At 52.5% G+C, this 115,343-nt stretch carries 96 protein-coding genes (1 of these 96 running past the window's edge); 42 read left to right on the forward strand and 54 right to left on the reverse strand.

What is annotated here, in order from left to right; all coding sequences use genetic code 11:
- Positions 1-398 precede the first annotated feature (398 nt).
- Positions 399-1,268: a YicC/YloC family endoribonuclease gene (locus C4F51_RS00005; protein WP_193905997.1), complete on the reverse strand. Its 870-nt coding sequence runs from the start codon at positions 1,266-1,268 to the stop codon at positions 399-401.
- A 200-nt stretch (positions 1,269-1,468) separates the two neighbouring features.
- Between C4F51_RS00005 and C4F51_RS00010 the strand changes: the two genes are divergently transcribed.
- Positions 1,469-2,542, forward strand: a complete 1,074-nt coding sequence (locus C4F51_RS00010; RefSeq protein ID WP_193905999.1) for a hypothetical protein — start codon at positions 1,469-1,471, stop codon at positions 2,540-2,542.
- Positions 2,543-2,578: 36 nt separating this feature from the next.
- Complete coding sequence (rph, locus tag C4F51_RS00015) at positions 2,579-3,298, forward strand: ribonuclease PH (RefSeq protein WP_193906001.1); 720 nt, start codon at positions 2,579-2,581, stop codon at positions 3,296-3,298.
- A gap of 130 nt (positions 3,299-3,428) precedes the next feature.
- Here rph and C4F51_RS00020 read toward each other — a convergent pair whose 3' ends face one another.
- Positions 3,429-4,205 (reverse strand): exodeoxyribonuclease III, encoded by a 777-nt coding sequence (locus C4F51_RS00020; RefSeq protein WP_193906003.1) that lies wholly within the window; start codon positions 4,203-4,205, stop codon positions 3,429-3,431.
- A gap of 208 nt (positions 4,206-4,413) precedes the next feature.
- On the opposite strand from C4F51_RS00020, the gene pyrE reads away from it, so the two are divergent.
- Positions 4,414-5,061 (forward strand): orotate phosphoribosyltransferase, encoded by a 648-nt coding sequence (pyrE, locus tag C4F51_RS00025; protein ID WP_193906005.1) that lies wholly within the window; start codon positions 4,414-4,416, stop codon positions 5,059-5,061.
- A gap of 25 nt (positions 5,062-5,086) precedes the next feature.
- Positions 5,087-5,701 (forward strand): hypothetical protein, encoded by a 615-nt coding sequence (locus tag C4F51_RS00030; RefSeq protein ID WP_193906007.1) that lies wholly within the window; start codon positions 5,087-5,089, stop codon positions 5,699-5,701.
- A 51-nt stretch (positions 5,702-5,752) separates the two neighbouring features.
- On the opposite strand, the gene C4F51_RS00035 is transcribed toward C4F51_RS00030, so the two are convergent.
- A complete protein-coding gene (locus tag C4F51_RS00035; RefSeq protein ID WP_193906009.1) occupies positions 5,753-6,667 on the reverse strand; it encodes a pirin family protein in 915 nt (304 codons plus the stop codon).
- Positions 6,668-6,908: 241 nt separating this feature from the next.
- The gene (locus C4F51_RS00040) at positions 6,909-9,323 is read right to left on the reverse strand and encodes an acyl-CoA dehydrogenase (RefSeq protein WP_193906010.1); all 2,415 of its coding nucleotides are present in this window, start codon (positions 9,321-9,323) and stop codon (positions 6,909-6,911) included.
- Between the two features lie 355 nt (positions 9,324-9,678).
- Between C4F51_RS00040 and C4F51_RS00045 the strand changes: the two genes are divergently transcribed.
- The 5 genes from C4F51_RS00045 (at position 9,679) to C4F51_RS00065 (ending at position 14,628) form a co-directional block, all read left to right on the forward strand.
- On the forward strand, positions 9,679-10,071 hold the full coding sequence (locus C4F51_RS00045; protein WP_193906012.1) for a globin domain-containing protein: 393 nt from the start codon (positions 9,679-9,681) through the stop codon (positions 10,069-10,071).
- Between the two features lie 215 nt (positions 10,072-10,286).
- On the forward strand, positions 10,287-11,288 hold the full coding sequence (locus tag C4F51_RS00050; protein ID WP_193906014.1) for an LLM class flavin-dependent oxidoreductase: 1,002 nt from the start codon (positions 10,287-10,289) through the stop codon (positions 11,286-11,288).
- 109 nt (positions 11,289-11,397) lie between these two features.
- Complete coding sequence (locus C4F51_RS00055) at positions 11,398-12,774, forward strand: GntP family permease (protein ID WP_193906016.1); 1,377 nt, start codon at positions 11,398-11,400, stop codon at positions 12,772-12,774.
- Between the two features lie 627 nt (positions 12,775-13,401).
- Positions 13,402-13,827, forward strand: coding sequence for a DUF4398 domain-containing protein (locus tag C4F51_RS00060; RefSeq protein ID WP_202987569.1), 426 nt, complete (start codon positions 13,402-13,404; stop codon positions 13,825-13,827).
- 3 nt (positions 13,828-13,830) lie between these two features.
- On the forward strand, positions 13,831-14,628 hold the full coding sequence (locus tag C4F51_RS00065) for an OmpA family protein (RefSeq protein WP_193906018.1): 798 nt from the start codon (positions 13,831-13,833) through the stop codon (positions 14,626-14,628).
- Positions 14,629-14,752: 124 nt separating this feature from the next.
- On the opposite strand, the gene aqpZ is transcribed toward C4F51_RS00065, so the two are convergent.
- The 3 genes from aqpZ to C4F51_RS00080 all read right to left on the reverse strand — a co-directional run bounded on the left by aqpZ (position 14,753) and on the right by C4F51_RS00080 (position 17,662).
- Positions 14,753-15,448 (reverse strand): aquaporin Z, encoded by a 696-nt coding sequence (aqpZ, locus tag C4F51_RS00070; RefSeq protein ID WP_193906020.1) that lies wholly within the window; start codon positions 15,446-15,448, stop codon positions 14,753-14,755.
- 220 nt (positions 15,449-15,668) lie between these two features.
- Complete coding sequence (locus tag C4F51_RS00075) at positions 15,669-16,925, reverse strand: ABC transporter permease (RefSeq protein WP_193906022.1); 1,257 nt, start codon at positions 16,923-16,925, stop codon at positions 15,669-15,671.
- Complete coding sequence (locus tag C4F51_RS00080; RefSeq protein WP_193906025.1) at positions 16,916-17,662, reverse strand: ABC transporter ATP-binding protein; 747 nt, start codon at positions 17,660-17,662, stop codon at positions 16,916-16,918. Before C4F51_RS00080 ends, C4F51_RS00075 begins: the two co-directional genes overlap by 10 nt.
- An 87-nt stretch (positions 17,663-17,749) precedes the next feature.
- Here C4F51_RS00080 and C4F51_RS00085 point away from each other — a divergent pair, with 87 nt between their 5' ends.
- Positions 17,750-18,403, forward strand: a complete 654-nt coding sequence (locus tag C4F51_RS00085) for a DUF3299 domain-containing protein (protein WP_202987570.1) — start codon at positions 17,750-17,752, stop codon at positions 18,401-18,403.
- A 49-nt stretch (positions 18,404-18,452) separates the two neighbouring features.
- On the opposite strand, the gene C4F51_RS00090 is transcribed toward C4F51_RS00085, so the two are convergent.
- The 3 genes from C4F51_RS00090 to zigA form a co-directional block, all read right to left on the reverse strand.
- Positions 18,453-19,475 (reverse strand): CobW family GTP-binding protein, encoded by a 1,023-nt coding sequence (locus C4F51_RS00090; protein ID WP_193906027.1) that lies wholly within the window; start codon positions 19,473-19,475, stop codon positions 18,453-18,455.
- A 75-nt stretch (positions 19,476-19,550) separates the two neighbouring features.
- The gene (locus tag C4F51_RS00095; RefSeq protein ID WP_193906029.1) at positions 19,551-20,252 is read right to left on the reverse strand and encodes a ZrgA family zinc uptake protein; all 702 of its coding nucleotides are present in this window, start codon (positions 20,250-20,252) and stop codon (positions 19,551-19,553) included.
- Between the two features lie 221 nt (positions 20,253-20,473).
- Positions 20,474-21,661: a zinc metallochaperone GTPase ZigA gene (gene zigA / locus C4F51_RS00100; protein WP_193906031.1), complete on the reverse strand. Its 1,188-nt coding sequence runs from the start codon at positions 21,659-21,661 to the stop codon at positions 20,474-20,476.
- 622 nt (positions 21,662-22,283) lie between these two features.
- On the opposite strand from zigA, the gene C4F51_RS00105 reads away from it, so the two are divergent.
- Positions 22,284-25,232, forward strand: coding sequence for a TonB-dependent receptor (locus C4F51_RS00105; RefSeq protein ID WP_193906032.1), 2,949 nt, complete (start codon positions 22,284-22,286; stop codon positions 25,230-25,232).
- Between the two features lie 127 nt (positions 25,233-25,359).
- Here the strand turns inward: C4F51_RS00105 and slmA are convergent, their stop codons facing one another.
- The 4 genes from slmA to coaBC all read right to left on the reverse strand — a co-directional run bounded on the left by slmA (position 25,360) and on the right by coaBC (position 30,801).
- The gene (gene slmA, locus C4F51_RS00110; RefSeq protein WP_193906034.1) at positions 25,360-25,968 is read right to left on the reverse strand and encodes a nucleoid occlusion factor SlmA; all 609 of its coding nucleotides are present in this window, start codon (positions 25,966-25,968) and stop codon (positions 25,360-25,362) included.
- A 134-nt stretch (positions 25,969-26,102) separates the two neighbouring features.
- Positions 26,103-27,008, reverse strand: a complete 906-nt coding sequence (gene argB / locus C4F51_RS00115; protein ID WP_193906036.1) for an acetylglutamate kinase — start codon at positions 27,006-27,008, stop codon at positions 26,103-26,105.
- Between the two features lie 17 nt (positions 27,009-27,025).
- Positions 27,026-29,509, reverse strand: a complete 2,484-nt coding sequence (locus C4F51_RS00120) for a phosphomannomutase/phosphoglucomutase (RefSeq protein WP_193906038.1) — start codon at positions 29,507-29,509, stop codon at positions 27,026-27,028.
- A gap of 74 nt (positions 29,510-29,583) precedes the next feature.
- A complete protein-coding gene (gene coaBC, locus C4F51_RS00125) occupies positions 29,584-30,801 on the reverse strand; it encodes a bifunctional phosphopantothenoylcysteine decarboxylase/phosphopantothenate--cysteine ligase CoaBC (protein WP_193906040.1) in 1,218 nt (405 codons plus the stop codon).
- Between the two features lie 274 nt (positions 30,802-31,075).
- Between coaBC and radC the strand changes: the two genes are divergently transcribed.
- The 3 genes from radC to rpmG all read left to right on the forward strand — a co-directional run bounded on the left by radC (position 31,076) and on the right by rpmG (position 32,448).
- Positions 31,076-31,756, forward strand: coding sequence for a RadC family protein (gene radC, locus C4F51_RS00130; protein WP_193906042.1), 681 nt, complete (start codon positions 31,076-31,078; stop codon positions 31,754-31,756).
- A 284-nt stretch (positions 31,757-32,040) separates the two neighbouring features.
- Positions 32,041-32,277 carry a 50S ribosomal protein L28 gene (gene rpmB, locus C4F51_RS00135; RefSeq protein WP_193906044.1) on the forward strand — a complete coding sequence of 79 codons (237 nt, stop codon included), beginning with the start codon at positions 32,041-32,043 and terminating at the stop codon, positions 32,275-32,277.
- Positions 32,278-32,292: 15 nt separating this feature from the next.
- Entirely contained in the window at positions 32,293-32,448 is a 156-nt protein-coding gene (rpmG, locus tag C4F51_RS00140) for a 50S ribosomal protein L33 (protein WP_193906046.1), read from the forward strand.
- A 126-nt stretch (positions 32,449-32,574) separates the two neighbouring features.
- On the opposite strand, the gene C4F51_RS00145 is transcribed toward rpmG, so the two are convergent.
- The 6 genes from C4F51_RS00145 to def all read right to left on the reverse strand — a co-directional run bounded on the left by C4F51_RS00145 (position 32,575) and on the right by def (position 38,965).
- Positions 32,575-33,051: a nuclear transport factor 2 family protein gene (locus C4F51_RS00145; protein WP_193906048.1), complete on the reverse strand. Its 477-nt coding sequence runs from the start codon at positions 33,049-33,051 to the stop codon at positions 32,575-32,577.
- 138 nt (positions 33,052-33,189) lie between these two features.
- On the reverse strand, positions 33,190-34,635 hold the full coding sequence (locus C4F51_RS00150; protein ID WP_193906050.1) for a TrkH family potassium uptake protein: 1,446 nt from the start codon (positions 34,633-34,635) through the stop codon (positions 33,190-33,192).
- A 66-nt stretch (positions 34,636-34,701) separates the two neighbouring features.
- Positions 34,702-36,090, reverse strand: a complete 1,389-nt coding sequence (trkA, locus tag C4F51_RS00155; RefSeq protein ID WP_193906051.1) for a Trk system potassium transporter TrkA — start codon at positions 36,088-36,090, stop codon at positions 34,702-34,704.
- Between the two features lie 27 nt (positions 36,091-36,117).
- Positions 36,118-37,428, reverse strand: coding sequence for a 16S rRNA (cytosine(967)-C(5))-methyltransferase RsmB (gene rsmB / locus C4F51_RS00160; protein WP_407926927.1), 1,311 nt, complete (start codon positions 37,426-37,428; stop codon positions 36,118-36,120).
- The gene (gene fmt / locus C4F51_RS00165) at positions 37,428-38,414 is read right to left on the reverse strand and encodes a methionyl-tRNA formyltransferase (RefSeq protein ID WP_193906055.1); all 987 of its coding nucleotides are present in this window, start codon (positions 38,412-38,414) and stop codon (positions 37,428-37,430) included. Before fmt ends, rsmB begins: the two co-directional genes overlap by 1 nt.
- A gap of 44 nt (positions 38,415-38,458) precedes the next feature.
- A complete protein-coding gene (gene def, locus C4F51_RS00170) occupies positions 38,459-38,965 on the reverse strand; it encodes a peptide deformylase (RefSeq protein ID WP_193906057.1) in 507 nt (168 codons plus the stop codon).
- A gap of 163 nt (positions 38,966-39,128) precedes the next feature.
- Between def and C4F51_RS00175 the strand changes: the two genes are divergently transcribed.
- Positions 39,129-40,160, forward strand: a complete 1,032-nt coding sequence (locus C4F51_RS00175) for a LysM peptidoglycan-binding domain-containing protein (RefSeq protein WP_193906059.1) — start codon at positions 39,129-39,131, stop codon at positions 40,158-40,160.
- Positions 40,161-40,214: 54 nt separating this feature from the next.
- Positions 40,215-41,330, forward strand: a complete 1,116-nt coding sequence (dprA, locus tag C4F51_RS00180; protein ID WP_193906061.1) for a DNA-processing protein DprA — start codon at positions 40,215-40,217, stop codon at positions 41,328-41,330.
- Between the two features lie 87 nt (positions 41,331-41,417).
- Here dprA and C4F51_RS00185 read toward each other — a convergent pair whose 3' ends face one another.
- Positions 41,418-42,842 carry a methyl-accepting chemotaxis protein gene (locus C4F51_RS00185; protein WP_193906063.1) on the reverse strand — a complete coding sequence of 475 codons (1,425 nt, stop codon included), beginning with the start codon at positions 42,840-42,842 and terminating at the stop codon, positions 41,418-41,420.
- Between the two features lie 325 nt (positions 42,843-43,167).
- Here C4F51_RS00185 and C4F51_RS00190 point away from each other — a divergent pair, with 325 nt between their 5' ends.
- The 3 genes from C4F51_RS00190 (at position 43,168) to aroE (ending at position 45,734) form a co-directional block, all read left to right on the forward strand.
- Complete coding sequence (locus C4F51_RS00190; protein ID WP_193906065.1) at positions 43,168-43,737, forward strand: L-threonylcarbamoyladenylate synthase; 570 nt, start codon at positions 43,168-43,170, stop codon at positions 43,735-43,737.
- A gap of 108 nt (positions 43,738-43,845) precedes the next feature.
- Positions 43,846-44,778 carry an oxygen-dependent coproporphyrinogen oxidase gene (gene hemF / locus C4F51_RS00195; protein ID WP_193906068.1) on the forward strand — a complete coding sequence of 311 codons (933 nt, stop codon included), beginning with the start codon at positions 43,846-43,848 and terminating at the stop codon, positions 44,776-44,778.
- 119 nt (positions 44,779-44,897) lie between these two features.
- Positions 44,898-45,734, forward strand: coding sequence for a shikimate dehydrogenase (gene aroE / locus C4F51_RS00200; RefSeq protein WP_193906070.1), 837 nt, complete (start codon positions 44,898-44,900; stop codon positions 45,732-45,734).
- A gap of 3 nt (positions 45,735-45,737) precedes the next feature.
- Here aroE and C4F51_RS00205 read toward each other — a convergent pair whose 3' ends face one another.
- Entirely contained in the window at positions 45,738-46,655 is a 918-nt protein-coding gene (locus tag C4F51_RS00205) for a LysR family transcriptional regulator (protein ID WP_235992241.1), read from the reverse strand.
- Between the two features lie 223 nt (positions 46,656-46,878).
- Here C4F51_RS00205 and C4F51_RS00210 point away from each other — a divergent pair, with 223 nt between their 5' ends.
- From C4F51_RS00210 to C4F51_RS00230, 5 genes are all read left to right on the forward strand, one after another.
- Positions 46,879-47,316, forward strand: a complete 438-nt coding sequence (locus C4F51_RS00210; RefSeq protein WP_193906072.1) for a DoxX family protein — start codon at positions 46,879-46,881, stop codon at positions 47,314-47,316.
- Positions 47,317-47,379: 63 nt separating this feature from the next.
- The gene (locus C4F51_RS00215; RefSeq protein ID WP_193906074.1) at positions 47,380-47,946 is read left to right on the forward strand and encodes a cytochrome b; all 567 of its coding nucleotides are present in this window, start codon (positions 47,380-47,382) and stop codon (positions 47,944-47,946) included.
- A gap of 13 nt (positions 47,947-47,959) precedes the next feature.
- Positions 47,960-48,655, forward strand: coding sequence for a pirin family protein (locus tag C4F51_RS00220; protein WP_193906076.1), 696 nt, complete (start codon positions 47,960-47,962; stop codon positions 48,653-48,655).
- 139 nt (positions 48,656-48,794) lie between these two features.
- Positions 48,795-49,289: an MgtC/SapB family protein gene (locus C4F51_RS00225; RefSeq protein ID WP_328701275.1), complete on the forward strand. Its 495-nt coding sequence runs from the start codon at positions 48,795-48,797 to the stop codon at positions 49,287-49,289.
- Between the two features lie 524 nt (positions 49,290-49,813).
- On the forward strand, positions 49,814-53,023 hold the full coding sequence (locus C4F51_RS00230) for a TonB-dependent receptor (protein ID WP_193906080.1): 3,210 nt from the start codon (positions 49,814-49,816) through the stop codon (positions 53,021-53,023).
- 99 nt (positions 53,024-53,122) lie between these two features.
- Here the strand turns inward: C4F51_RS00230 and C4F51_RS00235 are convergent, their stop codons facing one another.
- The 5 genes from C4F51_RS00235 to C4F51_RS00255 form a co-directional block, all read right to left on the reverse strand.
- Positions 53,123-55,033, reverse strand: a complete 1,911-nt coding sequence (locus C4F51_RS00235; RefSeq protein ID WP_193906082.1) for a choice-of-anchor I family protein — start codon at positions 55,031-55,033, stop codon at positions 53,123-53,125.
- 102 nt (positions 55,034-55,135) lie between these two features.
- The gene (locus tag C4F51_RS00240) at positions 55,136-55,807 is read right to left on the reverse strand and encodes a fumarylacetoacetate hydrolase family protein (protein WP_328701276.1); all 672 of its coding nucleotides are present in this window, start codon (positions 55,805-55,807) and stop codon (positions 55,136-55,138) included.
- A 117-nt stretch (positions 55,808-55,924) separates the two neighbouring features.
- A complete protein-coding gene (locus tag C4F51_RS00245; RefSeq protein WP_193906084.1) occupies positions 55,925-56,620 on the reverse strand; it encodes a DUF3313 family protein in 696 nt (231 codons plus the stop codon).
- Between the two features lie 110 nt (positions 56,621-56,730).
- A complete protein-coding gene (locus tag C4F51_RS00250; protein WP_193906093.1) occupies positions 56,731-58,566 on the reverse strand; it encodes a diguanylate cyclase domain-containing protein in 1,836 nt (611 codons plus the stop codon).
- A 6-nt stretch (positions 58,567-58,572) separates the two neighbouring features.
- The gene (locus tag C4F51_RS00255) at positions 58,573-59,142 is read right to left on the reverse strand and encodes a gamma carbonic anhydrase family protein (protein ID WP_235992242.1); all 570 of its coding nucleotides are present in this window, start codon (positions 59,140-59,142) and stop codon (positions 58,573-58,575) included.
- A 151-nt stretch (positions 59,143-59,293) separates the two neighbouring features.
- Here C4F51_RS00255 and prlC point away from each other — a divergent pair, with 151 nt between their 5' ends.
- Positions 59,294-61,351, forward strand: a complete 2,058-nt coding sequence (gene prlC / locus C4F51_RS00260) for an oligopeptidase A (protein WP_193906094.1) — start codon at positions 59,294-59,296, stop codon at positions 61,349-61,351.
- 1 nt (position 61,352) lies between these two features.
- Positions 61,353-61,604, forward strand: coding sequence for a YheV family putative zinc ribbon protein (locus tag C4F51_RS00265; protein WP_193906096.1), 252 nt, complete (start codon positions 61,353-61,355; stop codon positions 61,602-61,604).
- A gap of 10 nt (positions 61,605-61,614) precedes the next feature.
- Here the strand turns inward: C4F51_RS00265 and C4F51_RS00270 are convergent, their stop codons facing one another.
- Positions 61,615-62,286 carry a hypothetical protein gene (locus C4F51_RS00270; protein WP_235992370.1) on the reverse strand — a complete coding sequence of 224 codons (672 nt, stop codon included), beginning with the start codon at positions 62,284-62,286 and terminating at the stop codon, positions 61,615-61,617.
- Between the two features lie 750 nt (positions 62,287-63,036).
- Here C4F51_RS00270 and coxB point away from each other — a divergent pair.
- From coxB to C4F51_RS00290, 4 genes are read left to right on the forward strand one after another with little or no spacing between them, the layout of a single operon-like run.
- Entirely contained in the window at positions 63,037-64,185 is a 1,149-nt protein-coding gene (gene coxB, locus C4F51_RS00275; RefSeq protein ID WP_193906100.1) for a cytochrome c oxidase subunit II, read from the forward strand.
- Positions 64,186-64,195: 10 nt separating this feature from the next.
- Positions 64,196-65,746 carry a cytochrome c oxidase subunit I gene (gene ctaD / locus C4F51_RS00280; RefSeq protein ID WP_193906102.1) on the forward strand — a complete coding sequence of 517 codons (1,551 nt, stop codon included), beginning with the start codon at positions 64,196-64,198 and terminating at the stop codon, positions 65,744-65,746.
- Between the two features lie 17 nt (positions 65,747-65,763).
- A complete protein-coding gene (locus tag C4F51_RS00285) occupies positions 65,764-66,345 on the forward strand; it encodes a cytochrome c oxidase assembly protein (RefSeq protein ID WP_193906104.1) in 582 nt (193 codons plus the stop codon).
- A gap of 18 nt (positions 66,346-66,363) precedes the next feature.
- A complete protein-coding gene (locus C4F51_RS00290) occupies positions 66,364-67,284 on the forward strand; it encodes a cytochrome c oxidase subunit 3 (RefSeq protein ID WP_193906106.1) in 921 nt (306 codons plus the stop codon).
- Between the two features lie 6 nt (positions 67,285-67,290).
- Here C4F51_RS00290 and C4F51_RS00295 read toward each other — a convergent pair whose 3' ends face one another.
- The gene (locus C4F51_RS00295; RefSeq protein WP_193906110.1) at positions 67,291-67,515 is read right to left on the reverse strand and encodes a DUF2909 domain-containing protein; all 225 of its coding nucleotides are present in this window, start codon (positions 67,513-67,515) and stop codon (positions 67,291-67,293) included.
- Positions 67,516-67,550: 35 nt separating this feature from the next.
- Between C4F51_RS00295 and C4F51_RS00300 the strand changes: the two genes are divergently transcribed.
- Genes C4F51_RS00300 through C4F51_RS00320 form a run of 5 tightly spaced genes read left to right on the forward strand, consistent with a single transcriptional unit; the run spans position 67,551 to position 71,602 of the window.
- Positions 67,551-68,315 (forward strand): SURF1 family protein, encoded by a 765-nt coding sequence (locus tag C4F51_RS00300; RefSeq protein WP_193906112.1) that lies wholly within the window; start codon positions 67,551-67,553, stop codon positions 68,313-68,315.
- Positions 68,312-68,956 (forward strand): hypothetical protein, encoded by a 645-nt coding sequence (locus C4F51_RS00305; RefSeq protein WP_193906114.1) that lies wholly within the window; start codon positions 68,312-68,314, stop codon positions 68,954-68,956. The genes C4F51_RS00300 and C4F51_RS00305 overlap by 4 nt, the downstream gene beginning before the upstream one ends.
- Positions 68,957-68,961: 5 nt before the next feature.
- On the forward strand, positions 68,962-70,014 hold the full coding sequence (locus C4F51_RS00310) for a COX15/CtaA family protein (RefSeq protein WP_193906116.1): 1,053 nt from the start codon (positions 68,962-68,964) through the stop codon (positions 70,012-70,014).
- Positions 70,011-70,931, forward strand: coding sequence for a heme o synthase (gene cyoE, locus C4F51_RS00315; protein ID WP_193906118.1), 921 nt, complete (start codon positions 70,011-70,013; stop codon positions 70,929-70,931). Before C4F51_RS00310 ends, cyoE begins: the two co-directional genes overlap by 4 nt.
- Before the next feature lie 11 nt (positions 70,932-70,942).
- The gene (locus tag C4F51_RS00320) at positions 70,943-71,602 is read left to right on the forward strand and encodes an SCO family protein (RefSeq protein WP_193906120.1); all 660 of its coding nucleotides are present in this window, start codon (positions 70,943-70,945) and stop codon (positions 71,600-71,602) included.
- Between the two features lie 99 nt (positions 71,603-71,701).
- Here C4F51_RS00320 and hemW read toward each other — a convergent pair whose 3' ends face one another.
- From hemW to C4F51_RS00390, 14 genes are all read right to left on the reverse strand, one after another.
- The gene (hemW, locus tag C4F51_RS00325; RefSeq protein ID WP_193906122.1) at positions 71,702-72,883 is read right to left on the reverse strand and encodes a radical SAM family heme chaperone HemW; all 1,182 of its coding nucleotides are present in this window, start codon (positions 72,881-72,883) and stop codon (positions 71,702-71,704) included.
- A gap of 12 nt (positions 72,884-72,895) precedes the next feature.
- Positions 72,896-73,498, reverse strand: a complete 603-nt coding sequence (locus C4F51_RS00330) for an XTP/dITP diphosphatase (protein ID WP_193906124.1) — start codon at positions 73,496-73,498, stop codon at positions 72,896-72,898.
- A gap of 362 nt (positions 73,499-73,860) precedes the next feature.
- Complete coding sequence (locus C4F51_RS00335) at positions 73,861-74,322, reverse strand: DUF4426 domain-containing protein (RefSeq protein ID WP_193906126.1); 462 nt, start codon at positions 74,320-74,322, stop codon at positions 73,861-73,863.
- 79 nt (positions 74,323-74,401) lie between these two features.
- On the reverse strand, positions 74,402-74,728 hold the full coding sequence (locus C4F51_RS00340; RefSeq protein WP_193906128.1) for a hypothetical protein: 327 nt from the start codon (positions 74,726-74,728) through the stop codon (positions 74,402-74,404).
- Positions 74,729-74,768: 40 nt separating this feature from the next.
- Positions 74,769-75,356, reverse strand: a complete 588-nt coding sequence (metW, locus tag C4F51_RS00345) for a methionine biosynthesis protein MetW (RefSeq protein ID WP_193906130.1) — start codon at positions 75,354-75,356, stop codon at positions 74,769-74,771.
- Between the two features lie 3 nt (positions 75,357-75,359).
- Complete coding sequence (gene metX / locus C4F51_RS00350) at positions 75,360-76,505, reverse strand: homoserine O-succinyltransferase MetX (protein WP_193906132.1); 1,146 nt, start codon at positions 76,503-76,505, stop codon at positions 75,360-75,362.
- Between the two features lie 137 nt (positions 76,506-76,642).
- Positions 76,643-78,646: a dynamin family protein gene (locus C4F51_RS00355; RefSeq protein WP_193906134.1), complete on the reverse strand. Its 2,004-nt coding sequence runs from the start codon at positions 78,644-78,646 to the stop codon at positions 76,643-76,645.
- A gap of 178 nt (positions 78,647-78,824) precedes the next feature.
- A complete protein-coding gene (locus tag C4F51_RS00360) occupies positions 78,825-79,118 on the reverse strand; it encodes a DUF167 family protein (protein ID WP_193906135.1) in 294 nt (97 codons plus the stop codon).
- The gene (locus C4F51_RS00365; protein WP_193906137.1) at positions 79,118-79,711 is read right to left on the reverse strand and encodes a YggT family protein; all 594 of its coding nucleotides are present in this window, start codon (positions 79,709-79,711) and stop codon (positions 79,118-79,120) included. Before C4F51_RS00365 ends, C4F51_RS00360 begins: the two co-directional genes overlap by 1 nt.
- Positions 79,712-79,738: 27 nt before the next feature.
- On the reverse strand, positions 79,739-80,566 hold the full coding sequence (proC, locus tag C4F51_RS00370) for a pyrroline-5-carboxylate reductase (protein WP_328701422.1): 828 nt from the start codon (positions 80,564-80,566) through the stop codon (positions 79,739-79,741).
- 23 nt (positions 80,567-80,589) lie between these two features.
- Entirely contained in the window at positions 80,590-81,546 is a 957-nt protein-coding gene (locus C4F51_RS00375) for an alpha-L-glutamate ligase-like protein (RefSeq protein WP_193906141.1), read from the reverse strand.
- Between the two features lie 6 nt (positions 81,547-81,552).
- Complete coding sequence (locus C4F51_RS00380) at positions 81,553-83,091, reverse strand: UUP1 family membrane protein (RefSeq protein ID WP_193906143.1); 1,539 nt, start codon at positions 83,089-83,091, stop codon at positions 81,553-81,555.
- Positions 83,088-83,882, reverse strand: a complete 795-nt coding sequence (locus tag C4F51_RS00385) for an ATP-dependent zinc protease family protein (RefSeq protein WP_193906145.1) — start codon at positions 83,880-83,882, stop codon at positions 83,088-83,090. Before C4F51_RS00385 ends, C4F51_RS00380 begins: the two co-directional genes overlap by 4 nt.
- A gap of 151 nt (positions 83,883-84,033) precedes the next feature.
- On the reverse strand, positions 84,034-84,909 hold the full coding sequence (locus C4F51_RS00390) for a lysophospholipid acyltransferase family protein (protein ID WP_193906147.1): 876 nt from the start codon (positions 84,907-84,909) through the stop codon (positions 84,034-84,036).
- A 178-nt stretch (positions 84,910-85,087) separates the two neighbouring features.
- Here C4F51_RS00390 and glyQ point away from each other — a divergent pair, with 178 nt between their 5' ends.
- From glyQ to C4F51_RS00425, 7 genes are all read left to right on the forward strand, one after another.
- Entirely contained in the window at positions 85,088-86,065 is a 978-nt protein-coding gene (gene glyQ, locus C4F51_RS00395) for a glycine--tRNA ligase subunit alpha (RefSeq protein ID WP_193906149.1), read from the forward strand.
- Positions 86,065-88,143: a glycine--tRNA ligase subunit beta gene (glyS, locus tag C4F51_RS00400; RefSeq protein ID WP_193906151.1), complete on the forward strand. Its 2,079-nt coding sequence runs from the start codon at positions 86,065-86,067 to the stop codon at positions 88,141-88,143. Before glyQ ends, glyS begins: the two co-directional genes overlap by 1 nt.
- 268 nt (positions 88,144-88,411) lie before the next feature.
- Positions 88,412-88,981 (forward strand): D-glycero-beta-D-manno-heptose 1,7-bisphosphate 7-phosphatase, encoded by a 570-nt coding sequence (gene gmhB, locus C4F51_RS00405; RefSeq protein ID WP_193906153.1) that lies wholly within the window; start codon positions 88,412-88,414, stop codon positions 88,979-88,981.
- Positions 88,982-88,989: 8 nt separating this feature from the next.
- Positions 88,990-89,745: a lysophospholipid acyltransferase family protein gene (locus C4F51_RS00410; protein WP_193906155.1), complete on the forward strand. Its 756-nt coding sequence runs from the start codon at positions 88,990-88,992 to the stop codon at positions 89,743-89,745.
- Positions 89,746-89,976: 231 nt separating this feature from the next.
- Positions 89,977-92,172 (forward strand): alpha-glucuronidase family glycosyl hydrolase, encoded by a 2,196-nt coding sequence (locus C4F51_RS00415; protein ID WP_193906157.1) that lies wholly within the window; start codon positions 89,977-89,979, stop codon positions 92,170-92,172.
- A gap of 280 nt (positions 92,173-92,452) precedes the next feature.
- Positions 92,453-93,346 carry an MBL fold metallo-hydrolase gene (locus C4F51_RS00420; protein WP_193906159.1) on the forward strand — a complete coding sequence of 298 codons (894 nt, stop codon included), beginning with the start codon at positions 92,453-92,455 and terminating at the stop codon, positions 93,344-93,346.
- A 297-nt stretch (positions 93,347-93,643) separates the two neighbouring features.
- On the forward strand, positions 93,644-94,024 hold the full coding sequence (locus C4F51_RS00425; RefSeq protein ID WP_193906161.1) for a GreA/GreB family elongation factor: 381 nt from the start codon (positions 93,644-93,646) through the stop codon (positions 94,022-94,024).
- 379 nt (positions 94,025-94,403) lie between these two features.
- Here C4F51_RS00425 and C4F51_RS00430 read toward each other — a convergent pair whose 3' ends face one another.
- From C4F51_RS00430 to C4F51_RS00485, 11 genes are all read right to left on the reverse strand, one after another.
- Entirely contained in the window at positions 94,404-96,230 is a 1,827-nt protein-coding gene (locus C4F51_RS00430; protein ID WP_193906163.1) for a pectate lyase family protein, read from the reverse strand.
- Between the two features lie 141 nt (positions 96,231-96,371).
- Entirely contained in the window at positions 96,372-98,417 is a 2,046-nt protein-coding gene (locus tag C4F51_RS00435) for a pectate lyase family protein (protein WP_193906165.1), read from the reverse strand.
- Between the two features lie 349 nt (positions 98,418-98,766).
- A complete protein-coding gene (locus tag C4F51_RS18045; protein WP_235992244.1) occupies positions 98,767-103,821 on the reverse strand; it encodes a pectate lyase family protein in 5,055 nt (1,684 codons plus the stop codon).
- Between the two features lie 544 nt (positions 103,822-104,365).
- Positions 104,366-106,006: a fibronectin type III domain-containing protein gene (locus tag C4F51_RS00450; RefSeq protein ID WP_193906167.1), complete on the reverse strand. Its 1,641-nt coding sequence runs from the start codon at positions 106,004-106,006 to the stop codon at positions 104,366-104,368.
- Positions 106,007-106,091: 85 nt separating this feature from the next.
- A complete protein-coding gene (locus C4F51_RS00455) occupies positions 106,092-109,052 on the reverse strand; it encodes a TonB-dependent receptor (RefSeq protein ID WP_193906169.1) in 2,961 nt (986 codons plus the stop codon).
- A gap of 678 nt (positions 109,053-109,730) precedes the next feature.
- A complete protein-coding gene (locus C4F51_RS00460) occupies positions 109,731-111,023 on the reverse strand; it encodes an ATP-binding protein (RefSeq protein WP_193906171.1) in 1,293 nt (430 codons plus the stop codon).
- On the reverse strand, positions 111,020-111,733 hold the full coding sequence (locus tag C4F51_RS00465; RefSeq protein WP_193906172.1) for a response regulator: 714 nt from the start codon (positions 111,731-111,733) through the stop codon (positions 111,020-111,022). The genes C4F51_RS00460 and C4F51_RS00465 overlap by 4 nt, the downstream gene beginning before the upstream one ends.
- A 24-nt stretch (positions 111,734-111,757) precedes the next feature.
- Entirely contained in the window at positions 111,758-112,171 is a 414-nt protein-coding gene (locus C4F51_RS00470) for a DUF3019 domain-containing protein (protein ID WP_328701277.1), read from the reverse strand.
- A gap of 37 nt (positions 112,172-112,208) precedes the next feature.
- Positions 112,209-113,084 (reverse strand): MipA/OmpV family protein, encoded by an 876-nt coding sequence (locus tag C4F51_RS00475; protein ID WP_193906174.1) that lies wholly within the window; start codon positions 113,082-113,084, stop codon positions 112,209-112,211.
- Between the two features lie 127 nt (positions 113,085-113,211).
- Positions 113,212-114,285: an efflux RND transporter periplasmic adaptor subunit gene (locus C4F51_RS00480; RefSeq protein WP_193906175.1), complete on the reverse strand. Its 1,074-nt coding sequence runs from the start codon at positions 114,283-114,285 to the stop codon at positions 113,212-113,214.
- A gap of 34 nt (positions 114,286-114,319) precedes the next feature.
- A protein-coding gene (locus tag C4F51_RS00485; RefSeq protein ID WP_193906176.1) for an ABC transporter permease crosses the window boundary here: on the reverse strand, positions 114,320-115,343 show its 3' portion. Its footprint extends 242 nt past the window's final position; 1,024 of the gene's 1,266 nt are visible here — the last part of the coding sequence; the start codon falls outside the window, past its right edge; it ends in the stop codon at positions 114,320-114,322.

Consider the following 115,343-nt stretch of genomic DNA (forward strand, 5'->3'; position numbering starts at 1 on the left):
CCATAGCTGAGATCATACCATGCTAGTATGTTGGAACAGTATCAATTACATACGTAGACGTGACCAAGCTCCATATATTCCAGGATGGTAGTCTTTTGATCGTGCATGTTCCAGCAACAGTAGGGATGTACGAATGGGCAGATTAATATATTCAGATGTGTAAGCGAGTCAGGATGTCAAGAAATACGGATATAAGGAAGTCGGGAAGTCGGGAAGTCGGGAAGTCGGGAAGTCGGGAAGTCGGGAAGTCGGGAAGTCGGGAAGTCGGGAAGTCGGGAAGTAACGATAAAAAAATAAAGGGAATTAAAATAATTTTTTCGGTTTGTTTTTGTTTTTAAAAATTATCCCGCTTGCTTCCACAACGCTGGTGGTTAAAGCAAGCAGGAAATACCGAAGTTTTACTCGATGTTTTGAATCTGCTCGCGCATTTGCTCAATCAATACTTTCAACTCAACCGCTGCTTGCGTGGTATCGCTGACAATCGCTTTGGACGATAAGGTATTGGCTTCGCGGTTCAGTTCCTGCATTAAAAAGTCGAGCCGACGGCCCAGCGAATCGGTTTGTTTGAGGCTGCGCTTCACTTCGATAACATGCGTATCGAGGCGATCCAGCTCTTCCGCTACATCGGCTTTTTGTGCCAGCAGCACCACTTCCTGCTCCAGCCTTTCTGAATCCAGCTCCACCCCCAGCGCGGCGATTTTCTGCTGCAATTTTTCGCGCTGCGCTTGCAAAATCTCCGGCAACCTGGCACGTACAGCAACCACTTGTGCTGATACGGCATCCAGCCGCTGCACAATCAATTGTTCAAGTTCGGCACCTTCGCGGGTGCGGTGCTCTACCAGGCTGATCAACGCACTTTGAAATAAATCGATCACCGCCGCTTGCTGGGCTTCACGATCCACTTCCTGCTTTTGAATGACGCCAGGCCATTTCAATAATTCCAGCGGATTGATCAGCGCAGCTTTATCACCCAACTGGTCGTGAATTTGTTGCGCGGCTTTACTCAGTTGAATAACCCGCTGGAGATTAACCCCCAACTCGGTTTCATTTTCCTGTTCCTGCTGGATATACAAGCTGACCTCTACCTTGCCACGCTGCAGGGTTTTGCGGATTGACTCCCGCAGAGCGGGTTCAATTTCCCGAAAATCTTCCGGCAGCCTGAAGCCTGGTTCCAGGTAGCGATGATTAACACTGCGAATTTCCCAAATCACAGTGCCCCAGGGAAGTTTGGCTTCACGGCGGGCAAATCCGGTCATACTGCGAGGCATGATGTTTCCTTTTCGTCGAGAGTTACTGCAAAGCCGGGAACTGCTAGAGTATCGCGGCCCAAGCGGGATTCAGGAGAGGTCTGATGGCGGCAGTGCAGCGTATTTTTCAGAGGCTCCTGATTGAGTGGATTGATGTTATCACAGCTTGAGCAAGCTATATCAACCGCCCGCCTAGCGAAATCGCTACAAGGAATTCATCAATGCGACCTCTGTCAAAACGCCTGCTGATGGGTGTAACTCTACTGATTTTTTTAGCAGGCGCGCTGGTCATAATGCTGCGAAGCACCGATGTTCGGGAGCATTCACCGCAAAGCAGCCTCTCCAGCACACCCGCTTTTTCCAACGCCCCGGCAAACCTGCGCGAAACATCCCACACGGCGCCTGCCGTCATTAATGACGAGCCGCAACATCCGGAGCAGACAACATTCTCAACAGCGCTGGATGATTGGATCGCCGAAATTCGTGACTCGGAACTCCCGGAACACCTGCTGGCTGCCGCCCTGCTCGAAAAAGATACCCGAACCGCGTTTTTGCGTTTGCAACGCCTGCTGCAAGCAGACCCCTTTCATGCGCTGCTGAATATGACGCTGGCAGATCATTGCCTTGAACTTCCCGACCCCCTCTTTTGCAATGAACAATTGCGCACCCGCTTGATGTCATTCGATGGCGACAATGGTCGGGTTCGCGATTTTCTGGCGTTATTGGCTTGGCAGAACGGCGATCTCGAAACCGCCCTCAACGAGCTGCACGAAAGCGCTCACAGTTCTTATAGTGATGACCTATGGGCAGATCAATTGCAGATAATTGGCGAGTCTCTCACCCGCTTCGGCTGGCAGGAGCGCAACCGCCAGTGGCAGAAAGGTGTTTTTGGCCACGCAGCCGCCATTACCAACAGAAGCTTCTCGCAATTGATTACCTTATGCCGGGAGCAAATCGCCAATGCGGAATGGCGTAGCGCCTGCCGGGCGCGCGGCCTGAATCTCGCCGAAAACGGCCGCACCTTATTGCTGCAAGGCATCGGTCTCGGTCTCGCACAAATAACGAGCGATGCGGATGACCCCGTAGTCACCCGACTCAAAGCGGATCAGGAAGAAGCCCGCGGCAAGCTGGTCACTCTCCTTGAACAATCCACCCTGAACAACGAGAACGGGCAAGGACTTCCCCTTGACGACACCCGGTGGCAAATGTACCTGGACATTTTGCGCAGCGAAGGTGAGGCAGCCGCTTTTGAATATCTGACCCGGACGCTGGCCGACTTGCATACAAACGGTTAAGGTACCGACCAATTAATGAGAGTGAGGAGTTTTACCATGCAGCGCCCATCCGGCAGACAACCCGAACAACTGCGGCCTATCCGCATCACCCGCAATTACACCAAACACGCCGAAGGTTCGGTGCTGGTAGAGTTTGGCGATACCAAAGTCATCTGTACCGCCAGCGCGCAAGCCGGCGTACCCGGTTTTTTAAAAGGTCAGGGAAAAGGTTGGCTGACGGCAGAATACGGCATGCTGCCCCGCTCCACCGGCACCCGTATGGATCGCGAGGCGGCGCGCGGCAAGCAAAATGGCCGCACCGTAGAAATTCAACGTTTGATTGGTCGCTCGCTGCGTGCCGCTGTTGACCTGAACAGCCTGGGCGAAAACACCATTCATATTGACTGCGATGTGATTCAGGCCGATGGCGGCACACGCACCGCATCCATTACCGGTGCCTGGGTGGCGCTGGCCGATGCGATTGATCATCTCAAGAGTAAAGGCTTGGTAACCGGTGAGCCATTGAAGCGCGCTATCGCGTCAGTATCAGTAGGTATTTATCAGGGCGTGCCGGTACTGGATCTGGATTATCCGGAAGATTCGGCAGCCGATACCGATATGAATGTGGTGATGGGAAATGACGGCGGTATTATAGAAATTCAGGGCACCGCTGAAGCCGAGCCTTTCACCGAAGCAGAGTTTCAATCGATGTTGGCACTTGCCAAACAGGGCATCGCGGAATTGCATCAGCTGCAACAGCAGTCTCTCCAGCGCTGATTAAAAGCAAACACGCAAAGCAAAACACCGGTTGCAAATACAACCGGTGTTTCAGTAACAGCCTGCCATTATTAACATCCCTGCAAAACGCCCTGTGTTGCCGCAGCAACCGGTGGATCATTCGATAATATTAGTGTTCAAGCTCAATATCGTAATCAATAACCACCGGCAAGTGACTGGAGAACTGCTGACTTTTATAAATAGTCGCGTACTCCACTTTTCCACCAATGCTGTTGGAAATCACCTGGAAATCGGTACGCCAGCCATCGCCTTCATCTTTGTTACCGCTCGGCCACCAGCTGTATTCATCACCATCGCGATTAACCCGACGAAATGCATCCACATAACCCAACTGATTGAACAATTGACTCAACCATTGACGCTCATGCGGCAGGAAACCCGAGTTATGCTGGTTTTCTGTACTGTTGGAAACGTCACGCGGCGTATGCGCCATGGACCAGTTGCCACAGAAAATATATTCGCGACGTTTACGGGTAATTTTGTCGAGGTGCGCCTGCATATCATCAAAGAATTTGATTTTGACTTCCTGGGACTCCATCTCTGAAGTCGCGCTCGGTGCTAACAGCGAACCGATACTCAGTTGTTCATAGTCAATCTGCAAATAGCGGCCTTCCATATCTACACCGGAAGAAAAACCCAACCCGTAAATCAACGCTTTGGGTTGAACGCGGGTATAGATCGCCACACCATTATAGTGTTTGGTACCGGAGTCGAAAAAATAGGCAAAATAACCATCGAGCTGAAAAATGGGTTTGTCCAGCTCGTATTCCAATGCGCGCAAATCCTGCAAGCAGATTACATCGGCGTCCTGATTAGCGAGCCAGGTATATAGGCCTCGCTGCGCCGCCTGAAAGATTCCATCGACGCTAAGACTGATAACTCTCATGTTAGCCCCTTGATTACGGACTGTGTATGATACCCGAGCTTAATGTAATTGTGTTACCGCTATTATTACCGGGCGTGACAATTGCTACTTTTAGTGACCTTTTGGTTCCAGCTGGTATCTCTCAGGTATCCCACGAACCGCGCTTGGCAAGCGATTCCTTTTATTATTGTTAGACATTTGAAACTTAGCCTATTTACAGGAAAATTGCATGAAAAAGTACCAGCAAGACTTTATCCAGCTGGCGATTGAACATCAGGCACTGTGCTTTGGTGAATTTACCTTGAAATCCGGCCGCACCAGCCCCTACTTCTTTAATGCCGGGCGTTTTCAAAGTGGCCAGGCACTGGCGGCACTCGGGCGTTTTTACGCCGAAGCGATTATCGATGCCGGTGTAAATTTTGATCTGGTATTTGGCCCCGCCTATAAAGGTATTCCATTGGCTGCATCTACCGCAATTGCGCTGGCCGACCAGCATCAACGCGACCTGCCCTGGTGTTACAACCGCAAAGAAGCAAAAGATCATGGCGAAGGCGGCACGCTGGTGGGTGCACCACTGCAAGGTAACATTCTGATCGTGGATGATGTGATCACCGCTGGTACGGCGGTGCGCGAAGTGATGGATATTATTCACCATGCCGGTGCAAAACCTGCTGCGGTGTTGATCGGGCTCAACCGCCAGGAGCGCGGTAAAGGCGAGCTGTCGGCGATCCAGGAAGTTGAACAGGAATTCGCCATTCCGGTTGTCAGCATCATTAAACTCAATGATATTATCGCCTATCTGGAAGCACGCCCGGATCAGCAGGACAAGGTCGAAAAAATCAAACAGTACCGAGCCACCTGGGGTGTCGACAACTGACACAGCGACAACATGGATCTGCCGCATGACACACTATCTTCGCCATACTCTGATCGGACTGCTGTTAATAAATACCACTGTCATCGCCGCCCGGGCCGATGACAAGGTACCCGCCAATGTGTACTACCGTTATGTGAATGAGCAAGGCATCAAGGTGCTGGATCGCAGCATACCACCGCAGTACATACGCAGCGGTTACGAAGTCGTGGCGATCAATGGCGATGTGGTACGTGTGGTAGATCCGGCGCCGCACCCGGCGGATGCCGAGCGCATTCAACTGGAGCGGAGCGCGCATCGTGAACAGCAACAAAACGATGCGCTGCTACGCCGTCGTTACAGCACGCTGCACGATATCGACGCGGTAAAAGCACGCAGCTTGCTGGAGCTGCAAAGCAATATTGATATTTTACAAACCAACCTCGCCAACACCCGCCTGCAAATCGAAGCGCTGCAATCCCGTGCCGCGATGAGTGAACGCAGTGGCCGCGATGTGCCGGAAGAACTGCTGAATAACATGGCGACGCTGGAAACGGATATACAGGAAACCCGCGAGCAAATCCGGCAACGACAAACCGAATACCAATTACATTCTGACCGGTTTGATGAAGACCGCCGCCGCTTCGAAATTATCAGCCGCTAGCGGGGAGTGCAAAAGCGGGAGCACCCCCACCACGTCTGCTTTGCAATCATTTTATTTTTCGGGCAAGGGAATCCATTCGGTTTCGCCAGGCACACAAGGAAAACGCTTTTCTCGCCAGTCGTCCTTTGCTTCCTCAATGCGTTCCAGACGGCTGGAAACAAAATTCCACCACACATGTCTCGGGCCGTCCAATGGCTCACCACCCAACACCACAAAATGGCTATTGGACATTGCTGTTACCGGAATTTCTTCTCCGGGAGCCAATACCAGCATTTGCGCCGCATCGTATTGCTGCTCATCTATCACCAGCTTGCCGCTGACAATATAAATAGCCCGCTCTGTGTAGTTCGCTTCAATAACCGTATGGGCCGCATCATCCAGCCGCACTTCAACATAAAATAATGGCGATTGGGTTTGCACCGGCGATGTCAGCCCGGCGTACTGTCCGGCGAGCACCCGGCTATAGATACCGGCATCCCGTTTTTCCGGTATTGCCCGGGCATCATAATGGGTAAATGCCGGCTCGGTTTCTTCCAGATGGGTGGGCAAAGCCACCCACAATTGCAAACCTTCCACCTCTTCAGTCTGCCCCCGCATCGCGTAAGGCGTACGCTCGGAATGAACAATACCTTTACCCGCCAGCATCCAGTTGATGGCGCCGGGCGCAATCAGCTGTTCACTGCCCAGGCTGTCGCGATGCAGAATGGAGCCTTTGAATAAATAGGTAACCGTAGCCAAGCCAATATGCGGATGCGGCCGCACATCCATACCTTCCGAAACGCCAAACGTTGCCGGCCCCATATGATCGAAAAAAATAAACGGCCCGACCATTTGCTGGCGGCCGGAGGGCAGCACACGTCTTACCGTAAAGTCACCCAGATCGCGGGCACGCGGCACAATAATGCGGGCAATTGATGCCTGCTTTTGCTCATGACATTCCGGTTCCTGATCCGGCATCCAACTCATAGTTAACCTGTTTCAGTTTATAAAATGGAAAACAGCTAATCCATCGGTTCGGATTAGCTGTTTTAATGATAAAAACCGGTAGCGCTGCACGAGCTTGGCGTTAGGCCAGTATTTTCAAAACCGTCGAGTCATGGACGACTCGACGGAGCTACAGGGACGTATTTATGCGTTTTTGAAAATACTGGCCTAATGGCAAGCGAACATATGGCAATTTTCATAAACGCCCGAAAAACCATCTTACCTAAAGTTTTTCAAACGCATCTGTCAGCAAACAATCAAAGCGGCGGGCATCGTATTCCTGCAAGCGGGCAATGTCGCTTTGCTGAATAATATTTTTGCTGGCCGCATCCTGAAGTTGCTCGGCCAATGTGTCGCCCTGCAACTTGCCGGAGCGCTGCGCCTTAATAAAGGTATGCCACACCGGGCCCAATGCCAGCAACAATTGATAAGTACTTTCGACCCGACCGGCCGCATCTTCCGGATCCTGCGTAACGTAAACATATTGGCCAAGGTTTTGACGTACCGGATTGTCTTCCATGATCAGGTCGCCCACCTCACGGATCAGATGATCGGACGGCTTTTTCAAAATGCGACCAAACGGGAAGGTCAGGAAATGCAACACACAGGCAACCGGACGCACCGGGAAGTTGTGGTAAAAATCAATCAAGGCTTCCTGGGCTTTGAACAATGCCAAGTTCAGCGCGTACTCGGCATGCACGTCTTCAGCATGACTGCGAATGTGCGATGCGTGGTATTTCAAAATGGAACAGGCAATAAATAACTGGCTGAGCACATCACCCAAACGGGCAGACAACAACTCGCGGCGTTTGAGATTGCCACCGAGAATCGCCAGTGCAAAATCCGAGGTTACCGCCAGCGATGCACTGAGCAAATTGATACGCTGATACCAGCGGGTGCTGAAACGATCGGCATTGGAAGGCACAGCCCCACCCAAGCGTCCGCGCGTAAAGCCGGTAACAATGGTGCGCACCAGATTGCTGAAGACGTGCCCGAGGTGGCGAATAAATAATCCGTCAAAGCGCTGCACACCGGCTTCTTTATCCGGATTTTGCATCGCTTGCATTTCTTCAAACAAATAAGGATGGCAACGGATAGCGCCCTGACCAAAAATCATCAGCGAGCGGGTGAGAATGTTGGCGCCTTCTACGGTGATCGCCACCGGAATACTCTGATAGGGAAACGCCAGGAAATTGCGCGGCCCCATTTGAATAGCGCGACCACCAACAATATCCATGCTGTGATTGACCAGGCGGCGCATGATTTCGGTAGCGTGATATTTCGCCATCGCGGTCATCACCGACGGCGCACCGGTTTCCAGACCCCGGGTGACCAGATGACGCATCGCCTCCAGGGTATAAGCACCACCGGCAATCTCGGCCGTGGCATCCTGTACACCTTCAAATTTGCCGATTTCCATATTGAATTGACGGCGGATACGCGAGTAAGCGCCGACCAGACGGTAACTGACTTCGCCGCTGGCCGTTGCCAGCGCCGGCAGGGAAATACCACGCCCGGCGCCGAGGCATTCAATCAGCATCCGCCAGCCTTTACCGGCCATGGCGGTGCCACCAATAATCCAATCTACCGGAATAAACACATCGGTACCCATTACCGGCCCGTTCATAAAGGGCGAACCGGGGTTGTGACGCTTACCGATTTCCACACCGGGGTGATTTGCCGGCAACAACGCACAGGTAATGCCGTATTCCACTTTGTCGGGGTTGCCTAACAAACCGTCCGGATCCTGCAATTTGAACGCCAGACCGACCACCGTCGCCACCGGCGCGAGGGTAATCCAGCGCTTGTTAAAGGTGAGGCGCAAACCCAGCACCTGTTTGCCTTCATGCAAACCGTGGCAAACGATACCGACATCCGGGATGGCCCCGGCATCGGAACCGGCTTCCGGGCCAGTGAGACCAAAACAGGGAATCTCGGTGCCTTTCGCAAGACCAGGCAACCAGCGTTGCTTCTGTTCTTCGGTACCGTATTTCATCAGCAGTTCGCCAGGCCCCAATGAGTTGGGCACCATGGCCGTAACGGCGGCAGTAATGGAGCGGCTGGCGATCTTGCTCATCACCCGGCTCTGGGCGTAGGGGCTGAAATCGTGGCCGCCAAATTCTTTGGGGATGATCAAACCAAAGAAGCCTTTGTCTTTCAGGTATTGCCAGGCTTCGGGTGACAAGTCCTTGCTGTTATGAATTTCCCATTCATCCAGCAAGGCACAAAATTCGCTCACTTCATTATCAATAAAGGATTGTTCGGCCTCGGTAAGGCGCGGCAAACCGATGCGCGCAAATTCATCCCAATCGGGACGACCACTGAACAGGTCTTTCTCCCACCAGGTAGTGCCCGCTTCAATCGCTTCCCGCTCGGTTACGCTCATGCTCGGCATGGTTTTAGCCAACAAGCCAAATACCGGACGGGATAAGAAAGGCACACGTAAGGAGGGGACGTTTAATACCAGCAGAATTGCCGCGAGAGGAATCACTAACCAAAGCGATAGCAGGCAGGGAGAAAAGAGGCCAAGAATCAACCAGCTGATCGCCAGAATCGCCGACGCTGCAGGCAGAGGAACCTGCCGATAAATCAGCACGCCAATCAATACAATGATTAACACCACAGACAGCAATAACATAAAAACTCCCTCATTTGCGGAATGATCAAAACCGACAGGGTTACACGGAAAAATCACGCAGGTCATTCAACCAGATGCCATTTTTCTTATCTTACTCCCTTTAACCGGAGTTACCCTAACCATAGCCTGGCAGACAGTGGAACAACATTATTTTGTCGCACCCGGCGGCATGAACGGTGAACCTGTTCTATTGAGAAATTCACTTTTACCGGGCAAATATGCCAAGGTTTTGAGTATTACGACAATTTAATTATAAAAAAATCGGTGTGTTAGAACTGCCTCTGGTTTTTCCTGTACAAGGCTTTATCCTTGCGCCAGATAAACAATGCCGTTTTGCTGATGAAAGGCGCGTGGGATGGGTGTTACCGATACAGTGATGCAAAGCTATGGCCGCTGCTGCGCCAAAGCTGATTTTTTCGATGATTTTTATCAACACTTTCTCGCCAGTTCGCCGAAAGTGCGCGAGAAATTCGTTAACACCGATATGGTTGGCCAAAAGCGCCTGCTGCGCCAGGGCATTCTCAACCTGGTGATGTACGCCCGCGGCATGCCGGACACCAAACTGAAAGCGCTGGGGCAAACCCACAATCGTCATGGCTTCGATATTGGCCCGGAGCTCTATGACATCTGGCTGCATTCCTTATTGAGCACCATCAAAAAACACGATCAGCAATATTCACCGGAAATCGCCGACGCCTGGAAGGACGTGTTGATTAAAGGTATCAATGTGATTAAAGCGCATTACTGATCGCACCGGTTTTCATGCAACGGCTGTTGATCACGGTTACACCTGAAGCCACTCGCGTACAATCGCTGCGCGAGTGACGTTTATTCGAGGCTCTGTGACCGGAGCCAGGGAAATACATCGCTGTATAAAGGAAACACCCACTGGCGCCGGAACTCTCTGGCAAAAGATCGATCCATCACATCTTGCAGCAACACCCACGGCATTCGGAGAGACCCATGACATCACTCACATCCACCGCCATTTCCCTGCTTGATCTTGCCCATGTACGCGACACCGGCAGTTATCGCGAAGCCTACGAGCGCTCGGTCGAAACCGCGCAGTGTGCCGACCGGCTCGGCTTCACCCGCTTCTGGTTGGCGGAACACCACAATATGGATGGTATCGGCAGTTCGGCTACGACGGTGCTGATCGGGCATATCGCCGGTGCCACCTCCCGCATACGGGTCGGTTCCGGCGGCATTATGTTGCCCAACCATTCGCCGCTGGTAGTCGCCGAACAATTTGGCACGCTGGCAACCTTGTACCCCGACCGCATTGATCTCGGCCTTGGCCGTGCGCCCGGCTCCGACCAGGCCACCATGCGTGCGCTGCGCCGCGACATCCAGAGTAACGGGGAAAACTTTCCGGAGCAGTTGGCAGAACTGCAGTTCTACCTAGGCGAACCACAACCCGGGCAAAAGGTGCATGCGGTTCCCGGCGTCGGCACCCACGTGCCCATCTGGTTACTGGGTTCCAGTTTATTCAGTGCGCGGCTCGCCGCCCAACGCGGCCTGCCTTATGCTTTTGCGTCACATTTTGCGCCGCGACTGCTCATGGAAGCCTTGCAGATTTACCGCAACAACTTTCAGCCGTCGGCGGTACTGGAAAAACCTTATGCCGCGATTGGTGTGCCGCTGGTCGCCGCGCCCACCGACGAAGAGGCGGATTTTTTGTTCACGACGGTGCAACAAGGCATCCTGTCATTGATTCGCGGCCAGTCTCTGCGGCAAAAACCGCCCGTGGAAACTATGAATGGCCGTTGGACACTGGAAGAAAAACACCATATTGATGATTTCCTCGACATCGCGGTGGTCGGCAGCAAGGCTACGGTGACAGAGAAGCTGCAACGCTTGCAGCAGGAAACCGGAGCAGATGAGTTTATTTTTACCAACAATATTTATGATCATCGCCACCACTTGCGATCCCTGGAAATTGTGGCTGAGATCTTTAAAGCCTGATGCGTCCACCCGTATGATGGCGATCGGTCACGCTTGTTTTATCCATCCATGACATGTGCGTTCGACATTGCCGAACAGCTACAACAATAAATAAAAGAGGACGCTCATCATGAATGAGGTTACCACTACCCTCGGCGCCGGAGCGCTGCTGTCCATCGCAGCGGGCGCCGTTCTGCTACTGCTGTTGATGATTATCCGTTTCCGCCTGCATGCGTTTCTGGCACTGGTGCTGGTGAGTATTTTCACCGCCCTGGCGACCCAAATCCCCTTCAACCAGGTGGTGCCAACCTTATTGGGCGGCTTCGGCAGCACCCTGGCAGCGGTGGCTTTGCTGGTCGGTCTCGGCGCGATGATTGGCCGATTGCTGGAAATCACCGGCGGTGCCCAGGTACTTGCCGACACCCTGATCAACAAGTTCGGCGAACACCGGGCGCCGCTCGCGCTGGGGCTCGCGTCCCTGCTTTTCGGCTTCCCGATTTTCTTCGATGCCGGGCTGATCGTGATGCTGCCGATCATCTTCAGCGTGGCCAAACGGTTTGGCGGATCAACGCTGACCTACGCCCTGCCCGCCGCTGCCGCCTTCGCCGCGATGCATGCGCTGGTGCCACCGCACCCCGGCCCGGTAGCCGCGGCCGATCTGCTGGGCGCGAATATCGGTTTGCTGGTTTTCACCGGTATTTTGATTGCGCTCCCCACCTGGTACTTCGGGGGGTATCTGTTCGGATTGTGGGCCGGTAAACGCTTCCATCTCAATCTGCCCGCCAGTTTCCTGACCGACGTTGAGCGCGACACCAGCGTGGCGCCACCGCCATTTTCGCTGGTAATGACAATTCTACTGATGCCACTGGTGCTGATCTTTCTCGACACCGGGCTCAATACCCTGAGCGTAATGGGCGTGGTCGATGGCAACAGCAACTGGGTGCAGCTGTTGCGGATGATCGGCAAAACGCCGGTGGCACTGTTGATCACCGTGCTCTTTGCACTGATCGCCTTCAGTGGCCGACACAGCCGCAAACACCTTGAAAAAGTCTGTGAAGATGCCCTCGGGCCCATCTGCTCCATTATTCTGGTCACCGGCGCAGGCGGCATGTTCGGGGGCGTTTTGCGGGCCAGCGGCATTGGCGATGCACTGGCGGATACCCTCTCGGATACCGGCATGCCGGTCATACTTGCCGCCTTCGTGATTTCTGCAGCGCTGCGCGTGGCGCAGGGCTCGGCGACAGTGGCACTGACCACCACTGCGGCACTGGTCGCGCCCATGGTGGCGGCAACCACCGGGCTGAGTGAGTTTGACCTGTGCTTTATTGTGATCGCCATTGCCGGCGGCGCTACGGTGCTGTCGCACGTCAATGACTCGGGTTTCTGGCTGGTCAGCCGCTTTCTTGAAATGGACGAAAAAACCACGCTTAAAACCTGGACGGTGATGGAAACCTTGCTCGGCAGCATCGCCTTCCTGCTGGCCTTTATCGGCAGCCTCCTGCTCTGAAAGCGGAGCGTCTCAAAGCTTCCCCGGCGGCGAAAAAGCTTCGCCAGGGAAGCGGTTGTCATCTGCCTGAACATCCTGCCTTTGGAAATTTCCCGCCGATTTCTGCAACCTGGCATCAGAAGTCGATTGTGGTAAAAATTTGTACAAAAAAGCCCATCACCTCGAAAAAATTGTTAAAAATTTCGTCACAGAAAAATAATGACACGGGTCACATGAAAATTTCGTCATGGATTTTTTCGATATTGACCCGAATTTAAAATAACTATCCTCCCTGCTTCAGTAACACGAACCAATAAAATCGAATTCTCCCGTCTGCTGAAAAAAATAAGAAAAATAATGCGACATGCGATTTTTTTATTCATGAGAAAAAAAGCGTCACTTGCATCACAAAAGGAAAATACGACGACACCCTTCCTTGACACCTATAACTTGCTGAACTATTTCTTACGTACCCGGTGCTATTAAAAATCTATTAATAACGCCGCTCACCAGTTCGATCATCTGTGACGGATTGGCGTATTCAAAACCCTCATAAAGGTCCTTTCATTATTGTTGTTTTTCGCACCCGGTGCGATTTCAAGAGTAGCAATCATGCAACCATCAACTTATCTCGATAAGGAAATGATTATGCGTCAAGTATCCAATCAGCGACCAGGCGGCGCTCGCAGCACCCGGGCTTCTGTATTACTGGCAATCGGCACTTGTATGTTCCTCGGTGCCTGCGCGAGCACACCGCAACCACCTAACGACGCTATCCGTCAGGCAGAAGATGCCATCAACCGTGCAGAAGAAGCGCGCGTAGCAGATTACGCCTCGGTTAATTTGCGTAGCGCTCGTGAAAAACTGGTACAAGCGCGCGATCTGTCGCAAGCGGCTGTTTCCAACAAAGATGAAAAAGCAGCGCTTAAAGCTCGTCGTTTGGCAGAGCAATCCCGTAGCGATGCAGAACTGGCTACCATCAAAGCACAGGAAGCTCGTGCAAAATCCGTTAACGACGAAATTCAGCGCAATATCGATGCACTGGATAGCGCATTGCAACGCACCGGAGGCTAATACATGAAGACCTTATCTTCTTTTTCCCGTATCGCAAGCATTACTGTATTAAGCGTTGGCTTACTCGGTGTAACAGCATGCGGAACCCAACAAGCTGCTAAAGATCCGGCAGTTGAACAGGCGCGTGCGTCGCTGACCAATTTGCAGTCTGACTCCAAACTCGCCACCCTGGCACCTACCGCAATTCGCGATGCCGAAGAAGCGGTTCGCGCAGCAGAAGGCGCTGATCCGCGTAAAGAGCCGGAGCTTACTGCTCACCTCGCTTACCTGGCGCAAAACCGCGTAGAAATTGCCCGCGCTCAGGCAGCAACCCGTTTCGCGGAAGATCAGGTTAAACCCCTGTCTGATCAACGTGAACGCGTACTGTTAGAGTCACGCACCCGTGAAGCAGATCGTGCCAAAGCGCGCGCTTCTGCCCTGGAGCAGGAACTGGCTGACCTGAAACAAAAGCAAACTGATCGCGGCACCGTGTTCACCCTGAGCGATGTACTTTTCGCAACGGGCAAGGCCGATTTAAGAGCAGGTTCGAGAGCGAATATTGATCGTCTTGCACAACGCCTGAATCAGGAGCCGGAGCGTAAAATTATCATTGAGGGTCACACTGACACTACAGGTACTGTTGCCATCAACGAAGCGCTTTCACAACGCCGCGCCGATGCAGTAAGACAACAACTGATTAGCGCCGGTGTTTCTTCTGATCGCATCAACGCATTCGGTAAAGGCCAGGATTACCCGGTAGCCAGTAACAACACCGCCGAAGGCCGTCAGCAAAACCGTCGTGTTGAAGTTATTTTGCAGTAAGACGTTATTTTTCAGTAAATAGTTTTTTGAACCAGAAACCCCTTGATGGGTTGAGCGGCGCCTTAAGTTATTCGACTTGGGGAACAGCTCAACCCTCAAGGGGTTTATTTTAACCAGCCACAATTTATGCCGATTTCTTTTCACAACTGATCATGCGATAAACCAGCGCACCCAGCACCGCACCAATAACAGGTGCAACCCAGAACAACCACAATTGCGCGGTGGCCCAATCCCCAACAAATACCGCCACACCGGTGCTGCGCGCAGGATTTACAGAAGTATTGGTTACCGGAATACTAATAAGGTGAATCAGCGTTAACGCCAGACCAATAGCGATGGGAGCAAAACCGGCAGGCGCACGCTTATCCGTTGCCCCCAGAATGACCACCAGAAAAAACAGCGTCAATACAATTTCTGCCACCAGTGCAGCGGTCAGTGAATAACCGCCCGGGGAATGCTCGCCATAACCGTTGGATGCAAACCCCGCGCTGACATCAAACCCGGCTTTGCCGGTTGCAATCAGGTACAAAACCGCACCTGCGAAAATACCGCCAACCACCTGAGCAAGAATGTAGGGCAAAAGCTGCGCCGCAGGAAAACGGCCGCCAGCCCACAAACCAATGGATACCGCAGGATTTAAATGGCAGCCTGAAATATGACCAATGGCATAGGCCATGGTAAGTACCGTTAAACCGAAGGCCAGAGAAACGCCGACAAAACCAATACCCAGTTCGGGAAAGCCCGCGGCCAGCACAGCACTGCCACAGCCCCCGAATACCAGCCAGAAAGTACCGATTAATTCTGCAATATATTTGTTCATTATTATTTCCTTCAGTGATTGAACAGTTTTTTTTGAAAAAAAGAACCAACTCAAACACGACCACTTATAGGCTGATTTTTAAAATAGTAAATAACAATGTTAATTTGGTTATAGATTGGCACTAATTTCAGCCAGGCAGGCTGGGAGGGTCAATAAAGAGCAGTAAAAACGGAAAAGCAGAGCGGTATTCCGGTATAACACATCCCTGTGCGCCCGAACTTCAAAGACGTTGCGAAAGCCCTTCGTGCAAAGCACGGCGGTACGCGGTTGCGGCAGGAATCAATCCAAGTAATAGCGCAACACCCACAACTATACCGGCCATTTTCAACACATCGCTTTGTATTGGATTAATGGCAATAAATAATCCCAGGTGTTCAGCCAGTAGCGGCTGGGCTAACAATAAACTGCCAGTAAGCAATGCGCCGCCCAGTACCAGAGCCAGCACCGTAATCAGTAATACTTCCAGTTCAATTAATAAAAACAGATGACTGGCGCGAGCGCCTACCGCGCGCAGCACAGCAATTTCCCGCTGCCGTTCATTCATCGATGCCAGCAAACTGGTCGTCATACCAATCAGTGCTGCAACCAACACCATCAACGAGATCAACCACAGCATTTGTTCCACCATGCCCAGCATTTGCCACATTTCCGATAAAGCAACGCCGGGCAAAATTGCCATCAGCGGTTCCTGCCGATACTGGTTAATCTGTCGCTGCACCGTAAAGGTTGCGGCCTTGGAATTTAGCCCCACCAGAGCCGCAGTGATGCTGGAGGGCGTCAATGCCATTTCGCGTGCCTGCTCGGCAGATACCTGACGGCCCGGGAGCGGCATGCCCTGCTGCCAATCCAAATGCAAAGCTTCTATACCGGCAAGGCTGACATGAATGGTGCGATCTACCGGCGTACCGGTCGGTTTGAGAATGCCACTGACCACGAAAGGCTTGTCATTATGATGGTGCAAATTCACCGCGCCGGTGCCGTGCGCCAGTACCACCTGATCACCCACCTTGTAACCCAGTTTGCGCGCGACCTCCGCGCCCAGCACCGCATCGTAAAGATCATCAAACACCTTTCCGCTATCCAGCACCAACGGAAGATTGCGGCCAAACCGGTAGTGTTCAAAATAGGAAGGCAAGGTGCCCAATACGCGATAACCCTTATGGGAATCGCCGAGAGAAATCGGCACCATCCAGGCTACCGAACGGTGTTGTTCCAGTTCCTGATAACTTTGCCAGGTCATATTGTTAGTAGCATTGCCAATACGAAACACTGAATACAACAACAAATTAAGTTGCCCGGAGCGGGCGCCAACAATCAGATCGGTACCGCTTAGTGTTTGGCTGAAACTGCTGCGCGCCTGATTTTTTAAATGATGAATACCCAACACCAGCGCAATACTCACCACCAGTGACGCCAGGGTTAACAGGACGGTGATGCGTCGATTCCATAAACTTAAACGGGCCAGCTTTAACAACACGTGCGGCTCTCCTGTGTAGCAGTTTGATCGTCGGCTTTAAAAAGACCCATATCGAGATGGCGATTGAAAAAGGGTTGCAGGTTTTTATCGTGACTGACAAATAACAACGTGCTGCCCACTTGCTGCGCCGTCTCCAGCAACACCGACATAAAGGCATCGCGACTGTCGCTATCCAACGCTGACGTAGGTTCGTCAGCAATAAGAATTTCCGGTTTCAGCAATAAAGCTCGCGCTACCGCAATGCGCTGCTGCTGGCCTACGCTGGTTTGACGCGCGGGTTGTGACAACAGGCTGGCCGACAAGCCCAAACGGTCACACAGGTCACGCGCCGTTTGCTGCACAGCCGGGCCACGTTGACCGGCGAAATGCGCACCCAGCACAATATTGTCCAGCACACTTAAATAAGGAATGAGATTGAACTGCTGAAAAATAATGCCGATATGCCTGGCCCGAAACAGATCCCGCTGGCGCTGCGACAAGCCTGAAAAGGACGTACCTAACAAATCCACTTGCCCGGACGTTGGCCTGGCAATACCGGCGAGCAAATTTAGGAGCGTTGACTTGCCCGAGCCGGATGGTCCGAATAGAAATACTTTTTCACCACGAAAAATATCCAGCTGTGGAATATCCAGCAGCAGAGGTGCGGACACTTTCCAGCGAAATTTTACATCCCGAAGTCGGATCAACGGCTCCGCCCCGGTGGATATTGATGATTCAGAAATTGAATTTACAGACATTTTGTCGGTCTCCTGTGAACTTCATAAGCCCGACAACCTGGTTTATGATAGAGCAACACTGTATGTACCTTAATCGATGAGTAAGTCATGACGTTATTTCACCGCGCAACTGCACCCCTGAAAGCCTTGCTTCTGCCAGTGTTGCTGGCTGGCAACCTGTGCCTGGCCGATGCAGCCCCCAGGACCGTCGATTGGACCGAATTGATGCCGGAAGAAGATCTGCAATTGCTGATGAATATGCCCGCCGTCGATCACGAAGGTTTGAGCGACGACGAATTGATGCAGGATACGACCGCAACAACCTTAAAAAGTCCCACCTCCAGTTTTGAAGATGAAGTCGCCAATGCCATAGGCCAGGCGATTCAGGCCGGGCAAAGCCAGGAGCGCACCTGGCAGGATGCACTGGTTTCAACCCGTGTAAGGCCGGAGCTGGACAACACCAATATTCGCCTGGCCGGTTACATTGTGCCGATTGATTTTGACGATAACGATGTGATTACCAGCTTCTTTCTGGTGCCGTATTTTGGCGCTTGCATCCATGTGCCGCCACCGCCACCCAATCAAATTATTTATGTGCGCTACGCCAAAGGGTTTACCCTGGAAAATCTCTACACACCTTTCTGGATATCCGGAAAGTTGAAAGTTGAAACCATCGAAAATGATATGGCGCTCGCCTCTTACAGCCTTGATGCCAGCCAGCTGGTGGAATATCAGGAAGGCGACATTCCCGAGCCGCAGTAAACCGGAACATACACCAGGCCTGACAATATATTGTTGTCAGGCCTTTTTATTACCGCTGAGCAAAACCGGGCAGTAGCTGCAATGCCAGAATACTGGCCTGCAGCGCGGCTATATCAATCGGCTTGTCATCAATACATTCCAATCGGCTTTCGAGTGGCTCGCCATCATCCAGCAACGGGGGCTGATTAACGCTGAGCACGCCGTTTTCCGCATTGAAAATATAACGCCCCTGGCTGGTGTTCAGCACGGCTTTAAAACGCATCACCGACAACCCGGACAGCAGCAGAAAAAATCCGTTAAAGTCAAACGGGATGTCGGCATGAAACAACCAGCCCACACTGTAAAAACCATTGCCCTGATTGGTGCGGCACAACCAGCTTTCCCCCTCCGCCAATGCAACCGGCAAAGCCACTTCCTGACGGGGAGCCAGCGCAGAACGATGTTGCTCGCCTTGCTGCGCCGCTCTTTCTCTTCGAGGTTTTAAAAGCCATTGCGGATCAATCTTTCCGTGGCTGATCCATTCAATACCGCTCTTGTCTTTGCCGTGTTGCTGAACCCATTCGTTAAATATTTCTTTATCCTGCTCTGACGCCAGATCGGTTTTATTCGCTACCACAATATCGGCGAGCGCCAACTGATCGTTAAAGCTGGCATTACCGATGTAACGCTCATCCGATAAACGGCGCGGATCCACCAGTGTCAGCGTCGCGCACAAATCCAGAACATTGTCGTAATACTCTCCGGTTAAGGTATTGATAATTTCTTCAGGATGGCCAAGACCGGTGGGTTCAATAAGAATACGATCGGGACGGGTTCGCGCAATGAGCATATTCAAAGCGATTTTCATCGGCAGCCCGGCCACACAGCAAATGCAGCCGCCTGGCACTTCGCGCACATGAACATTATCCAGCTGATCCAGCATGGCGCCATCAATGCCGATTTCACCAAACTCGTTAACCAGCACCGACCAGATTTCCTCTGCCGGTTTGCTTTTTAACAAATGGGTGATGGCGGTGGTTTTGCCCACGCCGAGAAAGCCGGTAATGATATTGGTAGGAATGCGCTTTGACATAAACATTAACCAGAAAAAACGGCGATAGTAACCGGATTGCCGATCACTGTCAGCCGTTAATCCCGCTGGAAATTTTTAAAATTTCAGCGTGTTGTTATCTGCACTGAAGCGGTGTGAGCCCTGGCGATTATCTACGATCCAGCTGCCTTGCAGCTGCTGCAAGGATGGAAATGCAGAAAAAATATTCAGGGTAATTTCCGACAGGTGTTCCGGCGATTCGCAATTCAGTACATATTGAATATCAAAATCCGCATGTGATTCGGTTTCACCGCTTAACAATGTGGACACCACTTCTGTTGCGGCTGCCTGGCAGCCGGCAGCGGCAGGCAATGTGAACAGCTTCTTATAGTCGCCCAGTTGTTCAACCACCTGCGTCAACTTTTGCTTGTCTGTATCCGATTGTGGCTGGTGTTCAAAGCCGGTCAAGTCGATTGCAGGGACGGTAAAACCAATGGCTAACGCCTGACCTTCCAGCACCAGAGTGACATCACCGGCACCGTGCACATGCGCTCCCGCCTCACGATGATCGTGATCGTGATCGTGATCGTGATCGTGATCGTGATCGTGATCGTGATCGTGATCGTGATCGTGATCGTGATCGTGATCGTGATCGTGATCGTGATCGTGATCGTGATCGTGATCGTGATCGTGATGAGTGTGTTCTGCAGCTGCTTGCGATGACAAGACGGCGGCTGCTTCCGGCGGCGGCTCCTGCTGGCAGGCACTTAATGACACAACAAGCCCGGCCAGCAATATCGGATTTAAAAACAGTTTCATAACATGGGTCCTTACTCAATTTATTTTTCGGATAAAAAATTTCCGGAAACATGGCAGTAATGTATTGCACGGCCATGCGTTATCGGTAATTTTTTAATGCCCAAAGATGATCAGCGAACGCCGAAAAAGCTGTCGTTATTTTTGTAACGAAAACACCGCCATGCCACATGGCTTCGGCTACACCTGGTGACTGCAACAAAGCATAGCTGATCACCTTACCATTACCAGGCAGGAAAGGGATCGGGCAAGCCACTCCAATAATGTTTTCCGGCCAGCACCTCCTCATCGGAAAGTAAACAGGCGTCCAATTGCTGCACCAATACCTCTACCGACAGATCCTGTCCGATAAACACCAATTCCTGACGCATATCGCCGAAAGGCTCCTGCCATTTTTCCATAATGTAATGCAATTGCTCGGGGTCGGTGGGCCAATGCTCTTCTGCCAGCGCCTTCCAGAAATAACCTGCCGCGCCATGCTGTGCAAGACCGCCCGCCTGGCTCCACTGCCCGGCCATTTGCGGCCGGCTTGCCAGCCAGAAAAACCCCTTGGAGCGTAATAATTTGCCGCTGAGCATCGGGCAATTAAAGAAGTCATATATTTTTTGCGGATGAAAGGGTTTACGCGCCCGGTAGGTAAAACTGCTGATGCCGTATTCTGCGGTTTCCGGCTGATGCTCGCCACGCAACTCTTTCAACCAACCTGGCGCCTGTTGTGCCCGCTCAAAATCAAACTTGCCGGTATTGAGCACTTTGTTCAGAGGCACAGCGCCACGGGTAGCAACAATGATTTCTGCTTCGCTGTTGAGCGCCTTTAATATGCCTTGCAAGCGGAAAATTTCTTCCGCCGTCACCAAATCGGCTTTATTAACAATAATTACGTCAGCAAATTCAATCTGCTCTACCAGCAAGCAGGAAATACTTCGCTGGTCGTCTTCGCCCAGGTGTTCGCCAACATCACTCAGCAAGCGCGCCTCCTGGTAATCACGCGCAAAATTGACCGCGTCTACGACTGTCACCATGGTATCCAGCCGGGCGATGTGCGACAGGCTCTGACCGGTTTCCGATTCAAAGGTAAAGGTTTCAGCAACCGGGAGCGGCTCGGAAATGCCGGTAGATTCAATCACCAGATAATCAAATTGCCCCGCTCTTGCCAGCCGCTCCACCTCAATCAGCAGGTCTTCCCGCAGAGTGCAACAGATGCATCCATTGCTCATCTCCACCAGTTTTTCTTCGGTACGATGCAGCTCTACCTGATTTTGTACCAGCGCTGCGTCAATGTTGATGTCGCTCATGTCATTCACAATCAACGCAACCCGCAAGTTTTCCCGGTTGTGCAAAATGTGATTGAGCAACGTGGTCTTCCCCGCACCCAGAAATCCCGATAATACCGTTACAGGCAGTTGTCTCATTGCAAGCTTCCTACAGGTTGAAAAACAAGGCGCCTCCCGGGAGGTACCACGGCAAGAAATTCTTCTGCGGACATGCTGGGAATCGTATTTAACCACTCCTTCAATCTCCGAGCCTTTCTTTATTTTACGTTATAACATAACAATAAAATACTAAAGCGATTCGTCAGAATTTGGCAATCACCGCTTTAGCTGCCGCACCATAAGGGATCACATTTATGTAATGTTTTGTAATCGGTTTCTCGATTTTACAGATAAAATGCTTTCGACGACAAAAAATACGGTAACAAATCATCCCGCCCACAACGTAACGATTTCCTACTATTTCACAATGAAATCAATTTATTAGGTGACTACTACCACTCCATTGTTACTCCCAGTGACATATTGTGTATTTTTACAGCAATTTTAAAATGCACCGATTTAGGGATTTTAACGGGGAATTGTGCGACTTTTTTCATTGAATCTGTAACCGGTTTCAATTAATGTACCGCCCCGATCAACCATCCGGATTGGGGCGATGGATAACTCAAAACAGTGCGCCCACCCCGATTTCCCACATCCTCGCCTGATCGCGTCCGGAAAAAAAGTTGACAAATGCCCTATAAATTTAAGGAGTTACTCCATGAAGCAGCCTTCAAGCTTTCGTAAGAGCCTGTTGTCTACCTGTGTTGCGGCCGTTGCTTTGAGTTCTGTAAGCACCATCGCCCTCGCGCAGGAAGAGGACTACATGGTTGAAGAGGTCGTGGTTACTGGTATTCGCGCCTCCCTCGCCAACTCAGTTAACGTAAAACGCGATGCGGCCTCCGTGGTCGATGCCATCAGTGCCGAAGATATCGGTAAACTGCCGGACACCACCATTGCCGACTCCCTGCAACGTGTTCCAGGTATCCAGATTCGTCGTAACGCCGGTGAAGGCGCCAACGTTAACGTGCGTGGCATGCCTCAGGTAAGCACCCTGATGAACGGCGAGCAATTCCTCAGCGCCAGCTCCATAACCACGACCCAACCGGAATTCACCGACATTCCCGCCGAACTGCTGTCACGCGTGGATGTACTTAAATCTGCCCAGGCTTCTACCCTGGCTGCCGGTGTTGCCGGCACCATCGACCTGATCGCCCGTCGCCCGTTTGACCTGGATTCAGGCTGGACTTTCGCAGGTTCTGCGGAAGGTTCACAAGGTAACTACACCGACGACGATACCGGCCACAAAATCACCGGTTTCGCCGGCTTTAACAATGGCGACAACTTCGGTGCTTTGTTGAGCGTTACCAACTCCAAGGCTACTTTGGCTAACTACCGTTACGGCATGTACAGCGATGGCTGGTTCCGTGGCTATAACGAAGATGCTGACTGGCCGGGCCGTGACGTTCCTAAAGATCTGACTGGCGACGGCGATACTAACGATGTTGTATTCGGCACCATCGACTACGGTGTGACCAACCGCATCGCCGAACGTGAACGTCTTGGTGTATCCGGTACTGTTCAATTCCAGGTAAATGACCGTGTTGAACTGTTGGCTGATGTTTTCTACACCAAAATGGAACAAGGCGACTTCGTTAACGGTTTGATCGCCGATAACGCCTGGTCCAAGTATGACTGGGTAAACCCGGATCAAAGCACGCTGGTAAATCGTGGCCCGGCTGCTGGCGGCAATGGTAAAGATTTCTACACCGCCTCCGTAGTTAACCTGGAAGCGCTGCGCGTTCTTGCCAAAAGCGAAACGCAAATGTCAGACCGCGAATCCATTAACCTGAACCTGCAAGCGAATATCGAAGTTAACGATAATCTGAGCGGTTCTGTGCGTTATGTTCACGGCAATGCCACCAACGAACACACCCGCAACTTTGCTGATGCGTTTATCACCAGCGGTGCGCAACACGGCCTGCAAACCAACAAAGGTGGCGTAAAAGCGCCAGTAAATCCTAATGGTTACGGCCCGGATCGCGTTGATGTAGTTGCAGATTTCTCTGGCAAACACCCAAGCTTCACCTACCCGGAAAACTTCGGTCAGGACATCAACAGCTACGGCATGGTATCCACCTTTGCTGACCAGAACCGCGATGAAGAAGCCACCCTTGACGTACTCCGTCTCGACGGTACTTACGATTTCAATGACGGCATGAAATTTGATTTCGGTTACCGTTTTGCCGATCGCGAAGTTGTGCGCGACCAGTTTGATTACGTAGCACCTTTCACCGTAAAAAATGCTGATGGCAATGATGTGACTGTGTACTCCAAATGGAGAGACTCAGGCCTTGAAGGCGTAAAAGGTGGCGAAACTATTGGTCAAACCTTCAGCTTCACCGACTTGCAAAACAGAGGCCTGATCACCTCTATTAGCGACTTCGGCCCAGCTGGCGATGGCAACAGTTACTACTTCATCAATACCAATGCGATGAAAAACAACCTTGCCTTCCAGGAACAATTTTTCCCGGGAAACATAAAAGTCAAAGATGGCCGCGAAAGCTACATTGTTGATGAGCAAACACAAACCTTCTATGCCCAGGCATCTTTCGAGGGTGACTCAGGTCTTCCTTACCAGGCCAACGTAGGTTTACAGTACATCGAGACTGACCTTGCCATTACCAAATACAACATGGACTTCAGATACAGAATTGAAGTAGATGGCGTTCCTTACCAAACTCTGGATGGCACGCCTAATGCCATTACGGGTACCAATGTTATCCGTCGCAGCTTCAATGATTTCCTGCCGCGAGCAAACATTGCTTTTGAAACTTCTGAAAATACCAAACTGCGTCTGGCTTACACCAAAACCATGATGCAGATGGATGCCAACAACCTGGGCCGTGGTCGCGTGTTCACCACCAACTACGATTCAGACAACAATGTGTTCAAATCAGTAAGTGCTTCCGAATACGGCAACCCTTATATGAACCCATGGCGCTCTGACAACCTGGATGCCTCTTTGGAGTGGTACTTCACTGATGGCGGCATGATCACTATTGGTGCCTTCCGTGTTGACGTAGAAACCGCTATTGCTACCCGTACCACACAAATTGACACGGTACCGGATTCTGATGGTGTTAACCGCAACCCGGATGGTGAAATTGACCTGACTGTTGTTGAAAACACCGAAGGTAACGTGATCAAAGGTTGGGAGCTGGGCTACCAGCAAAGCTTTGACTTCCTGCCAGGCTTGTGGAGTGGTTTGGGTACCACTATTAACTACACCTACACCACCGGTACCGGAAGCGACCAGGACTTCTACGGCAAAACAGCTCCAATGGCCGACAACTCGAAGAACCAGGTTAACGCCGTACTGTGGTATGAATACGACAAATGGCAAGCACGTATTGCCTACAACTACCGCAGCGAGCGTTTCATCGGTCGCCAGTGGATTGATGGCAACCCGTCTGCCTGGTGGCAAGCGCCAACTTCGTATGTTGATGCCTCTGTTAGCTACGATATCAACGACAACGTAAGCGTATACCTGCAAGGTACCAACCTGACCAAGGAATACGAAGAAACTTACATGCAGTGGTCTGATGTTGTAGTTAACCAGAACATTTACGAAGCCCGTTACACCGTTGGTGTTCGTGCGAAGTTCTGATAGACCTCAAAATAGCCGCCATCTCTGATGGCGACTGGCTTGAAATAAAAAACGCCGCTTTATGCGGCGTTTTTTTATGGGAATTTTTTATTACCTTCAATCACCACCACCCTGGTGGTGTTTCAACTCACGAGGTGTGATCGGGTGAGTGCAAAAGCCCATCGGACATCAACAGCCAATGCTCCGCCCAATAACCCGTCGGAGGCTGGCGGAATTCGGTGCGGACGAACTGGGTGATACGGCCGTCGATGTAGCTGACCAACAAGTTGGCCGTTGCACCTACGGTGCTGACAGGCCTTAAGCCTTCGCGCAATTCCGCTTCACGCAAAATTTGTCGGAACTGGGTTTCTACGCGTTCAAAAAACTGCACTACTCGCACCCGCAAGCGGCCGGTTTCACCGGTGAGAACATCGCCGGTTAACAGACGGGTGATGCCAGGGTTTCGTTCGGTAAACGTCAGCAGCAAAATAAGGATTTTTTCGCAGCGCTTCAAGGCTGTCGTTTCTTCATTAAGAATAAGGGTGATGCGGCTGAAAATAGACTCTTCGATAAATTCGATCAGCCCTTCAAACATTTTTGATTTGCTGGGGAAGTGACGATACAGCGCAGCTTCAGAGACACCGACTTTTTTTGCCAGCGCAGCGGTGGTAATGCGTTCACCCGGGCTGTCTTGCAGCATGCAGGCAAGAGATTCGAGAATTTGCTGGCGACGGGAGGTTTTTGTGGGGTTGACCATTAGCGATCCTGCTTTTCGGATTAACCGAAGACTATTGCACTCTGGAAATGACCACGCGACATTAACAGAGTAGAGAGCAATTCCATAATACCGGCAATAACACGGTTATTGCCGGTCATCCTGCGACGAATAAATCAAACAGGCGCTTTGTTGGTGATCAAGGTGCCCACGCCAACATCAGTAAAGGTTTCGAGCAGCACCGCATGGGCAACCCGACCATCAATAATGTGAGCGCTGGTTACGCCGCCTTTAACCGCATCCAGGGCGCAGCCGATTTTCGGCAACATGCCACCGTAAATGGTACCGTCTTCAATCAGATCGTCGACCTGTTTGGTGCTCAAACCGGTCAGTACATTGCCTTGCTTATCCTGCAGACCGGCAACATTGGTTAACAGAATCAGTTTTTCTGCACGCAATACTTCGGCAATTTTTCCGGCAACCAGGTCGGCGTTGATATTGTAGGAAGCGCCGTCGGCACCGACACCAATCGGCGCGATCACCGGAATAAAGTGGCTGTTGATCAGCATATCGATAACCGAGGTGTTAACGCCAGACACTTCGCCTACGTGACCAATGTCGAGAATTTCCGGTGCCAGCATTTCCGGCGTTTTATGCGTTACCGTTAATTTTTTTGCACGAATCAGCTGCCCGTCTTTACCGGTTAAACCAATCGCCTGACCACCGTTACGGTTAATGAGGCTGACGATTTGTTTATTAACGGTGCCGCCCAATACCATTTCCACCACGTCCATGGTGGCGCTGTCGGTTACGCGCATGCCGTTGATAAATTCGGATTTGATATTCAACTTTTTCAGCAGGTCGCCGATTTGCGGGCCGCCGCCGTGAACAACTACCGGGTTCATACCCACCAGCTTCATCAAAACAATGTCACGGGCAAAACTGTTTTGCAGTTCTTCGTCGATCATGGCGTTGCCACCGAATTTGATGACGATAGTTTTGCCGGTAAAACGCTGAATGTAAGGCAAGGCTTCAGTCAGTACGTTGGCGATATTCATTGCGGAATCACGGGTAAGAGACATACGTCAAAATCCTGTAGTTAGAAATCAATAACCAGTTGCGGTGCAATTTTTTGCAGCTCGCGTTTAAATAGTGCCTGAATTTTTTCCAGTAACGCTTCATCTTCAGCTTCAAAGCGTAGCGTTAAAGCCGGCGACGTATTCGATGCACGGATCAGTCCCCAGCCTTTGCTGAAATCCACCCGCAGCCCATCAATGGTGGTTTGTTTGCCACCGGCAAAATCGCCCTGCGCAATCAGCCTTTCAATAAGAGCGGCTTTTTCTTCATCCGGTATGGCGATTTTAAATTCTGGCGTTGAGGGCAATATCGGAAATGCCTCAAACACATCATCAATACTTTGATCGCGCAGGGTGACGATTTCCAGCAATCGCGCCATGGCGTACATGCCGTCGTCAAAACCGTACCAGCGATCCTTGATAAAGATATGTCCGGAGTACTCCCCACCAAGGAGCGCGCCGGTTTCAATCATCTTGGCTTTCATCGGTGAGTGACCGGTTTTCCACATCACCGGGCGACCGCCGTAACTACTCACCACCTGGTTTAATTGGCGCGTGCATTTTACATCGAATAAGACATCGGCTCCCGGATGACGCGATAAAATATCTCGCGCAAACAACATCAGCAGTTGATCCGGCCAGATGGTTTTTCCGCTGGGCGTAACGACGACCAGACGGTCACCATCGCCATCAAAGGCTACGCCGATATCCGCATTCACTTCCTGCACTTTGGCCTTCAGCGCTTTGAGGTTTTTCTCATGGCAGGGATCGGGATCGTGGTTCGGAAAGCTGCCATCCAGATCGCAAAACAAGGGCGTTACTTCGCAGCCCAATTCTTCAAACAATTGCGGTGCCACCACGCCGGTGACCGCATTGCCAGCATCCACAACGATCGAGATTTGCCCAGCCAGTGCCACATCGGAAAAAATACGTTCGATGTAAGCCGGCACCATTTGCCGGTATTCGATACCGCCAGTGCCCTGATGGTATTGTTGCTGAATGATACGGGTGCGAATATTCATCACCGCATCATCCGCCAGGGTCACGCCCTTCACGACCATTTTAAAGCCGTTGTATTCTGCCGGGTTATGGCTCGCGGTTACCATCACCCCACTGGACGTCTCCGGCAAATGACAGGTGGCGAAATACAGTACCGGTGTTGGTACCACGCCGATGTCGATGACCTGGCAACCGCTGGCATTGATCCCTTTAATCAGGCGCTCGGTGAGTTCTTCACTGTGCAAACGTCCGTCGCGCGCAACAATAACGGCGGTTTCCTGCTGGTCAATGGCTTCGCTGCCCAGCGCCCGACCGATTTTTTCTGCCAGATTGCCATCAAGTGACTCGCCCACAACGCCGCGAATGTCATAAGAGCGAAAAATGTTGGCGGGCGGTTGATCCACCGGAGCGACAGCTGCTTTTTTACCGACGCTTTGATGCAACCCCAGCACATCGGCATCTTCTTCAATAACCGAGATATCCAGAATATCCTGGCTGGAATAAACACCCGTGGGGGTATATTCCGCCGCCGCACTTGCCGGCTGTTCTGCCGGGTCATTTTCAGCAGGTACTGGCGTAGCTGCCGCCGCGCCGTTTTTAATCGGCAGGCGTCTTCGGCTTGCCACCAGAACCAACGCCAGCGAGAGCGCGGTGCTTAAACTGATAATCAGTATCCACAGCGCCGGCATCTCACGCACGATACGAAATAACTGATCCGAAGGCGTGAACTTCACGCTCAGGTAGCTATCCGGAATAGGATATTCACGGCTTTCCCAATCGCCGGCAGCGCCGGAAGTCGACAGGGTTTGCACCGGTGCCGCCGGTATTTTTTGTAACAGCCGGGTTTCTCCCAGGTTGTTATCTCCCACGCTGAATAGCTGAAATAACTCCCCGCTATCCAGGGTCACCATCAGCGTGCCCGCCACTTCCTGCCCTTCTGCTGCCGGTATCGGGGTGATGATATGCAGCCACCAATGGTTGTTGATGCGAACCAGCTCGGGGGCCGGCGCTTGTCGGCGCTCTGCCTTGCGCACAATGTCCAGCTCGGTAAAACGAACCGGGGTTTCGCTGTCCCGGTCCAGCTGCAATGTGCCTGTCGGTGTAAGGCGCACTTTTGATGCTTTATAAAAGCTGTGTTGAATGGATTGTTCCAACTGCGTCAGCTGTTGCACATCGCCATCTTGCAGGGCAGGTAATAAGGTTTCCCGTGCGGCTTCCTGCTGCAGGGTGGCGTTTAACTGTTGCAGATAGGCGGTAACCGCGCCGGTGCGATTGCGGGTTTCCTGTTCGGTCATCCGCAGCATGCGTTCGGCTTCAACATCGTTGACCAGACGGCCGTAGAGATACCAGCCAAGTGCCGCGTTCGCCAGTAACGCCACCAGCAAACCTGTCAGCAAGAATTGCCGACGTTGTGCCTGTTGACGCTTTTGCTGTTCTTTGGCTTTGAGTGCCGAACGGGAGAGGGGTAGCTCCGATTTGGCCGTTTCCAATGTTGGTTTTTTTTTCACGCCGTTATCCTTATGCCAAACCCGAGCCTGCCCATATCTATTCCGTCTCTACACAGCGGTGCTGACCGCGTCGATCAGTTAGTACCGGAAGCCGGTAATTTTTTCGCCAATAACGCAATCAACTGCCGGGCAATGCCCGATTTGGACTGTTTATCCAGAGCAAGTTCGCCGCTCTTATCAATCACTGTGACCGCGTTATCGTCACTGTTAAAACCGATGCCCTCTGCCACTATGTCGTTGGCAATAATCAGATCCAGATTTTTGCGTTCCAGTTTGCCGCGCGCATGCTGCAAAAGGCATTCGCTCTCTGCGGCGAAGCCCACGGTAAAAGGACGCTGCCCTTGCGGTAGCGCCGCCACCGCCGCCACTATGTCCGGGTTCTTTACCAGCCGGATGACCATCTCATCATCGGCGCCTTTCTTTATTTTCTGCTCGGCCAGTACCGCCGGACGATAATCTGCCACCGCCGCAGCGGCAATAAACAACTGGCAATCCACTGCGTGAACCAGACTTTCACGGTACATATCGTCAGCACTGATGACCGGAATATGCTGCACCCGATCAGGCACTGGCAGCCCTGTAGGGCCACTGATTAAAATGGTTTTGGCACCGGCATCAATGGCGGCTTGCGCCAATGCGTAACCCATTTTGCCGGAACTATGGTTACTGATATAGCGCACCGGGTCGACTGCTTCGCGGGTCGGCCCGGCGGTAATCACCACCGTTTTGCCACTCAGCGAACCTGTTTCGAACAAGCCCTCGGCAAGCCGGCAGAGCTCAACAGCTTCCAGCATTCTGCCGGGGCCAATATCACCGCAGGCCTGGCTACCGGCAGCCGGCCCGAAAATAGCGACCTGGCGCGCCTGCAATCTTGTCAGATTTTCCTGAGTTGCCGCATTACGCCACATTGCCTGATTCATCGCTGGCGCTAACGCCAGCGGTGCACTGGAGGCGAGACATACCGTGGTTAGCAGGTCATTGCCTTCACCGCTGACCAACCGCGCCATAAAATCTGCCGTCGCCGGCGCCACCAGAATGGCATCCGCCCAGCGCGCCAGCTCAATGTGCCCCATGGCGGCTTCGGCAGCCGGGTCCAGCAAATCGCTGTGCACCGGATGCCCGGACAGGGCTTGCAAGGTGAGCGGTGTAATAAACGCCTGGGCAGCCTGAGTCATCACCACCCGAACGCTGGCACCGCAATCCTGCAGACGGCGGATCAGCTCAGCGCTTTTATAGGCGGCTATACCACCGGTTACACCCAGTAAAATACGTTTATTGGCCAAACTGCTCATGCGTTACCTGTACTCCGACCGAAGAATATCCGGAAGACATAAAGAGTCAAATCCGGCCCTGAAGGCTGCCACCCGCCAGAGGCGGCTTCGAACTTGACGGAAAGTGCCTAAGATACCATCCTTGACGCTTTGCTGGCAGGCAATGACACCTTAATCATCAGTTGCCAGCGGGGTGCATGTCGCAAAAGCGATGATGGATCCTTATATAGAAGAAGGTGTTTGTTGCACCTTGCTCAACATCAACCAGGGATGACGTATTTTACAAGGATCAGGTATGGCGATTACCGATTGGCCGGCTGCTGAACGGCCCCGCGAAAAACTCTTGCTCACCGGCGCAGAAGCCTTGTCAGATGCCGAGCTGCTGGCCATTTTTTTGCGCATTGGCTGCGCCGGAAAATCTGCCGTCGATCTCGCCCGGGATCTGCTGGTAACCTACGGCGGTCTGCGCCCGCTGCTGGAAGCCACACAGGAAGATTTCTGTCGCGGACAAGGGCTGGGCACAGCCAAATATGCCCAGCTTCAAGCGGTACTGGAGATGGCCAAACGGCATCTGTCTGCCAGTTTGCAGGAGCGCGATTTACTCACCAGCCCGACCCTGGTCAGGCAATATCTCTCGACGCGCTTGCGCCATCAGCAGCGGGAAGTATTTGCCATCCTGTTTCTGGATAGCCAGAACCGGCTGCTGGCCTACGATGAATTATTCTACGGCACGCTTGATGGCGCCTCGGTCTATCCCCGGGAAGTGGTGAAAGCCACCCTCGCCCACAATGCCGCCAGTCTGATTCTTGCGCACAATCATCCTTCCGGAATGCCGGAACCCAGCGATGCGGATATTCGCCTCACCGACCGCCTGCAAAAAGCGCTGACCTTGATTGATGTGCGCATTCTCGACCATATGATTGTGGGCAATGATGAAGTGCTGTCTTTCGCCGAGCGAGGGCTACTTCCTCCCTGAATCGGCTTTTTATGTAAAAATTTGGCTAAAAAATCAGCTTGTCGTTGCTATTGAGAGCCTCTTTTGGTATAAAACGCGGCTCTCTGCGACCGGGTTGTTTATACCTCTTTTTAAGGGGTGGTTTTTACAACGAACAACCCTTTACCTGTTCAGGTAACCGGCTCGCTCACAGAAAACGAATAGGCTGCACACAACAACGCTCCAGGCTGGTTGGTGGTCTGTTTCAAGGCTAACCCATCAGTTCCAGACCTGTCTGGAGAGCTGATTTTACACGAGGCAAAGCAATGTCCAAGGTATGTCAAGTGACCGGCAAACGCCCAATCACTGGTAACAATGTTTCTCACGCAAAAAACCACACCAAGCGTCGTTTTTTGCCAAACCTGCATACTCACCGTTTCTGGGTTGAGGCAGAGAAGCGCTTCGTCACTCTGCGCGTTTCCGCTAAAGGTATGCGTATTATTGACAAGCGTGGCATCGACGCCGTATTGGTTGACGTTCGCGCCAACGGCGAAAAAGTTTAATCGGGAGCAAGAATCATGCGTGATAAAATTCGTCTGAACTCCAGTGCTGGTACCGGTCATTTCTACACGACCGACAAGAACAAGCGTACCATGCCTGAGAAAATGGAAATCAAAAAGTTTGACCCGGTTGTTCGTAAACACGTGGTCTACAAAGAAGGCAAAATCAAGTAATTTGATTGCGCCTCTTTCCAATAAAAAAGCCGGTCAGTGCAAACTGCCCGGCTTTTTTATTATCTGCAATTTGTGGCAGCAGCCACCCGCATTCCGAAAGGGCAATACCCCCCGACCGGCAAAGCCTCAAGGTGCCGTTTGGCGCTCATCGGTGCGGATTTTCATAGTCTGGGAAGATAATAACCGACATTCGCCGCCCGCTGTTTTCACATAGGTGCGCATAAACTGGTAGTGCAGCGTGCGCCAGCTTTGGCCGTCGGTATTCCATTTTTCAACCAGACTCACCCCGCTGAGCACAGCGGTGCTGTCCAGTTTGTGAATGGTCACCTCTGCCGAGCGGCGGGATTTGGGCACTTCTGCAGGCTTGACCAGACGGTCAATAAGTTTGGATTTAGGCTCTTTATCCACCGCGAGGTTATGCACCCAGGTGTATTCCTCGGCTAACAACTGTTGCAGGAAAGCGGTGTCACCTACCCGCAAGGCCTCTTCGTAACGCAGATCGAGCTCTTGCAAGGTTTTGTTATCGAGACAGTCCGCAGCAGCGGAACCGGCCACAGAGAAGGTTGCGAGCAGTGCGGCAAGTTTCAGGGGGTTGGTGGTCATGGGTCGGAACCTCGTTCGGACATAAACGTTAAATTTGTTTTTATTATTTCAATACCACCCGGGCAACAACCTGTGCCTGCCCGTCACTGCGGCAATCGATAAATATAACCAGAGCAAACTCACTGCCGCAAAGCGGTTTTACCGCCGCCAGAACATCGGCGTAAATAAAACCAGCAAGGTGAAAACTTCCAGCCGGCCCAGCAGCATGGCGAAACAGAGAATCCATTTGGCGGCATCGTTGATTGAACCATAATTGGAGGCCACCTGCCCCATACCAGGCCCCAGATTGGTGATACAGGCCCCCACCGCCGAGAAAGCAGTGATCAGATCCAGACCGCTGGCCATCAGCAGCATAAACATCAGGATGTACATCACCACATACATGGCGAAGAAGCCCCACACCGCTTGCACCACCGAGTCGGATACATGGATTTTGCCAATCTTGATCGGGATAACCGCGTTGGGGTGAATCAGGCGATGAATTTCCCGCACTCCCTGTTTGTACAGCAGCAGCACCCGCACCATTTTGATACCGCCGCCGGTAGAACTCGCACAACCGCCCAGAAACGCCAGGGTAAACAGCGCGAAGGGCAGGAATGACGGCCAATGCACAAAATCCGACGCAAAGCCGGCGGTACTTAACGTAGAGGCAAGGTTAAAGAACCCGATGAAAATGGCATCACGGGTATCGTAGGTTGAGGTGGCCAGCAAGTAGCCAACTGTCACCAGACCACCAATGGTGATCCAGCTGAAATAGAAGCGAAATTCGGCATCCGCAAAGTAATAACGCAGGCTGCGCTCGCGCCAGACAAAAAAGTGCAAGGCGTAGTTGGCGCCGGAAATCAGCATGAAAATGGAACAAATCCAGAGGATCAGCGAACTGTCAAAGTAGCGAATACTGCTGTCATGGGTGGAAAAGCCGCCGTTCGAGACGGTAGAAAATGCATGGCAGACCGCCTCGTACCAGCTCATGCCCGCCAATTTATAGGCCAGGCCACAGGCGATAGTCAGCACCAGATAAATCGCAAACAGCGCTTTGGCGGTTTCGGTAATGCGCGGGGTCAGTTTGTTATCTTTTACCGGGCCGGGCGATTCGGCGCGGTACAGCTGCATGCCACCAATGCCCAGCATCGGCAAAATAGCTACCGCGATAACGATGATGCCGATACCACCGAACCATTGCAGCTGGTGGCGGTAATAAAGGATCGAATGCGGCAATTGATCCAGCCCGCTGATGACCGTGGCGCCGGTGGTGGTAATACCGGATACCGCCTCAAAGATGGCATCGGTAAAGCTCAGTGACAAACCGCGTGACAGTAGAAATGGCAGGGAACCGAAACTGCTCAGTACCGTCCAGAACAGCGCTGTGACCAGAAAACCATCGCGGGTGCGCAAATCAGCCTTGCTGAAACGCACCGGTAACCACAGCGCCATACCGGCAGCAAAGGTGATGCCGAAGGCCAGCAGGAAGGTCATGTAGTTGTCGTCGTGAAACCAGAGCGAGACAGGAATGGGGATCAGCAACGTCAGGCTGAACATCATCAGCAGTACGCCGAGTACCTTGGATATGATGGCGAAATGCATAGCAGTAATGCTTCCCCGAAAGGTGGGGCATCGCGCCTCGTGAGCGCCAGCCCGCAAACCCTGTGATCAGAAAAAGGTAAAACCGACCTGGAACAAGCGCTCGATATCGGTAATGTGTTTTTTATTGAGCAGGAACACAATGACATGGTCATTGGCCTGCACGACCAGATCGTCGCGGGCGATAATCACCTCGCTCTCACCGGCCGCATTTTCCCGCACGATGGCGCCAATGTTGGCCCCCTCCGGCAGGTCGATATCTTCCAGCGCACGCCCCACCACTCGTGATGAACGGCTGTCACCGTGCGCCACCAGCTCTATAGCTTCTGCGGCTCCGCGACGAAGTGAGTGCACACTAACCATATCGCCTCGGCGCACATGGGTGAGCAAGCTGCCAATCGTCGTGGTTTGTGGCGAGATGGCGATATCAATGTCGCCACCCTGCACCAGATCCACGTAAGCGGGGTTATTGATAAGCGTCATTACCTTGCGGGCGCCGAGGCGTTTGGCCAGCATGGACGACATGATGTTGGCTTCGTCATCGTTGGTCAGCGCCAGGAAGACATCGGTATCGTCGATATTTTCTTCAATCAGCAAATCCTGATCGGTGCCGCTGCCATGTAGCACAATGGCGCGCTCCAGTTGCTGGGCAAGCGCATGGCAACGGTCTTTGTTGTGTTCAATAACCCGGACGTTGTAGCGACCTTCCAGCTTTTTCGCCAGGCGCAAACCGATGTTGCCACCACCGGCGATAATAATGCGCCGGTAGGCCACTTCCAGCCGACGCAACTCGCCCATGACCGCGCGGATATCAGAGCGGCCAGCGATAAAGAAAACTTCATCATCGGCTTCGATCACCGTCGAACCGGTTGGCATAATGGCGCGATTACGGCGGTAAATAGCCGCAACCCGGGTCTCGACACGGGGCATATGCTGGCGCATGTAACGCAGCTCCTGCCCCACCAGCGGCCCGCCGTGGTAGGCCCGCACCGCTACCAGCTGGGCTTTGCCATCGGCAAAATCCAGCACTTGCAGCGCGCCCGGTTGTTCAATAAGACGGTAGATATAATCGGAAACCAGCTGTTCCGGGCTGATCAGCACATCCACCGGAATCGCGCCCTGATCAAACAAGGCGCGGTTGTTGAGATAAGCGGTGGCGCGAACGCGGGCAATTTTTACCGGGGTGCGAAACAGTGCATTGGCCACTTGGCAGGCGATCATGTTGATCTCGTCGTGGTTGGTCACCGCAATCAGCATATCGGCATCTTCGATACCCGCCTGCACCAATACATCCGGATGCGAACCGGCACCGTGCACCACGCCAATATCGAGACGATCGCGCAGCTCGCGCAGGCGCGATTCATCGGTATCGACAACGGTAATGTCATTGGCTTCGCTGGAGAGGTTCTCTGCCAGACTGCCGCCGACCTGACCGGCACCGAGGATAATAATTTTCATAAGCGATTATCCAACAATCCCTTAAATTCAGGCGGTTTTGGCCGGTTTGCGTAAACGGGCATAGTAAAAACCGTCATGACCTTCCGACTGTGGCAACAATTGCCGGCCACAGGGTTGTTCAAGCCCCCAGGCAACATCAAGGCGATCACACACCACGTCCGGCTGGCGCTGCAAAAACGCCTCGACCACGCGGGTATTTTCGTCCGGCATGATGGAACAGGTGGCATACACCAGCACGCCGTCATCAGCCAACAATGGCCAGAGCGCGTCGAGAATCTTCCCCTGCAGGGCCGCGAGGCGGGCAATGTCATCCGCCGTGCGCAATGCCTTGATATCCGGATGGCGACGAATAATACCGGTGGCAGAACAGGGTGCATCCAGCAGAATGCGGTCAAATAACTGGCCGTCCCACCAGGAATCCGGCTGGCTGGCATCGCCGCATTTCAATGTAGCCTCTACACCCAGGCGTTGCAGGTTTTCGGTAACGCGCTGCAAGCGACGTTCGTCACTATCCAGCGCGGTGACTTCGCCAATGTCCGGTTGCTGCTCAAAGATATGACCGGTTTTGCCGCCGGGCGCCGCGCAGGCGTCGAGCACCCGCAAGCCAGGCTGCAACTGCAACAGCCCCGCCGCCAATTGCGCCGCTTCATCCTGCACACTGATATCGCCGGCTGCAAAACCTGGCAAGGTGCGCGGATCAACCGGCCTCTCAAGCCGGATGCCATCGTCGCTGAAGGGCGTAACAACGGCGGCGATCTCCTGCAACGTCAGGTGGTGCAAGTAGTGGTCGCGGTCAATATGCTGGCGGTTAACCCGCAAGGTAAACGGCGGATGCTGGTCGTTAACTTGCAGAATACTGGCCAGTTGCTGCGGCCAGGCGCGCTGAAATGCGCTCAACAGCCATTCGGGATGGTTGCTTTGGTAATGGTGATCATTGGCAAGACGGGTTTCGAGATCTTCCCTCTCGCGCTGAAAGCGGCGCAATACGCCATTGATCAGGCCGGTTGCCCAGGGCTTTTTAAAGCTGCGCGCCGCTTCCACGGTTTCGCCAATGGCGGCGTGATCGGGAATGCGGGTGTGCATCAGCTGATAAATGCCCAGCAACAGCAGCGCATGCACATCGCTGTCCTTGGCGCGCATCGGCTTTTCCAGCAACAGCCCGGACAAGCGCTGCAACTGCGGATACCAGCGCATACAACCAAAGCAAAGCTCTTGCAGCAAGGCGCGATCCGCCTCCCGCACCTGGGATTGCCATACCGGCAATACACTGGATAAAGACCCTTGTTGACGCAGGATGCGACTGATCACCTGGGCTGCGGCAGCTCTTACCTGAACAATCATTGGCCTGGCAACTCCATGGTATCGCCCGCCCGGAAGTAATCACCGTGACCACGCAACAGCTCTTCAACGGTAACAACTTTTTTGCCGGGCAGCTGCACTTCCTCTATCAACAAGGTGTGATCGGCACAGGCAACGCCGATGCCGCGCGAGGAAACTTCTACAATGGTGCCCGGTGAAGATCCGTTCGATGCAGCCAGCACACTGGCCTGAAAAATACGAATCCGCTCGTCCGCTGCACTACCCGCAAGGCGGGCATAAGCAACCGGAACCGGATTAAAAGCGCGAACTTTGCGCGCCAGCACATCCGCTGGCAATCGCCAGTCGAGCAATGCTTCTTCTTTGGATAACTTGGCCGCGTAACAGGACAGGGCATCGTCCTGAACTTCGGCAACAGCTTGCCCCGCTTGTAATTGATCCAGCGCTTCCAGCAACGCCGGGCCACCAAGGGTCAACAAGCGGTCATGCAAGCTGCCGCCGGTGTCTTCTGGCGTAATCGGGCAGGTGCTTTTCACCAGCATGTCGCCGGTATCCAATCCCACATCCATTTGCATGATGGTCACGCCGGTCATGTCATCGCCCGCTTCAATAGCGCGCTGGATCGGCGCCGCGCCGCGCCAGCGAGGCAACAGCGAAGCATGCACATTGATGCAACCCAAACGGGGAATGCTCAGTACCGCGGCGGGCAGTAACAAGCCGTAAGCCACCACTACCATAATGTCTGCCTGCAAGGCAGCAAGCTCGGCCTGGGCTTCGGCAGATTTCAGGGAGAGGGGTTGGTACACCGGAATGTTATGGGTGGCCGCCAGTTGTTTAACCGGGCTTGCCATCAGTTTTTTGCCACGGCCGGCCGGCCGATCCGGCTGGGAATACACGGCAATCACCTGATGACGACTGTCGAGCAATTGCTGCAAATGATGCGCGGCGAACCCCGGGGTTCCGGCAAATACAATTCGCAGCCCATCGGTCGGTAATGAATGGGTCATGAAAAACCTTGAATATAAAAGGAAAAAGCCTGATCGGGTGTCGATCAGGCTTGGGAGCGATGCTGCTTTTCGAGTTTTTTACGAATCCGGTCGCGCTTTACCGGAGACACATAATCAACGAATAATTTGCCATTGAGGTGATCCAGCTCGTGTTGAATACACACCGCCAGCAAACCATCCGGCTCAAGGGTAAACGGCTCACCATTGCGATCCAGCGCATTGACCTGGATTCGTTTGGGGCGCGTTACCGTTTCGTAAAAACCGGGCACTGACAGACAACCTTCGTCGTATTCGTTCAGCTCGTCGTCCAGCACGGTAATTTCGGGGTTGATAAACACCAGCGGTTGCGACTTGTCTTCGCTGACATCAATAACCACCAGACGCTGGTGTACATTAATCTGCGTTGCCGCCAGACCAACACCGGGAGCGTCGTACATGGTTTCGAACATATCGTCGATTAACTGACGCAATTTATCGTCAACCACGGCGACAGGTTTTGCCTGGGTACGCAAACGTGGATCGGGAAATTCAAGTATCTCTAATATCGCCATAGCTTGTGACAAACTCTGGTAAAAAGGTAATAACCGCTGCTAACATGATGATCACACAGGAATTACAACGCGGATCTGGAACCGATACGGACATAATGGGGCATTATAACGTATTTACGCCATCTGCATCTCACCAGGTCGAATAACAACAGGATCGGTTGCCATGAAAAAATTGCTGTTCACTGTACTTGCAGTGTGCATGTTCAGCCTGCTCAGTTGGGCAGATCAGGGACTGCTAAAAAGTGGGCACCCTGAAGAGTACACCGTAAAAAAAGGTGACACCCTCTGGGATATCTCCAATACCTTCCTGAATACCCCGTGGAAATGGCCGGAAATCTGGCATGTTAATCCGCAAATTGAAAACCCCCACCTGATTTATCCTGGCGATGTGATTCGCCTTATTTATGTGGACGGCACACCGCGGCTTACCCTTGAGCGCACGGTAAAACTGGCACCGGGCGATTCAAAACTCAGCCCCAGCGTGCGCGTATTGCCCAACGATGAAGCCATTACTGCCATTCCTCTTGATCGCATCGACAGCTTTTTGTCCCGCAGCCGTATCGTAGCGCCCGGTGAACTGGAAGCCGCGCCTTATATTCTGGCCGGCGCAGAAAAACGCCTGGTGACCGGTGCCGGTGACCGCGCTTACGTTAAAGGGAATCTGGAAGAAGAGTCCAACTACGGGGTATTCCGTAAGGGCGATATTCTGCGCGACCCGATCACCAAAGAGGTTCTCGGTGTACACGCCCTGAGCGTGGGCATGGTCGGTGTGCGCTCCCAGCAGGACGACATCGCCACCGTTACCGTGGTTCGTACCAGTGAAGAAATTCGCCTTGGCGACCGCCTGCTGCGCAGCGAAGACCGCGCCGTCGACTCCACCTTTTACCCCAACGCCCCGGAAAATGATGTCGACGGTCTGATTCTGGCGGTAGAAGGCGGCGTCACCCAGATCGGCAAGATGAACGTGGTGATTCTTAACCGCGGTGATCGCGAAGGCCTGGCGGTCGGTAACGTGCTGGCCATCTACAAACAAGGCGAGCTGGTACGCGACCGGGTAACCGGCAAAAACGTGCAGCTGCCCGATGAGCGCGCCGGTCTGTTAATGGTTTTCCGCACCTTTGAAAAAATGAGTTTTGGCCTGGTACTGGAAGCGGACCGTCCGCTGTCTACAAACGACAAAATTCGCAACCCGTAATTTCCGCCAACCGGCCTCACGGATTGAGGCCGACAGCAACACAAGGACGCGTGTATGCTCTCTCACCCCAAAGCCATCCGTATTCTGCAACGCCTGCCGCAACTGGGTATTTCCCGTTTCTGGCAGTTGATGAACCGCTTTCCCTCTGCCATTGACGTGTTGCATCGCCCCGTGGCTGAACTGGCCAGCGTGATGAAACCGGCCACCCTCGATGCCTTGACGATATGGCAACAGCAACCGGACCTGCATCCGCTCAGTCGGCAAATTGATCTGGAAGATGAGTGGCTGGCGCAACAGGCGGATTGCCACCTCATCGCCTTTGACGACCCGCGCTACCCCGCCCTGTTAAAAGAAATCTCCCGACCACCACCGCTGCTGTATGTGAGAGGAAACCCGGACTGCCTTGCGCTGCCCCAGCTGGCTATTGTCGGCAGCCGCACGCCGAGCCCGACCGGCGCGGACAACGCGTTGCAGTTCGCCCGCTTTTTGGCTGGCAATGGTTTTGTTATTACCAGCGGGCTGGCCAAAGGCATCGATGGCCAGGCACATTCGGGGGCGGTGAGCGTCAACGCTCAAACCATCGCCGTGCTGGGCACGGGCATCGATCGTGTTTATCCCTTGCAACATCGTTCACTGGCCACACAAATTCTTGCCAACGGCGGCGCTCTGATCAGCGAATTTCCCCCCGGCACCAAGGCCGAGGCAAGTCATTTCCCCCAGCGAAATCGCATTATCAGTGGCATGAGCCAGGGCACGCTGGTGGTGGAAGCCGCAGTCAAAAGCGGCTCATTGATTACCGCCCGCATGGCGCTGGAGCAGAACCGCGAAGTGTTCGCTATTCCGGGTTCCATTCACAACCCGCTCGCCCGAGGCTGCCACCAACTGATCCGCGAAGGCGCCACGCTGGTGGAAAGCGCAGCGGATATTGTTGAACAACTGGGCGGTTTACTGGCCTGGCACCAGCAACAGAGCATCCCTGCCGATGCGCTGCCGGACATTTCCCCCTTCCAGCAACAAGTGCTGGAGCAAATGGGCTTTGATCCGGTAGATATGGACTTGTTAATAGAGCGGCTGGATTGCGATATCGGCACCCTGGGCGCAACCCTGATAGAGCTGCAATTGCAGCAGCGGGTTGCCGAAACGCGGGACGGTTTTTACCGGTTGAAGTAAAGCGGGAGCCGGTCAGGCATCAGCCCGACCCGGTTAACGTTCCGACCTGGTTAACTTTCCGACCCGCTTAATTTTAAGAGTGCAGCATCAAGCGAAAGCGCGCCGGGGTTGCTCAGCGTCCCGCCGGGTCATCAAAGCCGACAAGCGCACATCCGCCCCCAATACATAGAGCAGCTGACCGTTAACATCCCTCACCGGTGCAGACAGGGTGAAACAAAAAGCATCCGTGGCAGACGAACGATACACCGGCGTCATCACCGGTTCGCCGCTGCGAATCACCCCGGAAAACCACTCTCTGGACGACCAGTTGCGCCCCCTGGCCGATTGTTGATCCACCAGCTGTATATCGGCGGCGGGGATATTTTCGGAAACCTGCACACCGTCACGCCCCACCAGATACAACAGCTCGAAGCGGTGATCGCGCTGCAAGGTCTGGCGCATCACCTGCTCGGCGCCGGCCAAAGACGCATCACCGGCCAGACGGTGCGTCAATTGCACCACCGCCGCGTGTACATCGCGATGCACTTCCAGTTGAAAACTGCCCAACCCTTCCAGCAAGCGATCACCTTCGCTGCGCACCCGCTGACTTTGTTGGTGTACCTGTCCCGCCTTGTCGATCAGGCCATCGGCCACCTGCGCAATGGTATGCACATCGCTATTGACCGTTTTTACCGCCGTGCCGATTTGCGACATGCCGGTGGCCATGGACGCCACCCGCTGATCCAGTTCGTCCATGGCCTGACGGGCATCGGCCAGCCCCTGATTAACGCCCGTCATACCCTGCTGCCCGGCTTGCACGGCATGGTGCATTTCACTGCCGGCATCGCCCAATCGGCTCATACTGTCGCGAAAAGCATCGATAATGCTACTAACCTGCTCGGTCGCTTCCGTGGTATGCCCCGCCAGCCGCCGCACCTCATCGGCCACTACCGCAAAACCGCGACCGTGATTACCGGCGCGCGCCGCTTCGATGGCCGCGTTCAAAGCCAGCAAGTTGGTTTGGCGGGAAATATTGCCAATCAGGCCAATCACCTGGGTCACTTCTTCCAGTCGCTGGCCCAGCAAATGGATTTCATTGGCCAGTAATTGCTCGCTGTGATGGATGCTATTTACTTGCTGCAATACCTGCGCGCTGTTGCTTTCACCTTCCCGCAAGCGCCCGGCGACATGACTGGCCAGCTCACTGAGATGCACAGCGCCCGGCACCAGCTCGGCGTCCAGCGTCGCGCTGATTTCTTCGCTGGCACTGGCAATCAGGCTGGCAGATTGTGCCAATGCCTGCCCCTGTTGTTCGGTGTCGCGGGCAATGGCTTCAAGGCGGGGAGCATGGGCGGCAATACCTACCGCCGCCTGTAAACTGACGCCAATCTGCTGTTGCAGCCGCCGGATAAATACATTGAGCCGCTGCGCCAGTGAGGACTCACCGGGCAAGGTTACGGTTAAATCGTTTTGTACCACCAGACGCTCGACCTCGTCTGCCCCTGCTTCTACCCGGCGTTTGAATAACAACATAGCGGCTTCTCCTTATAGTTAAGAGGGATGGAGCAAAGGCGATGCCAGGCAGGAGGAAAAATGCAGGTTTTTCAAGCGGAAGCCTTTTCACGCGAAATAAGGGCTAAATTCGCATAAAAAAGCCAAAAATTCCTGGAAAATGCTCTATTCTCACTACGCATTTATTTCAAAAAAAAGCGTCTCATCAAGGGATTTATGCGACAAACTGGCGCCTGCGCACCAAACAGAAGCAGAGATATCAATTGAGCCCTCTCCCCCGCCAGGATACATTGCCCCCTCTTACGTCATGGCTTCATTTTTATTCTTCGCGTTACAGGACTTCCACATGACCGACTGGTACCGACATCCCCGAATTCAACACGTTGCCCGCGTTATGCGCGGTGGAGGTGTGGTCGCCTACCCGACGGAAGCCGTATGGGGGCTGGGTTGCAACCCCTACGACCAGCAAGCGGTAGAGCGCTTGTTAGCGCTGAAACACCGCCCGGTTCATAAAGGGCTGATTTTGCTGGCCGCCGATATGGCGCAAGTTGCACCCTTTCTGGAAGGCATTGATGACTTGCAACGCCAGCGCCTGAAAAACTCCTGGCCTGGCCCGGTCACCTGGCTGGTGCCCGACAACGGCCTGGCGCCGCCGTGGATTACCGGTCATTTTGATAGCCTGGCAATCCGGGTTACCAACCACCCGATTGCGGCCGCGCTGGCAAAAGCGTTTGATGGCCCCATCGTTTCCACCTCGGCCAACCCGCAAGGGCGTGAACCGGCGAAAGATTTATTAAGCCTGCGCCGTTACTTTCGCACCGAACTTGACGCTATTGCCGCCGGATCGCTGGGTAATCGCAGCAAACCTTCGGAAATTCGCGACCTGGGCACCGGACAGATTGTTCGTCCGGGCTGATCACTTTGCCGCTTTCGCTCACGGAGGAGTAGAATATCGCCCCCGTTGATTAACCGGCACTGCCGCTGACACCCGGCGCGCACATTTCCGGTTCAGGAGAGATCATTGATGTCCCGCTCTACCACCACTGCTCCCGACAAAGAACAGGTCAAAGCTTACCTGCTGGATTTGCAAGACCGTATTTGTCAGGCGCTGGCCGCCGAAGATGGCGCCGCCACCTTTGTTGAAGACAGCTGGCAGCGTGCAGAAGGTGGCGGTGGTCGCTCGCGGGTCTTGACCAACGGCGCGGTTATCGAAAAAGGCGGCGTTAACTTCTCCCATGTCCACGGCACACAAATGCCCGCCTCGGCCACCGCGCACCGACCGGAACTGGCGGGTCGCGCCTTTGAGGCCATGGGCGTTTCGCTGGTGATTCACCCGAACAATCCTTACGTGCCCACCAGCCACGCCAACGTGCGCTTTTTTATCGCCGAAAAAGAAGGCGCTGAACCTGTGTGGTGGTTTGGCGGCGGTTACGACCTTACGCCCTATTACGGCAACGAAGAAGACTGCCAGCACTGGCACCAAACGGCGTTCGACGCTTGCCAGCCGTTCGGCGAGGATGTCTATCCACGCTACAAACAGTGGTGCGATGAGTACTTTTTTCTGAAGCACCGCGGCGAAGCACGCGGTGTGGGCGGTCTGTTTTTTGATGATGTGAACGAGGCCGGTTTCGAGCAGAGCTTTGCCTTTATGCGCGCGGTAGGTGACAGCTATGTGCCTGCCTACCAACCGATTGTGGCACGCCGCAAGAACCTCCCCTGGAGCGAGCGCGAGCGTCAGTTCCAGCTTTACCGCCGCGGTCGCTATGTAGAATTCAATCTGGTTTATGACCGGGGTACGTTGTTCGGCTTGCAAACCGGCGGACGAACCGAGTCTATACTCATGTCCCTGCCGCCGCTGGTGCGCTGGGAGTACGATTGGCAGCCGGAAGCAGGATCTCCGGAAGCCGCCCTTTATGATCAGTTTTTACCGCCACGGAACTGGCTCATACAACAATAACGATAAAGCGCACAGCCCCCGGACGGTAACAATAACCGTCCATGCTGCCCGCGTTTTACAGCACGCCGCCCCGCGGGATGGCGTTTTTTCAGCTGATTTTGCACACGGATTTCTTCTTCATGACAGACTTGTACGCCGTTTTTGGTAACCCCATCCATCACAGCAAATCGCCGCACATTCACCGCCATTTCGCCGAACAAACCGGCCAGGACATGCATTACAACCGCCAACTGGTGGCCGAGGATGCCTTCCGGGACACAGCGGCACAATTTTTTGCAGACGGTGGCAAAGGCCTGAACATTACCGTGCCCTTCAAGCTGGAAGCTTTCGCCTTGGCCGACCGCCTGACCGAGCGGGCACAACGAGCGGGTGCGGTTAATACCCTGGCGCGGCAAGCGGATGGTTTGTTACTGGGCGATAACACCGACGGTATTGGCATGGTGCACGATATGCACAATCTCGGCTGGGAACTGCGCGGCAAGCGCATTCTGGTGCTGGGTGCCGGCGGCGCGGTACGCGGTATTTTGCAGCCTTTACTCGAAGAACAACCCGCGTCGGTCACCATTGCCAACCGCACCCGTGAAAAGGCGCAACAACTGGTGATGTCGTTTCAGGACCTCGGCACTCTGCAAGCCTGCAGTTTTCCCGAACTGGCAGGGCAAACTTTTGACGTAGTGATCAACGGCACATCAGCCAGCCTGAACGGCGAATTACCGCCCTTGCCGGCCGGTGTGCTGGCAGAGAACGCGCACTGCTACGACATGATGTATGCCGCAGAGCCGACGGTTTTTCTGCAATGGGCCGAACAACAAGGCGCGGGCAAAACAGCAGACGGGCTGGGCATGCTGGTGGGCCAGGCCGCTGAAGCTTTTTACATCTGGCGGCAAATCCGCCCGGAAGTGGTACCGGTGATTACCGCGATCCGTCGGCAAATGAACGAAAAATCGGCGAAATAACCGCTAAACTACTTTTTTATCACTGGCGGGCAACCAGCGGGTTGCCTTGCAGGCCTCGACAAACCACGCCAAAGCCTTGCCCGTTTCTCCCTTGCGCCATGCCATATACACCGGAATAGCCGGGCGCGGCACCGAGCAGGGCAAAACCACCAGCTGATGCTGCGCCAGCGGATCATCGATCAAATGCCGGGGCAAGAACCCGACGCCGATACCCTGCAACTGAGCCTCAATTTTTGCTCCCATGGTCGCCACGCGTACCGTTTGCCGGCTCTCCAGTAAACCGGAAGAGCGCGACGGTGAGGTCTGTGAAGAATCCGCCACCACCACGGTAGGAAACGCGCGAATGGCGGCGGCATCGACCGGCCCCTTGTGCAGGGTCAGCGGGTGATCCGGGGCGACGGCAAAAACAAATTCCACTTCGCCCATCAGGTGATATTCAAAAATTCCTTTCGGCAACTCGCCGCTGGCGCCCAGCGTCAAATCGCAACGGTCGGAAATCAACGCATCCCAGGCACCGCCCAGCACTTCTTCCGACAGATGCAGTGCCACCTGTTTATCGAGCTGGTTAAACGCCTGCACCAGTTGCCAGAGCGGCTGCCCCGGCAAAATAGTGTCCCGGGCGATGCGCAGGCGGGTTTCCCAGCCGGATTCCAGCTGGCGTACCGCATCCTCAAGCCGGGTAGCGGCTTGCAACAACATCCGCCCCTGCTCTACCAGCAGCTTGCCAGCGACCGTCAGTTGCGCACGCTGCCGGCTGCGGTCAAATAAGGTCACCCCCAGATCGCTCTCCAACTTCTGCACCGTATAGGACAAGGCCGAAGGCACCTTGAAAAGGCTTTCGGCGGCGGCGCCAAAACTGCCTTTGCGATCAATAGCATCCAGAACACGGAGCGCCTCGAGCGTAAGTACCGGATGCAGCATGACTTTTTCCTGTTCAAATTTTTTGAATAAACTTTTCAAAATCTTCCGTTTTTCAATCGCAAATAGCAAGAGTAAAGTGCACCCACTGACACGGCAATGTCCGTCCGGAAAAGTCTGTTACGGCTCACAGCCAGGTTTAACGCAGCCTGCACAGACACAAACTTCCAGTGACGGACCTATTTGATCCTCAACGACGGTACCTACTGATTTCAACGGAGTTTTTATGAGCGCATTAAAAAATTTGATTAACCCAGGTCAACAATGGTCTTCTCTGGCACTGCGCGTACCGCTCGGCATTATCTTTGCCGCCCACGGCGCTCAAAAGCTGTTCGGCTGGTTTGGCGGTTACGGTCTGGAAGGCACCGGTCAATGGATGGCATCGATTGGTTTGGAACCGGGTTATCTGATGGCGCTTGCCGCCGGCTCGGCAGAATTTTTCGGTGGTTTATTCCTGCTGATTGGCCTGCTCACCCGCCCTGCCGCAGCGGTACTGGCAATCACCATGGTGGTAGCCATTTTCAGCACCCACATTAGCAACGGTTTGTTTATGGCCAATAACGGTTATGAGTTTGCGCTGGCATTACTGGCGGGTGTTACGGCGCTGGCACTGTCCGGTGGCGGTCGCCTGAGTGCTGACCAGGCGCTGGTCAAAGCACTGTAAAGCAACAGCTTTTGGCGGGTTGCCCACAGCGCCCGCCGTTTTAATACCCTAAAGGAGATAGTCATGTCCGCCCAATTACCACTGGCTGACAACCGGCATTACACCGCTACCGCCAAGTGGTTGCACTGGTCGATGGCCGCCCTCTGGCTGGCCGCATGGGTACTGGGTGTGCTGGCGGTTTACTGGCGCGATACGCTTAACCCGCACCACGGGCTGACCTTCTGGCACAAGGCCATCGCCAGTACCCTGTTATTTTTGATCGTAATACGTCTGGCCTGGCGCTGGACTCACCCGGTGCCATCGCTACCCGACACCATGAGCGCACAGATGCAGTTACTGGCGCACCGGGGGCACCGCTTGCTGTATGCCGTGGCATTGATTGCCCTGCCGATATCCGGCTGGGCGTGGAGCTCGGTGGCAGACAAGCCGATTATGGTGCTCGGCTGGTTTTCATTACCGCATATTTTGCCTACCTGGCCCGAGGCTTACGACACAGTGAAATGGTTACATATCAGTCTGGCGTGGTTTTGCGGGGCATTGGTTGGCGGACACATTTTAGTCGCATTGAAACATCACTGGCGCGATCGTGATGGTGTGCTGGAAAGCATGCTGCCCCGCCGTCGCCACTAACCGGAGAAGAGCCATGATTACAGTAAGACGCAGTGAAGAACGCGGCAGTGGCCATTTTGACTGGCTCAACAGTCGCCATACGTTTTCTTTTGGCAGTTATTACGATACCCGCTTCATGGGCTTTTCCGCCCTGCGGGTAATCAACGACGATGAAGTTGTGCCGGGCGCCGGGTTTCCTACCCACGGTCACAGCGATATGGAAATTATCAGCTACGTCCTGGAAGGGGAAATTGCCCACCGCGACAGCGAAGGCAACATTGCCCGCTTGCCCGCCGGGGAGTTCCAGCTGATGTCGGCAGGCAGGGGAATCACCCATAGCGAGTTCAATGCCTCGGTTACCGCCCCGCTGAAATTTTTACAAATCTGGATTCAGCCGAATGTGTATGGCCAAACACCCGGCTACCAGCAAAAAGATTTTGGCGAGAACAAAGGGCTGACGCTGGTCATCAGCCCGGATGGCGAAGCCGGCAGCCTGACAATCAAACAGGATGCCAGACTTTACCAGCTGCTGCTGGAGGGCAAGGAGTCAGTGGAATTGCCGGTTGCCAGTGAGCGCCGTGCTTACATTCACGTTATCGAAGGCGAACTGCACCTCGGCAACCATCGCTTGCAGCCAGGAGATGGTGTTGCCATCGAAGATGAAAAAGACGTGCTGACATTAATGGCCAATAACAGCGCCGTTAAAGCCCTGGTATTCGACTTGCCGTAACACCCCGCGCCGCGCTCCTTCACGAGCGCGGCCTTTTCATGCCGACACCATCAAAAAACTCAAAAATTTCCCGCCAATTGCTGTTTCTCCATCCACACTTAAGGGCGCTTGAACCCCCTTAAATAACCGGATGGATGCTGTGAGCGATACTCTCGAACTGGTCAAACAAACCCTGGCACAGGAATTTTCTGATCTTAGCAATGTGGGCGAAATGACCACCGTTATTGTCCGCCTGTCGATAGCAGCCATGTTGGGCGGACTGCTCGGCTGGGAACGGGAACAGCAAGGCAAAGATGCGGGCATTCGTACCCATATGCTGGTGTGTATTGGCGCCGCATTGTTTATTCTCATTCCCCATCAGGCCGGTATTTCCGACGCCGAAATGAGCCGGGTGATTCAGGGCGTGATCGCCGGTATCGGCTTTCTCTGCGCCGGGGCAATTATCAAAGGCAGCGACGAACGGCATGTCACTGGCCTTACCACCGCCGCCGGCATCTGGCTCACCGCGGCCATCGGCGTTGCCGTGGGTCTGGGCCGCGAACTTACTGCTATTTTGTGTACGCTACTCGCCTGGGGCATTCTCAATGTTATCCCCCGTTTCCAGCGCACCCACAAAGAAAACCCGGAAAAATGACACCGCTGTCAAAAGACATTTAAGAAATATAAAGTCGTTTTTAAACAACAAAAAGAAATAAATGGCCCCTTCTTAAAGCCATCTTCCGAGAGCGGATTTTTCAAAAAGACCCTTATAAAATCATGCTTTAGGCGGTAAAACGCCTACTTTGGGTATGGCCAACGCAACACCTTTTTCTTACCTGTCGCACTGATTTGTGGCACGCAAGGAAACTGCCATTCTGTTGACAGCTTTCAGAGCCCTAGCTACGATCATGGCACCGGGAGAAACCGATTACATAATAAATTCCGGTTAATCAATATCGACAACGCTTTGGTCAATTCAATACTGGATGTCACGCCAAAAAATAACGTCTACTAAATAAGGCTCTCTGTACTCATTATTAAGATGAATTTTAAAAATAGCCTCTAATAATTAATTTTTATAATAAGGATTTAGCTATGATCCAGCATAAACATGCACCCGTTTCCCATGGGACACATCACACAAAAACGTTCAAAAAATCCTTGCTGGCACTCTGCATAATGTCGATTGGCATGCCGGTGCTGGCCCAGGAAAGCAACAGCGGCGAAAGTTCGGCGGTGGAGGAAATCGTCGTTACCGGTATGCGCCAATCGCTGCAAAGCGCCCAGGATATCAAGCGTAATGCGGCCACCGTGGTAGAGTCGATTACCGCTAAAGACCTCGGTTCGTTTCCGGACAAATCGGTTGCAGAAGCCTTGCAGCGTATTCCGGGTATTACCGTAAACCGTTTCGCAGCCTCCAGTGACACGACTCACTTCTCCGCCGAACCATCTGGCGTACTGGTTCGAGGCTTGAATCAGGTACGTACCGAATTCAACGGTCGCGACTCATTCAGCGCCAACTCTTCTCGCGGTCTCAGCTGGGGCGATGTGTCTCCGGAATTGATGGCCGGTGTAGATACCTACAAAAATCAGATGGCCGAATTGATCGAAGGCGGTATTGCCGGTACGGTCAATATGCGTACCCGTGTGCCTTTTGATCAGGAAGGTCAGATGACGGCACTTAGCGTCAGCGGCAACTACGGCGATTTGTCAGAGAAGGCCACCCCCGAAGTGTCAGGCCTTTACAGCAATCGCTGGGATACCGGCATCGGTGAGGTCGGCTTCCTCGCCAACCTGGCCTATTCAGAAGTACAAACCCGCTCCGAGGGTAACCAGGTAGGCCGGATGAACCGCTTCCGTAATACCTATGACGATGGAGGCGCAGAGCTGAAATACATACCTGCCAACTTCACCTTCCTGGACAACCTCTATGAGCGTGAACGTCTGGGTGGCTCGCTGGCCTTCCAGTGGCAAGATCCCAACGAAGAATTTACTGCAACGCTGCAATACAATCGTTCCGAGTATGAAAACAAGTGGCGTGAACGCGGTGTTTCCATCACGGGCGCTGACAATTCCTACGGCCAGAGCGTTTATCACGAAGTTGGCTCAGGTGGTCCTTTTGCTGCTACCGGGGATGATCCTTTCGTTTTCACTCCCGGCGGCTTGTTCCAAAGTGGCCGACTGACGTTTGATAACGAGTGGGTAGGCAACCCGGCGGAAGAACCGATTAACATACATACCACAGGTATCAACGCTGCAGGAGAACGCTTCCTGAACCCTGATGGCTGTTACAGTTGGAACTGTGATACCTCCGGTCAAGGTGGCAAACTCGGTACATTCGGACGTTCTGCGAACACAAAAAATATGACCCAGGACCTGGGTTTCAACTTCAAATGGGCGCCCACCGATACCATGCGCGCCAATTTTGATCTGCAGTACATAGATTCCACAGTAGAAAACTACGACATTAATGTTGCCTATACCACCTTCGCCAGTGCTTACGCGGATATTTCCAATGGTCGCCCGGTGATCTCGCTTGAAGAATCACCCAACGTTAATTACTCACCCGGTTTCCTGAACAACCCGAACAACTACTTCATTGACCATATTATGGATCACATCGAAGATTCGGAAGGCAATCAGTTCTCAGCCAAAGTTGATTTTGAATTTGATCTGGATGTGCCTTGGGCAGAGTCCATCAAAGCCGGAGCACGTTTCGCTGATCGTGAGCAAATTGTGCGTTGGGGTAACTACAACTGGAACGCGGTAGCACCTACCTGGATGAATTGGGTTCCAAGAGCTGCGTGGGCGAATCTGGATCGTGGCCCTGACACCGAATATGGCAGCGGCTTTAAAGGTTACCCGCAAGGTCATTACGCGGCAGGTAATTTCGGCACCAGTTTCCATAATCTTTCACAATCCGGCTTTGTATTCCCCAATCTGGACCTGTTATCAGATCAGCAGCGTATGGCAAACACCATGGGCGCCGCTGCACTTGGGCTGGCAGGCAATGGCGCTGGTGGTTGGGATCCTATCTGCTCCAATATGGGTGCACGAGGCAGCGAAGTTCCAGGAACCTGTTACACCCCCGCTGAAATCGCCGACGTTGTGGAAGAAACAACGGCCTTCTACGTACAGCTGAACTTTGGCGGTTCAGATGCAGAAGTATTTGGCATGAACTACTCCGGTAATATTGGCGTGCGCTACGTTGAAACCGATCTGACCAGTAGCGGTGGTATTTCCTTGCCGGTCGCCTTTACTTCAGACCAGTTGGAGTGCCGTGAACAATCCCGTCCGCCGGAAATTCCGGCAGGCCAACCTTACGTACCTCGCTCCGTGGGTTGCTACATATCAGCGGATGAAATTGCATTTGCAAATGCTGCAGCCCCGATATCCAGTGCCAAAGTCAATTACGACAACTGGCTACCGAGCTTCAACCTGAAACTGGAACCGGTTGAAGGTGTTGTCGTTCGCTATGCCTGGTCAACCGCCATGGCGCGCCCTGATATGGGTAACCTGAGAAATTATGTTTCTGTGTCCAAGGCTACTCCTGACTCCAATGATCCAAACGATTCTCTGTGGATTAAAGATTCCAACGGTGAAATTACCGGTGCCCAGGTTTATTACTCAGGTAATGCGCACAACCCTTACCTGAAACCTATTGAAGCCAAACAACAGGATTTGTCACTGGAATACTACTGGTCTGCCGTTGGTTCGGTATCGGCCACCATTTTTGAGAAAAACTTCGACAACTACATCCAGTCCGGTGTGTATAACCGCGAATTTACCAACAATGGTGTAACCCGCACTGCCGAAATCAGTGGACCGGTGAATGGTGATGGCGCGAAATTGCAGGGCTTCGAACTTGCGTTCCAAACCTTCTTCGACTTCCTTCCAGCGCCATGGGACGGTTTTGGTGTTCAAGCCAACTACACCTACATTGACAACAAAGGTATTACCAATACCAACATCAATAACAATGCTCCAGGCGGTGCGGGCACAGATACTGACGGCCAGGCACCGGATTACATTCAGGTCAATGCACTGGAGGGTCTGTCCAAAGACTCCTACAACATTATCGGTATGTATGAGAAAGGTGACGTAGCATTGCGTGTGGCTTACAGCTGGCGCTCTGAATACATGGTAACCGCTCGCGATTGCTGCGTTGTTTACCCGGTTTGGAACGAAGCTCAAGGGCATCTTGATGCGTCCATTCGGTATAACATCACTGACAATATCGAACTCAGCCTCCAGGGTAGCAACCTGCTGAATACAACCACCAAGTTGAGACAACAAGTAACTGACGCGGATGATGGCGCCTTGAAGTTACCAAACTCCTGGTTCCAGAACGACCGTCGCTTTACGCTGGGTGTTCGCTTCCAGTATTGATAGTCGCGTAAAAAATAAAATAGCCACAGAAGATCGTGGCTATTTTTTTGCCCATAAAAAAGGGGCGCTGCTGCGCCCCAAGGTTTCGCCCGTTAATCGTTACTGCAATTCAATTTCATAAATACTGGTCGTACCGCTCACTTCATTACCCACAATCAACAGCGGTTTGCCATTGGGCGAATCGGCGGCTGCAACAAAAACCAATCCTTCCGGCCCCAGGTCACCTGCTTCGGCCAATACACTGCCCGGGTCAGCGGCGGTCCAATTTTCACGGGTATTCAAGTAATCCTGAAACACCGGTGCTTGTGGATTGCTGATGTCGTAGACCATGACACCGCCCATGCGCTCCAGACCGATAAAGGCAAACGTTTTTTCACCCAACTTACCCAGCGCTACACCTTCAGGCTCCGGGCCTTTGTTGTCGCTGCGGTTATCGAAGCTGTTACCTTCTTCATGGTTGCTATTAAAGAAATTTACGCAGGGTAAATCGCGCGCGGCTTTTAATTTGCAGTCGGCGCTTGTTAAAAATTGTTCAAACTGATCACCGGAATCCCATACCAGTTCACCGTCTTCACTCCAGATCGCGAAAGAGCGTGCGCCGTAAGAATACAGTGCGTCGTACATCAAACGGTCACCGGCAGGGTCAGCGACACCTTTGTCATTAAACATAACCGGTTGATGGTTTGCGTCGGTGCGGTAACCCAGCGTCCAGGTAATATTCAAACGGCCCAGCAAATTATCTTCACGGCATTCTTTCGGGTCACCGGCAACAGCGCCACAGTAGTGGAATACGTCCGGATTTAACAAAGCACCGGCAGCCAGCTCACGCAATTGCGGTGGCAAATCATCACCGGCGCGACGGTCGAAACCGCTTTTATGTACCAGATGTTTTACGCGGAACTCTTCTACGAAACCTTGTGTGGCATCGCCCTTCCAGTAAGCGTCATTGTCTTCACCCCAGGCGCGGGCATCACCTTCGTTGGCGCTGACCAGCCAGGTTTTTCCTTGCGCTTCATACGCCGCAATCGCATCCGGCATATACAAACCGCGCACACCAGGCCAGGCTTTTACCTCGGCTTTTTTATCGGTGTCGGTGGGGTCAAAACCTTGACCGGCAAGACCGTGGTCTTTGTAACCCATCGGATAAATATCGGTTACGGTTGCCGTGGCAATATCAATTTTTGCAAAGGCGTTATTTTCCTGTAATGCAGCCCATGCCGTTTTACTGTCTGCAGAAACCGCAATATATTCCGGTTCAAAGTCTTGCGCTGCGCTGGCACCAGGGCCAAAAATTCGCACGCCTTTCGCACGCAACTCCGCTTCCTTGCCATTGAAAGCATGGAAATTTGCAGTGCGCACTACCGGAGCAGTCAGGTTGGTAACATCAATAACGCTGATAGAACCTTCCGGATCAATGCGATAGTCATCACTCGGCTCACCTTCATTGGCAACCAGTAATGTTTTTCCATCCGGTGTGAAAGTGAGCATATCGGGTAAGGCACCCACCGCAACATGACTCAAATAACCCAGATCAGACGCTTTATACAGAGCAACAAAACCATTATCAGTTTTTACCGCTGCTTCAACCGCGATAGCGATGATGCCATTGTGCACCGCGACACTGTTCACCACCGCACCGGCAGCAATGGAGTGCGCGTTGATCGAGCTGATTTTTACCGGCGTTTCCGGGCTGGTCAGATCCAGCACATCCAGTTCACCCGCCTGGGCATTCACGACAAAAGCGCGTTTGCTGGCCGGGTCAAAGGCCGGAATTTCTGCCGCACTTTTGCCAAATACATTGGTGTTGTAGCGGCCAATAAAAGACAGCGAGATAGCATCCGGGGTAACCACGGCAACACTTGAACTGGACGAAGAGCTGCTGGAAACCTGCGAAGACGCCACCGATGAAGATGAGGACGATGCGTTGTTGCGGTTATTGTCATTGCCACCGCACGCAATCAGTGTGGTGGCCAAACTGCCCACAACGAGCAAAGGGTAAATAGATTTCATGTAAGCCGCTCTCCACTTTTTTGATCACAAAAGTGTAAAGAGCGGATGTGACAAATTTGTGATAGCGGCGAAAGGATTCTTTGAAAAAGTGCGCGCCCGGTATCAGGGCTCGACAATATCTACATTCAGCGTTACCAATGAACCGGCGAGACTGGCTTGCAATTGATCGCCCGGCGTAACCGGACCAACCCCGGCCGGTGTACCGGTGAAAATAAGATCGCCGGGTTGCAAGCGGATATAACGGGACACTTCAGCAATCAATTCCGCCACCGGCCAAATCATCTGCCGCCAATCACCTTGCTGAACAATGCTGCCATTGCGCAATAATTGTAATTCGCCGGTTTGTTGCAAGTCCTCATAGCTGCCGCGTTGAATCGCCGAGCAAGGTGCCGAGCCATCAAACCCTTTTGCCAGCTCCCAGGGGCGGCCCTGTTGTTTTGCCTGCTGTTGCACATCGCGGCAGGTCATGTCCAGGCCGACGGCAAAGCCACTCACCGCTGCTTTTGCCTGAGCCAGGGTTAATTGATAGCCGCCTTCACCAATGGCAATAACCAACTCCAGTTCATGATGTACATCTTTTGAAAACCAGGGATATTTGAAAGGCTCACCCGGCGGCAATAGTGCAGACTGCGGTTTGAAGAAAAAGAAAGGCGCTTCGCGATCCGGGTTATGCCCCATTTCACGGGCATGATCTGCATAATTTCTGCCGATACAAATAATTTTTTCAACAGAAAATATTTCTGTGCTGTTAACCACGGGCAGAAAACATGCCACTGCTATACCTCCATTCCATCATTAGTTTTTCGTATCACGATGATTAAAATATTAACCGCCGGATGAAAAAAAGCCCACCGGTCATAAACGGGTGGGCTTGTCAGGCGGTAAATATTATTAATTCACGCGCACAGATTGCGGGTTAGTTAAAATATCCAGCATGTTATTGGTCCAGCGATCCATCAATCGTGAAAAATAACGGGCATTGGTAATACGGTCTGCTTTTTCACGAATCATACCGGCACTGTTAAAGGTTTCACGGTGATCGATAAACTGGGCCAGCGGCTGTCCGGTTTTGGCGTCCACCAACAATACATTAAAGGTGGCGTTGCCCGCTTCGTGAATGTATTGATCCATACGACCATGGAAGCTCAGGTCGGGGGCATAAATATTCAGGGATTCCAGCGCAGGGCGTACCACGACATCCGCCTCGCCAGCGCTACTCACCACCTGGTAGTTGCCTTTTTTCTCAAAGCCTTCGCTGAGGGATTTATCCAGCAACTTGCCATAGTCACGGGTCAGTCTTTCGAGATCACGCTCGCTGTAATCGCCGCGGCGATCGCGCAGCCAATAGTCGCTGAAAGTTACTGTGGCCGGTTCAAGAAAAACGCGGGTAAATTGCGGTACCTGTGCGTTGGTACCCAACAACACCCGATCAAACGAACGGTTGTGTTGAATTTCAACAAGCGAAGAGTTCGCGTTGGGATGCGGTTTTACATTGGCACAGGCGACCAGCGTCAAGGCGAGAAATGCAGCGCCGATATGACAGAGCATTCTACTGAAGTGATGCGTTAATACGTTGGGTAATAACATGACAGAGCTCCTGAAGAGTTACGAGCAACCAGGTCAATCATACTAAAGCACCAGCTTATGACTCGCCTGACGGATTAACCAGTTAAAAAGTGTAGCTTCAACTGCCGGTTTTAACCTGGCAAGTCGATCGTTCCGAGAAAAAATTGTTTGCGGCCGTGGCTTTTAGCCTGGCACATGGCGTTATCTGCCTGTTTGATCAAGGTCTCTACCGAACGTTCATCGTTGTTGCATAAAATAATGCCAACGCTGGCGGTAAGGTGGCAGGGCGAACCGCGCAACATAAAATCGAGGTCAAACAGCTCCAGCATTTTTATCGCAATACGCAGCGCATGCTCTTTTGCCTCTTGCAGATCTGCCCCGAGAAATTCGGCAACTACCATAAATTCATCGCCACCGAAGCGCCCGAGGGTATCGCTTTCACGCAGGCAGGCCGACAAGCGCTGCGCAACCTGTTGCAAGAGCGCGTCACCGTTGTCATACCCGTAGTTATCATTGATGTATTTGAAGTTATCCAGATCCAGAAAAAATACACCGCAAAATTGGTGATGCCGTGAACAACCGGCCAACGCGTGCTTTAGCCTGTCAGACAACAAACGGCGGTTGGGTAACTGCGTCAGAGGGTCATTAAAAGCCAGCTGCCGCATGACGTCTTCAGCGCGACGGCGTTCGGTAATATCGCGTGAGGTTCCCTGCGCCGCGGTGTAGTTGCCTTCGTTATCGAAAAAAATCCGCACGGCGACTTCGGTCCAGACAATCCGCTGCAAACTGTCGAGCATGGGCAGATCAACCGTCAAATCCTTGTAGGCTTCAATATCGCCCCGCTTCGCTGCTGCTACCAAATGCGAAATAATAGCGCGGGTGCGCTCTACTTCACCGTGATGAATCACGCTCTCCAGTTTTTGACCGAGCAGCGTTTCTGCATCAAAACCCAGTAATTTTTTAACCGATGGACTGACGTAGCTGAAACAGGTTTTGATATCCAGCGTCCATATCCAGTCACTCATGTTGCGCGTCAACAACACCACCTGCTTTTCCTGTTCAAGCAGCTGGTCGGATACGCGCACCAGATCCTGGCGCAAACGCCGGTTGGCCACCAATAGCCAACCGCTAATAGCTACCAGCACAGTGCCCAACAATAACGGCATCAACCACGAGAATGAAAAATACGCGGGCCGGGCATGCAGCCACTTTTGCGCCATGATAGCGATTTCGCCCGGGCCAAGGCTGGCAATGGCCTGGTTTACTTTTATCAGTAATTCGGTATTACCTTTGGCAACGGCGGCGTGCACCGTTTGTTGATACAACACCCCCAACACCCGAAAACGGTGCATGCCATGGTGTTGTTGCAGGTAATAAGTGGCACCGGGATAATCCGATACGAATGCCTGAATTTCACCACGCAAGGCACCCTGCACCAGTTGTTCTTTTCCGGAATAAAAACGCAGGGTGATGTTCGGATAACGGTTGCGCATAAACTCCGCTTCATGACCATCCACTACCACGCCCACTTCAAGGTCATGCAGATCGGTCACATCCAGCCAGTGACGATACGCCAGGCTGTCGCGCACAAACAGCGTGGTGCGCAGGTAAAAAAGAGGCAAGGAAAAATCGAACGAGGCCTGACGTTCGTCAGAGCGAAACATGCCCGCGTGAATAATGCTATCCGAGTTGCGCACCTGCTCCAGCGATTGCTGCCACTCCACAAGTTGAAGATCCAGCGGCTGATGGGTTTGCTCGGCAATCCGCCGCCACAAATCCACCAGCAACCCTTCAGGCTCACCTTTTTTATTGGTAAATGCCAGTGGTGCCCAGGAGTGATTTTGCACCACCTGCCAGGTAAAGGGATCCGCTGCCTGCTGCTCGGAGGGAAGGGTTTGTTGGGCACCAGCGTAACCGCACCAGAGCGCCAGAAAAACCGTAATGACGCGAATCAACCTTATGCACATGGTTCGTTATTTATCGCCCGCTGCCTGGAGGTTTTGATCCTGCAGATAAGTATTTTTCAAGTTGACGTAGTTCTGCGCCGAGTAGCTGAAGAAAGCGCGCTCACTGTCTTTTAATGGCCGCGCCTGGCGCACCGGCGAGCCCACATATAAATAACCGCTTTCCAGACGCTTGCCCGGAGGCACCAGCGAGCCGGCACCAATCACTACCTCATCTTCTACCACTACGCCATCCAGCACCGTGGAACCCATGCCCACCAGCACCCGGTTGCCAATGGTGCAACCGTGCAGGTTGACCGAGTGACCGACGGTAACATCATCGCCAATGATCAGCGGAAAACCATTCGGGTTAAAAGGACCGGCGTGGGTGATATGCAACACCGCACCATCCTGAATACTGGTGCGTGCACCGATATGAATGTGGTGCATGTCGCCGCGAATAACCGCCAGCGGCCAGACCGAACAATCGTCGCCCAATATTACCTGCCCGATCACCACCGCCGAGTCATCAATAAACACCCGTTCGCCGGTTTGGGGTACATGTCCCTGCCAGGAACGCACTGCTGTTTTCACACTCATAGCTGACCTCATAAAATATGGGTGTATCATACGGGAAAGATCATCACCCGTGGTTTGCTACCTGCGCCGGCCGGTACTTTTTCTGCTTGTATCAGAGCGACATTTTTCGCTTGCCAGCGGTACCGGGGCCACTTACTTTCAGAGGTTGTTCATGTCCAATCCGCTCCTTGAAAATCACACCCTGCCGCCTTTCTCGCGCATTCAACCGGAACACATTGAACCGGCAGTCAGCCAACTCATCAGCGAAGGGCGCGAGCACCTGGAGAATTTGCTGCAACAGCTGCAAACACCGGATTGGGAGCATTTAGTAGCACCACTGGAAGCCGCTGGCGATCGCCTCGACCAAGCCTGGTCGCCGATCAGCCATCTCAATGCGGTTGCCAACAATGATGCGCTGCGTGATGCCTACAACGCCAGCCTTGAACTGCTCACCGAATACGGCACCTGGTACAGCCAGCACACAGGTTTATACGAAGCCTACACCCGCCTTGCCGAAAGCCCGGCATTTGCCTCGCTGCCGCAGGCCAAACAACAAACCATCAATAATGCCCTGCGCGATTTCCGTCTCGGGGGCGTAGCGCTGGAGGGGGACAAAAAGGCCCGTTTTGGCGAAATTCAGCAGCGCCTGTCGCAGCTCTCTACCCGTTTTTCCAACAACGTGCTGGACGCAACCCAGGCCTGGTTCAAACACATGACTGATGTCAGTGAACTGGCCGGCCTGCCGGAGTCTGCCCTCGCCCAGGCAGCGCAAACCGCGACTCGCAAACAACTGGATGGCTACGTCATTACACTGGACTTCCCTTCCTACCTGGCGGTGATGATGTACGCCGAAAACCGGGATCTGCGCAAAGCGGTTTACACCGCTTACGTTACCCGCGCCTCTGCCGATGGCAAAAAAGCTGATGGCAGCAGCGCTGCCGAATGGGACAACAGCCCGTTGATTACGGAAATTCTGGCGCTTCGTCACGAGCTGGCCAGCCTGCTCGGTTTTGCCCATTACGCCGAACGCTCACTGGCCAGCAAAATGGCCGACTCGGTCGATCAGGTCACCGGTTTTCTCCATGAGCTGGCTGCCAAATCACGACCGCTGGCCGAGCGTGATCTGGCCGAGCTGAAAGCCTTCGCCCGCGAGCAGGGTTATGACGAGGTGCAGGCCTGGGACATCACCTGGCTGAGCGAAAAACTGCGCGAACAAAAGTACGCGGTATCTGATGAAGCGCTGCGCCCTTACTTCCCCGCAGAACGCGCCATTGCCGGTATGTTTGAGGTGGTAAAGCGCCTGTTCAACATCGACATTCGTCAGCAACCGGACGTTGATGTATGGCATGACGATGTGCGTTATTACACCATCTATGAACAGGGTAAAGCGGTTGCCGGCTTTTACCTGGATTTGTTTGCCCGTGAGCATAAACGCGGCGGAGCCTGGATGGCGGATTGCCGGGTACGTCGTCAAACGCCTGAAGGCGTGCAGCTCCCGGTGGCTTTCCTGACTTGCAACTTTACGCCGCCGGTTGGCGATACACCGTCACTGCTGACTCACGACGAAGTCACTACCCTGTTCCATGAATTCGGCCACGGCCTGCACCATATGCTGACCCGCATCGACGTAGCCGCGGTAAGTGGTATTAACGGCGTGGCCTGGGACGCGGTGGAACTGCCCAGCCAGTTTATGGAAAACTGGTGCTGGCAGCCGGAAGCGATTCCGTTAATTTCCGGCCACTATCAAACCGGTGAACCGCTGCCACAAGCGTTGCTGGATAAAATGCTGGCTGCAAAAAATTTCCAGTCCGGCTTGCAGATGGTACGCCAGCTGGAATTCTCGCTATTCGATATGCTGTTACACATCGGCTACAACCCGGCCGCCCCGGTGGACCCGCAAGCGGTGCTGGATGCGGTGCGTAAAGAAGTTGCCGTGATACCGGCGCCGGAATTCAATCGCTTCCAGAACAGTTTCAGCCATATTTTTGCCGGTGGCTACGCAGCCGGCTACTACAGCTACAAATGGGCAGAAGTGCTCTCGGCAGATGCCTTTTCACGCTTCGAGGAAGAAGGCATCTTTAATGCGGAAACCGGCAGAGGATTTCTTGAAAATATTCTGCAACAGGGCGGCAGCCGCGCACCGATGGAGTTATTTGTAGCCTTCCGTGGGCGCGAACCGGCAATTGATGCGCTGCTGCGTCACAGCGGCCTGACAACCGAGGCGGCCTGATATGTCCTATAGCCAAAAACGTCGTTTTGTCGCGGGCGCGGTGTGCCCGCGTTGTTCCGAAATGGACAAACTGGTGGTGTATAACGAAGACGGCAAGGATTACCGGGAATGTGTCAGTTGCGGCTACAAGGATGAGATGCGTTTTCCACAACAGGCACGGGAGTTGGACACACGCGTAAACAGTAGCGAAGAAGAAAAGGCAGGCCAGACCCAGGTGATAAAAATTCTGCCCTTCGATGCTGATAACAAATAGGCGATGTTACTTAATGGGTGACCTTCGCTCGCGGCTGGCTAAAGGAGATGTCAATATCCATGCTGTCTGTCAAACAGGGCCAGCGGCTCAGCTCTTTGTCCCAGCCATTGCGCTTGTGCTGCTGCACGTATTGTTGAATCTGTTTGCCAGCAAAACGGTGCTTGTCCAATAACAATTCCGCCGAAAACAACACCGCCTGGTCCAGCTCATTGGCGAAGGGCTCGCCAATCAATTCGTGGGCAATAATGTTGGCACGGGTCATATCAAGCGGTGCCAGCGGAATACCGCATTGGCTGATAAACCGGTCATTGATTTCTTCCAGCAGACGATGCGCGAGGTAGGCTTCTTCAAGCAAGGCACCAATGTAACCGGGGTTGCGCACAATGCCTGGCGGATTCAGAAAATAATCGCAGGCAATGCGCAGCAGCGGTTTGATCTCCTCATAGATACCGGCCTCGTGCGTGATGTCGGTAATCGCCTCAACAAAGTCGGCCACCTGTTCAACATAGTGCACAACGAAGTTAATCAGAGCCGGCACAGCACCGGTGTCTGGCAAACGGATTGCCTTGTGCAACGACGGGATACGGGGTTCCAATGCCTTACGGAAAGACCGACTGCTCTCTTCGTTCACACGTATATATTCCACCATACCGCGAATGCGGGCCACCCGTTCCTGACACATAACAATCACTGACTGTACTCCAAATGAGCCAGCCAATCCTTGCTGACATAAACATAAATAAACATGGGGTTTTGATTCATTAACACTAATACATCGCTACCTGATCGCAAGCTGTCTTTAAGACTATCTTATTCTAAGCAACCGGTTAAAGTCGGCATCAAATATAACATTAGTGCATATAGGAAATATTAAAAAAACCTCTCCACACCTGCTACATAAGCTCCGCCAAAAAACATATTGCAAAGGGTGATGAGAAAAATAACAACAACACAGGGTTGTTATAAAAAACAGCCGAGCATTTTTAAAATGATTACAGCGCCATATTTCCCGACTTTAGCGCACCGCCCTCAACTTTGAAAATTCAATCACGATGCACGGCAGCAAACTACCGATAAAAATCCTTAAAGGTCAGGCTTTTCCGAGCAAGCCGTTCAGGCTCTGCTGACGCGCTTGCCCTGCCGGTAATTGTTTTTAAATAGGTAAAATAACAACCGACGCTAAAACATCATCTATGATGAGAAATGAAACACGCTGTTGTCATTCGGAATATTGATTTTTCAGTCTATTTCACCGGTTTCGAAAAAGTGACGGATGCAGTATTACGCCTTTTTCCTTGTCTGCACGGTGCCCGCTATCAATTTGCCGAATCGTGCGATGCGCTAAAGCGCTCTGTGTCTGTCAGGTCTTTTGCCCGTGTCCTGGCCCGTAGTTAGAACATAAACATAACAAACTACCCGGAGAAGATAGGGAATGAAGCAACGAGCAGGCAAACCAGGCTCCCCCTGGCTGCTCGCACCGGTACTGGCAGGTGTCGGCTATCCGGCACTGGCAGCAGAGGTCGAGCGCTGGGCATTCAATATGATTGAAGGTGTTACACCGATCAGTCGCGAAATTCACGGCTTGCACATGGAGATGTTCTGGTGGTGTGTCGCCATCGGCGTGCTGGTGTTCGGGGTGATGCTGTTCAGCATGATCTTCCACCGCAAATCCCGTGGCGTAAAGGCCGCACAATTCCATGAAAATACCTGGCTGGAAATCACCTGGACGGTGCTTCCCATTGTCATTCTGGTGTTGATGGCGCTACCGGCAACCCGCACACTGATCAACCTCTACGACACTGACGAAGCCGATATGGATATTCTTATCACCGGCTATCAGTGGCGCTGGAAATACGACTACGTTAATGACGATCTCAGTTTTTTCAGCAACCTCAGCACCCCCCGCGAACAAATCGACGGCCTGGTCGCCAAAGGGCCCTATTACCTGCTGGAAGTCGATGAGCCGTTAGTGGTGCCCATCAATCAAAAAATCCGTTTTCTGATTACCGCCAATGACGTCATCCACTCCTGGTGGGTGCCTGCCTTCGGCGTTAAAAAAGATGCCATTCCCGGTTTTATCAAGGAATCCTGGGCGACCATTATCGAACCGGGTATTTACCGCGGCCAGTGCGCCGAACTGTGTGGACAGGATCATGGCTTTATGCCAATTGTGGTTGAGGCAAAAACCGAAGCCGATTACCAAGTGTGGCTCAGTGAAAAACAGGCCGAAATGGCAGCCATCCGCGAACTCACCGCGAAAACGTTCACCTTCGATGAACTTTACCAGCGCGGCGAACAGGTTTATTTGCGCGCTTGCGCCGCTTGCCACCAGGCCAACGGTGAAGGTGTGCCGCCCACCTTCCCGGCATTAAAAGGTGACTCCATGGTCACCGGCCCGATAGCCGACCACATTGAGGTGGTGGTACACGGCGTTCGCGGTACTGCCATGCAGGCGTTTGGTGAGCAACTGAGCGAAGTGGATATCGCCGCCGTGGTGACCTACGAGCGCAACGCCTGGGGCAACAACATGGGCGATATGACGCAGCCGATTGATATCTATAACCATAAACAAGGCAAATAGGAGCGCAGTCATGGAACACGGCCCCGCAAAAGGTTTGACACGCTGGCTATTTACCACCAATCACAAAGATATTGGCACGCTCTATTTATGGTTCAGTTTCACCATGTTTTTACTCGGTGGCGTTTTTGCCATGGTGATTCGTGCGGAATTGTTTGAGCCAGGCTTGCAAATTGTCGAGCCCAACTTTTTCAATCAGATGACCACCATGCACGGGCTGATCATGGTATTCGGTGCGGTGATGCCGGCGTTTGTCGGGCTTGCCAACTGGCTGATTCCGTTGATGATCGGCGCTCCGGATATGGCATTGCCGCGCATGAATAACTGGAGTTTCTGGATTCTCCCCTTCGCCTTTTGCATGCTGATTTCCACCCTGTTTATGGAAGGCGGCGGGCCCAATTTTGGCTGGACGTTTTACGCTCCGCTTTCCACTACCTACGCACCACCCAGCGTGACATTTTTTATTTTTTCCATTCATATCATGGGCGCCAGCTCCATCATGGGGGCGATTAATATCATCGCTACCATTTTAAATTTGCGTGCGCCCGGCATGACCATGATGAAGATGCCGCTGTTTGTCTGGACCTGGTTGATTACCGCCTGGTTATTGATTGCGGTAATGCCGGTGCTGGCCGGTGTGGTGACCATGATGTTGATGGATATTCATTTCGGTACCAGCTTTTTTAACGCCGCTGGCGGTGGCGACCCGGTACTCTTCCAGCACATTTTCTGGTTCTTCGGGCATCCGGAAGTTTACATTATGATTTTGCCCGCCTTCGGCATTGTCAGCGCGATTATCCCCACCTTCGCGCGCAAGCCGCTGTTCGGTTATTCCTCGATGGTGTACGCCACCGCTGCCATCGCCTTTCTCAGTTTTATTGTCTGGGCGCACCACATGTTTACGGCCGGTATGCCACTGGCCGGTGAATTGTTTTTTATGTACGCCACCATGCTCATCGCCATTCCTACCGGGGTGAAAGTCTTCAACTGGGTAGCCACCATGTTTCGCGGCGCCATGACCTTTGAAACGCCGATGCTGTTTTCCATCGCCTTTGTAGTGCTGTTTACCATTGGCGGGTTTTCCGGGTTGATGCTGGCCATTGCACCGGCAGATTTTCAATACCACGATACTTACTTTGTAGTAGCTCACTTTCATTATGTGCTGGTGCCCGGCGCGATATTTTCCATCACCGCAGCGGTGTATTACTGGCTGCCGAAATGGTGCGGCCGCATGTACAACGAGCTGATGGGAAAAACCCATTTCTGGCTGGCCTTTATTGGTTTGAATCTTACCTTTTTCCCCATGCATTTTTCCGGGCTGGCCGGTATGCCACGGCGTATTCCCGATTACCACATGATGTTTGCCGACTGGAATATGATTTCTTCAATGGGGGCATTTTTATTTGCCGGCGCACAGGTTTTATTTTTATACATTGTTATTTCAACCATCGTCGCCGGCCGTAAAGCCAGCGACAAGGTATGGGAAAACCCGGAAGGGCTTGAGTGGACTGTCGCTTCTCCGGCGCCTTACCACACCTTCTCACGACCACCACCGATTCAATAATCGCAGGTGTCTGAACCATGAAATTGCCAGGGCCAGCCAATCCGATTTATCAACTCTGCATTCGTCTGGGTGCATTGGTGGTGGCGATGTTTGTGTTTGCCGTCTGGATTATGCCGCCGCTGTATGACGTGTTTTGTGAAATTACCGGGCTCAACGGAAAAACCGGCGCACGTTACGAAGCCATGCCAGCGGGGGCGGATGAATCGCGGTTGATCACCGTGCAATTTGTCGCCATCAACAATGAAACCATGTCCTGGAATTTCGCGCCGCAAACACGCCGCATACAGGTACATCCGGGCGCACAAACGCGCATTGATTATCACGTGCAAAACGCCAGCAGTAAAAATATGGTTGGCCAGGCAATTCCCAGCCTGGTGCCGTTTAAGGCGGCCAGTTTTTTTCATAAAACCGAATGCTTCTGCTTTGAACAGCAGCCGCTGGCAGCCGGCGAAAGTGCCGTGTTGCCGATGTACTTTATTGTTGACCCCGAGCTGCCGGCCTATATCAAAACCATTACCTTGTCTTACACCTTGTTTGATGTGACCGATCGCTTTGCCAACGATATTCCACTGACACAAATTTTTTCCAACACGGATTGAATCCAAACGGAGAAACCTATGGCTGCCAATGAAAATGTTTATTACGTTCCCGCGCAAAGCAGGTTGCCATTGCTGGCCAGTATTGCCCTGTTTTTAACCGTATTCGGTGCAGCGCACTGGTTAAACGGCTCCGCCAAAGGGCCGTGGATTTTCCTCACCGGGGCGCTGCTCTTCGCCGCGGTATTGTGGTCGTGGTTTGCCACCGTTATTCATGAAAACATGGCAGGCCTCAATAACCAGCAACTGAAGCGTTCCTACGTGTGGGCAATGGGCTGGTTTATTTTCAGTGAAGTGATGTTTTTCGCAGCGTTTTTTGGCGCACTCTTTTATGTGCGCACCTTTGCGCTGCCGTGGCTGAGCGGCGCTGGCGATACCTCATCTACCAACGAATTTTTATGGCCGGGTTTTACCGAACAATGGCCGCTGATGACCACACCTGACATGGTAAGGCATGGTGAACAGGCGGTGATGACAGGCCCTGCAGAAAACATGAGCTTCCCGGGTTTTAAAGCCATGCTCGGCTGGTTGCCGTTGTGGAATACGCTGGTGCTGGTCACCTCCAGCCTGACCGTGCACATCGCCCACGGCGCTTTGAAAAATAATAACCGCAAGTCATTCAATCTATGGCTGGGCATTACCGTGTTGCTGGGTATCAGCTTTGTTGCATTGCAAGCCTGGGAGTATCACCACGCTTATACCGCGATGGGGTTAACACTCAACTCCGGTATTTATGGCGCGACCTTTTTTATGCTGACCGGTTTTCACGGCGCCCACGTCACCATCGGTACCTTGATGTTATTGATTATGTGGTTGCGTTCGGTGTTGAAAAATCATTTCAAACCGCATGACAGTTTTGGTTTTGAGGCGGCCAGCTGGTACTGGCATTTTGTCGATGTGGTCTGGGTGGTGCTGTTTTTCGTCGTGTATATTTTTGGCTGATAACACTTAAAGACGATGATCCCACGGCGCCTGACTGTGCAAAATGCCCGAGGCAAAACCGTAGATCAGACAGATCATCAGCAACACCGCCAGGGTAATGCGAACACCCAGCGCATACCAGGTACGGCGCGATTGCGGCATGTCGGCATCTTTTAACAGGAAGCCCAGCGCGCCAAACAGGCTCGCCACAATAGCAATGAGCAACATCACAATAATAATTTTCAACCACATACTGGTTACCTCGATAACGGGCAGGATGGTGGATAGTGATAAAAATAGCGCCGTTGGCAGAAAAGTCTAACGTTTCACCAAATAAAAAAATAACGTTGCTAACGTCGTTGATCTTGCCTTTACTGATAGTAGCGGGTTGCTGGCAACTCCAACGAGCAGCAGAAAAGCGCGACATGGAACAGCATTGGCAAGCACAACAACAGCTGCCTGTGGTTGTTCTGAACGGCAATAACATCCTGCAGCTACCGGATTATCAGCAAGTAATGTCAAACGGGTATTTTTCACCGATACACCAGTGGTATCTCGATAACCGCCATCGTCAGGGCCAATACGGCTTTGAAATATTGCAGGAATTCATCCTGGATGACGGCGCAAAGTTGCTGGTTAATCGGGGTTGGGTTGCGGCCGGAAGCGGTCGGCAACATTTACCGAAAGTCGTCACTCCGGCAGGACAGCAGACCATTTTCGGAGAACTCATGACATTACAGCCCTATGCCCTGCTGGAAAACATACCCATCAGCAACAGCTGGCCACAGGTTATTTTGCATCCGGATCTCACGCGCATGCGCGACCAGCTTGATTATCCCCTGCCATCGCGCTACGTGCGTCTGGATGGCACCAGCCAGGGCGCGTTGATCACCAACTGGCAGCTAACCGCCCTGTCCTCGGCCCGGCACATGGGCTATGCCGTGCAATGGTTTGCCATGGCAATAGCGCTGGTGATGTGGTTTCTCATTGCCAACACCGCATTACCGGGAAAATTACGGGCTCAATTGAACAACAGGAATACACGCTCATGAATACGTCTTCTTCGGGGCCAACAACCACATGGTATGCAAAAAAACGTCGCGGGCAGTGGACCGCAGCAACCTTGATGTTAATTATTTTTATCCCGATGGCGGTGGCGATATTTGTCTATCACACCGGCGTTGGTATGCCGGCAGGTACGATGAATAAAGGGGTGTTATTACAGCAGCCGGTAAATTTTGGTGGTTTTTCTCTGAATAACATGCAGCACCAAACCTGGAATATTGAAGAGCAAAAAAGTAAATGGCGCTGGGTGATTACCGGCAAAAACGGCTGCGATGCGCGCTGTGAAGAACAACTTTATATGACCCGTCAGGCACACATTCGTCTTGGCGAAAAAGCCGGTCGTGTAGAACGAATTTTTCTGGTGCCTGACAGCGCCCTGCAACAGGGCGTTGCTGAATCCCTGCAACGCGATCACCCGCATATGACCTTGCTGACACTGTCAGATGCCGAATTTCAACAGTTGATGACCGGCCTCGGCCAGCAATTACCCTCAACCGTTAACGCCGACACATCGGTGTTTTTAATGGACCCGGACGCCTGGCTGATGATGGCCTATCAGGAAAGTCATCAGGGCGGTGATCTTCTCGACGACATCAAACGTATGTTGAAACTGAGTTACGAGGACTAATAACCATGGTGTTGTCGGGCTACCGAAAGGGACTCTTGTACGCAGGCATTGCTGCCACCTTGTTAACCGCCGTGGTGGTGGTACTCGGGGCATTTACCCGGCTCTCCGATGCCGGCCTCGGTTGTCCGGATTGGCCAGGTTGTTACGGCCATTTAACCTGGCCGAAAAGCGAAGGCGCGATTGCTGCCGCCGAAGCCCGCTTTCCGGAATTTCCGGTCGAGCACGATAAAACCTGGCCGGAAATGGTGCACCGTTATTTTGCCGGTTTGTTGGGGTTGGTGATTCTTGCCATCACCGTCTCGGTATGGCGCAAAGCGCACGCTCTGCCCCTGCACGAGTATCCCCGCTGGCACACCTTGTCATTGTTGTTGCTGGTAATTGTTCAAGCGCTGTTTGGTATGTGGACGGTCACACTGAAGTTGTGGCCGCAAATTGTTACCGCGCATTTACTGGGCGGTTTTGCCACGCTCACGCTGTTATGGCTGCTGGTGCAGCGCACCGGAAACTTTCAATGGTCACTACCCGAATCGCAACGACGCTTTCGCAATCGCACCTTGTGGCTGGCGCTACTGGTGACCCTGTTAGTGATAATGCAGATTGCATTGGGCGGCTGGACCAGCGCCAACTACGCCGCACTCGCCTGCACAGACTTTCCGCGTTGTCACAACGAATGGTGGCCAGCGATGGATTTTCATTCCGGTTTTGATATCGCTCAGGACATCGGCCCCAACTATCTTGGCGGGCTGTTGGAAAACGAAGCGCGCACTGCCATCCACATGACGCACCGCATCGGCGCGTTGATCGTAACCGTCACCCTGTTGTGGCTGATTTTTCGTTTGCTGCGCAGCGCGCTGTCGCGCAGTAAACCGCTGGCACTGTTTCTGTTGGTGGTGCTCTGCCTGCAAATAATGCTGGGCATTACCAATGTGCTGGCTTCGCTGCCACTGACGGTGGCGGTGGCCCACAACGCCACGGGCGCCCTTTTATTATTGACCATGGTCACCTTGTGCCATCGTCTGATGACCGCCAGATTCGAGAACGGGAGATCTTTACCATGACCTACGCAGCAGCCAAAGCCGTTTCTTCCTCCAGCTGGCGGGATTACTACCAACTCTGTAAACCGCGGGTGGTGATGCTGATGATACTCACCTCGGCAATCGGCATGTTACTCGCGGTGCCCGGCATGGTGCCGCTGCATGTGCTGATTATCGGCAACCTCGGCATTGCCCTCTGCGCCGGTTCGGCCGCAGCAATCAATCATCTGGTGGATCGTCACATTGATGAAAAAATGGCGCGCACTTTCAATCGCCCGCTGGTGCAGGGGCGCCTGGCACCGCGGCAGGCGGCGTGGTTTGCGTTGATTATTGGCTGCACCGGTATGTTTTTACTGTGCGTATTTATTAACGTACTCACCGCCATGCTAACGCTGGCATCGCTGATTGGTTACGCCGTGGTTTACACACTTTTTTTAAAACGCACCACGCCGCAAAATATTGTGATTGGCGGTATCGCCGGTGCCGCACCGCCCTTGCTCGGCTGGACCGCCGTTACCAATGAAGTTCATGCGCACGCGTTGCTGCTGGTGCTGATTATTTTCGCCTGGACACCGCCACACTTCTGGGCACTGGCAGTGCATCGCCGGGATGAATACGCCAAAGCCGATATTCCCATGCTGCCGGTAACCCACGGCATTGCTTATACCAAACTGCACATTCTGCTTTACACCATCATGCTCTGCCTGGTGTCGCTGTTGCCCTGGTTCACCGGTATGTTTGGCTGGTTGTATTTGCTCGGCGCCGTGGTGCTGGGTGCAGGTTTTATGTACTGGTCACTGGCGATGATTTTCAGCAAAAAACCCGGTGTAGGCATGGATACGTTCCGCTACTCCATCGTTTATTTAATGGCTTTATTTGTGATTATGTTACTGGATCATTACCTGGTGGCAACCGCCAGTATCACCACGCCAATTTTATAATGGAATAAATAATGAGCGGGCTTGAAAATACACCGGCACAACAACGTGGAATTCGCAACACGGTACTGATACTGGTGGCAATTGTTGTCGCGGTGATGGCGCTGGCGGTCTATAAAGTATTACGCCCGCAAGCGATGAGCATTGAGCAACTGCAAACTCACCAGGGTTTTTTATTTGAAACGCCGCGACGTTTCAATGACTTTTCTTTGATTGACCACCAAAACCGGCCCTTCACGCGGCAGCAGTTGCAAGAAAAGTGGTCACTGATTTATTTCGGATTTACCCACTGCCCGGACATTTGCCCGACCGCCCTGACGGAAATAAAACGCACGCTGGATAATTTACCGCAGGCTATGCGTGACAATACCCGCGTGGTGCTGGTAACGCTCGACCCGGCACGGGATACCCCGGCGATATTGCAACAATACGTTAACGCCTTTGATCCGGCCTTTATCGGTGTTACCGGCGAATTTCTCGACATTCGCCGCTTTGCCAATGAAGTGAATGTCGCCTTTGCCAAAACCCCACTGGGCGATGACTACACCATTGACCACAGCACCCACCTGGTATTGATTAACCCCAAAGGCGATTACCACGCCTTTTTTCGTCCGCCGTTTAACAGTGACACACTGGGCATCACACTACCGGAAATAATGGCGCGCTGGAATTAACGGGAATATTGTTGTAAACGCCGGATAAAAAAACATGTCGGCAACATATTCTGATGGCAAGCGGACCGAACCAGCGGCTCATTCCGCTTGAGCAAACTGCTAATCGCGGATGTAGGATGCAAGAATGGTATTTAAAAAACGCTGCCCCAGCGCGGTGGTTTGCAAAACCGCCGGATCGCTATTGACCAACCCTTTGCTCACCAATTCCTGCCACTGTGGCTGCAACGCAGCCAATGTCAGTCCGGTACGCTGCTGAAAAATATCACCCGGCACACCATCATTCAAACGCAACGCATTCATTAAAAACTCCAGCGGCAAAGCTTCCGCTTGTAAAACTTCACCACCACCATTAAAACTGTTCAAATGCCCGCCGACCGCCGCAGGGATTTTATTGTGTGCGGCAAGATAATGTTGCGGCAAACGGGTTTTCCACTGCCGAACGATGGCCTGTTTTTCCGGCAGGGTAATTTTGCCGTGCGCACCGGCGCCTATTCCCAGGTAATCACCAAACTGCCAGTAATTCAAATTGTGACGGGCACGGCGGTTATCCCGCGCATAGGCCGATACTTCATATTGTTGATAACCGGCATCGGCCAATTTTTGAAAACCTGCGTCCTGAATATCCACCAGAATATCTTCTTCGGGCAACACCGGCGGGGCAGAATAAAAAGCGGTATTTTGTTCGATGGTTAATTGATACCAGGACAAATGTGACGGCGCCAGGGCAATCGCCTGGTCCAGATCCGCCAGCGCATCGGCTACTGACTGCTGCGGCAAACCGTGCATCAAATCCAGGTTGAAATTATCAAAACCCGCACCGCGTGCAACATCCGCCGAGCACAAGGCTTCATCGCGGTTGTGCACTCTGCCTAATAATTGCAGCTGCGTTTGATTAAAACTCTGAATACCAATCGACAAGCGATTGACGCCCGCCAGGCGAAAGCCGCGAAACTTCTCCTGTTCAAAAGTGCCAGGGTTAGCTTCCAGAGTAATTTCAATATCCGGTTCAAAGCCAATCAGCCGCTCTGCGGCTTGCAAGATGTCACCAATCGCTTTGGCAGAAAATAAACTCGGTGTGCCTCCACCGAAAAAAATACTGGTGATCTTGCGACCCTGCGCCAATACCTGATCCTGTTCCAGGTCATGAATCAATGCAGCAACATACTCCGCCTCCGGCATATCGGTACGCGCTTCGTGCGAATTAAAATCGCAGTAAGGGCATTTACGAATGCACCAGGGAATATGGATGTAGAGCGCCAGTGGCGGCAGCAGTAATGACATGATAATCGCCGTTTATTGACCCGACTCGCTCAGTGCTTGCAATAACAATTGCATAGCGCGGCCGCGATGGCTGACACGATTTTTTTCGGCTTTATCCAGTTCGGCTGCGGTGCATTGCAGATCCGGCAGAAAAAATAACGGATCATAACCAAAACCACCCTCACCACGCGCTTCAGTAAGGATGCGCCCTTCCCAACTGCAATGGCAGAGAATCGGCGTGGGGTCTTCTGCATGCCGCATAAAAGCCAACACACAGTGGTAACGGGCGGTACGCTTTTCTTCCGGGATGCCGTTCAGCTCCTGAAGCAATTTCTGATTATTTGCGGCATCGTTTGCACCTTCACCGGAATAGCGTGCCGAGTAAATTCCAGGGCGACCGTTCAACGCGTCCACTTCAATACCCGAGTCATCTGCAATAGCGGGCAAACCGGTTTCGGCGCAGGCATGGCGAGCTTTGAGGATTGCGTTTTCAACAAACGTGAGGCCGGTTTCTTCGGCATTCTCTACCGCAAAATCCGATTGCGGTAAGACGTCAAAACCGCAATCTGCCAGCAGTTGCTGAAACTCACGTAATTTACCGGCATTACCGCTGGCCAGTACCAGTTTCTGTTGCATGATTTAATCCTGTTGATAGCTGAACATCGTCAGCCCAATATACCGGGGTTAATTGTTGTAGACGAAAAACGAGTTTCTATTCCGCTGTATCCCTCAGGGCATTTCAGACTCGCCGTAAATGCATCCATGCAGGCTCGACTGCCGCATCCCTGCGGCAGACGGTCTGAAATGCCCTGAGGGATACCGCTTGGCTCTGTGCCTTTAATAATTCAGTACAACCTGAAAAAACAGCTCAAGCGCCGCGATATTATTGAGCTACTTCAAAACGACCAAAGCGTGACCTGTGAGAGACCAAACCTTGTTTGTATAAATAAAAAACGGCGCGCCGATATCATACCGACGCGCCGTTGCTGTTTATAACCTCAATCACCTGAATGCAGGGTACGAGTAAAGCGAACCGTAAACGGCTGGCTCTGTTCCTCAACTTGCACTTGAACCGCAAAGTTCATAATTTCTTCGTTGGTGTGGCGCAAATCTGCCAGATAGTAAGTGGCATTGCCTTCATCAATAGTGCGGAACTCCAACTTGCGTTGCTGTTGCATCATATTGGTAGCGGTACCGGTGATGGTGGCTGGCAACCCCAACGAATGACCGGCTTCGGTTTCGCGCGTCACACTCACATTCACCAGCGCGCGATTTTTAGCCCGGTTAATCTGGTAAACAGCGGCTACATCCGCAGGAATAAACGCACTGTTAAAAACCGTATAGTGCACCGTGTAATCCCCAAATTTTTGGGTACTCTCAACGGTTTTTGTTTGATCTATTTGCGCATGAGCCGCCGTTACACAGCCCAGCCAAACGATAAAAGCAGCAATCAATTTCATAGGGTTTATCCTGTAAAAACAAGGGAACATTTTGCTGCAAAATAACAGGGAATTTTTAATTGCCGTTTTCTGCAAGCATTCAGGAGGCTGTGGCTTTTTTCGAAGACAAACAACGTCCTTTTTCTTCCAGCCAGTACAGTGTATTGCCAGTCAGCGCAATGGAGCCTGAAACAATGGCGCTGAGCGGAAGGATAATCATACTGCTCGCCAGCTCTGCCACCGCCTGGGCTTTGCATTCTTCGTTCTGACAATTCATTTGTCGGAAGCGGGTTTGCTGATCCAGCGTCAATTCTATTTTTCGGGTAACTATCTCGCAGTCGTAGTCGTAACCGGCGACCTGCTTCGGTTTAACCATACAGCTGGCAACGCCCGTGCACAAACCGACCATCAACAATTTTTTTAACACGGGCATTTCCCGGGCTGAATATTCCTGTGGTGAATACCGGTTATTTACTCAAATGGTAAATAGCAGTTTCACCGAAAAGATTGGGTGCTATTTCTTTCAAAAATGCCGGTGATTGTTCATTAACCACCTGCCGATGAATAACGCGGATATTTTTTTCGCGGCAAAGAACTTCAAAATCTTTAAAGGTGCAGAAATGGATGTTCGGGGTATCGTACCATTCATAAGGAAGCAGGTCGGAGACCGGCATTCGACCATGGGTGGCCAGATACCAGCGCGCTTTCCAGTGGCCAAAATTGGGGAAGGTGACAATACATTCCTTGCCCACACGTAACATTTCGTCGAGCACCAGATGCGGGTAGTGCAAGGTTTGCAGTGCCTGGGTCATCAGCACCGTATCAAAACTGTTATCGGCAAAATTACCCAGACCGCGATCGAGGTTTTGCTCGATGACGTTCAAGCCTTTTTCAATACAGGCATTAATTTCGTCAGCGCCGAATTCCAGGCCGTAACCTTCAACCTGCTTGTTGTCGATAAGAAATTTTAACAGGGTGCCATCACCGCAGCCCAGATCCAGAATACGGCTGCCCTGCGCGATCCAGTGTTGAATTTCATTAAGATCTATACGCATGATTTACTCCGTGTCGATGCCGGCAAGATAGCGGGAAAAAACCTGCTGATAGCGGGCATTGGGCAACAGGAAGGCATCGTGTCCAAAGTTGGATTCGATATCGGCATAGGAAACAGCCTTGTTGGCACCCATCAGGGCGTTAACAATTTCCCGTGAGCGCTCCGGTGAGAAACGCCAATCGGTGCTGAATGAAATCACCAGAAACTTTGCCTTGGCCTGGCTGAACGCCGCCACCGGATCGTCGTTGTATTCACGGGCCAGATCAAAATAATCCAGCGCTTTGGTGATTAACAAATAGCTGTTAGCGTCGAAGGTGTTGGCGAAAGTATCGCCCTGATAGCGCAAATAGCTTTCAATCTGGAATTCGATGGGTTCATCAATGCCCAGCTCGAAACTGCCACTGCGCAAGTCGCGACCGAATTTTTTACCCATCGCGTAATCGGACAAATAAGTGATGTGGCCGATCATGCGCGCTACCGACAAACCATCGCGCGGCAAGGTGTTGTGTTCGAGGTAGCGACCGCCAAGGAAATTCGGGTCGGCAATAATCGCCTGACGCGCCGTCTCATTGAACGCAATATTCTGTGCAGTAAGTTTCATCGCCGATGCAATAACGACGCAGTGACGCACCCGGTCAGGGTATTCCAGCGCCCAGCGCATCGCCTGCATGCCGCCCAGGCTGCCACCAATCACCGCCGCCCAGACATCAATACCGAGCTTGTCTGCCAGCGCTGCCTGGCTGGACACCCAATCGCGCACCCGCAGTTTGGGGAAATCCGGCCCCCAGGGTTTGCCGGTGGCCGGGTTGATGCTGGAGGGCCCGGTAGAGCCGTGACAGCCGCCGATGTTGTTCAGCGCCACCACAAAAAATTTGTTGGTATCAATCGGTTTACCCGGGCCGATGTAGCTGTCCCACCAACCGGGTTTACGGTCGTCTGGCGAGTGATAGCCGGCGGCATGGTGATGGCCCGACAGCGCATGGCAAATCAGCACCGCATTGGATTTGCTCGCATTCAGTTCACCGTAGCTCTCGTACATGAGCGTATAGCTGTCCAGCATTCGCCCGGAGGCCAGCGGTAACGGCTCGGTGAAATGGATGGATTGCGGTGTAACCAACCCCACTGAATCAGCGGGAAGCGATTTTGACATGACGATCTCGTATTTCGACAGCACACGAAGTGCCTGAAGGGACAGCGCCGCGGTAGCGGCCGTTTCAAGGCAGCAAGTCTAAGGTCGCGCAGGCATGGCTGCAAGCTGTCAGCGCACCAACAGCTTGCCGGGGCAGATTATCGCGCCTGCAGGGTGCGGGCGCGGGACAGCGGAATCACCCGCGAATCGGTAACGGACGCCGCTTGCGGGCGCTCGCCCAGCGACACCTCCAGCGTTTCCTGATACAGCGGCTCCAATGCTTTCAGCGCGCGCTGCCAGTGATGCAGGCCCTTCTGCAAGGCTTTCAGGCGACCGGCGCGCTGGTTGTGTTCACCGTGCACGCGGGTCAGTTGCAGCATATGGTGTTCCAGCAGCTGCTTCTGGTAGTGATTGTGATGGAACAGCGGCGCCAGACCTTCCTGCAACCAGCGCTCGATGGTGCGGTTGATGTCGCGCCACACTACCCGCACTTCCTGCACCAGGGTGTTGATAAAGCGGCTGATAAACAGCGTTTTGCTGGCCAGCACACTGTTGATGGAGCGGCGGAATTGATCGGCGCGGGTCTGCAACTGGCGCAGGCGTTTTTGCTGATCGTGGATGCGCAGCAAATGCTGGTTGACCCGATCTTCATGGGTACCGGCGTTTTCCGGCCGCTCGTAGATAGAGATCAGCACCCGGTTGGCGCGCTCCATCTCCCGCTCAAGATGGCGCATGCTGTTATCAATATCGTCGAAAAACGTACCAATAGCGCGCGACAGCCCCAGCGTGGTCCAGCTGCTGGTGAGGTTGTCGGTGGCGGTTTGCACATAGCGCTCGAGAATTTCCGGGCTTACCGGTGCCAGCAGCGATTGCCGCTGGTTTTCCAGCAAGCGCTGGCTGGTGCGCAAGGTCAGTGCCTGCTTGTGATAGTGGTGATGGGTTTTGCGGATGCCGGTGCGCAACTGGCTGATTTTTTCGGTGATGCTTTCCGGGCTGGCGGCGCGCCCCAGCGACACCAGTTCTTCCTGGGCAACGCTGATACGGGCTTTCAAACTGTTGCGGGCGTTAATCAGCATACTGAAACTGTCGCCAATCAGGCGATGGCCGATGATCTGCTGCTGGTTATGCACCACGCACTCGCCCAGCAAGCGTTCCAGTTGCAGGAAATTGCTTTTTTGCAGCAGCGGTTTGTTGCGCGCGACCTTGGCCAGCAACCCTTGCTTGGCGGACAGGGCAACCACATGCTCCATCGGCATCTGCAGGCGGGTGGCGGTTTCGGCGCGCATCCGGTCGATATTCGCGCCCACTTCGGCAGGCAGCGCCAAATCGTCCCACAGGCTGTCAATTTTGTTCAACAGCGCCACCACCGCCGTGCAATGATTTTCCCGCAAGGGCTGGATATGCTCGCGCCAGATGGCCATATCGCTGGCGGTAACCCCGGCATCGGCAGCCAGCAGGAACAGAATCGCCTGGGCTTCGGGCAGGGTTTTCAAGGTCAGTTCCGGCTCATTGCCGAGCGCATTCAAGCCGGGTGTATCAACAATACGCAACCCCTGACGCAACAGTGGATGGTCGAGGCTGATCATCGCGTGGCGCCAGCAGGGAATGGAAACCAACCCCTGGTCATTTTCGAGGCCGGTATCTTCGCTGGTAAAACCCAGCAACTCGGCTTCTGCCGCGCTGACCAGTTTGCTGCACGACACCTGATGCAGTGCCGCCCGCATCTCGTCGGGGTTTTCCGGATCAAAAGGGATGGTAATCCAGTTGCGGGGGATGCGTTTGAAACTTTCCAGGCTGGTGGTGGTGCGGCGGGTTTCTATAGGCAGCAAGCGCACGCAATGGGGGTTGGCTGCATCGCGATAAATTTCGGTGGGGCACATGGTGGTGCGGCCCGGTTGCGATGGCAGCAAACGGCGGCCGCCTTCGGTGTACAGCAGTGCATTGATCAGCTCGGTTTTGCCGCGGGAAAACTCGCCAACAAAAGCCAGCGTAAAACTTTCCCGGTGCAGCAGCTGCCGTGCCTGGCGCAAGGTTTTGCGTAAATCCGGGCCGAGCATTCCCACGTCCTCACCCCAGCGCTCAAACCGCAGCAAGCGCTCGTCGAGCTGTTGCTTCCAGCGGTTGTAACCGGCCATCTGTTTGTGCAGTGCTTTAACGTCCATGAATTTTACCTGTCGGCTTATTATGATCGGGTCGGCGCCCGGCTTGCCACGCAAGAATGCGCCGCCAGGGCGCATTCGCAACACCCGCATCGCTCTCGACCGGGTGAACAAAAATTGTTCGTATTAAAGCGGATTTTCGCGCCGAAAGCCAGTGTTCAACAAGAGCGCGGGCGGTAACTCACGAAAGGGAATTGATGGCGAATTCGGCGGGGATAAAAGCCGGTGCCTGAATGAGGATATTTTTACTGCGCCCCGACTCGCCCTGCAAAATCGTAACGCGGGATTTCGGCACCTGAAATAACTTGCCCAGCCATTGCACCAGATGAGCATTGGCCTTGCCATCGACCGGTGGCGCGGTAATACGGAGTTTGATGCGGTCGCCATGCAAACCGGCAACCCCGTCGTTCGAGGCTTTCGGTTGCAGATGGCAGCGCAGCAACAAATCGCTGCCCTGCCATTGGTAATGGGTCATTACCAGACGCCGATTACAACATTGGGGTTGAGGTAAACCGCCTGCGCGGCGCGTGCCAGCACCATATCCAGCACTTTCAGCCCCATCAAGACCAGAATCGGGGAGATATCAATAACGCCACCCAGGGGTGGCAGGATTTTTCTGATTGGCGCCATAATCGGATCAATCAACTGGTTTACCAGCGCCAGCACCGGGTGATTGCTGCCAGGCGCAATCCAGCTGCCGACGATGGAAATAATAATGCCCCAGAAGAAGATATTGGAAACCAGCGTCAGGGTACCCAGGATCGCCCAGGCAATGCTGTACAGCGGGAAAGAAAACAGCGTGGACTGCCCGAGAATCAGCCCCAACACCAGAATCACCGCCAGTTGTAGCAAGATCATCAGAGCGATGGAGGCCATATCAATGCCCATCACACCGGGAATGATCCGGCGCAGTGGCATCAACAGCGGGCGGGTGATTTTCACAATCGCCTGGGAGAGCGGGTTGTAAAAGTCAGCTTTGGCCTGCTGCAGTAAAAAGCGCAGAATGACGATGATCATAAAAAAGGTCATCGAGGTGTAAATCAGAAAATGTAAAATTTTGGCCAACATACCCGGCACATCCCCTTTGAATACGGTTTATTGTCCCAACTGCTCGGAAAGCTCTGCGGCGCGTGCGGAGCAGGCATTCATGGCTCGTGCCACCGTCTCGCGCAGCTTGTCCTGCTCGAACGACAGAATAGCCTGCTCGGTGGTGCCTTTGGGCGATGTTACACGACGGCGCAACTCGCTGACATCCACATCGCTATCGCGCGCCAGCATGGCCGCTCCCAGCGCCGTTTGCAAGGTTAGCTCACGGGCACTCTCGCGGCTCAGCCCCATGGCTTCACCGGCTTCGATCATGGCTTCCATAAACAGGAAGAAATAGGCCGGGCCGGAACCGGAAACAGCGGTTACCGGGTTCAGCAACGCTTCGTCATCCAGCCACTGCACCACCCCCACCGCGCGCAAAATGGCATCGGCGTTGGCGCGCTGTTCAGCGCTGACCTGCGCATTGGCGAAAAGACCACTGGCACCCTGACGCAGTTGTGACGGCGTATTCGGCATACAGCGCACAATCGCCTGATCGCCGCCCAACCAACGGCCAATGCTGTCGGTAGTGATGCCGGCGGCCAGCGAAATAATTAATGGCCGATGCGCCAAGGCGGCAGACAGCTCCGCCGCCACCGCTTTCAACATTTGCGGCTTCACCGCCAGAATCACGATATCCGCCTGGCGGGCAGCGTCGCTGTTACTGGTGGTGATATTCACGCCGGTGGCCGCTTGCAGCGGTTGCAGGGTTTCAGTGCGAGGGCCGCTGGCGGTCACCGTTTGCGCCGGTGTGCCCTCGGCCAACAGACCACCGATAATACTTTTGGCCATATTACCGGCGCCAATAAAGGCAATTCGAGGCTGGATCACGGAAATATTCCTGAGCAAAAAAGAACGGGTTAAATGCCGTCGACACCAAAATTTTTCATGGCGTAGTCGACCCTGGCATCCGGGCTGCGGTGTGCCCGTGGTTTGAGCGTTTCAACATGACGCAGGCGCGGCAACAAGCCGCGACCATTGGCAACCTGAATCGCCAGCCCCGGGCGGGCATTCAGTTCGAGTAACTGCGCACCACGGGTTTTGTCGAGCACGATATCGGTGCCGATGTAACCCAGGCCGGTCATCTCAAAGCACCGGGAGGCGAGCAACAACATGTCCCGCCAGTTGCTGATTTTGATCTCGTTTAACGGGCGGCCGGTATCCGGGTGATGGGTTACCGGCTTGGAAAACTGTACGGCGCGCAGCGCATGGCCGGTGGCGATATCAAGCCCCACCCCCACCGCGCCCTGGTGCAGGTTGGCCTTGCCGTCAGAAACGTGCGTGGCCAACCGCAGCATCGCCATTACCGGGTAACCTTTGAAAACAATGATGCGGATATCCGGGACACCTTCGTGGGAGTAACCCTGGAAGGCATCATCAAACTGGATGAGGTCTTCTACCAGCACCACGTCCGGCTTGCCACCCAGCGAATAAAGCCCGGCCAGCGCGTTACTCATGTGACGGCGGATATCGTCGATGGTAATTTCTGCGCCGGAAGCCTTGATGAATTTGTCGCCGCGACGGCCCACAATCACCAGAATGCCTTTACCGCCGGAACCCTTGGCCGGTTTTACGGCAAAGCCTTCCAGCCCGGCCAGCTTTTCATCAATGGCGGCAATTTCGTGCTGCGCGCTGATGACGAAGAACAGCCGTGGCGTTGCCACTTCAAACTCTTCTGCCAACAGTTTGGTTTTCAGCTTGTTGTCCACCAGCGGAAACAAGCTGCGCGCATTGTAACTGCCGATAAAATCGCGATTACGGCAGTTCATGCCGAGAATACCCATGCGGCGCAAGCGCCATGGACTCACCCATTTCACCGCTGATTACCCCTTGTTATCAACGCTGGCGTCATTCTCGACCATGGCGCGGAAGCGCCGCAATTCGGAGAGTTTATAACCGGTGTATTGGCCCATCATCATAATCAGGGCAAGAGCCACCAGATTCAGTTCGGGGAAATTGAAGGTCAGGTGACCAATCGCCGGCAGTTGCATCATCAAATAAGCCAGCACTGCCACCAGCAAACTGCCACCGCCCTGCACAAATACTTCTTTGGGGCCTTCTTCTTCCCACAGAATCGACATCCGCTCAATGGTCCAGGCGATGATGATCATCGGGAAGAAGGTGATGGTCATGCCGGTGTTCAGCCCCATCTGATAACCCACCAGACTGAGCACCGAGATAATAAAGATCACCAGCACCACCAGCGTCGCGATCCTCGATATCAGTAGCAGGTTCAGCCGCGATAAATAGGTTCGCAGCACCAGCCCGAAGGCCACCACGGCAATAAAACTGAACAACCCGAGTAACAGCGAGGTTTGCAAAAACGCCAGCGCGATCAGAATCGGCATAAAAGTACCGGAGGTTTTCAAACCCACGATCACCCGCATAAACACCACCACCAGCGCACCCAGCGGCAGCAGGAACAGCAACTTGAACATGCCCTGCTCTTCAATCGGCAGCCGGTGCACACCAATGATCGAGAAGATGCTGTCAGTCGCCTGGGCACCGGCCAGTTCCAGCGCCGGTACCGTTTGGTAGATCATCGAGAAGCTGATGCGCGAACGGCTGCCGCCAATCACATCAATCAGCGAGCTGTCACCGCGATGCCAGAGCAACAGGTTATCCGGCAAACCCTGCGCGCCGGTATAAGGGTTGAACAGCACCCACTGGCCATCGTCATACACTTCCACCATGCGGGTCAGTGATTGATGACGGCGGGCATCTTCCAGGTACAAGCCGAGAGCAATACGCGCCGGAATACCCGCCTGCCGCAACAGTTTTTCCAGCAGGTTGGCTTTGTCCGGCTCACCAGCCAGCATCAAAGAAGCGTTTTGATCCGGAGAGGTATCGTTGATTAACTTGAGCAATTCGCGGGCGAGGCTTTTCGGCGAGCTGGACAGCGACAAAGCCTGCTCCAGCAATTGACTGGACGCCGTTGCTTGCGGACCATCCCACTCTACCGAACGCACCGGCGGTGCCTCGGTCAGGGTTTCGGAGGCATAGAGACCGCCCACAAATTGCGCTTTGTAGTAAAGGGTTTGCGCCCCTTGCGCTTCGCGTTTGGTCCACTCGCCACGGCGGGTTTGATTCTCTTCAATGACTGACCAGCCATAGCCTGGCGATGCCGCCAGTTCACTGAAGGTGCGGAAGCCCGGCGGATCATAAGGCAAGCCGAGGTTGACGGTCACTTCATCGCCATTGGCCACGAAATCTACCCGCGCTTCGATCATCCACACCGCGCGGTGATCACCGGCGAAAAAAGGGATGTCCATGGTGGTGTGACGCAGCCAGGCGGTCACCAGGCCGAGAACAATCAACCCGGCAACAATGCTGTAAAAGGGCGCTTTGGATGGTTTTTTCATGGTTTGGCTGCTTCTCCGGCAGCGCTGTTACTCTCACGCACTGGCGGTGCCAGGTCGGAGCGGCTGACATCAACAATCATTACATCACGCAGGGCATTGCGGCCCAGCAGGATCGGGTTGGCCTGGTCGGCGCGATCGGTCAGGGCGAACTCAACGGCCTGGGTTAACTTGCCAATGGTCAGGCGCAGTTCAACCACCGGGCGGCGCGAGCCTTCATCTTTGGCGCCACCGGGCAGATAGCGTACGCGCTTGCGTTCAAGCTCGTGGGTTTCTTCGGTTTTACGGTCCAACACCGAAAAGCGCACCCACTCTTCGCCGTTGCGTTCAAACAGTTGAATGTTTCGTGCATCCAGCAGTGACACGGTGATGCCGGTATTGACCCGCGCCCGCATTTCAACGCCAACACTGCTCAGCAACACACGCTCGCGCTCACCGATCAGCTGCTTGTCCTGTAACAGGTTTTCCAGCACAGACGGTGGTGTAGCAGGTGGTGGTGGCGGTTTGGGGCAGTTAACGACGGGTCTGGGTTGTACGGGCGGGGGCGGCGGCGCTTCAGCGAGGCGTTTTTGCAATTCGAGATTTTCGCCAACCAGCAGGGCGACATCTTCAAGACGATTTTGCACGCTTTCCAATGCGGTTTGCTGGTTGTGCAGTACCTGCTGGCATTGTTCCAGCGCAGTAATTTCGGTTTGTTTCACCATCAGGTTGCCGGATGACTGACACCCGGCAAGCAAAACGGTCACAAAGGCGGTGGTCATCCAACGACTGGCAGATACGGTTTTAATGCTCATTATTCCGGCCAACAAACTCTACGTAGTAGTAAAAAGAGATAGCGCTGACGAAGCAGCGGCGCCTGGTCCAGCAGGAGCTGTGGGTAATTGTAGCGGCAAGGCGATGCCAACACACCAGGAACCCGAAGGATTTTTTACAAACCCCGCTTTATCAGTAATGTTTGGGGTAAGGCGCCGGCAGGCGGCGGAAGCGTTTGTACTCCCACTGGTACTGTTCCGGTGAAAATTCCACACAGCGTTCAACGCTGGCATTCAGCCCGGCGAGTGATGTGTTTTCGTCAGCCGAGTAAATCGCTTCATCGACATCCAGCACCCGCATACGGAAGCCCCCCGGGATACGCTCGGCAAATACTGACACGACCGCACAACCGGTACGTTGAATCAGTCCATGAATCAGACCAATGGTCAGCGCCGGCTGGCCAAAGAAAGGCGCAACGCCACTGGCGGCTTCGCGATCCGGCACCTGATCCGGCAAAACGCCAACAATCGTGCCGCTTTGCAGGGCTTTGAACAGCATCATCACGCCGCGACGGTTGGTGGGCGCCATGGTGGTATTCGCCTTACTGCGGCCTTTCAGCACCATGGCATCCACACAGGGGTTTTTCAAAGGTTGGTACATGGCGGTAAGCGGCGCAATGCTGGCAAGATACAACCCCACCACCTCCCAATTGCCATGGTGGGGCGCCAGCACCAACAAGCCGCGACCTTCGGCAAGGCGCTCGCGCAGCAGCTCTTCACCTTTCACTTCCAGAATATATTGTTGCAGCCAATCCCACGAGTGATGCCAGATAGCACCGGCCTCAGCGGCCGTTTTAGCGGTTTCACGGAGGCTTTTACGAGCAAAGGCACAGCGCTCGGCCTTGCTCATATGAGGAAAACACAACGCCAGGTTGGTCATGGTGGTTTTGGCTTCACGCCCACAAAACAACCACATCAAACCTCCGGCCACAGCGCCCACTGCTCGTCCCCAGATTAGCGGCAGGCGGGAAATCAGTTTGAAAAAAAACAGGGCAAAGCGGTCTCTCATGTGAATCTCTATCGTTTTATTGTCACTCTGCACCGAAGCTTACCGGAAAAATAACGCAGACTGAAACGTCGGGCGTGCCATTGAAGGCTGACAACCGCTATAATCCGGCGCTATTTTGTGCTTGCCGGCAACTGCCGGTAACTTACTTCTTTTACTGCTGCTTCGGAGGCAGGTGACCGTGTCTGACAAATCCAAACCTGACGTTAGTACCTTCCAGGGTTTAATTCTCGCACTCCAGGAATACTGGGCGCGCCATGGCTGCGTGGTATTACAGCCGCTGGATCTTGAGGTTGGCGCGGGCACTTTTCACCCGGCCACCTTTCTGCGCGCCATTGGCCCGGAAACCTGGAACGCAGCCTATGTACAACCGTGTCGTCGTCCCAAAGACGGCCGCTACGGTGAAAACCCCAACCGTTTGCAGCATTACTACCAGTTCCAGGTAGCGCTGAAGCCTTCACCGGACAACATCCAGGAACTCTACCTGGGTTCACTGCGCGAAATGGGCATTGATACCACCGTGCACGACATCCGCTTCGTCGAAGACAACTGGGAATCGCCCACGCTGGGCGCCTGGGGCCTTGGCTGGGAAGTCTGGCTGAACGGCATGGAAGTTACCCAGTTCACTTACTTCCAGCAGGTTGGCGGTCTTGAGTGCTACCCGGTTACCGGTGAAATTACCTACGGTATCGAGCGTATCGCCATGTACCTGCAAGGCGTCGATTCGATCTTCGATCTGGTCTGGACCATCAACCCCAACGGCGACAAAGTTACCTACGGCGATGTGTTTCATCAAAACGAAGTGGAAATGTCCCGTTTCAATTTCGAAGAAGCCGATGTTGAATTCATGTTCCACAGCTTCGACGTTTACGAGCGCGAAAGTCAGCGCCTGATTGAAAAAGGCCTGCCATTACCGGCTTACGAGATGGTGATGAAAGCGTCTCACGCGTTCAACCTGCTCGATGCCCGCCACGCGATCTCGGTAACCGAGCGCCAGCGTTTCATTTTGCGGGTGCGCAGCCTCGCTCGCGCCGTAGCCCAGGCCTACTATGACGCCCGTAAAGCACTCGGGTTCCCGCTGGCACCCGAAGCACTGCGTAATGAACTGTTAGCCCACACTGATGAAACCTCTGCCACCACCGTCGGAGGAGAGCAATAATGACTGCTGATTTCCTGTTTGAACTGGGCACCGAAGAACTGCCCCCGAAAGCGCTGAAAAACCTCATCACCGCGCTGCAAAGCCACGTTATCGAAGGTTTGCAGGCGGAAGAACTCTCCTGGATTACCGTTCGCGCCTTCGCCGCACCGCGCCGTCTGGCGCTGATCGTAGAGCAATTGTCTGCCAGCACGCCGTCGCGCGAGCTGGTCGTGTGGGGCCCGCCAAAAGCCATCGCTTTTGATGCCGAAGGCAAACCCACCAAAGCCGCCCAGGCGTTTGCTGACAAAAACGGCATCGCCGTTGAAGCGCTGCAAACCGAAAGCGACGGCAAGGTAGAAAAACTGGTAGCGCGCACCACCACCACCGGTAAGCCGGTGGTCGGTTTGCTGGGCGGCATTATTGAAAATGCCATCAACAAACTGCCGATTGCCAAGCGCATGCGCTGGGGCAGCAAGCGCACCGAATTCGTCCGTCCGGCGCATTGGCTGGTAATGCTGTACGGCGATGACATTGTGGATGCCGAAGTACTGGGCCTGCGCGCCAACCGCGAAACCCGTGGCCACCGCTTCCATTACAACCGCCCGCTGCTGCTCGACAACGCCGCTGAATACGAACAAAAGCTGAAAGAAATCGGCTATGTCATTGCCGACCGCGAAGCCCGCCGGGTGCTGATTCGCGAGCAGGTAAACGCCGAAGCCGCACGCATTGGCGGTCACGCGGTTATTGATGAAGACCTGCTGGACGAAGTTACCGCACTGGTAGAATGGCCGGTAGCGCTCACCGGAAAATTCGAATCCCGCTTCCTAGCCGTACCGGCCGAAGCGCTGATTGCCTCCATGAAAGAACACCAGAAATACTTTCACGTGGTGGATGCCAAAGACCAGCTGCTGCCGCACTTTATTACCGTAGCCAACATCGCCAGCAGCGACCCGTCGCAAATCATTGACGGTAACGAGCGGGTGATTCGTCCGCGCCTGTCTGACGCGGCCTTCTTCTACGAAACCGACCGCAAAACCTCGCTGGCCGCCTTGCGTGACCGCCTGAAAACCATCGTATTCCAGGCACAACTGGGTACCATCTACGAAAAAACCCAACGCGTTTCCGCACTGGCAGCACACATTGCCGGCTTGCTGGGCGCCGACAGCAAGCTCGCCAGCCGTGCCGGTGAACTCTGCAAGTCTGACCTGGTTTCCAACATGGTCGGCGAGTTCGACAACATGCAGGGCATCGCCGGTTACTACTATGCGCTGAACGACGGCGAAAACGCCGACGTTGCCGCCGCGATGAATGAACAATACCTGCCGCGTTTTGCCGGTGACAACTTACCGCAAACCGTGACCGGTACTATTATTGCGCTGGCTGATCGCCTCGACACCCTCACCGGTATCTTCGGTATTGGCCAACAACCTACCGGCTCGAAAGACCCGTTTGCACTGCGTCGCGCCAGTATTGCGGTACTGCGTTTGCTGGTAGAGAAAAAGCTCGACCTCGACCTGCGTGCGCTGCTGGATGTCGCTCGTGCCCAGCACAAATCACTCACCGCCGGTGACGACTTAACCGACACTATTCTCGGCTATATGCTGGAGCGGTTCCGCGCTTTCTACGAAGATGCCAACATCCCTGCTGAAGTTTTCCAGGCGGTAAACGCCAAAAAAATCAGCGTACCGCTGGATATCGACCAGCGCGTGCAGGCCGTTTTCGAATTCAGCAAACTGCCGCAAGCACAAGCCCTGGCTGCTGCCAACAAGCGTGTATCCAATATTCTCGACAAGCAAAGCGGCAACGTCAGCAGCCAGATCAACGCAGCCCTCTTGCAGGAAGATGCCGAAAAGCAACTGGCGCAAGCCATTGAAGCCAAAGCAGCGGTTGTGCAGCCGTTATTCGCCGCCCGCGAATACACCAAAGCCCTGGCAACCCTGGCAGACTTGCAGCCCACCGTGGATGCCTTCTTTGACAGCGTGATGGTGATGAGCGACGACCCGGCATTACAACAAAACCGCCTGGCGCTGTTACAGCAACTGCGCGGCCTGTTCCTGGAAGTGGCTGATATTTCCTTGCTGGTTCCTGCTAAAAATTAATGCCTGAAACATCACGCGATGTTTCAGGGCGGCTTGAACCACGTTTCAAACTGCTGACAAATTCCATGCAGGCACAATGCAAGTTTGGCGTTGGAACGTTTGTTCCAAAACCGTCGAGTCAGGGATGACTCGCCGGAGCTACAAGGATGTATTCATGCGCTTTTGGAACAAACGTTCCAATGACAAACGAACAGAATGGCACTTGGGAACAGGATTTTTACCAGCAAGCACCTCCAACCCGGAACATCAAAACCCTGGATAACACACCATGAAACTGATCATCCTCGACCGCGATGGTGTTATTAATCACGACCGCAATGATTACGTAAAATCGGCTGATGAATGTGTGCCCGTTGAAGGCAGCATTGAAGCGATTGCGCGCCTGCACCAGGCCGGTTACACCGTGGTCGTTGCCACCAACCAATCGGGCCTTGCCCGTGGCAAATTTGATCTCGACGACCTCGAAGCCATCCACCACAAACTCACCCGGCTGGTAGAAGAACAGGGCGGTGAAATCAGCGCCATCTTCTACTGCCCGCACGCCCCGGAAGACAACTGCAAATGCCGCAAACCCAAAACCGGCTTGCTGGATGCCATCGAAGCCGAATTCAACACCTCGGTAGAAGGCGTCAGATTTATCGGTGATACCCTGCGTGACATCCAGGCAGGTGAAAGCAAAGCCTGTCTGCCAATACTGGTGAAAAGCGGCAAAGGCAGCGCCACCCTGGCAGACCTGCAACAAACCACCGACCCGGAACTGGCAGCGCTGCTGACCAGACTGCCGGTATTTGAAAATCTCGCCGCGGTTGCGGATGATTTGCTCAGCCAACAGGATTAAACCCTAACGTGCTCTACCTACGCTCCCTGATTTTCGTTATTGGCCACAACCTCACCGGTGTGCTCGCCGGTCTGGTCGCGGTCATCATCTGGCCGCTGCTGCCCTACTCCCTGCGCTGGAAAATTGTCACCCTGTGGAATCGCTTCACCCTCGCATGGCTGCGCATTTGCTGCGGCGTAAAACTGAACATTGTGGGTGAAGTCGACAGGAGCGCCTACCCTTGCGTGGTCATGGCCAATCACCAAAGCACCTGGGAAACCATGTTTCTGCAATATTATTTCGGCCCGGTGAGTACCATTTTGAAAAAGGAATTGCTGCGCATTCCTTTTTTCGGTTGGGGGCTCGCCTCGCTGCGGCCGATTGCGATTGACCGCAACAACCCGATTCAAGCGCTTAAAGATGTTAAAAGCAAAGGGCTGCTGCGCCTGAAACAGGGAAATAACTTGCTGGTATTTCCCGAAGGCACCCGCGTGCCGCTCGGCGAGAAAGGCAACTATGCCCGCAGCGGTGCCGATATCGCCTGCAGTGCCGGTGTGCCGGTTATACCCATTGCCCACAACGGTGCCGAATGCTGGCCAAACAAAAGCCTGATCAAATATCCTGGCACCATTACTGTGGTTATCGGCGCGCCTATCAGCACCGAAGGGCGCGATCGCAAGGAACTGACCGAGAGCGTAAAAAACTGGATCGAAGAACAAGTGGCCACGTTTCCACCCGCACGCGCCGATGGTTTACGCCCCTGGCTGGATGAAAAAAGTCAGTAACTTGTCGACTGGTATACCAGTTTACAAATTTTTATTTTTCCCGCTTTTATGACAATCCCCGCCTTTTACTGAAAGATGCCACCAGGATAAGCGATGTTCGCATCGCTTACTTTTTCAGTCCTTCTGGTTAAATTGACTTTAAAAGCGTTTTTTTGCATTGTAACGCCTGTTTTTCCTAACTCATTGACGGGAATTTTCCTGCGCAATAATTCATAACAGCAGGCGACACACATGCTCAAATCATCCCTTATCGCTGTTGCGCTATTGTTTAGCGCATTGCTTTCTCCGGTAACCCTGGCGGAAGATGGCTACGAAATGTGGCTGCGTTACCACACCGTTGCTGATAACAACCGATTAAAAGAATATCGTGGCCAGATCAAACAACTGGTAGTAGAAGGTGAATCGCCCACTCTGGCGGCAGCCCGTCAGGAATTGCAAAGCGGCTTGAGCGGCTTACTCGGCCTAACCGTGCCGGTACAAACCGGTCTGGCCCGCCAGGGCTCTGTGGTGGTCGGCACGCCCGCCAGCTCACCGCTGATTGCCGGGCTGGATCTGGGTGACGCCTTGCAAGCCGTAGGGCCGGAAGGTTTTATTATTCGCCACACTCGCATCAACAAACGCGATGCGCTGGTGATCGCCGCCAATACCGATGTGGGTGCGCTTTACGGCAGTTTCCATTTCCTGCGCCTGCTGCAAACCCATACATCATTGAAAGATCTGGCGATTGAAAGCGCACCACGCGTGCATCACCGGGTGGTAAATCACTGGGATAACCTCAACCGTCTGGTAGAGCGCGGTTACGCCGGCTTGTCGTTGTGGGAGTGGGGCAACCTGCCGCAGCATAAAAGCCCGCGTTACACCGACTACGCCCGCATCAATGCATCGCTGGGTATTAACGGTACCGTTATCAACAACGTTAACGCCGATCCACGTATTCTCAGTGACCAGTTCCTGGAAAAAATCGCCGCGCTGGCGGACATCTTCCGCCCTTATGGCATTCGCATGTACCTGTCGATCAACTACGACTCGCCACGTGCCTTTGGCGATCTGGACACCGCTGACCCACTCGACCCGCGCGTGCAAGCCTGGTGGAAAGCCCGCACCGAAAAGGTCTACTCCTACATTCCCGACTTTGGCGGTTACCTGGTAAAAGCCGACTCTGAAGGCCAGCCAGGCCCGCAGGGTTATGGCCGCGACCACGCCGATGGCGCCAATATGCTGGCTGACGCCCTGGCGCCTTTTGGCGGGGTGGTTTTCTGGCGGGCGTTTGTCTACGACCCGGCCATCGCCGACCGCTTTCGCGGTGCCTGGGATGAGTTCTTGCCGCTGGATGGCAAGTTCCGCGAGAACGTGATTCTGCAAGTGAAAAACGGCCCGATTGATTTCCAGCCGCGCGAGCCTTTCTCACCACTGTTTGGCGCGCTACCAAAAACCAACACCATGATGGAATTCCAGATCACCCAGGAATACTTCGGTTTTGACAAGCATCTCGCCTACCAGGGCCCGTTGTTCACCGAAAGCCTGAACACCGACACCTTTGCCAAAGGCGAAGGCTCTACCATCGGCAAATTGCTGGAAGGCAAGGTTTTTGAATACACCCGCACCGGGATGGCCGGGGTGATTAACCCGGGCACCGACCGCAACTGGACCGGCCATCCGTTTGTGCAATCCAGCTGGTACGCCTTTGGCCGCCTCGCCTGGGATCACAGCCTCAGTGCCGAAGCCATTGCCGAAGAATGGATTCGCATGACCTTCAACAACAACCCGGCCTTTATTGATCCGGTACTGGCGATCATGATGCAATCCCGCGAAGCCGGGGTGAACTACCGCTCGCCACTGGGTTTAACGCACCTGTTCGCCCAGGGCCATCACTACGGCCCGGCGCCCTGGTATGAAAAAGCCGAGCGCGCCGACTGGACCGCCGCCTATTATCACCGCGCCGCCAAAGATGGCATCGGCTTTGACCGTACCGCCAGTGGCTCCAACGCCGTGGCTCAATACCCCGAACCGCTCGCCAAACTTTATGGCAACCTGGATACCGTGCCGGAAGAATTGATGCTGTGGTTCCACCACGTCAGCTGGGATCACCGCATGCAGTCAGGTCGTACCCTCTGGGACGAGCTGGTGCACCTGTATTACAGCGGTGTGGATCAGGTGCGCCACATGCAGAAAGAGTGGGACAAACTGGAAGGTCTGATTGATCAAACCCGCTTTGAGCAGGTAAAAGCCCTGCTGGTGATTCAGGAGCGCGATGCGGTTATCTGGCGGGATTCCTGTGTGCTGTATTTCCAAACCTGGTCTGGCAAAGCAATTCCGGCCAATTATGAAAAACCGGCGCATTCACTCGATCACTATCGTAGTCTGGAACGTACTTTTTATGTTCCGGAGCCCTGGCATCCGGCCAGCTCCAGCAGGGCATTAAAATAACTTTTTATTAGCGGGACTTCGGTCCCGCTTCATACTCCTGAAAAACGTCAGATCGACACTCTGTAAGTTTGGCGTCAGGCTATAGATTTTCCGCCCTTCCCCCTCATCCCGATTATCTAAAGCTGTTATCCAACAGCAACCTGTTTATTAGTGCTTCATTTTTCTCTGTGCGCTAATGCAACATTTTCTGCCAAACATGGCAGCCATCTCCACCTGGCGCAGCACTCACCCGATCAGCTTCTATACTAAAAACCATAGCCTGATTTTTGGAGATACGACCATGGGAAAATTTTACAACCGCTTGATGATGTTTTTCACGGCACTCTGTCTGAGCATTCCTGCGCTGGCAAAGCCGCTCACTCTCGAAGTGTATAACCCCGGCAACGAAGCAATTTTTCCGGTCACTTCAGTGCTGGTAAAGGGCGAGAAAGAAATTCTGCTGGTGGATGCGCAATTTGAAAAACGCTACGCCGAGGCGTTGGTAAAAAAAATTCGCGACTCCGGAAAAAAACTTTCTGCCATTTACATCAGCCACAGCGACCCCGATTACTACTTCGGGGCAGACCATATTTTGAAAGCTTTTCCTGATGCAAAATTGCTGGCGACATCTGCCACCATCGCCTCTATCGCCAGCACCTACAAAGCCAAACAGGAACACTGGAAAGGTGTATTGAATGAGAATGCACCGAAAACCATCATCCTGCCGGAGCCAATCACCGGTCAGGAGCTTTTTCTGGAAGAACAGCGCATCGACATTATTGGCGTCAATGAGCCGGATCCTAACCGCACATTTTTATGGATTCCTTCATTAAAAACTATTTTGGGCGGAATTCCGTTAACCGCCAACACCCATCCATGGATTGCCGACTCGGCAACCGCCGAGTCGCGTCATACCTGGTTACGATTACTGGATGAAATGGAAAAACTGCAACCGGAGCGTGTTATTCCCGGTCACTTTGTTGTTAACACAGATGGCTCACAACCCGACTCACCAGCGGTGATTCAATTTATGCGCGATTATCTGGTTACGCTGAATGCAGAAGATCAGAAAACCGAAAATGCCGACGCCCTGATTCAGGCCATGGAAAAACACTATCCGGATCTGGCCGGAAAACCGACGCTGAATTTCAGCGCAAAAGTCATTAAAGGTGAAGAAAACTGGCCAGGACAATGATTAAGCGCAGCTTGTGACCGGTTTATTTGCATTTTTGTGCCAGTAGCGATATGGTCTTAGGCACTGAGAGTGAATTCCATTTTTTTGAAGGCTATTGTTTGGTCATGAAGAAATATTATTTATTTCCTATGAGTTTTCATAACGCCTTTCCAGCTTAAGCCGGGCGCAGTTTACTGTGCCCGGCACCCTCTGACAGAAACTGTCCGCGTGTCGCAATAACAGCTCCACCGTCAAGCAGCCGTGTGTCGGCCTGCATTATTTGCGACATTACATACCGACACCGATGGGAGGTCTTTTATGACTCGTCAATCACTGTCTGCACGCAACGCAGCATCAACCAACCCGGCAACCCGTTATTTTTTACAAAATACCTCGGGGTTTTCTTACAGCCCTGTAAGCATGATGAATATCATCGGCAAATTGGATCAATTGCAAGACGATAACCTTGCCAACCGCCATCGCGCGCGTATTGGCAGTCAGGTTACCGTTTACGATGCCGATTTACGGGGTGAGTATTTAATGGAATTGGTCAACTCCGAAGACAGCAATCCGGAACAGGGGCGAATTTCCGTTATGTCACCGCTCGGTGCCGCCATTCTCGGTTTGCGCAAAGGCCAATGGGCCGAGGTTTTTCTGATAGGAAAAACATTCCACTTTGAAGTGAGAAAAGTTGCCTGACCGAATAGCGCCGGTTATTAGCGCTATTCTGTAAAAGCTCATGAAATACCGATTTAACCGTCTGTACCTGTGTAAACCACCTGTAGAGGAATGCTTATTTTGAAGCCGATAATGTGCCGCGTCGAATCCGATTTTCGACAAACCGTTTATACCCATCTCAATACCGATTAGCCTGAAAAGTAGCGGCGCTGATAAGGCACGGATTATTTATCTGGAGTCTTGACTATGAGCAAGGATAAAGAAAAGAAAAAGGCAGAAAAATCCCTCAAGGAAAAACGCAGCCTGAAGCGGGATAAACAAAAGGCGATGGCGAAGTCCTGACCCATAAAAAAACCGCCGGCAAATGCCGGCGGTTTTTTTATGGCTTTACAATAAATACTTACAAGCAATTACTCACCTTGCCAACACCCGCATTTACCAATACATGCGCACGCGCATCATTGGCAGACATCAACGAGTAGTTGTAAGGCGGGTTGTAATTGACTGTTGAGCCAACGTTAGGGCCGGCAATAATGCCATCACTCGGGTATTCCTGCCAGGTAACGCTCTGGAACACATTACCTGCGGTATGCCAATAACCGATTTGGCTGCTGTAGAAAGACACAATCGGGTTTTTCACATTTTCAAAGTAATTATTGTCAATGCGAATACGGGCACCCATGCGTGAATTAATACCGGTATCCAGCACATTTTTATAATAGTTGTTATAAACATGTGCCTGGCCGAAACGGAACAACGGCAAACGGGAATTTACATTTTCAAAGTAATTGTGGTGGAAAGTTACGCGACGGTCAAAGTTATTGCTGTCACTGGAACCCCACAAGGACGTTTTCCAGCTTGAGTGCAGGTAATTGTAAGAGATGGTGATGTTATCAATATTACCTTTACCGCTCACCAACTCATCGTAATAGTCTTTGTGCACATCAAGACTATTATGGATTTCATTGTGATCAATCCAGACATTGCGTGACGTACCGTCAATACTGATACCGTCTTTCTGACCAATGCGGTTGTAACGAATTTTAACGTTACGCACAATCACGTTATTGGCCCGCACAATATTCAAACCAATACCATCGAACACACCGTTGTTGCCGACACCGAGAATGGAAACGTTTTCCATATCCTTGATATCGAACTGCTTGGCACCGCCGCTATTGCCTTCGGTGATGGTTCCATTCACATAGATGCGTAGGGGTGAAGTATTGTTTTTCTTGGTTGCCAGAGCCGCTACCAGCTGTGTACCGTTGGAAACGGTAATGCTATTACCGCCCGCGCCACCGGTAGTACCGCCGCCCAGTGAAGCAAAACCCTGCACCGTATTCGCTTGCTGACAGGACAACAAATTGCCGGGCGTTCCGCCACCACCGGTGCTGGACGAACTGCTGGAGTTGCCACCGCCACTCCCGGTCGGCGTTACACTGATCGCGTTGGAATCTGACCAGGTATTGTTGCTGGAATTGCGGTATTTCACCCAGAACCAGTAAGGCGTACCACTATTCAAACCGGTCGCGGTGTAGTTGCGCTCACCGGCACCCAGGCTGGCAATTCTCACCCGGCCCGCCGGGTTGGAATCGGTATCCTGATAGACCTCGATCGCATTGATATTACCGGACACCGACCAGCTCAAATTGGCGCTGCCACCCGCGGCACTACCGCTCAGGTTAACACTGGCATTACCTGCGGCCGCGCTGGAACTGGAGCCTGCGGTTGAGCTGCTGGACGATGACGAAGAGACATTGGAGCCACCGCTATAGACTTCAATTTCCGCAATGCGCAACGGCGAGCTGCCATTAACAATCAGGTTGATTTTTTTGGTGCTGGCGTTACCCACATTCACCGTGCGCGCCGAACCGATGGTGGTGCCACTGGCCAATTGTGCACCGGTATCGTTATCTACCAATTGCCAACTGCTCACGTTATTACCGGATTCGCGCAACACCACGGTATTGAAATTGACCGCGCTGCTCCACTTCACCGACACACGTTGATTACTGGTACCACTGGCCTGGGTGTAGGTTCCGGTATCACCATCTCTCACCAGCTTGGTGTTACTGAAACCGGAACCGTCAGCACCGGCACCCGGGCCGGTCAATGCCAGGTTGGCGCCCAAACTTTGCGCGTGCAAGGCAGACACACAAAATAACTGTAACGATACAACGGCAATGCCTGTAAACAGGCTGTTTTTTAATTGAGAGACTCTCATAATATTGTCCTTTATTTTTATATAATCTTTAATTGAATATCAGGCGATAAGGTTGATAGGAATCTTGTCTGAAATAATCACCTCCTTTTAAGGTGTCGGCGGCGTGAATTGGCGTTCAACGTCCTTGTTGAAAAGGCAGTTTTACTGACAGCCGCTCTGCGGCAAGCCCAGTACCGAATAGATATCTGCCGCCAGCGGCGAACTGAATGGAATTTCGCCATATTTACCGGCAGTGGCAGAAACGTAATCCACCAGATCCTGACCGGCAGGCAAACGGATATCGCCAATGACGTTTTGTGAGTAAGCGGAGTAACCCGCGGTAAGGTTGCCCACAGAACCGGATGATGCAGTGAGGTGCGTTTGTGTTTCCGACTGAAGATTGCACGCGGCGTCAGAGAACCAGAGGTAAATGCCCTCACCGCGGTAATTGCCACCGCTAACATCTCTTACCAGATTTTTTTGCAGCTCGCTCAGCGACGCTTCGAGGGACGCTTTTTCCTGGTGAATACGGTTCACCACCAACGCATTGTCTTCCCACAGCAACTGCGCATCGCGCCGCACACTGACAATATCCTTGCGGTAGTTGACGAAAAGATTATTGAACATATGCGAGGTGCCACGACGGATCAACGGCACGCGTCGTGCGGTATTGCCAAACTCGCTGTAGTTTTCATCGCGGGTAACAAACGCGTTGTGATGCATGGTGGTGGCAATTTGCGCATCAATAACGTGGCTATCACTGGAGCTGTGCAGCGCTGCGCGTTTTACATCAATAATTTTATTGAAAGACATAGTGATGTCGTAAGCGCCCACTTTCACATCAAATGCAGAGTCACCGGTCAAATAAAAAGTGTTCTTATGAATCCAGATATCGTGCGATGCACCCGTGGAGCGAATCATATCCGGGTCCCAGTAATGGTCTTCGGTATGGCCCGCGCCCTGGAAATTCAGGTGGGTAAATATAATATTGTTGGCGGTTTGCGTGGGTGAACCCGTGCTGTCACGACCAATAGCGAAACCGCTGAAACGGAAATAGGCTTCGCTCATGCGACCATCCAGCGTTTTATTGGAACCGACCACCAGATTGCGCACACTTCTCAACTCAGCCACATCCTGCAATGCTTTGCTGTTGAGCGCTTTGTTGAAAAATTCATTCATACAAACAGCGTGATCATTAAAACCTTTTGGCGCACACCATTGACGGTAATTCACACACTGGGCTTCGGTTGCGCCCAGCAGAGTTTGTAGCGCCGGGTTACTGCAATGCAAACGGTATAAACCCACTTCGTGAGACGCCGCAAAATCCACTTTATCAAACACAATCCAGTTATGGTCTTCACCGGTTACCGCATCCCTGACCTGCTCTTCTACGGTTTTTCCCTGCGGGTGATTTTTCACAATAATGGTTAATTGGCTATTACCGTCGGGATCGAAACCGCCCCGCGCGTTTTCGCCATAACCAATAGGCCGCCCCAGTGTGTCAGAAAGACATTTGACGATATCCTGGTCACTTTGCAACGCAGTTTCACGCCAGTTCACGTAAGGGTTGGTTGCCAGATTAATACACTCCTGGCTGATATTGCCGATGGGACCGGTGGCACTGCTGGAAGAGGAGCTGGTTGTCGAGGAGCTTGATGATGAAGAGGAACTTGATAATGAACTGGAAGAACTGCTGATAACCGAGCTGACGGACGATGATGACGAGCTGCTGCTGGAAGCGCTGCTGGCGTTACCACTGCTCTGATAAACCTCTATCTCTGCCATTCTCAATGGCGCGCTGCCACTCGCTACCAGATTCAGTTTTTTCATCGACACATCACCAACATCCACTGTCAGTGCACTGCCAATACCGTTGCCACTGGCCACCAGAGCGCCGGTATCGTTGTTAATTAATTGCCAACTGGTGATGGCGTTACCGGACTCGCGCAGTACCACGCGATTGAAGGAAATTGCACTACTCCATTTAACGGAAACACGCTGGCTGTTGCCGCCGTTTGACTGGGTATAGGTGCCTGCATCACCATCGCGAACCAGTTTGGTATTGGAAAAACCCGAGCCGTCTGCACCGGCACCCGGGCCGGTCAACGCCAGATTGGGGCCATTACTTTGCGCGTAAACCGGGAGCACAAAAATTGAAGACAATACGACACCGGCCAGCAGAGCTGGCTTGAAAAATATTTCTCTCATGATAAAACCTTTATTTTTATTTAACGGTTGATAAAGAACGAACGGACATTACCGGACGAGCAGTAATGTCTGCTTCAGAACGGCAAATAAAAACGCGAGGTATTACAGCGGTTACGCGCGGAAGACTTCTTTCCCTAAAGTTACAGCTTCCGGATGTTGTATTTTATTATTGTTATTTTTACGCAGTGTAGATTTTTTAATCGTATGGAAAGTGTAACCGTATCACACTCCCGGTAAACGATGGCATTCAACGGTTTAATTTGTCATATTTTTGTAAGATTTTTTTACAATAAAAAAACCGCATTCTTTTCAGAATGCGGTTTTTTCCAGCGGGTAAAAAATTACTATCTTACTGGCAAGCAGCCTTGCCCTGCTCCAAAACAAAACTACGATTACCTGCCAAGGGTGAATTGAACGGCAGTTCGCCATACTTGCCGGCAGTTGCACTCACATAATCAACCAACTCCTGTCCTGCTGCTACGCGTTGCGCGCCAATGACTTGCTGTGATGCGAGTGTATAAGCAAGCGACAGATCATCAACCGAGCCGGAAGCTGCCGTAATTTGACGCTTGGTAGTATCGTCCAGGTTACACGCTGCATCCGAGAACCATAAATAGACGCCTTCGCCACGGAAACTGCCGCCACCGATATCCTTGACCATGTTACCGACCAGTTCATTCAGAGCTGACTCAAGATTGGATTTTTCCTGGTGCGCGCGGTTCACCACAATCATATTGTCTTCCCACAACACACGGGCATCTTTGCGAATACTCAGAATATCCTTGCGGTAATTGACAAAAACATTATTGAACATGTGTGAAGTACCATGGCGAATCAATGGCACACGGCGCCCGGTATTACCCAATGTTTTATAACCTTCATCGCGAGTGACAAACGCATTGTGGTGCATGGTGGTGGTAATTTGCTTGTCGATAGTATGACTGTCACTGGAGCTGTGCAGGGTTGCACGCAACACATCCACCACTTCGTTAAACGACATGGTGATATTGTAGGCCCCTACTTTCACATCAAACGCCGAGTCACCGGTGGTGTCGAAGGTGTTTTTGTGAATCCAGATATCGTGCGATGCACCGGTGGAGCGAATCATATCCGGATCCCAGTAATGGTCTTCGGTGTGACCCGCACCCTGGAAGTTCAGGTGCGTGAAAATGATGCTGTTCGCTGTTTGCGTCGGTGTACCAGTACTGTCACGACCAATCGCAAAACCACTGAAGCGGAAATAGGCTTCACTCAGGCGGCCATCCAGTGTTTTGTTGGAACCTACCACCAGATTGCGCAAGGTTCTCAGCTCAGGCACATCCTGCAGCGCTTTTTTATTCAACGCCTTGTTGAAAAATTCACTCATACAGGTTTTGTGATCAGCAAAGCCTTTTTCATCACACCATTGATAATAATTCACGCAGGTTTCTTCGGTAGCGCCCAGCAAGTCCTGCATCGCAGGGTTGCTGCAGTGCAGACGATACATACCGATTTCATGGCTTTGTGCAAAATCTGATTTGTCGAACACAATCCAGTTATGTTCTTCGCCACTTACTGCATCACGAATTTGTTCTTCAACGGTTCTGCCATCCGGATGGTGTTTGACGATAACCGTCAACTTGCTATTACCATTTGGATCATAACCGCCTTTGGCGTTCTCACCATAACCAACCGGCTTGCCGAGTGACAGAGACAAACACTCAACAATTTCCTGATCGCTTTGCAAAGAGGTTTCATGCCAGTTAGTAAACGGATCGGTAGCCAGCTGGTAACAGGCACTGCTCAAACCGCCGGTTCCTGGTGGAATAGACGGCAGCGGCGCCGCTGAGCTGCTGGATGAAGACATCGCAGAAGAACTGCTGGACGAACTGATATTACCGGTAGACGAGTTATTTCCTGCTGAACTACTGGTACCGACATTGCCAGACGAGGATGTACTGCTGGAAGAACCTGCGGCACCGGTATATTCAATTTGCAAATTATCGAAAACCAGCGTGGCGCTGCTTTCGGTACGAATTTGAATAAAGGATTGCGCAGTACCTACCGAACTTGCCAGAACAAAGCGCTGCCCTGCTACCAGAGTACTGTTGGTTTCATTGAAAATTCTATCGCCCGAGGTAGTAGCGTTATCAACGAAAATTTGCAGTTTTCCAGCCCCGGTGGCTGAGATCACATCAAAAGAAAGGGTGTAAGGTCTGCTCAAATCCAGATCCTTGCCCGTTTCACCAATGGTAAAACGCGCTCCGGTCAAACTGATGGTGCCATTTTCAAAAACCGGGTTGCCGCCGGATTTTTTGTAAATTGGCTGACCATTGCTATTAACACGATAAGTTGAATAGAAATTGGCCGCAGTTGCACCGTCAAAGTTTTCATTGAAGGCTATTTGCACTTCACCGTTAGAAGAGCTGGATTGTTCGCCGTCACTGCTAACAGAAGAAGCACTGGATGTTTCGCCGGCGTCACTGCTCGACGAGGTTTCTACCGAACTGGCAGAGGACGTTGAAGAAACACTGCTGGAAGAAGAACCTGCACCACCGGAAATTTCAGCCGGAATACTCAAGCATTCGTGGGTCAACTTACCGGGGCCAGCATTGGCCAGCACGTAATGTTTAATCTCATCATTACCTTTATCGTAAACGGGAGGCAAAATGACATAACCGTTTGTATGGCCAGGTTCATAGGTTGACATCAAAACATCTCCCGCCTTCGCGTTAGGGTACACACCAAAGTCACCGCCATTTTGCACCGTGTTCGGCTCACCGCCCCAGACACAACCTTTGCTGCTGGTGCAGTTTCCGGAAGGCATTTCAGACCATTCGATATTTTGCAGCACGTTGTCACTGGCATTCCAGAAGCCGTGAGTAGAGCTGTCCATGGAAATCAGCACGTTCTTACTATCTTCGAAGTGGTTGGCTTCAACACGCATCTGCGCACCCATGCGTGAGTTAATACCTGACTCACGAACCGCCACGTAATAGTTGTTAAGGATATGCCCTTCACCGAAACGGAACAGCGGCAAGCGGGAATTGACGCGCTCCCAGTAGTTACCGATATAGCTGATACGACGGTGGAAGTTGTTGCCATCACCTGAACCCCACAGTGAGGTTTTCCAGCTATCGTGGAAGTGGTTATACGACAGAGTTACTTTATCAATATCACCTTTACCGCTGGCCAACTCATCGTAGAAATCCTTGCCCACATCCAGCGAGTTGTAGAACTCGTTGTGGTCAATCCAGATATTGCGCGAGTTGTTATCAATGCTGATGTGATCTTTCTGGCCAATGCGAACCCAACGCATAGTCACATTACGCACAATAATGTTATTGGCTCGGACGATGTTGATACCAATACCATCAAACAGCGCATTACCGTTCACACCGATAATGGAAACATTATCCATATCCTTCACATCAAACTGGTTGGTGCCGGAATTATCAGGCGTGATGGTGCCGTTGATATAAATGGTCAGCGGTGTGGCATTGTTTTTCTTGCTGGCCAGTGCCGTAACGATTTCCTGACCGGTCGTTGCAACAACCCAGGTACCACCCGCGCCACCGGTAGTGCCATTGTCAAGAGACGCAAAGCCCTGCACTGTATTTGCCTGTTCACAAGACAATGCCAACGGCGATGCAGGAATGCTCGAATTGGCATTGGAGCTTACGGATGAAGCAGAAGAGTTGCCGGGCAACGATCCGCCAGACGATTGTGCATCAGAAGAAACCGCAGAGGATGTAGCATCGCTGCTGGTGCTACTGGCAATCGACGACTGTGAACTCTGCGAACTGGATGAGCTGGAAGAAGGTTGTACGGCTTCGCCAGTGTGAATAAGCAGCAGGTTATTGATATGTACACCGCCGCTGGAAACACCACCACGGGAGTAGGCAATTTTCACCTGGGACAAGGTATGGCCAGCGTCGGCAGAATAGCCAATGCTCCCTGTACCACTCAATGCCTCAACAACTTCAAGCACTCTGTTGTCACTACCAATCAGCATAATACTGCCGCTGGTTACACCATCCGTAGCACTTTGTTGCCATTCCAGATCAATTGAAAAAGCACGACCCATTTCAACGGGCACGCCCACATAAGCTCTTAATGCAGGAGCCGTTGCCCCTACCGCAGGTGTTGCAACATTGTTAGCACCTGACTCGGCCCACGAAGCGCCGTTAAAATTCCAGCGATTATCGTCACCCCGGAAACGCAAGGCAGAGCCACTGCTGAGGAAAATATTCAAACCATCAACATGGCGTTCGCTTGAAGATCCTGTCAGCACATTATTACTTTCACTGCTGTAAGCAGTGGTGAAAAAATTATCTTCGGCCTGATAAGCAGCAGGGTTAAAGCCCCACAAATAACTTTCTTCCTGTGTTGCCGCGGAAGATGCGGAAGAAACTGACGTGCTTGATGTGGCATCGCTGCTGACTGAAGAAACGGAAGTAGCCGAAGACTCTGCTGAAGAAGCGCTGCTGTCTGCCGATGAAACAGCCTCACTACTCACCGAAGAAAGCGAAGATTCCGCGGAAGAAGCACTGCTCACAGAGGAAACTGCAACACCGGAAGAAACACTACTTTCAGCCGAAGAAACCGGTGTGCTGGTGGCGGTCTCGCTACTTGCCGAGGAAATTTGCCCAACAGAAGAACTCGCCGGAATATTAATTACCGAAGAGATTGATGCACTGGATACAGCCTGACTGCTAACTGACGAAACCTGTACAACAGAAGATAACGATGAGGAAGTTACTACACCGGTTGAAGACGAACTGCTGGATGGGCCGTTAATAACGGTCAGTGTTTCCTGCAAGTGACTCAGCGCCGTTTCTATTGGCACCAGGCTGGTGTGTGCCGCAGAAGATTCTGACAACAGCAGCAGAACCTCCGGAGAAGTTTCAAACACTTCCGGAGCTACGGTGAAATCCAGAGTTAAAGCAGCTTGTATGGCTTCATTGGTAATGGTTAAACCGTTGGTGGGATCACCGTCTTTATCCAGGCTTTGTAACAAGCGGGAAATGTTGATGACCACCGGGTTTCTGATGTCGGTGGTGTTGGCAATTTCCAGCGGCGTGATAATGGCAGCGCCGGGAACCTGTGGAAACTCAAGCGCACCGATAAAAAAAGTAACCAGCTCACCGGCGCGATACTGGAATTCACCCGAAGCGCTGGTAAAGCCTTCGAGGGTATCAGTGCGGTAACCGATATTACCCACAGCAGAATCGAGAAAAACACCGGTAAGTACTTGCGACTGGGCGGCCTGACTGCTTGAAGATACGGTTGAAGAGGCTTCGCTACTGCTTTTTTGCGAACTGGATTGGTTGTTTTGATTGTTATTTTTTCCTGACGAAGACGAGCCACCACAGGCCGTCAACAGCAGGCTTAATAAAGCCACTGGGATTAGCTGGATTTTCATTTTTTCTCTCACCTTTATTTTTATAAATGGCTCGGTTTTCCGTAGTTATCAGCCATGCAGAGGCCAACCCGGAAATAATCCCGATAAATTATTATGGTTATACGCCGATGAAGACACAGGTTATTGTTTTAAGCGCGTTCCCGTGCGAAATGAAACCGTTTTGCGATTTCTGAATCTTCCTGAGGTTGTTACAAGTCCCTGTTGTTATCCGATGACTATTATTAATATATTGGAAAACAGTTTTTCTTTTGAGTTGATGGTTTCAGTGAATAAATATTGGACTTCAGATCGTAGGTTATTTTTATAATTCAGGTTGATGATTTAAGTGCAGACATGATTTTCATGCCAATTACAAGGCAAATGTAGTGGTAGTTCACTTTTCCGTCAATAAAAATTTTCCCTGGCTTTAAATTTCGTTTCTTTTGTTCCCTTTGGTATCAAACGCTGAAATTGACACGAAACATTTCCCGCAGTGATAGCGCTGTCATTGTCTGAAAAAATAAAAGCGCCCCAAAAGGAGCGCTTATGCGGTAAGGGGAATTAATTACTGATATTCAATAACCAGATTATCAATGCTCAAGCGGGTGACATTGCTATCCGCCCGCAATTGCAACAGCGATGTTGCCGTGCCGACATCACTGGTAATTTCCACCTCGTACGGGAAAGCCGTTATATCGGCCGGGCTCTGTTGCAGCAAACGGGATGCAGTAGAGCTGATGCCCGCATGAATCGAGTTTCCGGCACCGGTAGTATTGTTATCCACATACACCTGGAAATTACCGGTACCTTCCGCCGCTATTATCTGAAAGCGAATACGGTAAGGTTTGGAGAGATCCAGTGAACCATTGGGTTGATCGGCTGCAGTGGTCGCGCCACCTTTATCACCGATGGTAAAGCGGGCATTGTGCATGCTCAATACACCGTCACTCACCGTGATTCGATCGCTGCCTGCCACTGCTACATATAAAGGCAAGGCGCTGTCGCCGGTAATCGACTTGTAGGCTGCATTGAAAAAAGTCGCCGCATCTGACGCGGCAAAGTCTTCGCTCAATACCGCATCGCCGCCGCCACCCGCTGCAGGAACCCTGGGTGTTCCGCTACCGGCTTCACTGTATTCACTGCTTCCTGCGCTATTTCTCGCCTTTACGAACACATGGTAAGTGGTGTCATTCACCAGACCGGTAATCGTGGCGCTGGTAGCACTAACCGGGTTGCCGTCAAAAGGAAGCGCGCTGGCCACATCATTCACGGTGTTATACAACAACTCGTAAGTGGCTCCCAATCCGGCGCTTTCCCATACCACCGTTAACTGCTCATCACCGGCAATAACGGAAGGAGCCGTGGGTGTTACCGGGGGCACCGATGGTACCGGAGGCAAGGAAGCCGCCGCCGTACAAGCCGGCAGGTTGAAGGTATGCGGTTCACCCTGATACTCAATAACCAGATCATCAATAACTGCCCAGCCACCACTGGAAACACGGAACTGCAAGAAAGAGTGCTCCGCTCCGATCTGCGCGCCCGATGCGCCAGGCACCAGCACTTCAACACGCTGGCCCGGTGTCAGGTTATGTGTGGCCATCTGGAAAATGCGCGAGGCATTACCGGCACCATACCGTGAGTTGTTGCCCCCGGTGGTATTGTTATCGACGTAAATTTCAAAGTTGCTGTTGCTGGGCGTGCCCACACTGGAAACACAGAAAGAAATTTTATAAGGCCGGGTAAGATCCAGTTCACCCCAGGTTGGCACGCTGGTATCAGCGGTAGTGGTACCTACTTCCTGTCGGGTTTGAGCAATGGTGAAACGCCCATTCCCCAGTTGCAATTTACGGTTGTCATCACCGGTAATCCATGAATTGGACGTGGGAGAAACATTGCCCTCGTCATCAAGAAAGCCACCGGCCGCAAAATAAAATGGCAAGCTGGAATCGGTATTCAGCCCTTTGTAAGCCGCTGAGAAAAATCCGGGAGTATCCACCGCATTATCAAAGTTTTCATGAAAGGGTATCGGTTGGTTAACAATAGCCGCCGGTTCTTCACCACCACTGCTGCTACTGCTGGATGAACCACGCTCATGCCCCTCCGGCCAGAGGCTATCAGGCTTTGCCGATGCGCTTTTGGGATCACCACCGCAAGCAACCAGAGAAATGCACACAAATAAAACACTGAGTGATTGTATTTTTTTCATTATCAAAAATCCTCATATAACTTTTGCACGATTAACAACGCAATTTGGAAGCTGTCCGATCTCTCTCGGGCAGCGCTTTCTGATATCAGAAGAAGCTGTAGCTGGCGCCCAGTAAATAAGATCGGCCATAATCTTCCGAAGCAAACAACACTTTTCCATTGGAGTATTCATTACCCTGGAAATAGTAAATGTCCTTGTGATCAGTCAGGTTGGTAACGTCAAAAGTAAACTTGAGCGCTTTGCTGAATTGATAAGTTGCTTTAAAGTCCAGCGTTGCACTGGCATCCTGGAATACGTCAGCCCAGGTACGGCATTCCTGCGGCAAGCCGGTGGCCTGATCATCAGCCATGTTATCGAGATTACAGGCACCGATACGATTCAATACCTTGCTGCGGTAATTACCAATCAGGCGCGCACTGATACCATCTCTCTCCCAACCTACTGACAGGTTCATGGTTTCATCGGCCTGATCCGGTAATTGAATCGTACCAACCCGAACGGTATCGCCAACTTTAGCTTTGCTGTCCATCAAGGTCAGGTTGCTCTGCAAGAAGAAACCGCTATCAAAATATTTTGAATAACTCAGTTCGATACCATACACCTGTGCTGAATCACCGTTCATCGCATAATTAACGCGATCAATAACGATGCCATCGGGAATAGCAAACTGATTGATATCACCTAAAGGTAATTGCAACGGCAACTGGCCAAAGCTGCGTGAGGCACCGCGAACATCCACGATAAAATCATCAATGTCTTTGTAAAATGCGGCGGCCTGCCAATGATCACCGTTATCGCCGTACCAGGAAATAGAGGTATCAAAGTTGACAGATTTCATCGCCACCAACTGCGGGTTACCGATACGCAAGGTGTTGTTTTCACCTAAGCGGAACAGCTCACCGCTTTCTGTTACCACCTGACGGTCGGCGTTGATGATGCCGCCATTGGCTGGTGGATTATCGTTACAAATATCGGTTTCCGGATTGCACAAGACTACCCGGCCAACCATTTCACCGTAGGCGCGCGCCTGGTCAAATGCCGGTCGGGTAAAGCTGGTCCACAAGGATGCCCGCACCAGGGTTTCATCGTTTAATTCATAGCGGTAATGCACACTGGGGAAAAAGCCATCATAGGATTTATCAATTTGTGCCAGGGGTACAGCGATATCCATGTTGGAATTTTCAGCGCTGTCGAACTCCATAAAGCGATCATTACGAATCGCCATGTAACCTTCTTTTGAAGAGAAATCGGTATTCTCATAGCGTACGCCGGCAATTACAGAAGATTTTTCACTCAACTGAAATTCGGCCATCACATAGGCAGCCTGGGTATCTTCCGACAGTAAATAATCTTCCTTACGGCTTTCCTGGCTGTTCAGATCCGGGTCGGTCCATTTTGCGATACGCGAGGTAGCGCCCAACAAACGCTCGGTTTCAGCATGGGTGATAAAGTCGTAACGAAAATCCGGGTGCTTGGGAGTGTAGGTATTGAAGTCGGCCAATGAGCTATTGCGTAAATCATCGCACACGGCATCACCGCTACAACCGAGCGGATAGGAACTGGGCACAATACTCCAGCGGTCCTTATTGCGATCACGCTCACGCCATTTGAAAGCAAAACCGGTTTTGATGTAATTCACAAAACCCTGATCAAAATCCTTACGCAAGTTCAGGTTAAAAGAGTCGATTTCGTCGGTACGGAAGCTATCTTCAATAAACAGGTTGTCGTAGGTCATACCGCCCTGCTTGCGCTGTGCAGGGTCCATCAAAAAGTAACCACCGGAATTGGGAATATTGCTGGCAGTAGTGCCCGCCAGTGCGGCCATATCAGCCGGAGAAATAATCTCGTAAGAAAGATAGGATTTGCCAGCTCTTGCCAGCATAGGTAAATCCTGAATACGGAATTGAACGCGGCGGCCGTCGGGCTTGGAAAAATCGCCTACTGAACGTGAGTAGTTATAATCCAGCGTCCATTGGTCATTAAATATATTTTTCCCACCAATATCGAAAGCTTTAGTGGTTGCGGTGCCCTTTTGAATAAAGTATTGATGCTGCAATTCGGCATCGGTTACACCAAAAGTGCCGGTTTCTTTATCAATATAAGCAATTTCTCTTTCGTTGGTAAACGCGGTGTCAACCCGCGCATATTCGCGAAGTGCAATATCAAGGTCTTCCAGCGAGGTGTAGCTGTAACGAACATAAAACTCGTTGTCTTCGTTGGGACGCCAGCCCAAATCGACTGAACCGGCGATTCTTTCACGCTCGGCTTGCTCTTCCCGCGCTTCAAACTGCCAGGGCGTTAATAGAATATCGCCCTCTGGTGCACTCATACCCGGCAGATTTTTCTGGCGGAAGGTCATTTCTTCGTTGGAATGATGGCGTACTTCATAAACGTCGGTATGACGTTTTTCATAGGACAGTGAGTAGCCCAAACCAATGGTGTCGTCGGCAAACAGATTGGTGCCTTGCAGGGAAATTTTTGGTGAAACATCACCAGCGTAGTCCTGCTGTGATAATTGCATACTGCCCCGCAAGGAATCCTGCTTGCGATCAAATGCAGTAACCGTTTTAACGTTGACTGAACCCCCAATGGAATTCAAATCCATATCCGGTGTTAGCGATTTGAATACTTCGATCGCACTGAGCAAATCTGCCGGCACAGCATCCAGCGCAAAGGCACGGGTGTCTGAACTGGAGGACGCCAGCTCGTTACCGTTCATGCTGACACTGACGAAACCCGGCCCCAGGCCGCGTACGGTAACAAATTTACCTTCACCTTCCGATTTTTGCAGGGTGATCCCCGGCAAGCGTTGCAAAGACTCGGCCACGTTCTGATCCGCAAAATTGCCCGCATCATCCTGGGCAATCACCGAACTGAAAATATTTTTGCTGCGCTCTGTCTCGCGGGAATTCAATTCAGCCTGACGAACACCCAGAACGATCAGCTCTTCTTCAACTTGCGGTGTATCGGTAGTAGAAGTCTGTGCCTGAGCAAGCCCGCTGGCCGCCAAAGCTATCATTGCCGGTAATAGGCGTTTTTTTAACATGTTTTTCTCCCATGGTTTTTTATTAAATTTATGCAGTAAAACTGGAATTCCATTTATGGTTTTTGGATGGATATCGATAAATTATTTAATAAGCTACGGCAGCAGAAAAATATCTGCCGACCAATAACTGACATTGATTTTATTGTTAGGCTTGATGGTTAAGTTTTGAGTTTTAAATAGCCGCGAAACAGCGTGCTATTGAGACATCCGGAGAAAACCGGTGACATGTTTACCCTGCGGATAGAAGCAACGTTTTAATAAATACAAAGCGATTTTTGTTGAGAAAAACAGAGGTGTTCGCCTGAGCAGAAAAGCTTTTGTGGGAACAGAAGATACCACCACCGGCAATTTTTTATTGGCGGGGTTGGCAAGAGAAAAGGAAGTTAACAACGCAAGAGCACAGCTCATCAACGCCTGAAAAATTATTTTTTTCATAGTCTTTTAGGTACTACGAATGTGTTCCGGCGAATCAACAACAGGTAATTTACGGTCGCTGTGGACAGCTGATCTCAAAAATTATGGCGCTCTCAACGCCCCTGCAGCCTATAAAAAGCAAAATTATCGCTGCCAAACACACTCTTTGGTTGATTGAGTTTTTATTCTAACGTTTAAAATTACAAAATAACCAGACTTTATAGGTCAAATAAAACAAATTATTATTAAAATATATTTTTTATTCTAAATTGTAATATGTCTTTGTGGCTGCCAGGTCATACCGATCAACGCCCCGCCATGGGCGGATTCGTCGATGATTACCTGGCCGTGATGCCATTGAATAATACGTTTTACTATCGCCAGCCCCAAACCGAAACCACCTTTTTGATTTCTTGCATCGGCATAGAGACGCACAAAAGATTCAAATACACGCTCCCGCTCTTCTGGCGGGATGCCCGGGCCATCATCTTCAACGGTGAGCGAGTATTGTTGAGTGTCGGAAACCTTGAGGGTGACAATGATTTTGCTGTTGGCAAATCGCAGGGCATTTTGTAGCAAATTTTGCAGTGCGATTTCCATCAGTTTCCATTCGCAAAGAAATGGTTTTCCGGCGGATTGATCATCCACAAAAATAGTAATACCTTTTGCGGGGCCTCGTTCAATGCGCTCCAGCATTTGCTCAACCAGCGATTTCATATCGCCTTCCCGCAAGGTCAACTTGCCGTTGGTTTGCTCGAAACCGGCGTAGAACAACAAGGAACTGATCAGCCCTTCCATTTCGTGAATGTCTTGTTGCAAATTTTCCAATTGTTGTTGATTCAGGCTGTCGCTGGCTTCAAGCATGGCGAGGGAAAATTTCATGCGCGCCAATGGCGTTCGCAACTCATGAGAAACCGCATAGGTCATTTCCTTGTGCGAGTTGATCAACTCACGAATTCTGCCCGACATTTTATTGAAGGCATTGGCCAGCGGATAGATCGTAGAGCGTGCAGAAATGCCCAGCGCCTGCTCCTTTCCTTCACCGCCGATTTGCCGGGTTTGCGATTCCAGTTTGGCAAGATCGCGGGTGAGCGGCCATAGCCAGAGAAATACGACCAGCGCTATGCTGAGGTAAAAAATAATCAACAAACCTAAATAAAGGAAGGAGTACCCGGGGTTTTGTGGCGGTGCTGTAACAACCATAATTTGCGGTTGGCTGGCAGTTTTTTTATACCAGACCGCCGCATTGTTTTCATTGAGGGCATGGACAATTTCCCCGGAAAATATCACCTCTGCTATGGGAGTATTGGCCAGTTCATCCTGGTTAAACAGTCGCACGCTGTGTTGCAGTTGCCGGTTAATTTTTTGCAGGTAAAGCTGCGCATCAGCATCGGATTTTCCGGCCAGCCCGGCATCCACCAGGGTGAAAATATCCTGTATTTCAGCGGTTGAATCGATATCCGGCTGCAGCGTTTCCCAAAAGGCATTAAGGCTCCAGCCGATTAAAATAACCGATAAGACAATAAAACTGTACAGGGAAAAAAAGGCACGGTTCATACCGGAATTTTCTGCTGCCAGGCATCGGTAATAAAGAGATAACCACGACCCCAGATGGTTTTAATACGCACCGGATTTTCTGCGCTATCAAACAATTTTTTTCGCAACTGCGAAACACGCACATCAATGGATCGATCCAGCCCGTCGTATTCGCGGTTGTAAATTTGATTGAACAAAGACTCGCGGCTCAGCACCGTGCCCGCCTGCCCTGCCAGCGCCAGTAATAAATCAAATTCGTGACTGGAGAGGTGAATATCTTCGCCGCAGAGTTGCACTTTGCGTGCAGTCGGCTGAATATGCAGTTGATCAAAAACCAATGATTCCTGCTCGCGCGGGTCATCCTGATAATAGCGGCGCAACAACGCGCGAATTCTTGCCAGCAACACTCGCGGTTCTACCGGTTTAATAACGTAATCATCGGCGCCGTATTCAAGGCCGAGCACCTGATCCACATCTTCGTTGCGCGCGGTAAGCATTAAAATCGGGCCTTTATAATCCGGGCGCAGTTCCTGGCAAAGGGTCAGCCCGTCTTTGCCCGGTAACATAATATCGAGAATTACCAGCGACGGATTGATGTTTTGACACTGCCGAATAACACGGTTGCCATTGTCTTCGATGTAAACCAGAAAGCTGTTTGCTTCGAGAAACTGTTTTACCAGCTCCGCCAGGCGGCGGTCGTCTTCAACCAGCAAAATGGTGTTGTTCAGCATAATGGTTACCTTTCGGTGCAGAAATCAGAAAAAATTCCAAGGGTTACGACGGGATTTTCGATAGCGTTTTTGTTGATGGACCACTTCAAATATTTCCCGCCCCAGCACGGTACTGGCACCTTCTTCGCGCAATTGAAAGTCAGTGCTGGTGTGGGTGGTAATTTTAAAACGGTATTCGCCGGTGCGCTGGTTAGACCAGCAGTGCAAGGCGGTGGTCTGATCGTTTTGATAAAGACACAGCGAACGTTCGCGGTCAGAGGCCCATTCCACTTCCAGTTGATCCTGGCATTGGCTTTGACCATCCGCCAGTACGCACAAGCGCGGCTTAAGTGAAAACTGAAGATTCGGGAGGCTTTCGCGGGCATAGCTGAAACCCGGGATGATAAGAATCAGCAAGGCTGCCACATGGCGATGACACGGCTTGAGATGCTGGCGCACCTGCCGTGGTAACCATCGCGATGTACGGCATCCTGGCTTAAAAATGGTAAACGCCCCCGACAAACACGGTGGTGACATGATCGCTGGTGACAATCGGGCTCTGTCTGATTCCGGAGGCCAATCGCTTGTAACTGGCATTGGCGCGCAGCGTCCAGCGATCATTCAGCGGATACTGCCAGTCGGCGCGAATCATCGCCGACAAGCCGCTGTCGGCGCGGTAGGCATCATCGGCAAAATTAACTTCTTCAGGGCGGATACCGTAATAATAATCGGTCATTTTTCCGCTCTGCCATTGGCCGCCCGCCGTTAGCGCGGTGCTGTGTTTGCCGTGGCTGAACTGCCGGGTGAGCGCCAGGCGCAATTCCTGGCCGCCGTGCACCTTGCTAACGTCATATAACCAATGACTTTGCACAAACCAGTCTTGCCAGATCACACTGTATTCAAACCCGGCCAGTGCTGCCATGCGGCGCTTGTGCAAGCGGCTCATATCCACCGCTCGGGCGGCCTCAAGGCTTTTGTTGGGAGCAAATTGCTCACCATAAGCGGGCGTGGTGGTCATAAGGCGGCTGTCGACAATAAAATTGCCCGGACTCCAGCGGTGGAAAAACACCTGATCGTAGCCGGGCGTTATCAGCACATTCAATTGCTGCTGATCGTTTTCCCAAACAATGGCACCAAAATCCAGGTTTTGCACAAAAAATCGCTCACCCTGATAGTGCACTTCGGGCAACACAATCAGCGGAATGTCCTTATTCGTCATAACGGGGTTGGTGCGCACACCGGCACCCAGCGCCACACTGATCTGCCATTTACCGACTTCCACGCAATCGCTGGCGGCCGGCGCGCAGTCGGTATTCGCCCAGCTAAAGGCAGAAAACAAGGAGAGTAATGGGGCAAGCAGACGACGAGACATGAGATGCATTGACCTGATGTAAACCTGTGGTCAGTTTACTCTAGCGAAGCCAGTCAGGCGATACTGTTAACTTTTGTAGATAGCGGGCATCGGCAAAGGGGCGAGTTATTGGCTCGCCCCGGTACCATTAACGCTTTTTAATCTGATCGCCGGTGCCAAGGCCCGAGACAATTTCGATGTGAATGCCATCAGACAGCCCGGTAGTCACCGCACGCTTTTCAAAAGTTTGCGGAGCTGTTTGTACTTCAACAAAAGTGCCGCCGTTTTCAATCAGCAAATTTCCTTCATTGATCGTTAATACATCTTCACGACGCTCCAGCACTATGTCGGCGTTGGCACTGTAATTGGCGCGCAGGAAAAGTTGCTCATTCAAGGTCACCGAGGCGCGAATTTGGAATTTAATAGTGCCCTGATCAGTGATGCCTTTGGGAGAAATATATTCCAGCAAGGCGGTAAAGCTGTCATTTTGCAAAGCACCCACACTCAGTACCAGCTCCATACCTTCGCGAATTTTACCGACTTCCGACTCGTCCACCAGACCTTCAAAAATCATGTCTTCCATATCGGCCAATACCGCTACCGGCGTACCGGCACCGTAGGTACTGGACTCTACAATAAACGCACCTTCTTTATTGGGAACGTCGAGCACCATACCATCCACGGTGGCATGAATGATGTTGGATACTTTTTCCGAACGGCGGGTGGCGCCTTCTTTCAACAACAACACATTATTTTCGGCTGAGTTAAATTCCTGCCGGCGCAAATCATAAGCCAGCAGGATGCGATCGTATTCGGCACGTGAAATCAATTTTTCATCGTAGAGTTTTCTCTGGCGATCGTATTCTGCTTTGGAATTTTGCAAATTGATTTTTGCCGATTCCACCTGGGACTCTGCGTTGTTCAGCATTATCATGTTGGGCACCAGGGTAATTTTTGCCAGCAAATCACCTTTATCCACCGTTTGGCCGGCCACCACGTAAACCTCTTCTACCACACCGGAAACCTGGGAAGAAACATTCACTTCCTTGCGTGGTATGACCTTGCCGTTGGCAACGGTTTTATTGACGATGGTGCGCAGCTCCGGTGTCTCCACTTCATAAACAATGGGTGACTCTTTGGATTTGTTGTAGAGGAACATAGCGGTTCCTGCAAAAACCAGCAGGATGATCAACAGTAATAAATAGCCAAATATCTTTTTCATTATTAAATTCCCGGTTTCCTATTGAGCAAAAATATTATTCGTCTTGTAACGCCAGAATCGGATTAACCGACGCCGCTTTGGCCGCTGGCAGCAGTGATGCCAGAAAGCCTGAAAAAATCAGTACCCCGACGGCGATGAGTGCATTGGCAAAATCAATTTCCGGGCTTTTAAACATACCGGTATCGCCGCCCGCTGCTTCCAGCACACTGGCAATACCTTCCAGTAAAAATACCCCGACTACCAGACCGGCATAACCCGCCACGGCTGTTATCAAAATGGATTCCTGCACAATCATGGTGACGATGGAAGACGGGGTTGCCCCCAGGGCTTTGCGCACACCGATTTCGCGAGTTCGCTCTTTCACCACAATCAGCATGATATTACCCACCCCGATCGCACCGGCCAGGATAGTGCCCACCGCCACCACCCAACTGAACGCTTTGATCGCAAAAAATAAACCTTCAATTTTTTCAAACTCCCTTTGCAGGTTGTAACTGCGCAGTACGCCAATATCTTTCGGGCTGACTTTATGGCGCTCATACATAAAATTGATAATGTCACTTTCAATTTTTGCCGCAGAAACGCCCGGCGATGGCTGAATAATAAAGCTGCCAATCCAGCCCTGCTGGTTGAATGCCTGGCGCAAGGTTTCGTTGGGGATATAGACTTTTTCCTGTTCACCGGGATCATTGGAACCCATGCGTGATTTGAAAACCCCGATCACCAGAAAGCTGATACCGTTGATTTGCACATCGGCTCCAATCGGGTTTTCGCCGGGCGCAAACAGCACTTCGCGCACCCGCTCACCGATTACCGCCACCTTGCGGCGTTGTCCGGTATCCAGCTCATTGAGATAACGGCCCTGTGCAATATCGATGGAATGCACACCGGCAAAACCTTCGTGCGAACCCTGCACAGGAAATGCACCCGACTCTGTGCCGTACACAATGACAGGAGCCGAGCCACCCCACATGCCGACACTGTTTTGTCCTTTCACCAGCCCGACACCTGCCACACTGGTCATCAGCGCATCAATGTCTTCCTGCTTCAAGGTAATG

This window comes from Cellvibrio polysaccharolyticus (assembly GCF_015182315.1).
Lineage (GTDB): Bacteria > Pseudomonadota > Gammaproteobacteria > Pseudomonadales > Cellvibrionaceae > Cellvibrio > Cellvibrio polysaccharolyticus.

What these genes read in the sequence shown, in the direction of transcription:
- C4F51_RS00065 (WP_193906018.1), top strand. Translation starts at nt 13,831, where the DNA reads ATGAAGACCTTATCTTCTTTTTCCCGTATCGCAAGCATTACTGTATTA.
- rpmG (WP_193906046.1), top strand. Translation starts at nt 32,293, where the DNA reads ATGCGTGATAAAATTCGTCTGAACTCCAGTGCTGGTACCGGTCATTTC.
- C4F51_RS00460 (WP_193906171.1), bottom strand. Translation starts at nt 111,023, where the DNA reads ATGAACCGTGCCTTTTTTTCCCTGTACAGTTTTATTGTCTTATCGGTT.
- C4F51_RS00390 (WP_193906147.1), bottom strand. Translation starts at nt 84,909, where the DNA reads ATGAGAGACCGCTTTGCCCTGTTTTTTTTCAAACTGATTTCCCGCCTG.
- C4F51_RS00030 (WP_193906007.1), top strand. Translation starts at nt 5,087, where the DNA reads ATGACACACTATCTTCGCCATACTCTGATCGGACTGCTGTTAATAAAT.
- C4F51_RS00010 (WP_193905999.1), top strand. Translation starts at nt 1,469, where the DNA reads ATGCGACCTCTGTCAAAACGCCTGCTGATGGGTGTAACTCTACTGATT.
- C4F51_RS00330 (WP_193906124.1), bottom strand. Translation starts at nt 73,498, where the DNA reads ATGCAACAGAAACTGGTACTGGCCAGCGGTAATGCCGGTAAATTACGT.
- C4F51_RS00290 (WP_193906106.1), top strand. Translation starts at nt 66,364, where the DNA reads ATGGCTGCCAATGAAAATGTTTATTACGTTCCCGCGCAAAGCAGGTTG.
- C4F51_RS00425 (WP_193906161.1), top strand. Translation starts at nt 93,644, where the DNA reads ATGACTCGTCAATCACTGTCTGCACGCAACGCAGCATCAACCAACCCG.
- ctaD (WP_193906102.1), top strand. Translation starts at nt 64,196, where the DNA reads ATGGAACACGGCCCCGCAAAAGGTTTGACACGCTGGCTATTTACCACC.
- gmhB (WP_193906153.1), top strand. Translation starts at nt 88,412, where the DNA reads ATGAAACTGATCATCCTCGACCGCGATGGTGTTATTAATCACGACCGC.
- C4F51_RS00295 (WP_193906110.1), bottom strand. Translation starts at nt 67,515, where the DNA reads ATGTGGTTGAAAATTATTATTGTGATGTTGCTCATTGCTATTGTGGCG.
- metW (WP_193906130.1), bottom strand. Translation starts at nt 75,356, where the DNA reads ATGCGTATAGATCTTAATGAAATTCAACACTGGATCGCGCAGGGCAGC.
- C4F51_RS00270 (WP_235992370.1), bottom strand. Translation starts at nt 62,286, where the DNA reads ATGTGTCAGGAACGGGTGGCCCGCATTCGCGGTATGGTGGAATATATA.
- C4F51_RS00190 (WP_193906065.1), top strand. Translation starts at nt 43,168, where the DNA reads ATGACCGACTGGTACCGACATCCCCGAATTCAACACGTTGCCCGCGTT.
- C4F51_RS00150 (WP_193906050.1), bottom strand. Translation starts at nt 34,635, where the DNA reads ATGCATTTCGCCATCATATCCAAGGTACTCGGCGTACTGCTGATGATG.
- rph (WP_193906001.1), top strand. Translation starts at nt 2,579, where the DNA reads ATGCAGCGCCCATCCGGCAGACAACCCGAACAACTGCGGCCTATCCGC.
- C4F51_RS00385 (WP_193906145.1), bottom strand. Translation starts at nt 83,882, where the DNA reads ATGAGCATTAAAACCGTATCTGCCAGTCGTTGGATGACCACCGCCTTT.
- coxB (WP_193906100.1), top strand. Translation starts at nt 63,037, where the DNA reads ATGAAGCAACGAGCAGGCAAACCAGGCTCCCCCTGGCTGCTCGCACCG.
- C4F51_RS00450 (WP_193906167.1), bottom strand. Translation starts at nt 106,006, where the DNA reads ATGAAAAAAATACAATCACTCAGTGTTTTATTTGTGTGCATTTCTCTG.
- C4F51_RS00285 (WP_193906104.1), top strand. Translation starts at nt 65,764, where the DNA reads ATGAAATTGCCAGGGCCAGCCAATCCGATTTATCAACTCTGCATTCGT.
- C4F51_RS00335 (WP_193906126.1), bottom strand. Translation starts at nt 74,322, where the DNA reads ATGAAATTGATTGCTGCTTTTATCGTTTGGCTGGGCTGTGTAACGGCG.
- dprA (WP_193906061.1), top strand. Translation starts at nt 40,215, where the DNA reads ATGCTCTCTCACCCCAAAGCCATCCGTATTCTGCAACGCCTGCCGCAA.
- aqpZ (WP_193906020.1), bottom strand. Translation starts at nt 15,448, where the DNA reads ATGAACAAATATATTGCAGAATTAATCGGTACTTTCTGGCTGGTATTC.
- C4F51_RS00005 (WP_193905997.1), bottom strand. Translation starts at nt 1,268, where the DNA reads ATGCCTCGCAGTATGACCGGATTTGCCCGCCGTGAAGCCAAACTTCCC.
- hemF (WP_193906068.1), top strand. Translation starts at nt 43,846, where the DNA reads ATGTCCCGCTCTACCACCACTGCTCCCGACAAAGAACAGGTCAAAGCT.
- metX (WP_193906132.1), bottom strand. Translation starts at nt 76,505, where the DNA reads ATGTCAAAATCGCTTCCCGCTGATTCAGTGGGGTTGGTTACACCGCAA.
- C4F51_RS00310 (WP_193906116.1), top strand. Translation starts at nt 68,962, where the DNA reads ATGGTGTTGTCGGGCTACCGAAAGGGACTCTTGTACGCAGGCATTGCT.
- C4F51_RS00105 (WP_193906032.1), top strand. Translation starts at nt 22,284, where the DNA reads ATGAAGCAGCCTTCAAGCTTTCGTAAGAGCCTGTTGTCTACCTGTGTT.
- C4F51_RS00415 (WP_193906157.1), top strand. Translation starts at nt 89,977, where the DNA reads ATGCTCAAATCATCCCTTATCGCTGTTGCGCTATTGTTTAGCGCATTG.
- C4F51_RS00475 (WP_193906174.1), bottom strand. Translation starts at nt 113,084, where the DNA reads ATGTCTCGTCGTCTGCTTGCCCCATTACTCTCCTTGTTTTCTGCCTTT.
- C4F51_RS00085 (WP_202987570.1), top strand. Translation starts at nt 17,750, where the DNA reads ATGACGTTATTTCACCGCGCAACTGCACCCCTGAAAGCCTTGCTTCTG.
- trkA (WP_193906051.1), bottom strand. Translation starts at nt 36,090, where the DNA reads ATGAAAATTATTATCCTCGGTGCCGGTCAGGTCGGCGGCAGTCTGGCA.
- C4F51_RS00060 (WP_202987569.1), top strand. Translation starts at nt 13,402, where the DNA reads ATGCGTCAAGTATCCAATCAGCGACCAGGCGGCGCTCGCAGCACCCGG.
- C4F51_RS00175 (WP_193906059.1), top strand. Translation starts at nt 39,129, where the DNA reads ATGAAAAAATTGCTGTTCACTGTACTTGCAGTGTGCATGTTCAGCCTG.
- prlC (WP_193906094.1), top strand. Translation starts at nt 59,294, where the DNA reads ATGTCCAATCCGCTCCTTGAAAATCACACCCTGCCGCCTTTCTCGCGC.
- C4F51_RS00420 (WP_193906159.1), top strand. Translation starts at nt 92,453, where the DNA reads ATGGGAAAATTTTACAACCGCTTGATGATGTTTTTCACGGCACTCTGT.
- C4F51_RS00230 (WP_193906080.1), top strand. Translation starts at nt 49,814, where the DNA reads ATGTCGATTGGCATGCCGGTGCTGGCCCAGGAAAGCAACAGCGGCGAA.
- C4F51_RS00045 (WP_193906012.1), top strand. Translation starts at nt 9,679, where the DNA reads ATGGGTGTTACCGATACAGTGATGCAAAGCTATGGCCGCTGCTGCGCC.
- argB (WP_193906036.1), bottom strand. Translation starts at nt 27,008, where the DNA reads ATGTCTCTTACCCGTGATTCCGCAATGAATATCGCCAACGTACTGACT.
- C4F51_RS00235 (WP_193906082.1), bottom strand. Translation starts at nt 55,033, where the DNA reads ATGAAATCTATTTACCCTTTGCTCGTTGTGGGCAGTTTGGCCACCACA.
- C4F51_RS00365 (WP_193906137.1), bottom strand. Translation starts at nt 79,711, where the DNA reads ATGTTGGCCAAAATTTTACATTTTCTGATTTACACCTCGATGACCTTT.
- C4F51_RS00185 (WP_193906063.1), bottom strand. Translation starts at nt 42,842, where the DNA reads ATGTTGTTATTCAAACGCCGGGTAGAAGCAGGGGCAGACGAGGTCGAG.
- slmA (WP_193906034.1), bottom strand. Translation starts at nt 25,968, where the DNA reads ATGGTCAACCCCACAAAAACCTCCCGTCGCCAGCAAATTCTCGAATCT.
- C4F51_RS00055 (WP_193906016.1), top strand. Translation starts at nt 11,398, where the DNA reads ATGAATGAGGTTACCACTACCCTCGGCGCCGGAGCGCTGCTGTCCATC.
- hemW (WP_193906122.1), bottom strand. Translation starts at nt 72,883, where the DNA reads ATGTCATTACTGCTGCCGCCACTGGCGCTCTACATCCATATTCCCTGG.
- C4F51_RS00205 (WP_235992241.1), bottom strand. Translation starts at nt 46,655, where the DNA reads ATGCTGCATCCGGTACTTACGCTCGAGGCGCTCCGTGTTCTGGATGCT.
- C4F51_RS00040 (WP_193906010.1), bottom strand. Translation starts at nt 9,323, where the DNA reads ATGTTATTGCTGTCTGTGGTGTTAATCATTGTATTGATTGGCGTGCTG.
- C4F51_RS00095 (WP_193906029.1), bottom strand. Translation starts at nt 20,252, where the DNA reads ATGAAACTGTTTTTAAATCCGATATTGCTGGCCGGGCTTGTTGTGTCA.
- C4F51_RS00465 (WP_193906172.1), bottom strand. Translation starts at nt 111,733, where the DNA reads ATGCTGAACAACACCATTTTGCTGGTTGAAGACGACCGCCGCCTGGCG.
- C4F51_RS00380 (WP_193906143.1), bottom strand. Translation starts at nt 83,091, where the DNA reads ATGAAAAAACCATCCAAAGCGCCCTTTTACAGCATTGTTGCCGGGTTG.
- C4F51_RS00090 (WP_193906027.1), bottom strand. Translation starts at nt 19,475, where the DNA reads ATGTCAAAGCGCATTCCTACCAATATCATTACCGGCTTTCTCGGCGTG.
- C4F51_RS00305 (WP_193906114.1), top strand. Translation starts at nt 68,312, where the DNA reads ATGAATACGTCTTCTTCGGGGCCAACAACCACATGGTATGCAAAAAAA.
- C4F51_RS00455 (WP_193906169.1), bottom strand. Translation starts at nt 109,052, where the DNA reads ATGTTAAAAAAACGCCTATTACCGGCAATGATAGCTTTGGCGGCCAGC.
- fmt (WP_193906055.1), bottom strand. Translation starts at nt 38,414, where the DNA reads ATGACCCATTCATTACCGACCGATGGGCTGCGAATTGTATTTGCCGGA.
- C4F51_RS00035 (WP_193906009.1), bottom strand. Translation starts at nt 6,667, where the DNA reads ATGAGTTGGATGCCGGATCAGGAACCGGAATGTCATGAGCAAAAGCAG.
- C4F51_RS00050 (WP_193906014.1), top strand. Translation starts at nt 10,287, where the DNA reads ATGACATCACTCACATCCACCGCCATTTCCCTGCTTGATCTTGCCCAT.
- C4F51_RS00265 (WP_193906096.1), top strand. Translation starts at nt 61,353, where the DNA reads ATGTCCTATAGCCAAAAACGTCGTTTTGTCGCGGGCGCGGTGTGCCCG.
- pyrE (WP_193906005.1), top strand. Translation starts at nt 4,414, where the DNA reads ATGAAAAAGTACCAGCAAGACTTTATCCAGCTGGCGATTGAACATCAG.
- C4F51_RS00080 (WP_193906025.1), bottom strand. Translation starts at nt 17,662, where the DNA reads ATGTCTGTAAATTCAATTTCTGAATCATCAATATCCACCGGGGCGGAG.
- cyoE (WP_193906118.1), top strand. Translation starts at nt 70,011, where the DNA reads ATGACCTACGCAGCAGCCAAAGCCGTTTCTTCCTCCAGCTGGCGGGAT.
- C4F51_RS00250 (WP_193906093.1), bottom strand. Translation starts at nt 58,566, where the DNA reads ATGTGCATAAGGTTGATTCGCGTCATTACGGTTTTTCTGGCGCTCTGG.
- C4F51_RS00145 (WP_193906048.1), bottom strand. Translation starts at nt 33,051, where the DNA reads ATGACCACCAACCCCCTGAAACTTGCCGCACTGCTCGCAACCTTCTCT.
- radC (WP_193906042.1), top strand. Translation starts at nt 31,076, where the DNA reads ATGGCGATTACCGATTGGCCGGCTGCTGAACGGCCCCGCGAAAAACTC.
- C4F51_RS18045 (WP_235992244.1), bottom strand. Translation starts at nt 103,821, where the DNA reads ATGAAAATCCAGCTAATCCCAGTGGCTTTATTAAGCCTGCTGTTGACG.
- C4F51_RS00210 (WP_193906072.1), top strand. Translation starts at nt 46,879, where the DNA reads ATGAGCGCATTAAAAAATTTGATTAACCCAGGTCAACAATGGTCTTCT.
- C4F51_RS00215 (WP_193906074.1), top strand. Translation starts at nt 47,380, where the DNA reads ATGTCCGCCCAATTACCACTGGCTGACAACCGGCATTACACCGCTACC.
- coaBC (WP_193906040.1), bottom strand. Translation starts at nt 30,801, where the DNA reads ATGAGCAGTTTGGCCAATAAACGTATTTTACTGGGTGTAACCGGTGGT.
- C4F51_RS00430 (WP_193906163.1), bottom strand. Translation starts at nt 96,230, where the DNA reads ATGAGAGTCTCTCAATTAAAAAACAGCCTGTTTACAGGCATTGCCGTT.
- C4F51_RS00255 (WP_235992242.1), bottom strand. Translation starts at nt 59,142, where the DNA reads ATGAGTGTGAAAACAGCAGTGCGTTCCTGGCAGGGACATGTACCCCAA.
- C4F51_RS00480 (WP_193906175.1), bottom strand. Translation starts at nt 114,285, where the DNA reads ATGAAAAAGATATTTGGCTATTTATTACTGTTGATCATCCTGCTGGTT.
- zigA (WP_193906031.1), bottom strand. Translation starts at nt 21,661, where the DNA reads ATGAGACAACTGCCTGTAACGGTATTATCGGGATTTCTGGGTGCGGGG.
- rpmB (WP_193906044.1), top strand. Translation starts at nt 32,041, where the DNA reads ATGTCCAAGGTATGTCAAGTGACCGGCAAACGCCCAATCACTGGTAAC.
- glyS (WP_193906151.1), top strand. Translation starts at nt 86,065, where the DNA reads ATGACTGCTGATTTCCTGTTTGAACTGGGCACCGAAGAACTGCCCCCG.
- C4F51_RS00020 (WP_193906003.1), bottom strand. Translation starts at nt 4,205, where the DNA reads ATGAGAGTTATCAGTCTTAGCGTCGATGGAATCTTTCAGGCGGCGCAG.
- C4F51_RS00220 (WP_193906076.1), top strand. Translation starts at nt 47,960, where the DNA reads ATGATTACAGTAAGACGCAGTGAAGAACGCGGCAGTGGCCATTTTGAC.
- C4F51_RS00360 (WP_193906135.1), bottom strand. Translation starts at nt 79,118, where the DNA reads ATGACCCATTACCAATGGCAGGGCAGCGATTTGTTGCTGCGCTGCCAT.
- aroE (WP_193906070.1), top strand. Translation starts at nt 44,898, where the DNA reads ATGACAGACTTGTACGCCGTTTTTGGTAACCCCATCCATCACAGCAAA.
- C4F51_RS00320 (WP_193906120.1), top strand. Translation starts at nt 70,943, where the DNA reads ATGAGCGGGCTTGAAAATACACCGGCACAACAACGTGGAATTCGCAAC.
- def (WP_193906057.1), bottom strand. Translation starts at nt 38,965, where the DNA reads ATGGCGATATTAGAGATACTTGAATTTCCCGATCCACGTTTGCGTACC.
- C4F51_RS00435 (WP_193906165.1), bottom strand. Translation starts at nt 98,417, where the DNA reads ATGAGAGAAATATTTTTCAAGCCAGCTCTGCTGGCCGGTGTCGTATTG.
- C4F51_RS00245 (WP_193906084.1), bottom strand. Translation starts at nt 56,620, where the DNA reads ATGTTATTACCCAACGTATTAACGCATCACTTCAGTAGAATGCTCTGT.
- C4F51_RS00355 (WP_193906134.1), bottom strand. Translation starts at nt 78,646, where the DNA reads ATGGACGTTAAAGCACTGCACAAACAGATGGCCGGTTACAACCGCTGG.